General features: G+C 62.6%; 82 protein-coding genes. 56 read left to right on the top strand and 26 right to left on the bottom strand.

What is annotated here, in order from left to right; translation table 11 throughout:
• Positions 1 to 830: 830 nt before the first annotated feature.
• The 7 genes from L8U58_RS08020 (at position 831) to L8U58_RS07990 (ending at position 9,205) form a co-directional block, all read left to right on the top strand.
• Positions 831 to 3,449: a DUF6923 family protein gene (locus tag L8U58_RS08020; RefSeq protein ID WP_269955089.1), complete on the top strand. Its 2,619-nt coding sequence runs from the start codon at positions 831 to 833 to the stop codon at positions 3,447 to 3,449.
• A 247-nt stretch (positions 3,450 to 3,696) separates the two neighbouring features.
• Positions 3,697 to 5,187, top strand: coding sequence for a SpaH/EbpB family LPXTG-anchored major pilin (locus tag L8U58_RS08015; protein ID WP_269955088.1), 1,491 nt, complete (start codon positions 3,697 to 3,699; stop codon positions 5,185 to 5,187).
• 33 nt (positions 5,188 to 5,220) lie between these two features.
• Complete coding sequence (locus L8U58_RS08010) at positions 5,221 to 6,141, top strand: class C sortase (RefSeq protein ID WP_034977838.1); 921 nt, start codon at positions 5,221 to 5,223, stop codon at positions 6,139 to 6,141.
• Positions 6,142 to 6,153: 12 nt separating this feature from the next.
• Entirely contained in the window at positions 6,154 to 7,092 is a 939-nt protein-coding gene (locus tag L8U58_RS08005; RefSeq protein ID WP_269955090.1) for a pilin N-terminal domain-containing protein, read from the top strand.
• Between the two features lie 175 nt (positions 7,093 to 7,267).
• Entirely contained in the window at positions 7,268 to 7,897 is a 630-nt protein-coding gene (locus tag L8U58_RS08000; RefSeq protein ID WP_269955087.1) for a hypothetical protein, read from the top strand.
• Between the two features lie 74 nt (positions 7,898 to 7,971).
• Positions 7,972 to 8,829: a bifunctional methylenetetrahydrofolate dehydrogenase/methenyltetrahydrofolate cyclohydrolase gene (locus L8U58_RS07995; RefSeq protein WP_034972408.1), complete on the top strand. Its 858-nt coding sequence runs from the start codon at positions 7,972 to 7,974 to the stop codon at positions 8,827 to 8,829.
• A complete protein-coding gene (locus tag L8U58_RS07990) occupies positions 8,822 to 9,205 on the top strand; it encodes a DUF3017 domain-containing protein (RefSeq protein WP_080721234.1) in 384 nt (127 codons plus the stop codon). Before L8U58_RS07995 ends, L8U58_RS07990 begins: the two co-directional genes overlap by 8 nt.
• Positions 9,206 to 9,236: 31 nt before the next feature.
• Here the strand turns inward: L8U58_RS07990 and metX are convergent, their stop codons facing one another.
• The 3 genes from metX to L8U58_RS07975 form a co-directional block, all read right to left on the bottom strand.
• Positions 9,237 to 10,403, bottom strand: a complete 1,167-nt coding sequence (gene metX / locus L8U58_RS07985; RefSeq protein WP_269955086.1) for a homoserine O-acetyltransferase MetX — start codon at positions 10,401 to 10,403, stop codon at positions 9,237 to 9,239.
• Positions 10,404 to 10,431: 28 nt separating this feature from the next.
• Positions 10,432 to 11,763 (bottom strand): O-acetylhomoserine/O-acetylserine sulfhydrylase, encoded by a 1,332-nt coding sequence (locus tag L8U58_RS07980; protein WP_269955085.1) that lies wholly within the window; start codon positions 11,761 to 11,763, stop codon positions 10,432 to 10,434.
• 901 nt (positions 11,764 to 12,664) lie between these two features.
• Positions 12,665 to 14,893 carry an NADP-dependent isocitrate dehydrogenase gene (locus L8U58_RS07975; RefSeq protein WP_269955084.1) on the bottom strand — a complete coding sequence of 743 codons (2,229 nt, stop codon included), beginning with the start codon at positions 14,891 to 14,893 and terminating at the stop codon, positions 12,665 to 12,667.
• Between the two features lie 278 nt (positions 14,894 to 15,171).
• On the opposite strand from L8U58_RS07975, the gene L8U58_RS07970 reads away from it, so the two are divergent.
• The 11 genes from L8U58_RS07970 to L8U58_RS07920 all read left to right on the top strand — a co-directional run bounded on the left by L8U58_RS07970 (position 15,172) and on the right by L8U58_RS07920 (position 26,637).
• On the top strand, positions 15,172 to 16,416 hold the full coding sequence (locus L8U58_RS07970) for an MFS transporter (RefSeq protein ID WP_034971180.1): 1,245 nt from the start codon (positions 15,172 to 15,174) through the stop codon (positions 16,414 to 16,416).
• A 44-nt stretch (positions 16,417 to 16,460) separates the two neighbouring features.
• Positions 16,461 to 17,471: an exodeoxyribonuclease III gene (locus tag L8U58_RS07965; RefSeq protein WP_269955083.1), complete on the top strand. Its 1,011-nt coding sequence runs from the start codon at positions 16,461 to 16,463 to the stop codon at positions 17,469 to 17,471.
• Positions 17,465 to 18,322 carry a trimeric intracellular cation channel family protein gene (locus L8U58_RS07960; RefSeq protein WP_269955082.1) on the top strand — a complete coding sequence of 286 codons (858 nt, stop codon included), beginning with the start codon at positions 17,465 to 17,467 and terminating at the stop codon, positions 18,320 to 18,322. The genes L8U58_RS07965 and L8U58_RS07960 overlap by 7 nt, the downstream gene beginning before the upstream one ends.
• Before the next feature lie 11 nt (positions 18,323 to 18,333).
• Positions 18,334 to 19,359, top strand: a complete 1,026-nt coding sequence (gene trpS / locus L8U58_RS07955) for a tryptophan--tRNA ligase (RefSeq protein ID WP_034977831.1) — start codon at positions 18,334 to 18,336, stop codon at positions 19,357 to 19,359.
• Between the two features lie 87 nt (positions 19,360 to 19,446).
• Positions 19,447 to 20,529, top strand: coding sequence for a YhjD/YihY/BrkB family envelope integrity protein (locus tag L8U58_RS07950; RefSeq protein WP_269955081.1), 1,083 nt, complete (start codon positions 19,447 to 19,449; stop codon positions 20,527 to 20,529).
• A 51-nt stretch (positions 20,530 to 20,580) separates the two neighbouring features.
• The gene (locus L8U58_RS07945; protein WP_269955080.1) at positions 20,581 to 21,912 is read left to right on the top strand and encodes an adenosine deaminase; all 1,332 of its coding nucleotides are present in this window, start codon (positions 20,581 to 20,583) and stop codon (positions 21,910 to 21,912) included.
• Between the two features lie 120 nt (positions 21,913 to 22,032).
• The gene (locus tag L8U58_RS07940) at positions 22,033 to 23,010 is read left to right on the top strand and encodes a substrate-binding domain-containing protein (RefSeq protein ID WP_187402161.1); all 978 of its coding nucleotides are present in this window, start codon (positions 22,033 to 22,035) and stop codon (positions 23,008 to 23,010) included.
• On the top strand, positions 23,007 to 24,002 hold the full coding sequence (locus L8U58_RS07935) for an ABC transporter permease (RefSeq protein WP_034971199.1): 996 nt from the start codon (positions 23,007 to 23,009) through the stop codon (positions 24,000 to 24,002). Before L8U58_RS07940 ends, L8U58_RS07935 begins: the two co-directional genes overlap by 4 nt.
• On the top strand, positions 24,003 to 24,788 hold the full coding sequence (locus L8U58_RS07930) for an ATP-binding cassette domain-containing protein (protein WP_034971202.1): 786 nt from the start codon (positions 24,003 to 24,005) through the stop codon (positions 24,786 to 24,788). It abuts the gene before it with no gap.
• A gap of 123 nt (positions 24,789 to 24,911) precedes the next feature.
• Positions 24,912 to 25,631 (top strand): flagellar basal body-associated FliL family protein, encoded by a 720-nt coding sequence (locus L8U58_RS07925; protein WP_269955079.1) that lies wholly within the window; start codon positions 24,912 to 24,914, stop codon positions 25,629 to 25,631.
• A 115-nt stretch (positions 25,632 to 25,746) separates the two neighbouring features.
• Positions 25,747 to 26,637: a hypothetical protein gene (locus L8U58_RS07920; RefSeq protein ID WP_269955078.1), complete on the top strand. Its 891-nt coding sequence runs from the start codon at positions 25,747 to 25,749 to the stop codon at positions 26,635 to 26,637.
• A 63-nt stretch (positions 26,638 to 26,700) separates the two neighbouring features.
• Here L8U58_RS07920 and L8U58_RS07915 read toward each other — a convergent pair whose 3' ends face one another.
• The 4 genes from L8U58_RS07915 to L8U58_RS07900 are packed head-to-tail and all read right to left on the bottom strand — an operon-like array spanning position 26,701 to position 29,451.
• The gene (locus L8U58_RS07915; RefSeq protein WP_269955077.1) at positions 26,701 to 27,963 is read right to left on the bottom strand and encodes a hypothetical protein; all 1,263 of its coding nucleotides are present in this window, start codon (positions 27,961 to 27,963) and stop codon (positions 26,701 to 26,703) included.
• 19 nt (positions 27,964 to 27,982) lie between these two features.
• Positions 27,983 to 28,153, bottom strand: coding sequence for a hypothetical protein (locus L8U58_RS07910; protein WP_168163094.1), 171 nt, complete (start codon positions 28,151 to 28,153; stop codon positions 27,983 to 27,985).
• Positions 28,154 to 28,202: 49 nt separating this feature from the next.
• On the bottom strand, positions 28,203 to 29,123 hold the full coding sequence (locus tag L8U58_RS07905; RefSeq protein WP_269955076.1) for a C40 family peptidase: 921 nt from the start codon (positions 29,121 to 29,123) through the stop codon (positions 28,203 to 28,205).
• 1 nt (position 29,124) lies between these two features.
• Positions 29,125 to 29,451, bottom strand: coding sequence for a hypothetical protein (locus tag L8U58_RS07900; RefSeq protein ID WP_269955075.1), 327 nt, complete (start codon positions 29,449 to 29,451; stop codon positions 29,125 to 29,127).
• A gap of 88 nt (positions 29,452 to 29,539) precedes the next feature.
• Between L8U58_RS07900 and upp the strand changes: the two genes are divergently transcribed.
• Positions 29,540 to 30,178, top strand: a complete 639-nt coding sequence (gene upp, locus L8U58_RS07895) for a uracil phosphoribosyltransferase (RefSeq protein WP_034979808.1) — start codon at positions 29,540 to 29,542, stop codon at positions 30,176 to 30,178.
• Here the strand turns inward: upp and L8U58_RS07890 are convergent.
• Positions 30,149 to 31,684: a phospho-sugar mutase gene (locus L8U58_RS07890; RefSeq protein ID WP_269955074.1), complete on the bottom strand. Its 1,536-nt coding sequence runs from the start codon at positions 31,682 to 31,684 to the stop codon at positions 30,149 to 30,151. The two genes, upp and L8U58_RS07890, sit on opposite strands and share 30 nt — an antisense overlap.
• Positions 31,681 to 32,493 carry a purine-nucleoside phosphorylase gene (locus tag L8U58_RS07885; RefSeq protein WP_034979625.1) on the bottom strand — a complete coding sequence of 271 codons (813 nt, stop codon included), beginning with the start codon at positions 32,491 to 32,493 and terminating at the stop codon, positions 31,681 to 31,683. The genes L8U58_RS07890 and L8U58_RS07885 overlap by 4 nt, the downstream gene beginning before the upstream one ends.
• Positions 32,494 to 32,550: 57 nt before the next feature.
• Between L8U58_RS07885 and L8U58_RS07880 the strand changes: the two genes are divergently transcribed.
• Positions 32,551 to 33,771, top strand: coding sequence for an amidohydrolase (locus tag L8U58_RS07880; RefSeq protein WP_034971214.1), 1,221 nt, complete (start codon positions 32,551 to 32,553; stop codon positions 33,769 to 33,771).
• Here the strand turns inward: L8U58_RS07880 and L8U58_RS07875 are convergent.
• Genes L8U58_RS07875 through L8U58_RS07855 form a run of 5 tightly spaced genes read right to left on the bottom strand, consistent with a single transcriptional unit; the run spans position 33,752 to position 39,323 of the window.
• Positions 33,752 to 34,333, bottom strand: a complete 582-nt coding sequence (locus L8U58_RS07875; protein ID WP_269955073.1) for a DUF1707 SHOCT-like domain-containing protein — start codon at positions 34,331 to 34,333, stop codon at positions 33,752 to 33,754. The genes L8U58_RS07880 and L8U58_RS07875 overlap by 20 nt on opposite strands.
• 24 nt (positions 34,334 to 34,357) lie before the next feature.
• Complete coding sequence (gene glpK / locus L8U58_RS07870) at positions 34,358 to 35,944, bottom strand: glycerol kinase GlpK (protein ID WP_269955072.1); 1,587 nt, start codon at positions 35,942 to 35,944, stop codon at positions 34,358 to 34,360.
• A complete protein-coding gene (locus L8U58_RS07865; RefSeq protein WP_269955071.1) occupies positions 35,945 to 36,574 on the bottom strand; it encodes a hypothetical protein in 630 nt (209 codons plus the stop codon).
• 26 nt (positions 36,575 to 36,600) lie between these two features.
• Positions 36,601 to 38,400 carry an acetyl/propionyl/methylcrotonyl-CoA carboxylase subunit alpha gene (locus L8U58_RS07860; RefSeq protein WP_034979613.1) on the bottom strand — a complete coding sequence of 600 codons (1,800 nt, stop codon included), beginning with the start codon at positions 38,398 to 38,400 and terminating at the stop codon, positions 36,601 to 36,603.
• Positions 38,401 to 38,456: 56 nt separating this feature from the next.
• Entirely contained in the window at positions 38,457 to 39,323 is an 867-nt protein-coding gene (locus L8U58_RS07855; RefSeq protein WP_034979610.1) for a sulfurtransferase, read from the bottom strand.
• A 150-nt stretch (positions 39,324 to 39,473) separates the two neighbouring features.
• Here L8U58_RS07855 and L8U58_RS07850 point away from each other — a divergent pair, with 150 nt between their 5' ends.
• The 3 genes from L8U58_RS07850 to L8U58_RS07840 all read left to right on the top strand — a co-directional run bounded on the left by L8U58_RS07850 (position 39,474) and on the right by L8U58_RS07840 (position 43,408).
• Positions 39,474 to 40,538 (top strand): Cj0069 family protein, encoded by a 1,065-nt coding sequence (locus L8U58_RS07850; protein WP_035001214.1) that lies wholly within the window; start codon positions 39,474 to 39,476, stop codon positions 40,536 to 40,538.
• A gap of 124 nt (positions 40,539 to 40,662) precedes the next feature.
• Positions 40,663 to 42,159: a 2-methylcitrate dehydratase PrpD gene (gene prpD, locus L8U58_RS07845; protein ID WP_034972370.1), complete on the top strand. Its 1,497-nt coding sequence runs from the start codon at positions 40,663 to 40,665 to the stop codon at positions 42,157 to 42,159.
• A gap of 16 nt (positions 42,160 to 42,175) precedes the next feature.
• Entirely contained in the window at positions 42,176 to 43,408 is a 1,233-nt protein-coding gene (locus L8U58_RS07840; protein ID WP_269955070.1) for a bifunctional 2-methylcitrate synthase/citrate synthase, read from the top strand.
• On the opposite strand, the gene L8U58_RS07835 is transcribed toward L8U58_RS07840, so the two are convergent.
• Genes L8U58_RS07835 through L8U58_RS07825 form a run of 3 tightly spaced genes read right to left on the bottom strand, consistent with a single transcriptional unit; the run spans position 43,405 to position 45,556 of the window.
• A complete protein-coding gene (locus tag L8U58_RS07835) occupies positions 43,405 to 43,989 on the bottom strand; it encodes a Maf family protein (RefSeq protein WP_035006948.1) in 585 nt (194 codons plus the stop codon). The two genes, L8U58_RS07840 and L8U58_RS07835, sit on opposite strands and share 4 nt — an antisense overlap.
• Before the next feature lie 3 nt (positions 43,990 to 43,992).
• On the bottom strand, positions 43,993 to 44,187 hold the full coding sequence (locus tag L8U58_RS07830; RefSeq protein ID WP_034979592.1) for an acyl-CoA carboxylase subunit epsilon: 195 nt from the start codon (positions 44,185 to 44,187) through the stop codon (positions 43,993 to 43,995).
• Between the two features lie 10 nt (positions 44,188 to 44,197).
• Positions 44,198 to 45,556, bottom strand: coding sequence for an acyl-CoA carboxylase subunit beta (locus L8U58_RS07825; protein WP_035001210.1), 1,359 nt, complete (start codon positions 45,554 to 45,556; stop codon positions 44,198 to 44,200).
• 85 nt (positions 45,557 to 45,641) lie between these two features.
• On the opposite strand from L8U58_RS07825, the gene L8U58_RS07820 reads away from it, so the two are divergent.
• Genes L8U58_RS07820 through purE form a run of 4 tightly spaced genes read left to right on the top strand, consistent with a single transcriptional unit; the run spans position 45,642 to position 48,741 of the window.
• Complete coding sequence (locus L8U58_RS07820) at positions 45,642 to 46,484, top strand: biotin--[acetyl-CoA-carboxylase] ligase (protein ID WP_269955069.1); 843 nt, start codon at positions 45,642 to 45,644, stop codon at positions 46,482 to 46,484.
• Positions 46,481 to 46,993 carry a hypothetical protein gene (locus L8U58_RS07815; protein ID WP_034971233.1) on the top strand — a complete coding sequence of 171 codons (513 nt, stop codon included), beginning with the start codon at positions 46,481 to 46,483 and terminating at the stop codon, positions 46,991 to 46,993. Before L8U58_RS07820 ends, L8U58_RS07815 begins: the two co-directional genes overlap by 4 nt.
• Complete coding sequence (locus L8U58_RS07810; RefSeq protein ID WP_269955068.1) at positions 46,990 to 48,225, top strand: 5-(carboxyamino)imidazole ribonucleotide synthase; 1,236 nt, start codon at positions 46,990 to 46,992, stop codon at positions 48,223 to 48,225. Before L8U58_RS07815 ends, L8U58_RS07810 begins: the two co-directional genes overlap by 4 nt.
• Positions 48,226 to 48,228: 3 nt before the next feature.
• Positions 48,229 to 48,741, top strand: coding sequence for a 5-(carboxyamino)imidazole ribonucleotide mutase (purE, locus tag L8U58_RS07805; protein WP_011274033.1), 513 nt, complete (start codon positions 48,229 to 48,231; stop codon positions 48,739 to 48,741).
• Between the two features lie 34 nt (positions 48,742 to 48,775).
• Here the strand turns inward: purE and L8U58_RS07800 are convergent, their stop codons facing one another.
• On the bottom strand, positions 48,776 to 49,204 hold the full coding sequence (locus L8U58_RS07800; protein ID WP_269955067.1) for a hypothetical protein: 429 nt from the start codon (positions 49,202 to 49,204) through the stop codon (positions 48,776 to 48,778).
• A gap of 106 nt (positions 49,205 to 49,310) precedes the next feature.
• Entirely contained in the window at positions 49,311 to 49,754 is a 444-nt protein-coding gene (locus L8U58_RS07795; RefSeq protein WP_269955066.1) for a hypothetical protein, read from the bottom strand.
• 179 nt (positions 49,755 to 49,933) lie between these two features.
• On the opposite strand from L8U58_RS07795, the gene L8U58_RS07790 reads away from it, so the two are divergent.
• The 7 genes from L8U58_RS07790 (at position 49,934) to L8U58_RS07760 (ending at position 56,619) form a co-directional block, all read left to right on the top strand.
• A complete protein-coding gene (locus L8U58_RS07790; RefSeq protein ID WP_269955065.1) occupies positions 49,934 to 51,151 on the top strand; it encodes a sensor histidine kinase in 1,218 nt (405 codons plus the stop codon).
• Positions 51,152 to 51,835 carry a response regulator gene (locus L8U58_RS07785; protein ID WP_269955064.1) on the top strand — a complete coding sequence of 228 codons (684 nt, stop codon included), beginning with the start codon at positions 51,152 to 51,154 and terminating at the stop codon, positions 51,833 to 51,835.
• A gap of 163 nt (positions 51,836 to 51,998) precedes the next feature.
• On the top strand, positions 51,999 to 53,171 hold the full coding sequence (locus L8U58_RS07780; RefSeq protein ID WP_269955063.1) for an HNH endonuclease signature motif containing protein: 1,173 nt from the start codon (positions 51,999 to 52,001) through the stop codon (positions 53,169 to 53,171).
• A gap of 59 nt (positions 53,172 to 53,230) precedes the next feature.
• Entirely contained in the window at positions 53,231 to 54,166 is a 936-nt protein-coding gene (locus L8U58_RS07775; RefSeq protein ID WP_269955062.1) for an ABC transporter ATP-binding protein, read from the top strand.
• A gap of 25 nt (positions 54,167 to 54,191) precedes the next feature.
• Positions 54,192 to 54,932: an ABC transporter permease gene (locus tag L8U58_RS07770; protein WP_035006923.1), complete on the top strand. Its 741-nt coding sequence runs from the start codon at positions 54,192 to 54,194 to the stop codon at positions 54,930 to 54,932.
• 20 nt (positions 54,933 to 54,952) lie between these two features.
• Positions 54,953 to 55,885: an ATP-binding cassette domain-containing protein gene (locus L8U58_RS07765; RefSeq protein WP_269955061.1), complete on the top strand. Its 933-nt coding sequence runs from the start codon at positions 54,953 to 54,955 to the stop codon at positions 55,883 to 55,885.
• On the top strand, positions 55,885 to 56,619 hold the full coding sequence (locus L8U58_RS07760) for an ABC transporter permease subunit (protein ID WP_269955060.1): 735 nt from the start codon (positions 55,885 to 55,887) through the stop codon (positions 56,617 to 56,619). The genes L8U58_RS07765 and L8U58_RS07760 overlap by 1 nt, the downstream gene beginning before the upstream one ends.
• Here L8U58_RS07760 and L8U58_RS07755 read toward each other — a convergent pair.
• Positions 56,612 to 57,193, bottom strand: a complete 582-nt coding sequence (locus L8U58_RS07755; RefSeq protein ID WP_269955059.1) for a TIGR03089 family protein — start codon at positions 57,191 to 57,193, stop codon at positions 56,612 to 56,614. The two genes, L8U58_RS07760 and L8U58_RS07755, sit on opposite strands and share 8 nt — an antisense overlap.
• A complete protein-coding gene (locus L8U58_RS07750) occupies positions 57,193 to 58,860 on the bottom strand; it encodes an LCP family protein (RefSeq protein ID WP_269955058.1) in 1,668 nt (555 codons plus the stop codon). The genes L8U58_RS07755 and L8U58_RS07750 overlap by 1 nt, the downstream gene beginning before the upstream one ends.
• 47 nt (positions 58,861 to 58,907) lie before the next feature.
• On the opposite strand from L8U58_RS07750, the gene L8U58_RS07745 reads away from it, so the two are divergent.
• The 4 genes from L8U58_RS07745 to L8U58_RS07730 all read left to right on the top strand — a co-directional run bounded on the left by L8U58_RS07745 (position 58,908) and on the right by L8U58_RS07730 (position 62,440).
• Entirely contained in the window at positions 58,908 to 59,732 is an 825-nt protein-coding gene (locus tag L8U58_RS07745) for an SDR family oxidoreductase (protein ID WP_269955057.1), read from the top strand.
• Between the two features lie 11 nt (positions 59,733 to 59,743).
• A complete protein-coding gene (locus tag L8U58_RS07740; protein ID WP_034971250.1) occupies positions 59,744 to 60,628 on the top strand; it encodes a glycosyltransferase family 2 protein in 885 nt (294 codons plus the stop codon).
• A 57-nt stretch (positions 60,629 to 60,685) separates the two neighbouring features.
• Positions 60,686 to 61,768, top strand: a complete 1,083-nt coding sequence (gene manB, locus L8U58_RS07735; protein WP_034977737.1) for a mannose-1-phosphate guanylyltransferase — start codon at positions 60,686 to 60,688, stop codon at positions 61,766 to 61,768.
• Between the two features lie 306 nt (positions 61,769 to 62,074).
• Positions 62,075 to 62,440, top strand: a complete 366-nt coding sequence (locus L8U58_RS07730; RefSeq protein ID WP_034971252.1) for a WhiB family transcriptional regulator — start codon at positions 62,075 to 62,077, stop codon at positions 62,438 to 62,440.
• Here L8U58_RS07730 and L8U58_RS07725 read toward each other — a convergent pair whose 3' ends face one another.
• Positions 62,441 to 62,896, bottom strand: coding sequence for a metallopeptidase family protein (locus tag L8U58_RS07725; protein ID WP_034979559.1), 456 nt, complete (start codon positions 62,894 to 62,896; stop codon positions 62,441 to 62,443). It lies immediately after the preceding gene.
• A 76-nt stretch (positions 62,897 to 62,972) separates the two neighbouring features.
• Here L8U58_RS07725 and L8U58_RS07720 point away from each other — a divergent pair, with 76 nt between their 5' ends.
• Genes L8U58_RS07720 through manA form a run of 3 tightly spaced genes read left to right on the top strand, consistent with a single transcriptional unit; the run spans position 62,973 to position 65,888 of the window.
• Positions 62,973 to 63,389 (top strand): DUF3499 domain-containing protein, encoded by a 417-nt coding sequence (locus tag L8U58_RS07720; protein WP_034977730.1) that lies wholly within the window; start codon positions 62,973 to 62,975, stop codon positions 63,387 to 63,389.
• A 15-nt stretch (positions 63,390 to 63,404) separates the two neighbouring features.
• Positions 63,405 to 64,781, top strand: coding sequence for a phosphomannomutase/phosphoglucomutase (locus tag L8U58_RS07715; RefSeq protein ID WP_269955056.1), 1,377 nt, complete (start codon positions 63,405 to 63,407; stop codon positions 64,779 to 64,781).
• A gap of 9 nt (positions 64,782 to 64,790) precedes the next feature.
• Positions 64,791 to 65,888: a mannose-6-phosphate isomerase, class I gene (gene manA, locus L8U58_RS07710; protein ID WP_269955055.1), complete on the top strand. Its 1,098-nt coding sequence runs from the start codon at positions 64,791 to 64,793 to the stop codon at positions 65,886 to 65,888.
• Here the strand turns inward: manA and L8U58_RS07705 are convergent.
• Positions 65,866 to 66,642 carry a hypothetical protein gene (locus tag L8U58_RS07705; protein ID WP_269955054.1) on the bottom strand — a complete coding sequence of 259 codons (777 nt, stop codon included), beginning with the start codon at positions 66,640 to 66,642 and terminating at the stop codon, positions 65,866 to 65,868. The genes manA and L8U58_RS07705 overlap by 23 nt on opposite strands.
• 219 nt (positions 66,643 to 66,861) lie before the next feature.
• Here L8U58_RS07705 and L8U58_RS07700 point away from each other — a divergent pair, with 219 nt between their 5' ends.
• From L8U58_RS07700 to secA, 9 genes are all read left to right on the top strand, one after another.
• On the top strand, positions 66,862 to 67,242 hold the full coding sequence (locus L8U58_RS07700; RefSeq protein WP_034971258.1) for a DUF4259 domain-containing protein: 381 nt from the start codon (positions 66,862 to 66,864) through the stop codon (positions 67,240 to 67,242).
• 91 nt (positions 67,243 to 67,333) lie between these two features.
• On the top strand, positions 67,334 to 68,773 hold the full coding sequence (ahcY, locus tag L8U58_RS07695; RefSeq protein ID WP_034971259.1) for an adenosylhomocysteinase: 1,440 nt from the start codon (positions 67,334 to 67,336) through the stop codon (positions 68,771 to 68,773).
• Positions 68,774 to 68,776: 3 nt separating this feature from the next.
• The gene (locus tag L8U58_RS07690; RefSeq protein WP_034971260.1) at positions 68,777 to 69,427 is read left to right on the top strand and encodes a dTMP kinase; all 651 of its coding nucleotides are present in this window, start codon (positions 68,777 to 68,779) and stop codon (positions 69,425 to 69,427) included.
• 4 nt (positions 69,428 to 69,431) lie between these two features.
• Entirely contained in the window at positions 69,432 to 70,112 is a 681-nt protein-coding gene (mtrA, locus tag L8U58_RS07685; protein ID WP_034972343.1) for an MtrAB system response regulator MtrA, read from the top strand.
• A 129-nt stretch (positions 70,113 to 70,241) separates the two neighbouring features.
• Positions 70,242 to 71,855: an MtrAB system histidine kinase MtrB gene (mtrB, locus tag L8U58_RS07680; protein WP_230580639.1), complete on the top strand. Its 1,614-nt coding sequence runs from the start codon at positions 70,242 to 70,244 to the stop codon at positions 71,853 to 71,855.
• Positions 71,848 to 73,572: an MtrAB system accessory lipoprotein LpqB gene (lpqB, locus tag L8U58_RS07675; protein ID WP_034971263.1), complete on the top strand. Its 1,725-nt coding sequence runs from the start codon at positions 71,848 to 71,850 to the stop codon at positions 73,570 to 73,572. The genes mtrB and lpqB overlap by 8 nt, the downstream gene beginning before the upstream one ends.
• A 107-nt stretch (positions 73,573 to 73,679) precedes the next feature.
• Positions 73,680 to 74,285 (top strand): ComF family protein, encoded by a 606-nt coding sequence (locus L8U58_RS07670; RefSeq protein ID WP_230580177.1) that lies wholly within the window; start codon positions 73,680 to 73,682, stop codon positions 74,283 to 74,285.
• A gap of 121 nt (positions 74,286 to 74,406) precedes the next feature.
• Complete coding sequence (gene hpf / locus L8U58_RS07665; protein ID WP_034971265.1) at positions 74,407 to 75,093, top strand: ribosome hibernation-promoting factor, HPF/YfiA family; 687 nt, start codon at positions 74,407 to 74,409, stop codon at positions 75,091 to 75,093.
• A gap of 125 nt (positions 75,094 to 75,218) precedes the next feature.
• On the top strand, positions 75,219 to 77,822 hold the full coding sequence (gene secA, locus L8U58_RS07660; RefSeq protein ID WP_269955053.1) for a preprotein translocase subunit SecA: 2,604 nt from the start codon (positions 75,219 to 75,221) through the stop codon (positions 77,820 to 77,822).
• Between the two features lie 3 nt (positions 77,823 to 77,825).
• Here secA and L8U58_RS07655 read toward each other — a convergent pair whose 3' ends face one another.
• Positions 77,826 to 78,308, bottom strand: coding sequence for an Rv3235 family protein (locus L8U58_RS07655; RefSeq protein ID WP_034971267.1), 483 nt, complete (start codon positions 78,306 to 78,308; stop codon positions 77,826 to 77,828).
• Positions 78,309 to 78,434: 126 nt separating this feature from the next.
• Between L8U58_RS07655 and L8U58_RS07650 the strand changes: the two genes are divergently transcribed.
• Both L8U58_RS07650 and L8U58_RS07645 read left to right on the top strand, forming a co-directional pair.
• Positions 78,435 to 78,845, top strand: coding sequence for an HAD family hydrolase (locus tag L8U58_RS07650; RefSeq protein WP_035001188.1), 411 nt, complete (start codon positions 78,435 to 78,437; stop codon positions 78,843 to 78,845).
• Positions 78,846 to 78,848: 3 nt separating this feature from the next.
• Positions 78,849 to 79,355 (top strand): DUF6912 family protein, encoded by a 507-nt coding sequence (locus tag L8U58_RS07645; RefSeq protein WP_034991954.1) that lies wholly within the window; start codon positions 78,849 to 78,851, stop codon positions 79,353 to 79,355.
• Between the two features lie 9 nt (positions 79,356 to 79,364).
• On the opposite strand, the gene rsgA is transcribed toward L8U58_RS07645, so the two are convergent.
• Positions 79,365 to 80,372 (bottom strand): ribosome small subunit-dependent GTPase A, encoded by a 1,008-nt coding sequence (gene rsgA / locus L8U58_RS07640; RefSeq protein ID WP_034977693.1) that lies wholly within the window; start codon positions 80,370 to 80,372, stop codon positions 79,365 to 79,367.
• Positions 80,373 to 81,662: a 3-phosphoshikimate 1-carboxyvinyltransferase gene (aroA, locus tag L8U58_RS07635; protein WP_269955052.1), complete on the bottom strand. Its 1,290-nt coding sequence runs from the start codon at positions 81,660 to 81,662 to the stop codon at positions 80,373 to 80,375. It lies immediately after the preceding gene.
• Between the two features lie 72 nt (positions 81,663 to 81,734).
• On the opposite strand from aroA, the gene L8U58_RS07630 reads away from it, so the two are divergent.
• From L8U58_RS07630 to L8U58_RS07615, 4 genes are all read left to right on the top strand, one after another.
• Positions 81,735 to 82,367: an SOS response-associated peptidase gene (locus L8U58_RS07630; RefSeq protein WP_034971271.1), complete on the top strand. Its 633-nt coding sequence runs from the start codon at positions 81,735 to 81,737 to the stop codon at positions 82,365 to 82,367.
• Positions 82,368 to 82,400: 33 nt separating this feature from the next.
• Positions 82,401 to 83,033, top strand: coding sequence for a sigma-70 family RNA polymerase sigma factor (locus L8U58_RS07625; protein WP_269955051.1), 633 nt, complete (start codon positions 82,401 to 82,403; stop codon positions 83,031 to 83,033).
• Between the two features lie 6 nt (positions 83,034 to 83,039).
• Entirely contained in the window at positions 83,040 to 83,303 is a 264-nt protein-coding gene (gene rsrA, locus L8U58_RS07620) for a mycothiol system anti-sigma-R factor (RefSeq protein ID WP_034971273.1), read from the top strand.
• A 104-nt stretch (positions 83,304 to 83,407) separates the two neighbouring features.
• On the top strand, positions 83,408 to 83,779 hold the full coding sequence (locus L8U58_RS07615) for a PH domain-containing protein (protein WP_034971274.1): 372 nt from the start codon (positions 83,408 to 83,410) through the stop codon (positions 83,777 to 83,779).
• Positions 83,780 to 83,795 lie beyond the last annotated feature (16 nt).

Raw genomic sequence — 83,795 nt, 5'->3', positions numbered from 1 at the left:
GCTGTCCGGTGAATTCGATGTGAAGGTTCGAGTAAGAGTAGTTTAAGTCAGCTATCTATACGTTGAGCAGCACCTGAGAGGCTAGTATACTTATCCACATTGGGTGCGAGCTTGAAGGCTTAACTTTCATCTCGCTAAGAAGGAATGGGTATCCGTTTTTTAGGCAAGGCTCAACAGCTGAGGTCGAAGAACGGATCTAAGGCTGGAAAAGGGTAATGGCTCGCGTATTAACCGGTGAAAACCTTAAGTTGGCCGAAGATCGCCACGGGGCGGCGCTTAGACGGGCATGCATCTCTCTTCTAACCGTTGCTGCCCTGCTGGGTGCACTCGTGACCATCGCGGGAGCCATTGGAGGAATAAATGTTCCTCCGGCGCAGGCGCAGACTCCAACGGGAAACTGTAAAGAAGAGAAACTGCTGGATACGCAGCTCTACACACCTCTTTCGGATGCGAGGAATGACGAAGATCTAAAGCAAGTTGCAGCTACCGACAAGAGCAACGCCAAGAGGTTCCGCATTAACATCAAGAGTGGTACGCGGGGGGTGGATCTGCCGCTGACCCGGGTAGAAATTAGCACTACAAGGTCCTTTAATGTGGATCTAGGCGGGTTTTTTGTCACTAAGAAAGAGACCAGCAACGGGGTTGAATACAACTCGTCTACCACGACGCCACCACCCGGAGGCGGTCGGATCGGCACGAACGGTAAGGCTGTGCAAACCACCGGTATTACGGTGCAAAGTCGTAATAGCGCAGGGAAGGTAAATTCCGTCTCTTTTGACCTTGAAGGTACGGGGACGGGATTCAATACTTGGCCAGGAAATACCCTACAGGTGTTGACGAATGCGCCGTCGACACAAGGTAACGATTACTCGGTCAAGGTTTATGGCATGGTCTCGGTGCCGTGTAAGTGTGAGGAGGCGACAACCCGTAAAGGTCCCCGAAAGCTCACCCAAGACGAACTCGATAAGGGCACGGCTGTTTACGTGTCGGCCACGCCGAATGGTGGTCAGGCGGGAAACACGAGCACACAGCTCAACCTGCAGATCGAGGGTAGCAGTACTTTTACCCCCATCGGCAAGCCCTCCAACTGGGTGTACAACGCGCTGTCCTACAACACGAAGGATCACTGGATCTACGCCATAAGCCAGGCGAACCACAATTCGAGCCTCCAGGAATGCCACCCCGCGGGCCATCTTCTGCAGATCGATCCGGTCACGGGTGAGGTGTACGACCTCGGGCTGGTCAAGAATGCTCAGGGGGCGACCCTTTTCCACAAGGCGACCAGCGGAAGGCCAAACGACCTGGATCTAATCAACACCGGCACCTTTGACCTACGTGGATCGAACGAAGTGATGTGGGTGGGCAACACCGCAACATCCGGTACCCGACAGCTGTATAAGATTCCCCTGCCAGCGGTAGGTGCGAAGGATCCACGTGGCGAGATTGCCCGCGATCGATACAACGTACCTTTCCAAGCTGGAGCAGAGGATCATGTTGTTCTCCCCAGTGCCCCACAGTACCTCTGGGGTCTGGTGAGTCCCGCCCGCATGCAGCAAGACGGGGCGAACCCAAGGACAGCCGTCATGTTTGAGCGCATCAACATGGATACGGGCGAACGGAAAACGTGGACTATCCCCGCGGATCAGCTTCAAGACCCGTCTGGTAATACAGCGATCCCGGAGAAGGTCTGGGGTAAGGCCTGGTTGTACGGCAACGGCAACCTCGGCTTTGGTACTGGAGGAAGTACTGCCGATCAGGTGGGCATGCAGATTAGGGTTTTCGACCCAACCGGAGAGCATCCGAGCTTTCAGCTGGTCTCTCGGCTGTCGAAACTTCCTGCTTCCTACAACACCGATGCAACGAGTAACCCCGGGGTGCAGATCCCCTCGGATCTTAAGGCAAAGAAAACTACTTTGGAGCCAGGAGACCCCCGACTGAAACAGGTCTATGATGCCGGCTTGCCCAGGGACAAGAAGTATTGGGCGCTGGAGGTTGAGAACATCGGAAAAGGTGCTTCGTCAGGTTTCACCTTGTACGACATTCTGCCGGCAACCTACGAAGGCCTTGTGGAATACGACCAGGTTATCTACGAAGGGTACGACGGTGGGAATGTCCACACTCAAGCTGCCACGACTAACCCCCAAACCGGTGAGATGACAAAAGCCTACTTCTTCGGCCCCATGCCTGACAGAGGTAAGGCGACCGTCATTATTGGCGCGACGTTGAAGTCCGGTGCGGAATGTCGTCCGAACACGGCGCATGTGATTAACCATGACAAAGACGAAGATCCGACGAACGCTATTGCCTACGATTCCTGTCCCGGTGCATTGAGCAAGACTGCCATCGACACCAACGGTGACGGAAAGGTTGGCTTCGACGACATCGACTCCGATACGGATGGCCAAGGCAACGTTACGTACACTGCCGCCTATGACGTGACGGTTAAGAGCTTTGATGACCTTAACGAATACGTTTACCCGGTGCCCACCGATACCCCGAAACTGCCCAAGGGGGCGAAGCTCACCGGTGCGGAGGTGTACTTCACTGATGAATACACGTCCAAGGACGAGCAACTAGGAAGCACGCCTTCGTGCGTGGTAGAGCCCGACGTGCTGCAAACGGGAAGCTTCCGGCTAGGCAACTGTGACCGAGTACGTTCCGAGGACTCCCCAGAAATGTGGGAAAAGCGCACCATCGACGCAGTTGGACGGCCGGCTACCAAGAATGGCGACGGCACTCATCGGTACCGAGTCAAACTGAAGTTCACCCTTGATAAGGCAGAATACGATAAAGCTCGAACTGAATCGGCCGGAGGCGGAGAAGGCGGCGTCACACCCGGTGACGGTGACGACGCACCAGCGTGCAGTGCAGAGCGCGGCGGCTTCGCCAATAGCGTGAAGATGGGCGACCTCGAAGACGAGGGTTGCTATCCCGGACCCGATAAGACCCGCTTCTACCTATGGAAGGTCGATTCGGACTCCGCAGGAAACGTCACGACTATCCCCGCGCGCGACGGCGATAAATACGGGGCGCAGTTCGCGATCTACGACCAAGACCCCACGGGGCCGACGGCGAACAAAATTGCCGACCTCAAGGTCACAGAGGATGGAAAATACCTCTGGACTGAGCTGGACTACGGAACCTACTTCTTGTTGGAGACGAAGTCGCCGGACGGCTATCAACTCTTGCCTACCCCGGTGAAAATCAGCATCAAACGAGATGCCAATGGCAAGACGATCGTGGAGTCGGACCAGCAGAACGCACTGTTTGCCGCGTCTAAGCCAAGTGACCTGCCACAGGACTATCCAGACGGTGCATGGCTGCAGGTGGCCAATGTGCACCAGGGCGTGATGCCAAAGACCGGTGGCGACGGTGTGATGCTGCCCATTCTCGCGGGGCTTCTCATCGCAGCCACAGGAGCCATGGGCATACGCCGACGACTGAACTAACCCTGACGTGCACAACTTCTAAAGAGGAGAACAATGTTTCAACCCAGTACCCCAGGCCGGTGCCGAGATGGACCCGGGTGGGCACGATGACCTGAAGCCAAGAAGCCACATTGCTCACACAAGGATCCGTTACGACGGCGCGCAGTGTTCACCGCAAGTAGCTCGCCACGAGTATTGCCAACCATGTGCCCTCGACCACTCGGATCAACTTCCACTACTCATTCACTTGTAAGAAAGAAGGACTTTCATGTCTAACGCAACTGTCGGCAAGCGCGTAGGCGCGCTGTCCGCTGCATTCGCTATCGCACTGGCTGCCGGCACCGTCGGCGCCGAAGTAGTCTACGAGGCCCCGACCGCACAGGCGCAGGCCGCCAGCACCATCGACAACAACCAGCAACTTTCCCTTACCCTGCACAAGCGCATCGGCGCTGAGGGCGAGCAGGGCAACGGAACCGAGATTACGAACCCTTCTGGTGAACCAGCCAAGGACGTCAAGTACAAGATTGAGCTGGTTCAGCCACTGAACAACAGCGGCGACTGGGAAAAGGCACGCAAGATTACCAATCCTTCCGAAGCTAAGGCCTGGACAGGCGACGGTGCGTACTCCAAGGAAGGCACCACCGGCGAAGATGGCACCCTGAAGTTCGAAAACTTGTCAAAGGGTCTCTACAAGGTCACCGAAACCCAAGTCCCGGCTGATTCGGGTCTGGTGCCCGGTGCTCCGTTCCTGGTATATGTGCCGATGACCAACTCGGACAACAAGAGCTGGATCTATGACGTTCACGCGTACCCGAAGAACTCCAAGGTGACAATCACCAAGGAAGTTGAGGACCAGAACGCACAGGCAGGCCAGGACTACAAGTACACGATCACCACGGGCGTTCCGGCTGTTGCTAAGAATTCCACGCTGAAGAAGTACATCGTCAAGGATGTACTTGATCCGAATCTGGACGCTGTAAAAGCCACTGTCGAGGTGAAGTACGGAGAGTCCGCTGACAAGGCTCAAGCATTGGTGGCAGACACCGACTACCAGTTGGTAAAGGACGGCCAGGAGATCAAGGTCGAATTCACCGAAGCTGGCCGCGATAAGCTGAAGTCCACCGACCTCGTGTTCACCACCATCAAGACCAAGACCAACGGCTTCATCGAGCACGTTCCCAACGACGCAACGCTGATCACCAATAACGGCTCTTCCGAACACGACACTGAGAAGAAGTCGGATAAGGTTCACACCTACTGGGGCAAGGTCACCATCAACAAGACCGACGGCAACGATGAGAACAAGAAGCTGCAGGGTGCAGAGTTCCAGTTGGTGCAGTGTGTCGATGACGGCAACGGGGTCTGGAAGAAGAAGGAAGGCACCGATCCGCTGAACGTCCAGGGCCAGGACAAGTGGACCACCAACGACCAGGGCACTGTCACCATCGAGGGCGTCCACGTTACCGACTTCGCCAACAACCAGGCCGACGAAGAGACCAACTACTGCTTGCACGAGACCAAGGCACCTGAAGGCTACGTGGCCAACGATGCGCTTGAGCACTTCGAGCTGAAGAAGGGCGAGGTGGACAAAAACGGTGCGCCGACCGCCGACATCAAGTACACCGCCAACATCAAGAACTACACCGACGAAAACCACCTGCCGAACACCGGTGGCGCAGGCTTCTGGGCCATTGTTCTGGCTGGTTTGGCGATTATCGGTGGCGGTTTCTACGCAGCTCGCCGAAGCACCCAGCAGTAGGGGCTAGGCAGCTCGAACGGGAAAGCAACGGACATGACAAGCACAATTGGTAAGCATCGAAAGAGCGCACCGCGATCGCTCTTTCGTCGCACCTTCCTCCCCATCCTTTTAGTGGTGGTGGGGTTGCTTGTCATGCTTTATCCCGTTTACGCCACGCAGTGGAACAACCACCAGCAACAAAAGATCGCGGAAAAATACGAACAAGACTTGAAGGAAACGGATCCTCAAGTCCTTAGCCGAGCGGTAGAGGAAGCCCGCAGGTATAACACGACGCACAAGGACGGACCGATCCTGGATCCGTGGCTGGCTCGCGTCAGCGAGGATAACCCCGCATACGAAGAGTATCTTTCCCAGCTCTCTGGGCAGAGCGCCATGAGCCAGGTGGTTATCCCGTCCATCGAATCGCGCCTACCCGTTTACCACGGGACCTCCGACGAGGTTCTGCAAAAAGGTCTTGGGCACCTCTATGGATCCTCCTTACCTGTAGGTGGGAAGGGAACTCACGCGGTTATTACCGGCCATACAGGCCTGTCCAACGCCACGCTGTGGGATAACCTCGTGGATGTGCGGAAGGGCGATGCGGTTTACGTATCCACCTTCGGCGAGAAGATGAAGTACGAGGTGTACGACACAGAGGTTGTCTTGCCGGAAGAGGTTGACAGCCTCAAGACCCGGCCGGAAGAGGACCTACTGACCCTCATCACTTGCACCCCCTACGGCGTGAATACCCACCGGCTCCTGGTGCATGCACACCGCGTTCCAATGGATGAGGACGAAGGCAACGTGTTCGATGATCGCGGCAAGCTGATGCAGTGGTGGATGTGGCTACTGCTCGCCGCCGCAGTGTTGATCATCGCACTGATTACTTGGTGGTTCCTTCGCGAGCGGAAGAAGCAGAAAGCCAAACAATCCGAACAGGTAGTAGTAGGCGAAGAAGAAATGGAAGAGGAATAAGCCGTGAACCTCATGAACACCGCGTCACAGGTACGGTGGGCGCCGGTGCACCGTGCCGGGCTGCGCCGCTCCGTGTTCGGTTTGGGCGCAGTCGTGGCTCTGGTCGGCACTCCGCTCGTTGCCCCCACCCCTGTTGTGCCGCAGGCTAACGCGAAGCAGCACACCATCACAGGCCAGGTCGAAGGCCTGGATGTGAAGTTTATTGATGCTACCCGTCTCGGTACTCTCACGGTGGTGAAAAGCGAACCAAATTGGTGGGACGACCGAGGGGGCAAGAAACCCTTTGGGCCTATCGACAACATTCGCTTCACAGCGCAGCGTGTCCAGGGGATTGACCTCACTACCGAGAAGGGGATGAATCAGGCGAAGCGGCTCTCGGTAGCCGATGCTCGTCGGCAGGGGTTCGATAGAACCTTTGAGGCGTACACAGATAGTTCCGGTAAGGCAGTGTTCACCGGCCTCCCGGTCGGCTTGTACTTGGTCACGGAATACGAGGGCGCGGATCCTACTAAGGAATACCGCCAGTCCAGTCCTTTCCTCATCACGATCCCTATCGGAGAAACCGGCAGCTGGAACTACAACGTGACGGTGAATACGAAGCCGAAGCCGGAGGACAATCCAGGAACGCCGCCGGATAAGCCAGGAACGCCGCCGGATAAGCCCGGAACGCCTCCGGATAAGCCCGGAACGCCGCCCGATAAGCCCGGAACGCCGCCCGATAAGCCAAGCACTCCAGGTACCCCGCCGCCGGAGCACCCGGATACTCCAGCACCGCCAAATAGCCCAGGCGGTGGTCATGAAGGCGGCGAGTCTTCAAGCATCATCGATCGACTGGCGCAAACCGGAGCGCATCTGTGGTGGGTGGCGCTTATCGGAGCCATGCTCGTTGTTGTGGGTGCATTTACCTTGCTTCGCCGCCGACGTGATCTGGCTGAATCACAGGAGAAATAAAGTAACTGTGGGAACATTCCCACCGTGCAGATTCTTCTATAAGTATGGAAGAAAAACCTCATCCCGCCCCGCGGCATAGTCCCAACGTGCGGCGGTTTTTCATGCTCTTGGCCATGTTCGCCCTAATGCCCAGAATCCCCAGCCAAAGCGTCTGCCGTCTGACAGGATCGGTGGCATGACGTACCCTCACTACGGCCCTCCTGCCCCGATGCCCGCCTACGGGTATGCCCCGCCGCCGCAAACCGGCCAAGACTCTCGCTTCATGCCGCTGCTCATCGGCTGGCTCGCCGCCTTCCTTATGCCGATCGTGTACTGCGTCTTGCGCTTCGTGTTCTATGGCAAGGACTGGGTGGGAATACTCCTCGTCGCCGGGGCGATCGGCCCGCTCTTCTTCGGCATCCAGTGCCTCCTCAACTTCGTGGCACTCGCAATCCCGAAGTGGTGCAAGGATTCCCTCGCTATCTTCTGGGGTGGCATGCTCGTATGGTGGGGCGGCGGTGCGGCTTTCGCGGTGGTTCCGGGCTGGGATTTCCGCGAAGAAATCAAGGAATACGGAGAAAAGGCTTGGCCTACTGGGGGACCTGACGGCCGGGATACAATCACCTCGGAAGAGGGGCAGCGCTACATCGAAATCCTCGATACCTGGCTGGATACCGAAACGACCTTGGAGCATACTCTCAACATCCCCGCCCTGGCCGCATTGGCGGGAATCGCCATCGTCATCATTGGAGTGGTCGTGGCCGCCATGAACCCTGTTCGTCCAACCGTCACCCATGCGCCGTACTGGCCCGGGAGGCCCTACTAGTTTCTTGTACTGGTTGCTCTATTAGCCATGACGCCACCTCGAACCCATCCGCCCCGCGTGGAATAATAGGCCGCATGGCAGCAACTAAATTGGATGGAAAACTCTACCGCGACGAAATCTTCGCCGATCTGGAAAAGCGCGTTGCCGCGCTGAAGGAAAAAGGCGTGACCCCCGGCCTGGCCACCGTGCTGGTGGGAGACGACCCGGCCAGCCACTCCTATGTGCGGATGAAGCACAAGGATTGCGAGCAGATCGGCGTGAACTCCATCCGCAGGGACCTTCCGGCGGACGTTACCCAGGAAGAGCTCAACGCAGTCATTGACGAGCTGAACGCGGACGATGCCTGCACCGGCTACATTGTGCAGCTGCCGCTACCGAAGCACCTGGATGAAAACGCGGTTCTGGAGCGGATCGATCCGGACAAGGACGCAGACGGCTTGCACCCCGTGAACCTGGGCAAGCTGGTGCTGAACGAGCCCGCCCCGCTGCCCTGCACCCCTAACGGTGCGATCCACCTGCTCCGCCGCTTCGGGGTGGAACTAAACGGTGCGAAGGTCGTAGTCGTCGGCCGCGGAGTGACCGTCGGCCGCCCGATCGGCCTGATGCTCACCCGTCGCAGCGAGAACTCCACCGTCACCCTCTGCCACACCGGCACCAAGGACCTGGTCGCAGAGACGAAGGCCGCCGACGTGATCGTCGCCGCCGCCGGCGTGCCGCACATGATCACCGCCGACATGGTGAAGCCGGGCGCGGCGATCCTGGACGTGGGAGTTTCCCGCGGCGAGGACGGCAAGCTGAAGGGCGACGTACACCCCGACGTGTGGGACGTCGCCGGCGCTGTTTCTCCGAATCCTGGGGGAGTGGGCCCGCTGACCCGCGCCTTCCTGGTGCGCAACGTCGTCGAGCGCGCGGAGAACCTGCTGCGTGACTAACGGCAAACCAGGGGGTGAGCCCTCGCGAGCTCGCCCCGCCCGCATTGGCGATGCCCGCCAGCGGTTGCTCGATAACCCCCACGACCGGCACAACGCTCCGTCGCGGCTGTCCCGCCCCATCCAGTGGGCACTACTGGGATTATTCGGGCTGATGCTGCTGGCTGTGGTGGCGTTGTTGCTGGTGGACAGGTGGCGTCGAGCTAGCGTGATGCTGGGCGGCGCGATGGTCTACCTGGCCGTGCTACGTCTACTCCTGGATTCCCGGGTGCTGGGCGTGCTGGCGGTGCGATCGCGCAAGTTCGACACGGCCTTCACTGCCGCCATCGGCTTGGGCATACTGTGGATCGCCGTGAGCGTCGATCCGCTGACAACCTAAGTCAGCGCACGACCGGCACCAACCCAGCGCCCTACTGCTCCTCACCTTCGGCGATGATCTCCGCCTTCGCCAGGAACTTCACCAACACCTGTCCCATCTGGCGCGACTCGATCAGGAACCCGTCGTGGCCGGTCGGCGAGGTAATCTTCGACATCCCGATGAAGTCGCCCAGGTTGCGCGACAGGTGCTCCTGCTGGTGCAGCGGATACAGAATGTCGGTATCCACACCCACCACCATCGTCGGTACCTGGCACGACCCTAAGGCGGCGTTCATACCACCGCGCCCCCGGCCCACGTCGTGCCTGTTTAACGCGTCCGTCAGCACCACATAACTGCCCGCGTCGAACCGCGCGACCAGCTTCTCGGCCTGGCGGTCCAGGTAGCTTTCCACCGCGAAGCGCTGTTGCGGATCCCGGTACGCACCATAGGGGTTCTCGCCGCGCTGCGGATCCACTCCAAAGCGCTCATCGACCTCCAGCTCGCCGCGGTACGTCAGATGCGCGATGCGGCGGGCTTGGCCCAGCCCGTGCGAAGGAACTTCGCCCTTGTCGTAGTAGTCGCCGCCATGCCACGCCGGGTCTGCTTCAATAAAACGGATCTGGCTGGACTGCAGCCCAATCTGCCACGCGGACGCACGCGCGCTCACCGCGATCGGCAGCGCCGCCGAGATCATCTCCGGGTACATGAGCGTCCACTCCAGCACCCGCGCCCCGCCCATCGACGCGCCGATCAAGGCATGGATCTTTGTGACGCCCACACGCTCCAACAACTGCCGTTCCGCCGTAACCATGTCACGAATCGACAGGCCAGGGAATCGAGAGCCCCACGCCTTGCCGTCGGGGTGCGGCGAACTGGGGCCGGTGGACCCCTGGCAGCCACCCAGCACATTGGCGCATAGCACCAGGTAACGGGTGGTATCGATCGGCTTGTTGGGACCCACCATATCCGCCCACCAGTCGGCGGCGTTTCCATCGCCGGTGAGGGCATGTTCGATCAACACGACCGGCCGTTCCTCCGGGGACAGTCCTGGTTCGGGCCCCGCGGAGAACTCCGCGTAGTCCGCGTCGCCCTGCGGAGAGTTGTAGAACGCGAAGAGGCGGAGTTCGGCGTCGAGAATAGTCACACCCGCCTCCGTGACCACGTCGCCGATAGGGACCGTGCGCGACGCACCAGAAGCGGGGAGGAACTCGGGGTTCATACGTGACTGCCTAGATCGCTCGAATCGCCTAGATAGCCTCGAAGCCGCGCTTGAGATCGTCGATGATGTCGGCGATGTCCTCAATGCCCACGGACAGACGGACCGTTGCGTGGGAAACGCCTGCGCGCGCGAGGCCCGCCGCATCGGACTGAGAGTGCGTGGTGGTGGCCGGGTGAACCACCAGGGAGCGCACATCGCCGACATTCGCCAGGTCAGAGTGCAGCTGTAGAGCATCAATGAAGGCCCAGGCCTTCGCCTTTGCATTCTCCGAGTTCGGGTCGTCGACCTTCAGGTCGAAGCTTAAGACGGAGCCGGTGTAGTCCAGGCCCAGCTCCTGCTTGACCTTGAACCACGGGGAAGTCGGCAGGCCCGCGTAGTTCACGGTGGCTACTTGCGGCTGCTCGGCCAGGAACTCCGCCACGGCCTTCGCGTTCTCGTTGTGCTTGGCGATGCGCAGGGTCAGGGTATCCAGGCCCTGGGCCACAACCCATGCGTTGAATGGGGAGAGGGTGGCGCCCGTGTCGCGGATAATGCCTGCGCGGAGCTTCATGCCGAATGCAGCCGGAGCCAGGTCCACGTACTTCAGGCCGTGGTAGGCCGGGTCCGGGTTGACGAAGCCGGGGAAGACCGGCTGGCCGTCGCGCTCGACGGACCAGTCGAAGGAGCCGCCGTCGACGATGATGCCGCCCAGGCCCGAGCCGTTGCCCGTGTAGAACTTCGTCAGGGATGCAACCACGACGTCCGCGCCCAACTCCAGCGGGCGGACAAGGGCTGCGGTGGCGAGGGTATTGTCCACGATCAGCGGCACCTGGTTTTCGTGGGCTACGTTGACAACGACCGGAATGTTCAGTACGTCTGCCTGCGGGTTTGCGAAAGTCTCTGCGAAAAAGGCCTTGGTGTTCGGGCGGACGGCGGCCTGCCAGGACTCCGGGTTGTCAGGGTTTTCCACGAAGGTCGTTTCGATGCCCAGCTTCGGCAGGGTGTGCTGCAGCAGGGTCTCGGTGCCGCCGTACAGGCGCGGGGAGGCGACGATGTGGTCGCCGGCGTTTGCCAGGTTGAGGATCGCGGCGGTCTCGGCGGCCATGCCGGAAGCGAAAGCGACTGCGTGAACGCCGCCTTCCAGGGAGTTCAGGCGATTCTCCAGCGCCTCGACTGTGGGGTTGGTTAGGCGGGAGTAGATGGGGCCCAGGTCTTCCAGGTGGAAGCGCTGCTTGGCGTGCTCTGCGTCGTTGAAAACGTAGCTGGAGGTGAAGTGGATCGGCAGGTTGCGCGCGCCGGTATCGCCGACGGGCTGGCCCGCGTGAATCTGGCGGGTGGCGAAGCCCCACTTCTCGGCGTTGTCGTTGTTGTACTTCGGCATGGGTGTGTTCCTCTGGGGTGTTACTTGGCTTTGTTGTTTGGCTCTGTTGTTTGGCTTTGTTGTTTAACGACGATAGACCCACGCGCGCTAAAAGTAAACCGCTCTGTCTACTTGTTTCTTAGTGACGCCGCAAAGTACCAGCTAAACGCATATATGCGCCCCGTAAATTACCTATACCGCTTGGTCTAGAACTGCGCTTTTTCTGCCTGCTATGTTGCTGCTGAGCTCCGAGGTTCTGCTGGGGTGTGGTGCCCTTATGGGGAGCGCCTCTTCTTGGGTGAAATGTCGGAAAAGTTGCAGAACGTTACTGGTGACAATATTCATTAGTGTAAATGTGCTGGTCACAGGGCTGCGCGACCGAGCCTCGTTTTTGGCCACGAGACGTTTGGCAACTTTTCCGACATTTAAGGCGCTATGGGAGGCTGGTGGCGCCCCTGTCGCTCAAGGTTCTGCAAGTTTTCCGACACTTAAAGGCTTGTTTGCTGGTGAAATGTCGCTAGAACGGGAATGTGTTATCGATATCGGTTTGCAAATATGTAAAGCTGCTGGTCAAAGAGTTGGCGCTGGGATTGCAAATTCTGAAGGCGCGACAGATTCCCGTTCTAACGACATGTGCGGTGGGAGAGGCAGAAATTGCGAGGTGGGCGTGGGGCCGGTGGGGCTAGTGAGGCGGGGCGGGCGTGGGGCTAGTGGGGCTAGTGGGGCGGGCGTGGGGTCAGTGGGGCTAGTGAGGCGGGCGTGGGACTAGTGGGGAGGATGTGGTGCTAGCGAGGCGGGCATGGGACTGGTGAGGAGGATGAGGTGGTGGTGAGGGCGCACGTAGGCACAAGAAAACCCCAGCGCCAGCAGTACAATGCCAGCGCCGGGGTTATTGCGGGCCAGGGCCCAGCGAGCTCAGCCGCTACTTGTTAGCGTTCAGGCTGTCGATGATCTCGTTGAACGTCGAAGACGGACGCATCACAGCGGAAGTCTTCACATCATCCGGCCAGTAGTAGCCACCCAGGTCCACCTCGTGGCCCTGAACATCCAGCAGCTCCTGGGAGATCTTCTCCTCGTTGGCCTCGAGGGCGTCAGCAACAGGCTTAAAGACCTCCGCCAGCTCGGCATCGCGCGTCTGGTCAGCCAGCTCGCGAGCCCAGAACTTCGCCAGGTAGAAGTGCGAACCGCGGTTGTCGATCTCGCCGACCTTGCGGGATGGGGACTTGGACTCGTTCAGCACGGCCTCGGTCGCAGCATCCAGAGCATCGCCCAGGATCGGAGTGCGCGGGTTGTTGTCAGTCTCCTGCAGCTTGCGCAGAGACTCCGCCAGCGCCAGGAACTCACCCAGGGAATCCCAACGCAGGTGGTTTTCCTCCAGCAGCTGCGCCACGTGCTTCGGCGCGGAACCGCCCGCACCAGTCTCGAACAGGCCACCGCCGGCGATCAGCGGCACGACGGACAGCATCTTCGCGGAGGTGCCCAGCTCCATGATCGGGAACAGGTCCGTCAGGTAATCGCGCAGCACGTTACCAGTGACGGAAATCGTATCCTCACCAGCGCGGATGCGGTCGATGGATAGCTGCATGGCCTCCTCCGGAGGCAGAATGCGGATATCCAGACCCTCGGTGTCGTGATCCTTCAGGTAGGTCTCCACCTGCTTCTGCACGTTCACGTCGTGGCCGCGCTTCGGATCCAGCCAGAACACAGCCGGCGCGCCGGTGGCGCGGGCGCGGGTCACGGCCAGCTTCACCCAGTCCTGTAGCGGAATGTCCTTGGTCTGGCATGCGCGCCAGATGTCGCCCTCGGCAACCTCGTGCTCCATCAGCACATCACCAGCGCCATTCAGCACCTGCACACGACCCTCGGCCTCAATGCGGAAGGTCTTGTCGTGCGAACCGTACTCCTCGGCCTTCTGAGCCATCAGGCCAACGTTCGGGACAGTGCCCATCGTGGTCGGGTCGAAAGCACCGTTCTGGCGGCAGTCATCGATAACTACCTGGTAGATGCCCGCGTAGGAGGAATCCGGCAGAACAGCCAGCGTATCCTGCGTTTCGTCGTTCTTGTTCCACATCTGGCCGGAGGTGCGGATCATCGCCGGCATGGAAGCATCCACGATCACGTCGGAAGGCACGTGCAGGTTGGTGATGCCCTTGTCGGAGTTCACCATCGCCAGGTCCGGACCGTCCGCCAGGGCCTTATCGAAGGCCTCGCGGATCTCTGCGGCATCTTCGACCTCGCCAGCGTCCAGCGCATCCAGGATTGCGCCCAGGCCGTTCTCGCCGTTCAGGCCAGCGGGCAGCAGCTTGTCGCCGTACTGCTCAAACACATCGGCAAAGTATGCGCGCACTGCGTGGCCGAACATGATCGGGTCGGAGACCTTCATCATCGTGGCCTTCAGGTGTACGGAAAACAGCACACCCTCCGCCTTAGCGCGAGCCACCTGAGCCCGGAAGAAGGTGCTGAGGGCGTCGGCACGCATCACGGTGGCGTCAATAATTTCCTTGTCCAGAACCGGCAAGGATTCCTTCAACACCTGCGTCTCACCGTTCGGCTTGACCAGCTGGATGCGCAGCGTGTCGTCACCGTCGATGATGACGGACTTCTCGTTGTGACGGAAGTCGTCTGCCTCCATCGTGGCGACATTCGTCTTGGACTCTGGCGACCACTTGCCCATGCTGTGCGGGTGCTTGCGTGCGAAGCTCTTCACAGCCTTCGGCGCGCGACGGTCAGAGTTGCCCTGGCGCAGAACCGGGTTAACGGCCGAACCCTTCACAGAGTCGTAGCGAGCCTGCGCATCGCGCTCCTCGTCGGTCTGCGGCTCCGCGGGGTAATCCGGCAGGTCGTAGCCGGCCTTCTGTAGTTCCGCGATGGCGGCCTTCAGTTGCGGGATGGATGCCGAGATGTTCGGCAGCTTGATGATGTTCGCATCTGGGGTTTCGGCCAATTCGCCGAGCTCTGCCAGGGCATCGTCCACCTTCTGCTCCGCCGGCAGCACGTCGGAAAACGCGGCCAGGATGCGGGCGGCCAGCGAGATATCGCGGGTTTCCACCTCCACTCCAGAGGTCGAAGCAAAAGCCTCCACAATTGGCTTCAAGGAATAAGTCGCCAAGAGCGGGGCTTCGTCGGTGCGGGTGTAGATGATCTTTGCCATGTGGCGTTCGTCTCCCAGCCTCTAGTTAGTCAGTTGATCTTTTAGTGGTTTACGATCCAAGAATACGGCAAATAGCGAACCCGTGAATGTTACGGGGTTATTGGCCACCGTGCGGCCGGTTTGTGTTTAAAGCTAAAAAATTTTTTTTGACGCCTACCCGCCGCACTTTCGCGACCTATCCGTCGCGCTTCCAGCCGCCCGTCAGCCCGCCCAATCAACCCAGACCAATCGTCCCCCGACCAATCAACCCCCGACCAATCAACCCCCGAAAGCGAGCGATGCCCGTGAGTCAGACTCGACTGACCAAGCTTCCATCCCGGCGCCCTGTCCCGCGCCAGACAGAAATCTCCACCCGCCACCGCTACATCGCCATGGTCGCTATGGCCCTGGGCGGTTTCGGCATTGGCACTACGGAGTTCGTGGCGATGGGGCTGCTGAACCTCATCGCGGAGGATTTTGCGATCTCCGAAGACCAGGCAGGCCACGTGATCTCCGCCTACGCGCTGGGTGTGGTTATCGGCGCCCCGTTGATCACTACGCTGACCGGTTCCATTCCGCGCAGGCGGTTGGCGCTGATTCTCACCGCCGCGTTCATCATCGGCAACGGCCTGAGCGTGTTCGCGCATTCCTACTGGTTGCTTATGCTGTCCCGCTTCATCGCGGGCTTCCCACACGGCGCGTACTTTTCTGTCACGGCGCTGATTGCCGCCTCGATGGCGCCTAACGGCAAGCGCGGTAAGGCAGTGGCGCTGACGGGCATGGGGCTGTCCATCGCCACGGTCATTGGCGTGCCGGTGGCTCAGTGGTTGGGTTCCACGTTCGGGTGGAATGCGGCCTTCGCGATGGTTGCGGTCATCGGTATGGTCACCTTCGTTGCTCTGTGGTTCACGGTGCCGCACATGACGTTGATGCCGCGCACGAAGCCGATCACAGAGCTCGGCGCACTGGTGAATTCGCAGGTGCTGATGACCCTCGCCGTGGGCACCGTTGGCTTCGGCGGCATGTTTGCGGTCTATACCTATATCTCTTGGACTTTGACGGAGAATGCGGGCTTCAACGGCGACCTCATCTGGATTCCGCTGATGGTCTACGGCGTGGGCATGGTCATAGGCACGTATATCGGCGGAGTGCTGGCCGATCGCAACCTGGAGTATGCGATCCTGGGCACCCTGCTTTCGCTGGTCGTGGTGCTTTCTTCCTTCTACTTCCTGTCCCACAACGCCGTGGCGGGCATCATTAACTTCGGTGTGATCGGCTTGCTGGGTTCCACCCTGGTGCCGAACCTGCAGACCCGTCTTATGGACGTTGCCGGCGACGCCCAGACCCTCGCCGCGGCTCTGAACCACTCTGCGCTGAATATGGCCAATGCGGCGGGTGCGGCGGTCGGCGGCGCGGTTATTGCTGCTGGTTACGGTTATTCCACCCCTGCGCTCGCCGGTGCGGCGATGGCTGCGTGCGGCGCGTTGCTGTGGGTTCCTGCCTATTATTTACGACGCCGTCAGCTTGCGGCCGCCCGCGCGTGAAGTCGGACACTCGAAGGTAAATCGGGCTTAGTAGGGTAGTGCGCATGAAGTCTTTGACCATTGCGACGGTGAACGTCAACGGTATTCGTGCCGCGGCGAAGGTACGGCACGAGGGTAATCAGGGGATCCTGCCCTGGCTGGAGGCCACCCCTGCGGACGTGGTGTTAATGCAGGAAGTGCGCGCCGACGAAAAGCAAACCCGCGCTGCCCTGGAGCCCGTGCTGGGGGAGTGGCACCTGGCGCAGGCGCCGGCTGCCGCCAAGGGGCGGGCGGGCGTGGCCATCCTGTCGCGTTTGCCCCTGCGGGACGTGCAGATCGGCTTTGGTGGAAGCGCTGGCGCAGAAGAATTCGCGGACTCCGGCCGCTACATTGAGGCCACGGTGGATGCCGGGAATCTGCCGGTGCGTGTGGCTTCGCTGTATCTGCCCAGCGGTGCGGCGGGGACTGAAAAGCAGGACGAGAAGTACCGCTTCCTGGATTCCTTCGGCGAGTACCTGCAGGCGCGCGCTGCACAGGCTGAACAGTCCGAACTGCCTGAGTTAGTTATCGGCGGGGACTGGAACATCTGCCACCGCCGCGAGGACCTGAAGAATTGGAAAACCAACCGTAAGAAGTCCGGCTTCCTGCCGGACGAGCGGGCCTTTATGGACTCGCTGCTGGGAACCTTCCCGGATGAGGCGACCCAGGTTTCCGACGATCAGGATGCCGGACGCAACGGCAACCCGGCCGGGGTGGCTGGCGATTTCTTCGGCGCAGTGGAATACGCGCCGGGCGCAGCCGCACAGGCCCGCCTGGCCACCGGCGCCGCCGCGGAGCCGCACTACTTCGACGTGATGCGCCGCGTACTGCCCGACCAGGCCGGGCCGTATTCCTGGTGGACCTACCGCGGTCAGGCCTTTGACACCGACGCAGGCTGGCGTATCGACCTGCAGGTGGCAACAAAGGGGATGCTCGACCGGGCGCTGCGCGCGAACAAGGTGTGGGTCGACAAGGCCGCGGCCTATGACCAGCGCTGGTCGGATCACTCGCCAGTGCTGGTGGAGTACGCATGTTAACCGTCCTCTACGTCCTGGGGCTTACCGCCGAGTCGATGACGGCGGCGTTGGCTGCGGGACGGCAGCGGATGGACATGTTCGGCGTCATGCTCATCGCCGCCGTGACCGCCTTCGGTGGCGGCACGGTGCGTGACATGCTGTTCGGCCACTACCCATTGCGCTGGGTGGACGAGCCAATCTTCCTGGCGATCGTGCTCGTTGCAGCGTTGGTAACGGTGCTGGCGAGCTTCCTGATGGACTACTTCCGCACCATCTTCCTGGTGCTGGATGCAGTGGGTCTATCCACCTTTGCCCTGCTCGGCGCGCAGGTGGCGTTGGAGATGGGGCACAGCCCTCTGATCGTTGTGGTGTCCTCCGTGGTGACGGGCGTTTTCGGCGGTGTGCTACGCGACATCCTCTGCGATCGAGTGCCGCTGGTGTTTAACGAGGAGCTCTATGCCTCTATCGCCATCCTCGTGGCCGTGATGTTCATGAGCATGCTCCACTTCAATCTGGACGAGACGATCGGCAGCCAGTTCGTCATTATCATCTGCCTAGTCTTTGCTTTCGGCCTGCGACTATTGTCGATTTTCTACCGCATTTCCCTGCCCGTTTTCGAATACCAAGAGCGCGAATATGTGCGCGATCCCGCCGGGCGCCTGACCATGTGGGCACTCAACAAGGCCGGTGTACGTCGCCGAGAGATGCGCCGGCGCAGCCTGGGGGCTCCGCGCGCCCCGAAGGACAAAAAGGGGCAGAAGAAGCGACGAAACGAAAACCGGTTTGAACTGGTCGATCGGGGGGAGTTTGAGTACGAGGACGACGGGGCGTCACCAAACCCGCCCACAGAACCCGACAACCGTGACGAGTAAGGTTACCTACTATGAACCAACCTGCGAAGAAACAGCGCGTCGTCTCCGGCCTGCAGCCGACCAGCGATTCCTACCATCTGGGCAACTACCTGGGTGCCGTAAAGCAGTTCATTAAGCTGCAGGAAGATTACGAGACCTTTTACTTCATCCCCGACCAGCACGCCATCACCGTGCCGGGCTACAACCCGAAGGACCTGCGCAAGCGCACCCTCGCGGGCGTGGCACAGCTGCTGGCGCTGGGCATCGACCCGGAGCGCTCCACCCTGTACGTCCAGTCCCACGTGCCAGAGCACACTCAGCTGGCATGGGTGCTGATGTGCATCACCGGCGACGGTGAAGCGCGCCGCATGACGCAGTTCAAGGACAAGTCGGCAAAGCAGGGCGGCGACAATACGACCTCCGGCCTGTATGCCTACCCGATGCTGATGGCTGCGGATATCCTGCTGTACCGCCCGCACCTGGTTCCGGTGGGCGAGGACCAGCGGCAGCACCTGGAGCTTACGCGCAACCTCGCGGAGCGTTTTAACTCCCGCTACAAGAAGACCTTCGTGGTGCCAGAAGGCTTCATCCCCGAAGGCGCGGCGAAGATCTACGACCTGCAGAACCCCACTGCCAAGATGTCGAAGTCCACGGACAATCCCAAGGGTCTGATTAACCTGCTGGACGACCCAAAGGTCTCCGCCAAGCGCATCCGCTCTGCCGTGACCGACAACGACGGTGAGATCCGCTACGACAAGGAAAACAAGCCAGGTGTATCGAACCTGCTGGTCATCCAGTCCGCCCTGGGGGACAAGAGCATTGACGAGCTGGTGGAGGGCTACCAGAAGGCCGGCTCTGGATATGGTGACCTGAAGAAGGACACCGCCGAGGTGCTGGAGGCATTCTGCTCCCCGCTGCGACAGCGCTACGACGAGTACATGGCGGACCCCGCGGAGCTGCACCGCATCCTCGCAAGTGGTGCTGAGCGAGCCCGCGAGATCGCGTCGAAGACCATCGAGCAGGTCTACGAGCGCGTGGGCTTCTTGGCAGAACAGTAAGGCAACAGTAAAGCGCGCCCGCGCTCGCCGTGCTTTACTAATGTGAGAATCTTCGAGACGAGACGACCGGAAGGAAGGGCCGTCCCCTTGGCGACCACTGATCCTGATAAGAAAAACCTGGATAACTACGGCGTGGAGCGTTCCCGCAAAGACGAACCAGGTCCGCTGGATAAGTACCGCGAGAAGTGGCCGTGGCTAGACCACGTGCTGCGGATGCAGGATCGGTACACCGAACAGGGCGGCAACCAGTATGCCGCGGGCATCACCTACTTCTCCGTGATGACCATCTTCCCGCTGATGATGCTGGTGCTGGCCGTCATGGCCATGATTCTGGCTGGCAACGAAAAGCTGCTGAACGAGGTCATGGACAAGGTCGCCACCATGGGCGACGGCAACATGGGCGAGGTTCTGCAGACTATTATCGAGCAGTCCATCGAGCAGCGTAAGTCCGTGTTCTCCATCGGTCTTCTGCTGGCACTCTGGACGGGACTGGGCTGGATCGCCCACCTGCGCCTGGGCGTATCCGAGATGTGGAAGGTCTCCGGCAAGGCCGATGGTTTCGTCTCTGGCAAGGTCAAGGACCTGATCGGCTTGCTGGGACTGCTGGTTTCCCTGATCGGCGCCTTCGCCATCACCACCGTTGGTAACTCCGGGCTGACCACCCAGCTGCTGGACATGGTTGGGCTGTCGGACGTCCCGGGTATTCGCTACATCACCTTCGCGGTGGCGCTGCTGGTGGCCTTGATCGCTAACTTCTGCGTGTTCTTCTGGATGATTCTTTACTTGCCGCGCACCAAGGTGCCACGCGGTTCCGCAGTGAAGGCGGCCATCATCGGCGCGGTTCTGTTCGAGGTGTTCAAGCAGTTCGCAACCATGTTCTTCTCTAAGGCACTATCCAACCCGGCCGGTGCGGCCTTCGGTCCGGTTATTGGTGTGATGGTGCTGATGTACTTCATCTGGCGCATCCTGTTGTACTGCTCCGCATGGGCCGCCACTACGCCGGAATCCCTGGCTAACCTGCGCCCCGATGCGCCCCCGGCCGCGGTTATTCGCGTGCGCCAGGAGGTACGTACCGGAAGTACGGACGCCAGCCGCGCTGGCCTGCTGGGCGTAGGAGCTGCCGCCGGAGTCGTCGTCGGCGGGTTGGCCTCCAAGCTTTTCCGCCGCTAGTTGCCCCGGCTCCGCTAGCGCCGGACGCGCGGGCAGCTAGGATCGTTAACCATGATTGACTCTGACATCATCGCGTCCCTGCCCAAGGTAGAACTCCACGATCACCTCGACGGCGGCGTGCGCCCCGCAACGCTGGTCGAGCTGGCCGAGAAGATCGGCTACGAGCTGCCCACCACCGACCCGGTAGAGCTGGAAAAGTGGTTCTACGAGGCAGCGAACTCGGGCGACCTGCCGACCTACCTGACGACCTTCGACCACACCACCGCCGTCATGCAGACCGTCGAAGGGCTGGTGCGAATCACCCGCGAGGCTGTAGAGGATCTGGCCGCGGACAATGTGTGCTACGCCGAGCTGCGTTACGCCCCCGAGCAGCACCAGGCGGATGGCCTGTCCCTGCAGCAGATCGTCGAGGCCACTGTGCAGGGCGTGAAGGAAGGCGAGCGTCTGGTCGCCGAGCAGGGCGGTCGCATTCACGTGCGCCTCATCCTCTGCGCCATGCGCCACGCGGATCGTTCCGAGGAGATCGCGCAGCTGACCGTCGATAACTACGGTGAACACACCCCGGGCGAGGGCTACGTCGTCGGCTTCGACATCGCCGGCGCGGAGGACGGCTTCCCGCCGTCGAAGCACGCTGCCGCCTTTGACCTGCTGCGCCGTAACCTTGTTCCCTTCACCATTCATGCGGGTGAGGCTGCGGGTGTGGACTCTCTTCGTGACGCCCTAGCGCAGGGTGCCCGGCGTATCGGTCACGGCGTGCGCGTCTACGAGGACTTTAATGCCACCATGAGCGGTATCGAGTTGGGACAGGTCGCCCGCTTCATGCGCGACCAGCGCATCGCTCTGGAGATCTGCCCGACCTCCAACACACAGACGGGTATCTGCGATGACGTGGCCGAGCACCCCTTCGGTCTGCTGTACGAGATGGGCTTCTTCTGCACGGTGAACACGGATAACCGGCTGGTTTCTGGCACCACCATGTCCCGCGAGTTCGAGCTGCTGGCCGAACACTGCGACCTGGAGCTGTGGCAGTTGCTGGAGCTCACGAACAACGCTCTGCAGGTGGCCTTCTGCGATGAGTCCTTGCGAGAGGATCTGGAGCGCAACGTGCTGTATCCGGCCTATGCCGAGATCGGCAACAGCCTGCCCGACGAGGCGATGGGCGAGGCAGTGGATGCCGAAGGTGCCGAGTTCTCCAACGGCATGCAGCGTCTGCACGGCCACGGTCAGCTGAAAGCTGCAGGCGCCGACGCGGGGCAGCAGGATATTGAGCTGTCGATGGAGAACCTGAAGGCGGAGCTGGAGGAGCTAGGCCTGAGCCTGGATGATGACGATGCCGACGAAGGCACGGGTGCAAGCGAGGACGGCGAGCAAACCTCCAGCTAGACCCATCTGAATGCTTTAAGTTCGCCCTCTAGCGGTTGGGTTCTGCCCCTGTGAACTGGCAAAATGCTCTGCATGGCGAATTCTGAAAGCATTCTGCGCAACCCCCGCGGCCTCCGCCGAATGGTGGCCCTGCTGGTTGTGATCTGCACGGGCGCAGCCCTCACCGCATGCTCGGAGACCGGCGGTCGCCCGCGCGGTGGCGCTTCCGGCGACGGCGGCGGGGGAGTGGATACCCCACGGTACACGGTGGCTATGGTCAGCCACGGTGCCCCCGGCGATACCTTCTGGGATCTCGTCCGCGCGGGCGCGGAGGATGCCGCCAAAAAGAACAACCTGGAGCTGCGTTATAGCTCTTCCCCACAGGCTCCCGACCAGGCGAACCTGGTGCAAAACGCCATCGACTCCCACGTCGACGGCCTGGCTCTGACCATGCCCACCGCCGAGGCTCTGGGGCCGGTCGCCAAGCGCGCGGTCAAGGAGGGCATCCCCGTGGTCGGCCTAAACTCGGGCATGGACCACTACAAGAAGTACGACCTCAGCGCATTCTTCGGCCAGGACGAGTCCGTCGCCGGTGAGCGCGCCGGCCAGCGCCTGGCGAAGGACGGCGCCAAGAAGGTGCTGTGCGTCATCCACGAGCAGGGAAACCCCAGCCAGGAAGCCCGCTGCGCAGGTATCAAGAAGGGCTTGGGCGGCGGCTCTGTGGAGAACCTCTATGTCAACGGCATGGACCTCACCAGCGTGCAGTCCACCGTGCAGGCGAAGCTGGCGCAGCAGAAGGACATCGACTGGGTCATGGGCCTGGTCGCGCCCGTCGCACTGACCGCGGTGCAGGCCAAGGAACAGTCCGGCTCCGACGCGAAGATCTCCACCTTCGACACCAACGCGGAGCTTGTCGCCGCGATCAAGAAGGGCACCATCGAGTGGGCCGTTGACCAGCAGCCCTACCTGCAGGGCTACATGGCCATTGACGCTCTCTGGCTGGCCAAGCGCAACGGCTCCACCGTCGGGGGCGGCCAGCCGGTACTGACCGGCCCGTCGTTCGTGGATAAATCCAACGTGGACACGATTGCGGAGGCGGCAAAGGCAGGGCTGCGATGAAAGCGATGAACGTGCTCAAGCGCCCCGAGTTCACCTCCGTCCTCGGCGCGGTGCTGATCTTCGCGCTGTTCATGATCGTCGCCCCGTCGTTCCGCTCCTTCGACGCGTTCTCCACGGTGCTGTATGCCAGCTCCACGATGGGCATCATCGCCCTGGCCGTGGGGCTGCTGATGATCGGCGACGAGTTCGACCTGTCCTCCGGCGTGGCTGTCACCACCGCCGCCCTGGCCGCCACGATGTTGAACTACAACTTCTGGCTGAACTCCTGGGTGGGTGTGTTCCTTTCCCTCCTGATCGCCCTGGCCATCGGCGCTTTCAACGGAATCATGGTGATGCGCACCGGCATTCCGTCGTTCCTTATTACTCTCGCCGCGTTTCTGATGCTGCAGGGCGTCAACCTGGCAGTGACCAAGTTGGTCACCGGGCAGGTCGCGACCCCTTCGATCGCCGACATGGAAGGCTTCGAATCCGCCAAGGCGGTCTTTGCCTCCTCGGTGGACATCTTCGGGGTGCAGGTCAAGACGATTGTTTTCTGGTGGCTGCTCTTCGTGGCCCTGGCCAGCGTGTTGCTGTTTAAGACGCGCTTCGGCAACTGGATCTTCGCCGTCGGCGGTGATGCCGAGGCCGCCCGCGCCACCGGCGTTCCCGTTCGTCGTGTGAAGGTGATCCTGTTCATGTTCGTCGGCTTCGCCGCCTGGTTCGTGGGCATGCACAACCTCTTCGCCTTCGATTCGATCCAGGCCGGGCAGGGGGTCGGCAACGAGTTCCTCTACATCATCGCTGCAGTTATCGGCGGCTGCGCGCTGACGGGTGGGCGCGGCACTGCCATCGGCACTGCCATTGGTGCGCTGATCTTCGGCATGACGAACCAGGGCATTGTCTACGCGGGGTGGAACCCGGATTGGTTCAAGTTCTTCCTCGGCGCGATGCTGCTGTTTGCGGTGCTCACCAACAACTCTGTTTCGAAGTTCACGTCTGGGGGTCGTAGCTAAATGTCTTCTTCTATTGACGCCACCCCGATCATCAGCCTCCGCAATGTGGCCAAGGACTATGGCGACGTCCATGTGCTGAAGGACATTGACCTGGATATCTACCCGGGCAAAGTGACCTGCATCCTGGGCGATAACGGCGCGGGCAAGTCCACGCTCATCAAGATCCTCGCCGGGCGGCACAAGCACACCAGTGGCGAGGTGCTGGTCGACGGCGAAGAGGTCCATTTCAATGGGCCGAAGGATGCTCTAGATAAGGGCATTGCCACCGTGTATCAGGACCTGGCCGTGGTCGGTCAGATGTCCGTGTGGCGGAACTTCTTCCTCGGCCAGGAGCTCACCGGACGCTTCGGAATGTTGCGTGCTGACGAGATGCGCCGGATTGCCGCCGAAGAGCTGGAAAAGATGGGTGTGCACCTGGACGATGTCGAGGTGCCCATCGCCAACCTTTCCGGTGGCCAGCGGCAGGTCGTGGCCATTGCTCGCGCTGTGTACTTCGGTGCGCGAGTGATCATTCTGGACGAACCCACCGCAGCGCTGGGCGTCAAACAATCGGGTATGGTGCTGCGCTTCGTTAAGGCTGCCGCCGAGCGCGGGGTAGGCGTGGTGCTGATTACCCACAACCCTCACCATGCGTATCTGGTGGGTAGCCACTTCGTGCTGCTGAATATGGGGGAGAGGTCCCTGGACGCGGATTACTCCGAGGTCACGCTGGAACAGCTGACGCTGGAGATGGCCGGCGGGGGCGAATTGGATTCCCTCAACCACGAGCTGCGTGATCTGGGTTAAGCTTCTACTTCGTATCGGTGGAAGACGGCAGTAAGCAGAGGGGAGTGTTAACCTTCGGCGTAGATAACGATGGTCCAGCATTCCTGGGCCTGGACGTAATGTCGAAATAGGCCAGAATTTTAGATGAGCAACGAGAACTGGAACAGTTGGAACAACTATTACCCGTCGGCGCCAGAATCGCAGCAAGCGAAGGAGACATCGCCGTGGGTCTATTCCATCGTGGCGATTGCAGTGATGGCGTTTCTAGTTGGCGTTAGCTTGGCGGCTTTTGCCATCTTGGGGAACAACAAAGATGATGGCGGCGAAAGCGCCGCCCCTGGGGATTCCACGCAGAGTTCAAGCACCGTGGCCGCGAAATCTACAGAGCCTGCTGGAACAAATGAGTCCTCAGATGGGGCCGCAGAATCCACCGAGTCTTCTGCGCCCTCGGGATCGCACAGCAGCGAAGAATCCACTGCGGCGCCGAAGACGCCAAACCCCGATGCCCCCGGGGGCTCTAGCGAAGGCGCGGGCTACAAACTCAGCAGCCACGGCTGGGAGGGGAGCCCCGCGTATTGCAACGCAGATGACGAGTGGCTCTACGCAGCTTACGGGGACGGCGATTATGTGGTGGTCTGCCAGGTAGGGCGTTCCGGGGATTATTATTACCGCGGCGATGTGGGCGGGCATGAAATGGAGAAGGACGTGGATATGTCCTTTGCCGATCCGACCCGGGGGAGCTATCGCGTACCTGTCGGCGGGGGAACGCGAATCGAGATAAACCAAAAGAGCCTGAAGGTTTTCGAAGACGGCAAACTAGCCAGCGATGTTAGGTTCGATGCCTACTTTGTGGACAACTCCTAGGCCTCTCAGCCCGAGGTTTCTTTTTGCTTTAGGTAGCCGGGTTGGTAGCTAAATGTCATAATGAGGCGGTTCGTAAACGCAGAATTTTTCGCAGTCAAAAGTAGGGAGTGCCTTTATGAATAACCCGAACCCTTATGGACAGCCGGGGCCGAACCCTGGTCCTAATCCGGGTAACCAGAACCCTTATCCGCAGCAGCAGCCACAGGGCCAGTTCGGCCAGCCGAACCAGTTCGCGCAGCCGGGACCGCAGGGGCCGAAGGGGCAATCCCTGCAGTGGAATCAGATCGGCGCGATTGTCGCCGGTGTAGCCGCGCTCCTGGTGGTGCTCTTCAGCTCCTTCAGCTGGGTTGCGATGGAGATTACCTACAACGAAAACAAGGGGAAGGTCGGCCTGAATGGTTGGGGTCGTGTCTCTGCCGATGTCATCCAGGGGACTGCTGGAGATCCCGGCAAGCTGGAATCAGAGGTTGGTAAGTCTGGGTTGGGCTTGTTTTTCACGATCCTCGTTGTGGGATTGCTGATCGCCGCGGCAGTAATGCTTTGGCTAAAGGTTCAGCCCCGAGTTGCTGCATTCCTGGGCATTGGCGCAGGCGCCCTACACCTCATTTGGGCAGTGTGGAACATCGTTGACTTCAATGGCGAACTGAAGGAAGCCAAGGATGCGCTGGAGAAGCAGAAGGCGCTGTATGGGAATCTGGGGTCGTCGGCACAAATGGATTTGAATGTGGACGGTGGACCGCAGTTTTGGGTATTCCTGACGATCCTTCTTGCTCTGGCCATCATCGCCGCAGGCGTGCTGGTGATTGTGAAATTCGGTAACCAGATGAATGGTTCCGCTCAGCCCAACCAGTTCGGTCAGCCAGGTCAGTTCGGCCAGCCTGGTCAGTTCGGTCAGCCGGGCCAGCCGGGTCAGCCAGGTCAGTTCGGCCAGCCGGGCCAGCCCAACCAGTTCGGGCAGTCGGGCCAGCCAGGCCAGCCCAACCAGTACGGTCAGCCAGGCCAGTAGTTAACTTCTCGCATAAAAAGAGCTCGCCAGCCGAAGCTGGTCGAGCTCTTTAGTTCTTTTGACCTAGAAGCGCGTAAAGCGCTTAATCAGGCCGTCCTCCAGAGCTTTCCAGCCCTTGGCTTCTTCGTCGAAAGGTGCAGACGGCTGCGCATCCGACGGGGATCCCAGCATGTAGGCCAGGTAGTTCTGCAGCTTCGGATAGCTCAGCAGAATCTTGTTTACGCCGTCGTCTCCGGCCCAGTCCGCGGCATCCGCCAGCAGCTCGTAGGCCTGGCCCAGCTGGTCGGTATCCACCGCGTCGATGGATTCCGCGATATCGTCGCGCAGACCGGCGAAGGAGTACTGGTTCGAGTCGTGCACTGTGACCTCCAGCTCGCCAGCGTTCGCGGCACTGACAAGGTCGCCCCAAGTATCCAGCTCTTCGAGGTCGTGATCGTGGGCGTCAATAAGCCACCGCACCAGAGCCCGAGAGTTCGGGAAGGTATTGATCTCCCCGTGGCGCCCCAGGAAGCGCGGCTTGTCGCCGACGTAGCAGCGCAGGGTGTAAACGTACTGGCCGTTCAGGCTAACGCGGATCGGGTCGATGCCGGCTTCCGCCCAGATCGTCTTGTCGTAGGGATCGACGTCCTCGCCGTCCTTGGACTCCGCCGCTGCTGCCGCCTCGGCTTCCTTTTCCTTCTGGCGCTTGTCGCGGGCTTCCTTTGCCTCGTCGATCTTCTCCTGTGCCTTTTCTACCTTGTCCTCTTCGACCTCGGGCTCGCTCAAGTGCGCCTCGACATCGTCGAGCATGCCCTTCCAACGATCCAGCACGGTGCGACCGACGCCCGACCACTCCTCCAGGCCATTCTGGGATTGGTAGTGGTCCGGTCCACGGCGGACGTTATCCAGAATGGAATACGAGTGGAACCAGTTGTTAACGCTCTTTAGCCCCAACACGTTGCCCATGGAGCGCAGAAGATCGAAGCCACGGGCGACAGCCGTCGTCGATTCATAGCCGGGGCGCTGAGCCAACTTGCGGGGAACCTCGATCAGGTTGATCTTGCCGGCGCGGGAAGGGACGACATTCGTCGGCAGGTCAGCCTTGAACTGCGACCACTTCGGGTGCTCGGCCAGCTCATTGCGGCCGCCGTCCTCTAGGAAGGCCAGCAATTTGGCTGGGGACTCAAAGACGAAAATGTCATCGTCGTCGCCCAGGAAGCCCTGCCAGCGTTCCCCCTTAACCAGCCAGTTCGGAGCCCACAGGGTGTACCAGGTGCCACTGACGGTCTCTACCTCTACGGCGACGATGCCGTTTCCATATGTCCTCATGCCATTATCTGCTGCCATGGCTAGGCATTCTACTAGGTTAGTCCGACGACTGTTCAGGTCGTCTGGTGCGTAGCTCGTTCGTCAACACAGCCGGCACCGTTTTCGGCATTTCTCCTAGAAACTGCGCCGCCAGATATTCGCGGGGCGGGGGAGTGCTGACGATGCGCGCCAAACCACTGCCATGGGAAGGTCCGTTGATCAGTGACATGTTCTTTGCTCCTTATGTTTTAGTCGGTCTCAGTCAGTACTAGTTAGTCTCAGGCAGCCGTCGGTCGGTAAAAGCCCTTGAAAGCCATTCCGCTGTTTTCCTGCCGGATTGGGCTGATTTGCACCGGATCTCCAGCCTCGATCATGTGCTGGGAATCCACCACCATTGCTACGTGTCCATCCCATACAGCCAGGTCGCCCGCCTGCACCGCCGAACGTGCGATCTGTGGTCCTACCGCTTGCTCGTTGGAGGTGCGGGGTAGATCCACCCCTGCCTGCTGATAAGCCCACTGCACCAGCCCGCTGCAGTCCAGCCCTTTGCCCGGCACTGTTCCGCCCCACTGGTACGGCGTGCCCAGCGCAGTCTTCGCCGCCGCCACCGCAGCAGACGCCTGGGAGGTGGGGGCAGAAGCCGGGGCTTTGGCCTCGTACGCTGCAGGGGTCATCTCCGGAACCGTATCCGGGTTCCGCACAGGCAGACGCTCTGGAATCTGCTCCCGCTTCACCTTGTTCACGTCTGCCGTAAGCCCTCGCAGTTCGTCCTCCAAGGTATGCATGCGATCCTCGGCCCGCCCTATGTGCCGCAGCACCACGGGAAACGCAGCCCCCAGGGCGTTGACCCACCCGATTGGTCCCGCAGCACCGCTGCCCGCGACCGCCTGGCCAACCTCCCGCACACAGTCGTTCAGAATCCCGCCCAGATCCTTGATAGCCCGCCCGACGGCCTGTGCAGCCTGGCCCGCCAACTTGTCTAATGCCCCACCTGCTCCCAGCGCCGTCGAGACCGCCTTGGCCACCGAATCCAGGGAATTGTGCACGTTCCCGCCACCGCGTCCCTGCAGGGCAGCAGCCGCGAGGTTCCCCAGCCCCTCCAGCCCACTGACCCCGGCCGCACTGGCGCTTGCACCCGGACTAAAAGGGGAGGGAATCGCCGCAACGAGGGGCGCGACCAGCCCCGCAATATCCAACATCTCAGACCTCCATCAGCCCGCCGAAGGCTTTGGAAAATGTACTTTCATGCCCGTCGAGTACGCGATCTATGCTGGCCAGTGCGAATGTGGCGTCATTAAAATAGCTATCCGCATCCCGCAGCAACCCCTCGTGGGCGTCCCGCGCCGCAGTCAGCGCGCGCAGAAAATCTCCCAATGCAGGAGGCGCCACCGCCCCCAGGGTGCCGTGCAGCGCTGTAGTGCGCCCCTGCAGCGACGTACCCACGGCTTCGGTGCGCCTCTTCAACAACCCCACCAGCTCCGGATCGGCCCGCAACGTATCGCCCATACCCTCGTCCCCCTGAGGCATAGAAACCCTCCCCAAATAATCGCTCAGAACAGTTAGACTCAGTAGCGCATCAAAAGGTTCAATCGGGGATCAACTAATGTGGGGAACCATGGAAATTCAGGTGGTCAATCATCCGCTCGTCGCCTCTCGCCTCAGCATCATGCGCGACAAGAAAACCAACAACGCACAGTTCCGCGCCGCACTGTCTGACCTGGGCGCCATGCTGATCTACGAAGCTTCGGCCGATCTGGTGGTCGAGAACTTCGAGGTAGAAACCCCCGTCGCTACAGCCACGGGCACGCGACTGGAAAAGCCACCGATCATCGTGCCCGTCATCCGCGCAGGCCTAGGCATGATCGACCCTGCGCTGTCCATGATCCCCGACGCGCAGGTCGGATTCATCGGCATGGCTCGCGACGAAACCACGCACGAGCCCGTGCCCTACTTGGAGGCTCTGCCCCAGGACCTGCGCGACCAGCCGGTGTTCCTAGTCGACCCGATGCTGGCCACCGGCGGCTCGCTGCTGCACGCCATCCGCCTGCTGGAGGGTCGCGGCGCCAACGACATCACCTGCGTGTGCATGGTCTCTGCTCAGCCGGGCGTGGATGCCCTGCTCAAGGCCAAGGTCGGTGTGCGCAAGCTCGTTACCGCAACGATCGACCCCGACCTGAACGAGGCCGCCTACATCGTCCCGGGCCTGGGCGATGCCGGCGACCGCCTATACGGCCCCCGAAACATCGACCTGTAGGCGCTCCAACAGCGCCTCCACGGCCTGCGCGTCGGCCCCCGGCTCCGCGCTGACCTCCAGGTAGAACTTCGCCTTCGGCTCCGTGCCCGAGGCCCTGGCGACCACGCGCACTGCCAAGTCCGCAGAGCTTCCGACCAGCCGCACGCCGTCGGTGCGATTGCCGGCGGAATCCTCAATCGGTCCGGCCTGCACAGCCACGCCCGCCAGCTCCGCCGGTGGGTTCTTCGCCCAGCGCGCAATCAGCTCGCCTGCTTGCTCCGCACTGTCGAATCGCGCGCTGACCTGCGCAGTTCTAAACACTCCATAGGTGGCTTCGATGTCGTCCAGCTCTGCGCCCAGGTCCGCCTCGGCCGCCCAGGCCGCCGCGATCAGCGCCGTTGCAATGCCGTCCTTGTCCGCCACGATGTGCGGCGCCGGTGCCGTGCCGATCGCTTCCTCGTAGGCAAAGGCCAGTTCGCCGGGCCGACCATGAGCCGCCCGCGCAAGGTTCTTAAAGCCCGTCAGCGTCTCCACGTAGTCCCATCCCTCGGCGCGCGCCATGCGCCCGAGCAGCTGCGAACTCACCACCGTCGTTGCCACTACCGGTTTGTTCCTTGTGGACGCCCCTACGCCCGCCAGCACCCGGCGCGCCAGCAAGGGGCCGGCCTCGTCCCCGCGCAGCATGCGGTAGTCACCATCGGCGCGTTTCAATCCCAGCATGCAGCGGTCGGCGTCCGGATCCAGGGCAATCAGCAGGTCCGCGTCGATGGCGCGTGCTTCCTCCAACAGCGCGTCGGTCGCGCCGGGCTCCTCCGGGTTGGGGAACTCCACGGTCGGGAAGTTGGGATCCGGCCAGCGCTGCGAGGCGACTGTGTGGACGTTGCCGAAGCCGTTCTCCCGCAGCGCCCACTCCATAGCGTTGCCGCCCACACCGTGCAGAGGTGTGTACAGGATCTTCAGCTTGCGGCGTGGCGCCAGCTCGTCCTGGCGACCGGTCGCCACCAGCTTGCTGAGATCGGAGACATAGCCGGAGACGGCTGACAGGTCCACGGATTTCGCCTCGGAACGGGGGATCGCGGCCGCGTCGGTGGGCTGGGCAGCAATGTGCTCTTCGATTTGGCGGTCGGCGGGGGAGACCAGCTGCGAGCCGCCGTCCAGGTACAGCTTGTAGCCATTGTCCTGTGCCGGGTTGTGCGAAGCCGTGATCTGCACGCCCACATCCATCCTCCGGGAGCGCACCAGCCACGCCAGTACTGGGGTGGGGGCTGGCTCCGCGATGAGGGTGACCTCGAAGCCCGCGCCGGCGAAGGTTTCCGCGGTGGCGCGCGCCAGGGCGTGGGAGCCGTAGCGGGCGTCATAACCAACGGCTGCACGAAAGACCCCGTCGGCGCGCAAGGGGCGCTTCCGCTCCTTGAGCCACGCGGCCACACCGGCGGTGGCGCGGGTGGCGGTGGCCACGTTCATCTCGTTGTCGCCGGGGCCGACCTTTGCGCGCAGCCCGGCGGTGCCGAACTTCAGTTCGCTCATAGGCTGTTCACCAGCTCGCCCAGCAGCTTGCCCATGTCGCTGGCGGCATCCTTACCTGCTTGCAGAACCTCCTCGTGGTTCAGCGCTTCCCCGGTCATGCCGGCGGCCAGGTTCGTGACCAGCGAGATTCCCAGCACCTCTACTCCGGCCTCTCGTGCGGCGATGGTCTCGTACACCGTGGACATGCCAACCAGCCCGGCGCCCAGGGTGCGCAGCATGTGGATCTCTGCAGGGGTTTCGTACTGTGGGCCGGGCATCATCGCGTACACGGCTTCGCGCATGCCGGGGCGCAGCTGCTGCACCTTCGCGCGGAGCTCGGGACTGTAGGCATCCACCAGGTTGACGAAGTTCGCTCCTGTCAGGGGAGTTTTCGCGGTGAAGTTGATGTGGTCGGCGATCAGCACCGGCTCTCCCACGCGCATGCCCTCGGTCAGGCCGCCAGCGGCGTTGGTCAGAACTACCGTCTTCACGCCCGCCGCAGCGGCGGTGCGTACCGCGTGGGCGGTGCGCCACAACTCGTGCCCCTCGTAGGCGTGGGTGCGTCCCAACAGCACCAGTACGTTGCGGCCGCCGATCTTTCCGCTGCGCACCGTCCCGCCGTGACCTTCCGCGGTGGGGGCCAGGAAGCCCGGCAGCTCCGCCATCGGGAATTCCTGTAGGTCCTCCGCGCCTTCGCACAGCACGTCGGCTGCGGGGCGCCAACCGGAACCGAGCACCACCGCGCAGTCGTAGGAGTCCAGCCCCGTACGCTCCTTCAATGCCTCCGCAGCGTCCACAGCCAGTTGATAAGGGTCTTGGTATGCAGTCATGCCAATCAAGAGTACCGCAGGCGCTAGACTGAATAAGTCAGTCGAAGGAAGAGGGACGTGAGTAGGCAAGTGCAAGACGGCACACAAGAACACAGCGCACACTCTGTTGCCAAGTTCGTGCAGAACTGGACGCGGGACAATGTCCAGAGAGTTGTGGACTGGCGCCGTCACCTGCACCGCAACCCCGAGCTTTCCCACATGGAAACGGAGACCACGCGCTTCCTCGCCCAGGAACTAGAGCGCGCCGGGTTGCAGCCCGTTGCCTTGCCTTCCACGGGGCTCATCGCGGACATCGGTCCGGTCGGTGCTCCGCGCATCGCCTTCCGCGGGGATATCGACGCGCTGCCGCTGCAGGAGGTCACGGGGCTGGACTTCGCCTCCGAGAACCCCGGGGTCATGCACGCCTGCGGTCACGACATCCACACCACGGTCGTGTTGGGGTTGGCCGTCGCTCTTGCCGAGTTTGTTGACGCCCACGGCGAGGATGCCCTAGGGATTCAGGTGCGCTTCATCTTCCAGCCCGCCGAGGAAGTCATGGACGGTGGCGCGGTGGACGTGATCGAGGCAGGCGCGCTGAACGGCGTGTCCCGGATCTTCGCCCTCCACTGCGAGCCGAAGCTGCGCGCAGGTGAGATTGGCGTGCGCACTGGTGCTATCACCTCTGCCAGCGACGTAGTGGAGATCATCCTGCGCGGCCACGGTGGGCACACCTCCCGGCCGCACCTGGCGGCGGATCTGGTGTACACCGCGGGGCTGATTGCCTCGCAGCTGCCCGGATTGCTGTCGCGCACCGTCGACCCGCGCACCGGCACCGTGTTGACCTTCGGTGCGATCAACGGTGGCTCGACATTCAACGCAATGCCCCAGGAAGTACGCCTGCTGGGTACGTTCCGCACGGCCGAGGTTGGAGTGTGGCGTCGTGGTGAAGAAACGTTGCGTGAACTGCTAGAGCACCTGGTGGCACCTACCGGGGCGCAGCTCGAGATGCGCTACACCAAGGGCGTGCCGCCGGTGATGAACGACGACGTGTCCACCGCCGCGCTGGCGCAGGCCGTCAACGACGTGGACCCGAACGCTCTCAAGGAGGCCCCGCAGTCCACTGGTGGCGAGGACTTCAGCTGGTACCTGGAGCACGTTCCGGGCTCCATGGCGCGCCTGGGCGCGTGGAATGGCAAGGGGGAGCGGCCTGACCTGCACCAGCCGGACATCATTTTCGACGAGCGGGCCCTGGGCATCGGCATCCGGCTGTTCGCCGGGGTTATTGACCAGTTCCGTTAAGGCGCTTCTGCGCGAACTTCATCGCGCTGCTGGTTAGCTGGTGGGTGCGCTGCTTGCGCTCGAACTTCCACTGGGCCTGCTGGGCGCGCTGCTGCATCTTCAGCTCCCGGAAGCGTTGGCGCTCTAGCTGCTTCGGACTGGGATCGTACCAGTTTTGCGGGCCGACCTTCATGACGTAGAGCATAACGAAGACAGCCGGGATGAACAGCAAAAGTATGGTGGAGTGCTCCCACATGCTATTGAGAAGCATGGCTAGGGCGCTGCTGCCGATCACGGTGCTGAGCAGCAGGCCGAGGCGGACATTGCGGCCGCTACGGTACAGGCGGTCGATTTCGCGGGCGGAGTAGTAGGGAACCAGTTCTCGGGAGGCCTCCAGCTTGGGAAGGTCGGAAAAGATCTGCTCCAGTTCGCCTTCGGATACTGCGGCGGTGGCTTGCTGCACGCGCTCCTCGTACTCCGTCATGGTGAGGCGACCGTCGGCAAAGTGCTCTCCGAGGGTGCTGATCGCGTTACTGCGGTCGACGTCGGAGATGCGGATGTGCCTACGAGACGGTTCGTTCATACTCCTAACCGTATCACTAGCGGGCTAGCCGTCGAACCAGTCGAAAGTGCGCTCTACTGCGCGCTTCCATTTCGCGTACGCAACTTCGCGCTCCTGCGGGTCGCCTGCGGGGAAGTAGGTCTTTTCCTCCTGCCACAACGACTTAAGCTCTTCGAGGTCTTGGTAGAAGCCTACCGCCAGGCCGGCGGCGTAGGCTGCGCCGAGGGCGGTGGTCTCCGATACTTCCGGAACGGTCACGGGTACTTCCAGCTGGTCGGCCTGGAATTGCATCAATAGCGAGTTCACGACCATGCCGCCGTCGACCCGCAGGTTCTTCAGATCCACCTTGGAATCCGCGTTCATGGCCTCGACTACCTCGCGGGTCTGGAAGGCGGTGGCCTCGAGGGCTGCGCGGGCGATGTGCGCCTTGGTCACGTAGCGCGTCAGGCCGGCAATGACGCCGCGGGCATCGGGGCGCCAGTGCGGGGCAAGCAGGCCACTGAAGGCAGGCACGATGTAGCAGCCGCCGTTATCCTCCACGCTGCGCGCCAGCGGTTCGATGTCGTCAGCGGTGTCGAAGAAGCCCAGGTTATCCCGCAGCCACTGCACCAGCGAGCCGGTCACGGCGATGGAACCCTCCAAGGCGTACACTGCCGGCTGGTTGCCCAGCCGGTAGGCGACGGTGGTGATCAATCCGTGCTCGGACCACTGTGGTTCGGTGCCGGTGTTGAGTAGCAGGAAGTTGCCGGTGCCGTAGGTGTTTTTGGCCTCGCCCTGGCTAAAACACACTTGGCCGAAGGCAGCGGCCTGCTGGTCGCCGAGGATGCCGGCGATCGGCACGCCATGGACTGGCCCGCTGCGGCGTACCTTGCCGATCACCTCGGAGGAACTCACGATCTCCGGCAGCATGGACTGGGGAATACCCAGCATCTCGCACAGTTCCGGATCCCACGTCTGTGTCCGCAGATCCATCAGCATCGTGCGGGAGGCGTTGGTGACGTCGGTGACGTGCCGGGCATGACCGGCACGCCCCGCTTTGGACTTCTTGTGGGAGCGGCGGGTGAGTTCCCAGACGAGCCACGAGTCAATGGTGCCGAAGGCCAGCTCCCCGCGTTCGGCCTTTTCGCGGGCGCCGTCGACGTTATCCAGGATCCACCGGATTTTCGGCCCGGCGAAGTAGGTAGAGGCGTTGAGCCCGGTACGTTCGGAGATCATGGCCTTTTGCTCTTCGCTGAGGGCATTCACAATTTCGTCGGTGCGCGTGTCCTGCCAGACGATTGCGTTGTAGATGGGCTTGCCGGTGGTGCGATCCCACACGACGGTGGTTTCGCGCTGATTGGTGATGCCCACCGCGGCGATTTCTTCCACCGGTATGTCGCTGGATGCTGCGGCGTCCGCCATGACACGCCGCATGTTGCGCCGGATCTCTTCCGGGTCGTGTTCTACCCAGCCTGGCCGCGGGAAGATCTGCCGATGCTCCATCTGGCTGGTGCTCGCGATCTTTCCATGGGCATCGAAGATGATGCAGCGGGTAGAGGTAGTCCCCTGGTCGAGCGCCAGCACATAGCCCCGTTTGGAGCTTTTCCACTTTGCCAAGGTTCCGGTGAGCTGATTCGTGAGGTTCTCTACCACTTAGTCTTCTGTGTTCTCGGTGTACTCGGCGGCTTCGTCCAGGTCGGCGTCTTCGTCCAGGTCTGCGTCTTCGTCCAGGTCTGCGTCGGTATTCTCCGCATCCTCAGTCGGAGCCTTTTTACGCTGGCTCGCAAACGCCGCCAGAATCAGGATGGCCACGCCTGCAGCGCCACACAGCATGGTTACCCAGCGCAGCGCCTGCAGGGTGCCGGAGGAGTACTTGGAGATGTAGATGGTGCCCGCGTCGCAGGTGTACTTGACCTTCGAGACGTCCTCGGTGAACTTGATGGAGGTGTACACGCCCTTGTTCTTGGTCAGCGGCAGCGATACATCGGAGATCTCCAGATCATCCGCGTTGAACTTCAGCTCCGCGGTCTCGATGCGGTCGGTCATTTCCTTGCCGCTCTCGTCGACCAGGCTGCACTGTCGGGCGTTCAGCGCATCTTCGTCGGCTAGCAGGAAGTACTCTTTTCCTGCCTTAACGTCGTAGCCCTTTCCGAAGTCTTTGACCCCCACCAGGGAGACGATGGCGGTGATCAGCGCGACGATCAGCAGACCGAGCCCCAGGAAGAGCATGCTCTTCGAGGTTTTCTTCTGCTCGGGGGCGTTGTCGACATTGCGGTGCGTCATAGTGGCTACCTTCTTTTTTCGATTATTTATTCTGCGACATTATCAGTAGAGCTGTCGTCCTTCAGCTCCATTAGTGCTTGATTCTTTGTGACGCCATCGCCGTTTCCGACGCTCAGCGACTCAACCACACCGGCCTTGTGCGCCTTGACGGCGTTCTCCATCTTCATGGCTTCGAGCACCAGCAAGACATCGCCCTCTGCCACCTGGTCGCCTTCGGAGACTTCTACCTTGATGACAGTGCCCTGCATCGGGGAGGCCACCGTGTCGCCGGTGATTGCGATGTCCGCGGCGTTGGCGCGGCGCTTCTTGGCGCGGCTAACTGAGCCCCGACCGGCCAGGATTTCCCCCGGCACCATGACCTCTACGCGTCGGCCATCGACCTCGACGACCAGCTTCTCCTTCGGCAGCGCCCCTTCGGCGGGTGCCGCGAGAGGCTCCTCGTAGGCGGGCAGCTGGTTGTCCCATTCCTCTTCGATCCAGCGCGTGTACACGCGGTAATCGCCGTCTTCGGCGACGAAGGCGGGGTCGTTCAGCGCAGCCAGGTGGAAGGGGATCACGGTAGGGATGCCTTCAACGAGGTACTCCTCCAGGGCCCGTCGCGAGCGCTGGATCGCCTCGGTGCGATCTGCGCCGGTGACGATGAGCTTGGCCAGCATAGAGTCGAACTGCCCGCCGACGACCGCGCCGGTTTCAATGCCGGAATCCATGCGTACGCCGGGGCCGGTGGGTTCCCGATAGGCCTGGATGCGCCCCGGTGCGGGCATGAAGTTATTGGTCGGATCCTCGCCGTTGATGCGGTATTCGATCGAGTGGCCGTGGATCTCCGGATCCTCCGTGCGCGACAGCTCTTCACCGCGGGCGATGCGGAACTGCTCGCGCACCAGGTCCCAGCCGGTGACCTGCTCGGTCACGGGATGCTCCACCTGCAGTCGGGTGTTGACCTCCAGGAAGCTGATCAGCCCGTCGGACCCCACCAGGTACTCCACCGTGCCCGCACCGTAGTAGCCGGCCTCGCGGCAGATGGCCTTTGCAGACGAGTAGATGCGCTCGTTCTGCTCGTCGCTAAGGAACGGCGCTGGGGCTTCCTCGATCAGTTTCTGGAAGCGCCGCTGGGCGGAGCAATCGCGGGTGGAGGCGACCACGACGTTGCCGTGCTTATCGGCCACCACCTGCGCCTCAACGTGGCGGGCGCGATCCAGGTAACGCTCCACAAAGCACTCGCCGCGGCCGAAAGCGGTGATGGCTTCACGAGTTGCAGACTCGAAGAGGCCGGGGATCTCGTCCATCGTGTAGGCGACCTTCATGCCACGTCCACCGCCGCCGAATGCGGCCTTGATGGCGATCGGAAGTCCGTGGCGCTCCGCGAAGGCGGTGACCTCTGCGGCATCCGCGACGGGTTCCTTAGTTCCCGGAGTCATAGGGGCGTCAACAATAAGAGCAATATTGCGCGCCGTGACCTTGTCTCCGAGCTTGCGGATGGCCTCCGGGGGTGGGCCGATCCAGTTCAGACCTGCATCGATGACTGCCTGCGCGAAATCGGCGTTTTCGGATAGGAAGCCGTAGCCCGGGTGGACTGCGTCGGCGCCGGACTTCTTCGCGGCGGCGAGGATCTTGTCGATGTCCAGGTAGGTTTCCGCCGAGGTCTGGCCGTTCAGAGCCAGTGCCTCGTCGGCCATGCGTACAAAAGGCGCCTCCGCGTCCGGATCTGCATAAACGGCAACGGTAGCGATGCCCTCGTCGCGCGCAGCCCGGATGACGCGTACTGCAATCTCGCCACGATTGGCGATCAGTACCTTCGTCAAGGGGGCAGCGGTGCTGGAAGTCACGGGCAATCCTTTCGGGTCAATAGTTAGGGGTTAGTTAATGAGGCTACACTGCCCACTTAACCGCGCTCGATGGGCACGCGCATCATGTTTCCCCATTCGATCCACGAGCCATCGTAGACGCGCACGTCCTCCCATCCCAGCAGGAAACGCAGAACGAACCACTCCAGGGCTGCGCGGGCTCCGTTGTTGCAGTAGACAACGGTGGGGCGGGTGGGATCCAGCCCCAGGCCATTGTGGTTGGCCTCGATTGCCTCCGCGGAGCAGAAGCGGGAGTTAGCCAGCAGTGACGAATCGGCGCGGTGGTTAACGGCCCCCGGGACGTGGCCATTGCGGCGGATCGGGTAGCCGGGCAGGGTTACTTCGCCGGTGTACTCTTCGGCATCGCGCAGGTCGATGATCTGGCAGCCTTCGAACTTCGTGCGCAGCTCATCGACGAAGATGCGGTGGGTGTGATCGTTACGGCGGGAGGCCACGGAGTAGCCGGGCTGCTGCGGGATGTCATCGACGGCATAGGAGATTTCGCGTTCCTCCTGCATCCAGGCATCGCGTCCGCCATCCAAGATGCGCACGTCCGGGTGGCCGAAAAGCTCGAAGACCCATAGTGCGTAAACGGCCCACAGGTTGGCGTGGTCGCCGTAAAACACCACAGTGTCCTCCCGCGTGATGCCCAGGCGATCCATAAGTTCCTCGAACTCCTTGGAGCCAATAAGGTCGCGCCACACAGGGTCCGAGAGGTTTTCGTACCACTTGACTCGTACGGCGGTAGGAATGTGACCAATATCGTAAAGCAGCGAATCCGCGTCCACCTCGACGACCTTCAGTCCGGGGGTTCCTAGCTTGGCGCCGAGCCAAGCGTTCGTGACCAGCTTGTTTGGGTGCGCGTACTGCTGGAGCTGAGGGCTGGGGTCGAATTCGATTCCCATAAATACCTGCCTTTCGATCGTTTGAAAGTCTAGCGCCTTATGAGGCGCCTTTCTTCCACTGCCGTGCGGGCCGAGTGGTCGTAGAATTGAAGGTGTTGGTCAGACAAGGCCACACGCACTGTATTTTTACTTCCAGAGCTAGGGGAAACCGTGCACAAGAACATTGTTGTCTTTGAGGTTCAGGGCGGAAACGACAAGGGTGAGGACGGCCACCGCCGCGACACGATGCCGATCGTCGAGGCTATCCGCGAGAAGGGCTGGGGCGCCGAGGTTGTCTACTTCGACCCGGAGAAGACCAACGAAATCTACGAAGACGTTGCCGCTAAGTACGACGCTTACATTTCCCGCGTCAACCCAGGCCACATTCCCGGTGGCGAGAAGGGCTACTTCGACATGCTGACCAAGCTGACGGAGGAAGCCGGCCTGGTTGGTATGTCCACCCCGGCCGAGATGATGGCCTACGGTGCGAAGGATGCGCTGGTGAAGTTGAACGACACCGATCTGGTGCCGGACGATACCGCTGCCTACTACGACGTCGATTCCTTCCACAAGACCTTCCCGACTTCCCTGTCGTACGGTGAGCGTGTGCTGAAGCAGAACCGCGGCTCCACTGGCTCGGGCATCTGGCGCGTGCAGCTGGAAGATAAGCAGCTGGCCGAGTCCGTCGAGCCGGGCACGGCTCTGCCGCTGGACACGAAGTTGAAGTGCACCGAGGCCGTCGACAACCACACCGAGGTTCGCGAGCTGGGCGAGTTCATGGACTTCTGCGACCAGTACATCGTTGGCGACAACGGCATGCTGGTGGACATGCGCTTCATGCCGCGCATCGTTGAGGGCGAGATCCGCATCCTGCTGGTCGGCCCGCACCCGGTGTTCGTGGTTCACAAGAAGCCGGCCGAGGGCGGCGACGCGTTCTCCGCAACCCTGTTCTCTGGCGCAAAGTACACCTACCAGAAGCCGGAGGAGTGGCAGGACCTGGTGGACATGTTCGCCGAGGCCCGCCCGGTCATCGCCGAGAAGCTGGGTGGCGACAACATCCCGCTGATCTGGACCGCCGACTTCATGCTGGCCGATGACGACGAGACCGGCGAGGACACCTACGTCCTGGGCGAGATCAACTGCTCCTGCGTGGGCTTCACCTCCGAGCTGGACATGGGTATCCAGCAGCTGGTGGCCGAAGAGGCCATTAAGCGCGTAGAGGCAAAGCACGCCTAAGCGCGTCAGCGCAACACTGACGTTTTCGGCGTCAAAAAATGTTTGTTTAACTACATAACCCGTCGCGGGGCGTTAGAGTGAGGCGCATCACGTCCTCAATCTCCGAAAGGATCTAACCCCCGCGATGATTAACCACGACGTTCGCGTCCACCCCTCGGCCGACGACTTTCCGCAGGAAAAGCACCTCGCATGGAAGGTCGCGCAGGTCGCCGCCGACCCGGTCGAGGTGCCGCAAGACACCGCGGACATGGTGGTCAACCGCATCATCGATAACGCGGCCGTCGCTGCCGCCTCCCTCGTGCGCCGCCCCGTCACGTCGGCGCGCACCCAAGCGCTGTGCCACTCTGGGGCCAGCGCTGTTTTTGGTACGGACGCCACCGTCTCCCCCGAATGGGCCGCCTGGGCCAACGGGGTAGCGGTGCGCGAGCTGGATTTTCACGATACGTTCCTGGCCGCCGAGTACTCCCACCCAGGTGACAACATTCCCCCGATCCTGGCCGTAGCGCAGGCGCGCGGGCTGGGCGGGCGCGATCTGATCCGCGGCATCGCCACCGGCTACGAGATCCAGGTGGACCTGGTCAAGGGCATTTCCCTGCACAAGCACAAGATCGACCACGTGGCGCACTTGGGGCCTTCCGCGGCCGCGGGCATTGGCACCCTGCTGCGCCTGGACCCGCAGGTGATCTACCAGGCAGTTGGTCAGGCACTTCACACCACTACGGCGACGCGACAGTCCCGCAAGGGGCTCATCAGCTCCTGGAAGGCCCACGCTCCCGCCTTCGCCGGAAAGATGGCGGTGGAAGCCGTGGACCGAGCCATGCGCGGCGAGGGCGCCCCGGCTCCGATCTGGGAGGGCGAGGACGGCGTGATCGCTTGGCTGCTGGACGGCCCGGATGCCCACTACGTGGTGCCGCTGCCGGAGGCGGGGGAGCCGAAGCGGGCGATCCTGGATACCTACACCAAGGAGCACTCCGCGGAGTACCAGTCCCAGGCGCCGATCGACCTGGCTCGTCGTATGCGGGACAAGATCGGGGACCTCAGTCAGGTGGAAAGCATCGTGCTGCACACCAGCCACCACACTCACTACGTGATCGGCACGGGCTCCAACGATCCGCAGAAGTTCGACCCGAAGGCTTCGCGCGAAACGCTGGACCACTCCGTGATGTACATCTTCGCCGTCGCTCTGGAGGACGGCGAGTGGCACCACGAGCGTTCCTATGCACCCGAGCGCGCCCAACGCCCGGAGACCGTGGAGCTGTGGCACAAGATCTCCACCGTCGAGGATCCGGAGTGGACCCGTCGCTACCACTCCACCGATCCAGCCGAGAAGGCCTTTGGCTGCAAGGCGGTGGTCACCCTGCGCGACGGCACCGAGATCGTCGATGAGCTGGCCGTGGCCGACGCCCACCCGCTGGGCGCCCGCCCGTTCGGCCGCGCCGACTACATCAACAAGTTCCGCACCCTGGCCGAGGGCGTGGTGGACGAGGCCGAGCAGGATCGCTTCCTCGCCGTCGCCGAGGCCACCGCGGACCTGGCGCCCGGCGAGCTCGGCCAGCTGAACCTCGTGGTCAGCGACGATGTGCTGGCCCGCGCACCACAGATCCCCGGCGGTATTTTCTAAGAAAGGACCACTCACCATGACCGATCCAATCAAGGTTTCCAACGCTCCCTTCGACCGCGGACGAACCGACTTCACCACCCCGCGCGCCCAGTCCAGCAAGACCTCCAACGCCACCGGCACCGACAAGAACATCAACAAGGGTCTCAACGGCGTGGTGGTGGATACCTCGGCCGTCTCCAAGGTCAACCCCGAGACCAACTCCCTGACCTACCGGGGTTACCCCGTCGAGGAGCTGGCAGAACACTGCACCTTCGAGGACGTCGCCTACCTGCTGTGGAACGGCGAACTACCGGACTTCCGGGAGCTCGAGCAGTTCCGGCAGCGCGAGCGCGCCCTGCGCCCCATCGACCGCAGCATGCTGGACCTCATCAACTCTCTGCCGAAGACCGCCCACCCCATGGACGTGCTACGCACTGCGGTCAGCGTGTTCGGCACGGAGGACCTGAACTCGCACGACCGGAGCCCCGATGCGGTGCGCCGCACCGGGTTGACCCTGCTGGCCAAGCTGCCGACGATCATCGCCTATGACCTGCGCCGACGTAAGAACCTGGGGTACATCGCACCGTCCCGCGACCGGGATATCGCGGAGAACTTCCTGTACATGTGCTTCGGCGACGGCGAGGACAGCCCCGCCAACAACCGTGACGACGTGGAGGCCTTCGACCAGTCCCTCACCCTGTACGCGGAGCATGGCTTCAACGCCTCCACCTTCACCGGCCGCGTGATCAGCTCCACCATGAGCGACGTCTACTCTGCCGTCACCGGCGCCATCGGCGCCCTCAAGGGTCCGCTGCATGGTGGCGCGAACGAGGCCGTGATGCACAACTTCCTGGCCGTCGAGGATCCGGCTGCCGCCGAGCAGTGGGTTCTGGATCAGTGCGACGCGAAGAACAAGATCATGGGCTTCGGCCACCGCGTGTACAAGAAGGGCGACTCGCGCGTGCCCACCATGGAGGCCGCCATGCGCCGCACCGCCGCCAACCACGACGGCCAGCGCTGGGTGGAGATGTATGACAACATGCAGAAGGCCATGGACCAGCGCACCGGCATCCAGCCGAACCTGGACTTCCCGGCGGGTCCGACTTACTACATGCTGGGTATCGACATCCCGTTCTTCACCCCGATCTTCGTCATGGCTCGCGTCGTCGGCTGGACCGCTCACATTGTGGAGCAGAACGCCGACAACGCCCTGATCCGCCCGCTATCCAGCTACGTCGGCCCGGAGCAGCGTGCCGTCAAGGCTGACTAGCCCCAGAGGTCGGAGAAGTCGTATCCGAAGTGCGCCAGCCCCCGCCGTAGGGCGGGCAGCGATAACCCGATCACGGCCGACGGGTGCCCGTCGATGCTTTCGATGAACCACCCGCCGAGCGCCTCCAGGGTGAAGGCTCCGGCGCACTCCAGCGGCTCGCCGGTGACCGCGTACGCCTCGATGGCGCGATCGGACACGTCGGCGAACTGGATCTGTGTGGCGACAACCTCCTCGTAGATCTGGCCCGAGGCGGCGTCGATAAGAGCGTGCCCGGTGATCAGCTCCGCGCGTTTCCCGCGCTGCTGGCGCCACCGTCGCACCGTCTCTTCGCGCGTGTGCGGCTTGCCTTGCAGCTCGCCGTCGATGAGCAGCATGCTGTCGCCGCCCAGCACCAGCTCTCCCTCGACCGCCCGCGCCTTTGCGGTGGCTAGGTGCTGCACATAGTCCGCCGGGGTAGGGTTCACGAGTCCCGCCACGGCGGCTTCTTCGTCCACACCGGGGGAGACCTTGCGCGGGTACACTCCGGCGGCGTTCAATACCTTCTCGCGCGCGGGCGAGGTGCTAGCCAGCGTGAGCTGCATGCCCTAGCCCCGCGGCATCCGCGGATTGCGGAACGCGCCCGGGTTGCCGTGTAGCACCCCGCGCCCGTAGTGCCCGCGCGTATCGGGCTTCGCGTTGCGCAGTGCCTCGGCCTCCGTGGCCAGGTCGTCAACGATGAGTTGCAGCGCCCGGGTCTCTACCTCGTCCGGGTTGCCCTTGATCACCTGAAATTCCGTCACGCGCTTCCTCCTAGAACGGCAGGTTGTCGTGCTTGCGTGGGTAGCTATCTTCGGCCTTGCGCTCCACCAGTCGCAGGCCGTCGATGATGCGGGTGCGGGTCTCGGAGGGCGGAATCACCGCGTCGACCAGGCCCCGCTCCGCGGCGGAGTAGGGTTCCGCCTGGTAGCTATCGTCCTGCGCGATCTGCGCGGTCGGCCATGCGTACACCAGGTCGGTGCCCAGGCGCTTAGCGCCCAGCGAGAGGTACGCGTCCCCGAATGCCTTGCGCGTAATCACCGCGATCTTGCCCACGGAGGCCTCGGCCGTCACGCCGATCAGCTTCGCGGTGCGGCGGAACAGTGCGTCCGGCGCGTAGCCCGCCGAGTCCACGAAGGTCACCAGCGGCACGTTGAACGCGTCGCAGAAGCGGATGAAGCGTGCTGCCTTCTCGGCCGCCGCCACGTCGATCGCCCCTGCCTGCTGTTCGGGCTGGTTCGCAATGACGCCCACACTTCGGCCGCCCACCCGCGCCAGCGCCGTAATCAGGTTCGGTGCGTGGAGTTTCTGCAGTTCCAGCACGGTATCGGCGTCTACGACGCGAGCCAAGACCTCGTGCATGTCGTAGGTCTGCGCGTCAGAGTCGGGGATCAAGCCGTCCAGTTCGCCCGGCTCTGCCGAACCGTCCTCGCCAGGCAGTGGGAGTGCCCGGTTGTTGCTGGGCAGGTAGCCCAGGAGGTCCGCGACGAGTCCCAGCGCGGAGGCGTCATCCTCGGCGACAAGGTGGGCGGTGCCGTCTGCGGCGTCACCTACAAAGCCCCCGGCGCCCTTGACCGCAACGACGACATCGGAAAGGACCACCGAGTGCACCAGCGCGCCACTGGTGGGGCCGGCGACCAGCGCGATTTGCGGGACCACGCCGGAGAGCTTCGCCTGCAGGTTGTGGATGCGGGAGAAGTACTCGAGGGCGGCGATGCCCTCCTTCGGGCGGGCGCCCGTGCCCTCGTAGATGCCGATCAGCGGGGTGCCGGACTTCACGGCCAGCTCCATGACCTTCAGGATTTTCTCGCCCGCGGTTTCGCCGATCTGGCCGTCGAAGAGAGTCGCGTCCTGGGAGAACACGCACACCGGGCGACCGTCGATGGTGCCATAACCGGCGACGATGCCATCGGTGACGGGGCGGAACTTGTCGGCCTTGAAGGCGGTGGCGCGGTGGCGGGCCAGCGCGTCGGTCTCCACGAAACTACCGGCATCCAGCAGTGCGTCCACGCGGCGACGGGCGCGCGGAATCTCGTCCCCCTGCGGCTTGTGGGTCTCCGCTAGGCGATCGCGGAGGTCGGCGATCTTCCCAGCGGTGGTCGATGTGTCGGTGGTAGAGCTCATGGTGGCCATAATACGGCGTAAAAACTCCAGCGCCGTGATTGGTGGGGCTAGAGTGTCTGAGGGAAGGCATGTGAAGAGAAAGGATGGTACAGCCATGCGCACGCCGCTAGACCCCCGCCGCCTGGCCGAGCGCCTGGCCCCGCTGGGCTACCGCCACGTCGAGGTGCTAGAGACCACCGGCTCCACCAGCACCGACCTGGCCGACCGCGTGCGCTGCGGCGAGGACCTGCCTGACATGTCTTTACTCATGGCCGAGGAGCAGACCGCCGGCCGCGGCCGCAAGGGGCGTTCCTTCGAAGCCCCGGCCCGCAGCCAGCTGATCTGCTCGGTGCTGGTGCGCCTGCCGGGCGTGCCGGTCGACCGTATTAGCCTGCTCCCACTGCTGACGGGTCTGTCGATCGTGGAGGGCATCCGCGCCAGCGCCGACATTCCCATCCAGCTGAAGTGGCCCAACGACTGCGTGCTGGATGGCCGCAAGCTGGTGGGCATCCTGGTGGAGGCCGTGCACCTGGACCCGCACCCGGCGATCATCCTGGGCTTCGGTATTAACCACGACCTGCAGACCGACGAGCTGCCCGTCGCCCACGCTAGCTCCATCGACCTCGAATGCGCCCGACTGGGGATGCCCTGCCCGACGCGCGAGGACGTCGCGGTGGCCGTGTTCGCGGAGCTGGCGGCGAATCTGGAGCGGTGGCGTCGACTAGGAGGGGCGGCCCAGACCGTGCTGCCGCGATACCGCCAGGCTTCCGCGACCATCGGCACGGCCGTGCGTGCTTTCCTGCCCGGCGACGAGATCGTGGAGGGCACGGCGACCGACATCGACGACGACGGCGAGTTGCTGGTCCGCACCGCGGAGGGCACGCGCCTGATCCGTGCGGGCGAGATCGTGCATCTGCGCGCCGACGGCACCGGCGACTACGGAGGGCGCTACGCATGAGCAAAATCACCTTCGACCCGGACGAGCAGATCCTCGCCGAGCTCAGCCCCGCCCGCCGCTCCATGTTCTTCCCCGTCCTGCGCCTGCTGTTGTGGACGGGCCTGTTCTGGATGGGCATCGGCGCGCTGGATCAGTACATGGCCACCCAATTTCTGGACGCCCCTACGGTGGAAGCCTGCATGTGGCTTCGGCGGGGGCTGCTGGTTGCGTGGCTGTTGGTGTGCTGGAGGCGCTGCGTGCGACACCTGGTTTTCCGCGCGCGCTCCCGCATGCTGCTGACCGACAGGCGCCTGATCACCGCGACCGGCCACCTGCGCAGTCGCATTGGCCAGATCCCACTGGCCAACGTGGTGGATTGCAGGGCCCACCGGGGCGACGTGGCGGTGTACGTGGCCGGGGCGCGCGTGCCTTTGGTGCTGCATTCGGTTCCCTATACCCGCAAGTTCGAGAGGCTGCTGAAGAGCCAGATTAAGAGTGTCGGGCCGGGGAACTATAGTTGGGAGCTGTGAGTGAGAGCAATGGGAATAACACAGCCGACTGGTCTTTAGCGCGCCCTGCCGCACACGCGCCGGGCGCGCCGTTGGTGACGATCATCGGCGATGGTCAGTTGGCGCGCATGACTCAACAGGCGGCGATCGAGTTGGGCTTAAGTTGCCGTGTGCTGGCCGGGTCGCCGGATTCCTCGGCCGCGCAGGTGACCGCCGACGTGGTGCTGGGGGATTACGCGCTGGAGGAGCACGTCCGCGAGGTTGCTCAGGATTCCGACGCGGTGACCTTCGACCACGAGCACGTTCCGAACCGCTTCCTGGACGACCTCATCGCCGAGGGCGTGAACGTCCAGCCGCAGCCCGCGGCGCTGATCAACGCGCAGGACAAGCTGGTGATGCGCAAGAAGCTGCGCGAGCTGGGAGCCCCAGTGCCGCCCTTCGCCGCCATCGAATCCGCCGATGACATCGCCGGGTTTTTCGAGGCCGTGGGCGGCCAGGTCTGCCTGAAGGCCCGCCGCGGTGGCTACGACGGCAAGGGCGTGTGGTTCCCCGACACGGTGGACGAGGCCCGCGAGCTGGTGGAGAAGCTGCTGGACAAGGAGATCCCCCTGATGGCGGAGAAGAAGGTCGCGCTGGTGCGCGAGCTGTCCGCCATGGTCGCCCGCACTCCGTCCGGCGAGGTGCAGGCGTGGCCGGCGGTCGAGTCCCTGCAGGAAGATGGCATCTGCGTGGAGGCTGTGGCACCCGCCCCGAACTCCACGCCGGAGATCCTGGCCGCCGCCGAGCAGTTGTCCCGTGACATCGTCACCGAGCTGGGCGTGACGGGCGTGCTGGCCGTGGAACTGTTCGAGACCACCGACGACAACGGCCAGCCGGAGATCATCGTCAACGAGCTGGCGATGCGCCCGCACAACACCGGCCACTGGACGCAGGACGGCTGCGTCACCAGCCAATTCGAGCAGCACGTCCGCGCCGTACTGGATCGCCCGCTGGGCTCCACGGAGCCGACCGCGCCGGTGGTGGTGATGGCAAACGTGCTGGGAGCGGACGAGGATCCGGCGATGCCGATGCACGAGCGTATGGACGCGGTGTGGCGTCGATTCCCGAACGCGAAGATCCACATGTACGGCAAGGATTGGCGCCCGCGCCGCAAGATCGGCCACGTCAATATGCTGGGGGAGGATCCGGCGCGCACGCGCGAGCAGGCGCGTCTGGCCGCGAAGTTCCTGGAAACCGCCGAATGGGAGGACTAAACGATGACTGAGAACGCACGCACCCCGCTGGTCGGCCTGGTGATGGGGTCCGATTCCGACTGGCCCACCGTCGAACCGGCCGCCGAGGTGCTGGCTGAGTTCGGCATCCCCTTCGAGGTCGGCGTGGTCTCCGCGCACCGCACCCCGGAGCGCATGCTCGACTACGCCCGCACCGCGCACACCCGCGGCGTGAAGGTGATCATCGCCTGCGCCGGCGGTGCCGCCCACCTGCCTGGTATGGTCGCCGCGGCCACCCCACTGCCGGTGATCGGCATTCCGCGCGCCCTGGGCAACCTGGATGGCCTGGATTCCCTGCTCTCGATCGTGCAGATGCCGGGCGGCGTGCCGACTGCCACCGTCTCCATCGACGGCGCGAAGAACGCCGGACTGCTGGCCGTGCGCACCCTCGCGGTGGCTGACGAGGCTCTGATGGACAAGATGGTCGAATACCAGGAGAATATGCGCGACGCGGTGCTGGAGAAGGATCGTGCCCTGCAGCAGAAGTTGATGGGGTGAAGCGTTCTAACTGGGTAGGGGTCGTCGGGGCTGCCTACTCATCTACTTTGTGGAGAACGGGAAAAACTCCTTGAGGCCTGTCGGTAGCAGACAAACCATCTTCGCAGAGGATTAAACTATCTGGTTTCGTGTCGTCTAGTTTCGCGGCCTGAACTCGGTATTTATCCCCTAAATGCGTCAGGGTTACATCATCTATATGGTCAATACTGCCAATTTTGTAAAGTCGAGTTCCTTTCTCGACGCTTATGTCTTGAATATTTGTGGAGTAGGATGATCTATCCTTGCTTCCTTGGTAGAGGTCGACAATTCCGGGAAGAAAATCAACTTCATAGTCCCCGTCGGGCGTGGTTATCCTCAGGAAGCTGACGGTAAGGACCTGCCCTGTGACTGGATTGGATACAACATCTCCATCATTCGGGCGACTTAATGGGTTGCCGGATGGGTCGATGATTAAATAGGCCATAATTTACCTCATCTCGCAATTTGTGTACCCCAAGAGACTGACTCATTCCCAGCAGGTGTGAATCGTATCGCCTGGATGGCTGGTTTTAAACCTGGTAACAAAGAAATCAAGATCCTCGATCGATAAGATTCTTATCGAACTCGGTAGAAGTATTTCTTGGGGGGATTAATGGCTCAAGAATCTCATTTAGGATTGCGCAAACAAGGGCGGCAATTAGGCAGGCATAGAAAGGCGTAAGGATAATGTAAAAAACAGCAGCCAAGAGAAAGGTGCCAGCAATTGTGGACACCCAGTACTCTGACGGGCAGATTCCGAGCATAATGAAAGCTCTAGCAACAATCGCAACTGAGATGTCCAATATCGGCGACAGGATGAGGACGGTTAAGCTCCACAGTGGCACAGCCCAAACGCCGCCGACGCTGAATCGCCAGTGCGCGTTTGGGATGATCCATTGCGTTGCAATGACAGTCAATACTATCGGGAGACATATGGCCACAAGGGTGAGGGTCAATGCAATGAGTGAGCCAAGTTCGCCGATTTGCTTCTTCATCAGTTTTAGAAGCCTAACATGATCTCCAGCCAATCTGCCATGTCTCGGGCTAGGTCTGGCGACATCCTCTGGTTGATCATATAGCGTTCGAACGCCATTTGTTGCCGAGCAGAAGTTGTTTCGTCAATGGCCTGCTTGTTTACGGCGATAGGGTGCGACTGTAGCTAGACTCTTCATACATGTCCTATGAAGCAGTCCTGCGCCCCGTGTGGTGGCGCGACGCGTCTTGGTGGGTGTTGGTTTCTGTAGTCGTTCTGGCATTTGCTTTCCTCGGCGTGAGTGCAACGTTTGGCACCGGAATTGGAACCAAAACCTGGCAGGTTGTCGTCTCCATCATCGGCTTGGTTATAAGCTTTACCGGACTGCTCTTGCAGCGATTCCGTCCGGAACCCGGGGTGGCGGTGACTGCGGTTGGCATGTTCGCGTACGCAGCGTCGGCGCTGCTGGTCTGGCCTCTCGGCTACCTGGTCGTGGCCTACGAGGCTTACTTCATCTCCGCGAAGCTGACGCTGCGCCGCAAGTTGTGGCTGTCATTGCTATTGTTCGGTTCCTTCTTCGCGATGGTGTGGGGAACTTTCTACAACGCTCGTGTCGCAGTGCATGGCGATTTGGTCTGGGCTGGAGTTGACTTCCGGACCAAAGAATTCTGGCTTGTCTGGGGTCTAATCCTGCTGCTCGTGAGCGTCACCGTTGCCCTCATGTGGCTGACGGGCCGCTACTCGTTGCGCCGTGACCAGGCAGTGGAGGCGCTGGCCGCCCGCGCCGAGCTCGCCACCGTCAGCGAGCGCAACCGCATCGCCCGGGAGCTGCACGACATCGTTGCGCATTCCCTCACCGTCGTCATCGCGCAGGCCGATGGTGGGCGCTACGCAGGTCGCAAGGATCCGGACAAGGCCATAGAAGCCCTCGACACGATCGCCGCGCGCGGTCGCTCGGCTTTGACCCAGATGCGGGAGCTGCTCTCTGTTCTTCACGATGACGCCCCCTCGCCGCGTTCTACCACCGTCACCCCTGGGGTGGCCGGCGTTCCCGACCTGGTGGCGGATGCAAAGCGCAGTGGGGTGCAGGTGCAGCTGCATGTCACGGGCGAGCCGAGCCAGCTGGACGAGGTCCGCGACCTCAGTGTGTACCGCATCGTGCAGGAATCCCTGACGAACGTGCTGAAACACGCCGGCGCTGTGCCTGCCCAGGTGCGGTTGGAGTGGGAGCCCGCCCAGGTGACCATTAGCGTGGATAACGCGCCTGGCGACGAGCAGATCGAGGGCTCCGGGCGCGGCCTGACCGGCATTCGCCAGCGCGTGGCCATTCATGGCGGCACGGCTAGGTGGGGAGCTTCGGCGGTATACCCCGGAGGGTGGAACGTCACTGCTACGGTGCCTTATGCGAAGGAGGATTAAGTGATACGCGTAGGTTTGGCCGACGATCAGCAGCTGGTGCGCGCCGGGTTTGGCTTGGTGTTGGATTCGCAGGACGATATTTCGGTTGTCTGGCAGGCTGCCGACGGGCAGGAGGCCTGCGAGCTGGCCGAGTCGCAGCCCGTCGACATCATCCTCATGGATGTGCAGATGCCCCGCTTGGACGGCATCGAGGCGACCCGCCGGGTGGTTGCCGGCACCACCGGCGCCCGCGTGATCGTGCTGACCACCTTTGATAATGACAACTACGTCCTCGGCGCCGTGGAGGCCGGGGCCAGCGGTTTCCTACTCAAGGACACTGACCCCGAGGACCTCATCTCCGCCGTCCGCACTGTCGGCGACTCCGCTGCCGTCATTAGCCCGAAGGCCACCGCGCGCCTGCTGCGCAACATTCGCATGGCGCAGGCTCCGCAGCGCCACGAGCCCGTCGAGCTCGAACTTCCCGATCCTCTGACCCCGCGCGAGCTCGAGATTTTGCAGCTTATCGCGCTGGGCCTAAGCAACCAGGAGATCGCCGACAAGCTTTACATTTCGCTGCCCACCGTCAAGACTCATGTCGGCCGCGTGCTCACAAAGACCCAGTCCCGCGATCGTGTGCACGCGGTGCTGTTTGCGTTTAAGCATCACCTAGTACAGGCCAACGATTTGCTAGAACAAACTTTCTAAAACCTCCACTTAAACTTTAGGGGAGTTCTTGCTGTTCAGGCTGGTGGCGTCATTAAAAAAGAAAAAAGTTTTGGCTGGCTATTGACTTGGGTTGTGCGTGTGTTCTATTCTGTTTTTGGGAAGTTTGGCGGGGGTAACCTCGCCGCACCACCAAGGGAGTTCCATGCACACGAAAGATCCCACCTCACCACCATCATTTCGAATAGCTACCTCGCAGGATCCGCTGACCATTGCGGCGCGAAACCTTAATCAGCAACGGTTCCGCCTGATCATGGCATGCGTGCCGGACGGGGACGATCTGGTGCCCGATTTCTGCACCCGACTTGCCGTGCGTCTAGGTGTTTCGGTCGGAGTTGCGGAGGCCTGGGCCGAGGCCGCCTTCGTACTGCGCGACTATCCGCGCCTTGTCGATTACTTCGAAGAAGGCTGCTTCACCGACCGCCATGTATTGCGGGTGGCGCAGGATCTTTTTGCGGTGGCGCCGGACGATCGCTCGGTCGTTGAAGAAAAGGTTCTTTGCGAATTGACGCCCTCACGTCCCAACCAGCACGTGATGTCCCCGAGGACGATCCACAATCGCATCGCGAAGATTTTGCAGGATATCGACCGCGACGTCGTACCTAAGGATGAGGCCACGCCGGCCGAACCGTGTTTGGGAGTGGATTGCCGCGACCCGGAGTACACCACGTTCACGCTGCGCGTTCCGCGGATGGAGGGTATCGAGATCGACAAGATCGTGCGCGCCACCGCCAAGAAATACGACTGCTCGCAGCCCGAGGCTATGGTGCGGCTGATCACCGGTAAGGCCGAGGTCTCCGTGACTTTGAACCTGTACCACGATCCGGCGAATGACGGCGCGGTGCTAGGGGAGGACCACTGGCTGAACCGCTCCGCCGCCAAGACCTGGCTGCAGCGGGTGACGCACCTGTCCGCGCCGGGGTATGCGGAGTGCGAGGGCTACGCGCCGACGGAGAGCATCAAGGCCGCCGTCGCTGGGCGTGACCTGCACTGTCGCTTCCCGGGCTGCGAGGTTCCCGCCTATAAGTGCCAATACGACCACGTACGGCGCTACGGCAGCGGGCCGACGTCCACGGCAAACTTACACTTGCTTTGCTCGAAGCATCACAACCTCAAGACCGCGGGAAGCTGGGACGTCGCCCTATATCCCGACGGTCACGAAGTGTGGACCTCCCACGGCGACGGGCACAGCGTGATCACAGAGGCCGAGGGGCCGCTGGGGCGCGAGACCTTCGCCCAGCGCAACGTCCGCAAAACCAAGGCACTGGCCGAATATCACCAGGCGATAGAGGAAAGGGGTGGCGGGCCGTCATACTGAGGTAGGACACGCAAGATCAACCCCTCGTCCGATGTGGGAACACCACCCCGGGCGGCAGCATGGGAACCATGATCATCGTGGAAAACCTCACCAAGAGGTACGGCAAGAAAACAGTAGTCAACGACCTTTCATTCACCGTCCCGGACGGGCAGGTGACAGGCTTCCTCGGGCCCAACGGCGCGGGCAAGTCCACCACCATGCGCTGCATGCTCGGCCTCGACAAGCCGAGCGCCGGCAAGGTGACCTTTAGCGGCAAGGGATACGCAGGCGAATTCGCAGGCTTGGATAACAAGTCCAGCATCGCCGGCGCAGTTCTGGATGCCGGTTGGTTCACCCCTGCCCGCAGCGGCCGCAACCACCTTCGCGTCATCGCGAAGGGCGCCGGCATCTCCGACAAGCGCGTCGACGAATGCCTCGACATGGTCGGCCTGACCAGCGCGGGCAAGAAGAAGGTTAGTGGCTATTCGCTGGGTATGAAGCAGCGCCTCGGCCTGGCCGCAGCCCTCCTTGGTAACCCGCAGCACCTGATTCTCGACGAGCCAGTCAACGGCCTCGACCCCGAGGGTGTGTCCTGGATGCGTCGCATCATCCGCCAGCTCGCCGACGACGGGCGTGCCCTGCTGGTCAGCTCTCACCTGCTCAGCGAGATGCAGCAAACTGCCGATCGCCTCGTGCTGATCGGACAGGGCAAGCTCATCGGCGAACAGACTCTGGACGAGTTCCTCGCCGGCGGCGCGCACGTAGAGGTCGAATGCAAGGAAGCGGTCTTGCTGGCAGATAGCCTCCGCAGCCGCGGTTTCCAGGTCGATCTGGATAGGGAGCGGACGCTGCGTGTGGGCGTCGATAGCATGCCAGAGCACGAGGTGCGCGCAGCGATCGCGGCCACGGCGCTAGAGGAAAAGTTCGCGGTGACCAAGCTCGCGACCACCGCAGACAACCTGGAACAGCGCTTCCTCGCCGCCACGGCGGGACAGCAGGAATACCGCACCAACTAGGCCCTCAAACAGAAAAGGACAAACAATGCTCAAGGCAATTTCCTCCGAAGTTACGAAGCTGCTCACCCTCCGCAGCACGTGGATCTACGTCATCCTGTTCACGGGCTCGCTGTATGGGCCGGTTACGCTGTACATGCTTTTCAGCGATTCCTCGCAGATCGATACGGACTGGCCCGACCTGCTCACCGGCGGGATGATCTTCCTGATGATCGCCATCGTTTTCGGTGCGTCCACCGCGGGCGGCGACATTAACAACCATATGACGGCCCACTCCTTCCTCACACAGAAGAGCAGGAGCTCGTGGCTGCTGGCTCGCGCACTGGTGGCGGCCGTGTTCGCGGAGCTGAATTTCTTGGCCGGCGCCGCACTGAGCTGGCTGGTAGTGACTATCTTCCCGGCGGGTAACTTCACCGGCGAGAAGCCGCTAGTCCTCTGGGGCTACGCCGTGGCTGTCCCGGCTCTGGCCGTGGTGGCTGTGGGAATCGCAGCGCTGCTGCGCAACCGCGTGGGCGCGATTTCTCTGCCGCTGGTCTGGATGCTGGTCGTCGAGGGCTTGCTTGCCGCCGGAGGGCAGCAGATCTCCTTCCTGAAGACGCTGTATCACCTGTCTCCGGGCAACCGCGTGCAGGACATGATCTCCTGGGTAGACTCCACGAACCACGACGGAATGGCCACCCCGACCTCGGGATTCGTGGTGCTGATCGTCTGGATGGTCGTCATGCTGGCGCTGGGGCTGTACAGCAACAAGGCCCGAGACGTGAAGTAGGTTTTTGATAGCCTGTCGACATGATCGCAGTCAAAGAATTAACGAAAAAGTATGGGTCCACGGAGGTTCTCCATGGGCTCACTTTTTCGGTTCCAGATGGCCAGGTCACTGGCTTTCTGGGGCCGAACGGTTCCGGTAAGTCCTCCACGATGCGCTGCATCCTGGGGCTCGACACGATAGGTAAAGGCGAAGTCACCTTTAATGGCAAGCCTTTGAGTTCCTACCGCGCGCAGCGTCCTCACATCGCTGGCGCGCTGCTGGAACCGACCTGGTACATGCCGAGCCACTCCGCCAGGGCACACATCCGCTCCATCGCCCAGGCGGCCGGGATCTCGCAGTCCCGTGCCGACGAGTGCCTGGAGCTGGTGGGCCTGGCCGATGTGCAAAAGCGCAAGATCAAGAAGTTCTCCCTCGGTATGAAGCAGCGCCTGGGCCTGGCCGTGGCTCTGCTGGGCGACCCGCAGCACCTGATCCTCGACGAACCGGTCAACGGCCTCGACCCCGAGGGCGTGCATTGGATGCGTGGACTGATCCGCAGCAGCGCTGCCGAGGGCCGCGCCGTACTGGTCAGCTCCCACTTGCTGCACGAGATGGAACTCACCGCCGACCGCCTAGTCGTCATTGGCAAGGGCTCCCTCATCGGCGAATACACCATGGACGAGTTCCTGCGCACGGGCGCCCAACCCACCATCCGGATGCGCGTGGCCGATCCCGATTCTTTTGTGGACGCTACCTCACGCTTGGATGGCGTCAACCTCACACGGCAAACCGACGGCTCCCTGGAGTTCGCCTCCGAAGCTCCCGACCTGGACCGACGCCTCGGCGAACTGGCACGCGATACCGGCGCGGTGGTTCTGGAGATGGCACCGCAGCGCGCGGGCCTGGAGCAGAAGTTCCTGGACGCGACCGGCCAGGCAGTGGAGTACCGAACTCAGGACAGGAGGGGCCAGTAATGCTAGGAATCATTCGCAGCGAATGGATGCGCTCGCGCGCGATGTGGGGCACCTGGATCATGTTGGGCTTCGTCCTGCTGTTCTACGTGGGCGCCAACATCTTGACCCTGAGCTACTACAGATCCGAGTACGGGGCCAACGAGCCCGAGGTGAACTTGGCGGAGCTGGGCGTGGGCCTCTTGCCGGCCTACTTGCTGATCTTGTCCCTGTCGGCCGTCCGGCTCAGCGGTTCGCGCGGGCACAACCTGCACGCGCAGTCGTTCTTGGTGATCCCGGCTCGGTGGCAGCAACTGTTTGCACAGATGTTCGTCAACGCCGCCTTGTCGATGGCGACGATGGCGGTGGCAGTGGGCGCTTCTTTGGCGATGGTGGCGACTTTGCCGCAGAAGATGAATACCGATCAACTGCCGCTGCTGGGCTGGACGATCCTGTTCGCCGGGCTTGTCAGTTTGATGGCCTCGGCGATCGGCGTGCTGATTCCCTCCTCGGCCGGCGCGGTGGCGCTGCCACTGGTGTGGGCCACCGCAGTGGAGCTGATCTCCCAGCAGCTCAGCGAATGGATTGCCGAGCACATCGCGCCATACCTGCCATTCAACAACATCTGGATGATCCTGGGCGGCAACGTCTCCGTCGGCAAGCACGACACCCCGGTCAGCGTGGCGATCGTCGTCGCCTGGACGGTTGTGCTGGTGGCCTGGGCTTTCCTCGTCCACCAGCGCAGGGACGTTAAATAGTCGCGTTCTCCGCCGCTGCGATCTCGGCCGTAGGCTCGGTGGCCATGACCACCGAGCCGCCGTCTCGCAGCGGCTTTAGTACGTCTAGCATTGACTGGGTATCGGTCCATGCGGGCACCAGCACCCGCGGACCAGCGGGGGCGGGGGCCACAGCCGGGCCGGGGTAGGTATCGGGTTGCACGCGCAGCTCGGGGGAGAAGTCGTTCACGCCGAAAGGCAGCTCGCCGCCGGATTCCTCCACGCCGCGGCCAAACGGGTCGTCGGAAAGTATGTAGACCTCACCCGAGTGGGCCTCCGCCAGTGTTAAGTCGTCGGTAAAAAGCACGTCGCAAGAGTCGGCGTCCACAATAGAAACATCAGTCCGCCAGCAACCCAGAACAATCATGAGTGGCTGCCAACCCGGGGCGCAGGCGATCCCGACTGAGGTCGGGGCGAGCGAATCCAGCAGGTGGGCGGCCTTCGACTGCCAGTTGTGCAGCGTCTGTGCGGACAGCTCCATGCGGCCGGCGGGGGTGTACGTGGTGAGGCGTGGGCTGGCCGGATCTTGGGCGACGAGCGGGGCAATAATATCCATTAGTTCACACACATCGGACCGTCGCCACCGGCGTCGATCGGATCCTTACGGTCGGTGCCCTGGCCGGTACCCGGCGTGCCAACGGTGGAGGGCTTGGCGGCGGTGGACGTGGAGTTGGCAGTGGTGCCCGCGCTCGTGGTCTCGTCCGGAATGCCATCGCCGTCGAGGTCCTTCATGCCCTCGGTCAGCGTGCCGACATTCGGATCATCCGGCTTGGTCAGCGGGGCGGACTGCTCCAGGATGCCCGGGCCGGCGTAGGTGCCGGACAGGGTGACCGACAGCTCGTGTTCGTCCAGGGAGGAATCCTGGACGACAGGCAGCCCGCCCAGCTGCTTGGCCAGCGCCCGGGCGGCCGGATCGTCGGCGTTCTTCGCGTTGACCTGGGACTCCGACACACCGGTCTCCGGGTGGTTACCCACCTTGCCGGACTTGTAGCCGTACTGCTTTGCCAGCTCCGACACACGCGCCGCCAGGCCGGCCTGCTCGGAAGCGTTGAATACGTTGACCTTGTAGTCCCCGGCCTTGTAGTCGGTAATGTCCGCCGGCTTGTCGGAGGTGGGTTCCTCCTCGCCCGGCTTGTCGCCCAGCAGTTCCTTGAAGAACTTGTGGACCTGGTCGGTATCGACCGTGACGACGGACTCTCCGTAGTCGCCGGTGCCGTCGATGCTGGTGACGGGGATGGTCTGGAAGCTCACGTCGCCGCCGGCCATGTTCTGCATCTGTGTAGCCAGGCCCATGACATCCCAGCCGCTATCCAGCACCACGGAGCGCTGCACCGCGTTGTTGAGCTTGGACATGCTGCCGGGATCCGTCAGCGTCTTCGAGGACAGGACGTGGTTGGCCAGGCTGGCCATGTACGCCTGCTGGCGGGTGATCCGATCCAAGTCACCGCGGGGCAGTTCGTGGCGCTGGCGGACAAAGCTCAGCGCATCCTGGCCGGTGAGGGTCTGGCGCCCGGCCTTGAACTTCGCGCCGGACAGGGGCTCGTCCACCTTGTTTTTCAGGCACACGTCCACGCCGCCGACCGCGTCGGTCAGCAGCACAAAGCCCAGCAGGCCGACCTCGGCGTAGTGGTCCACGTTGATGCCGGTGAGGTCAGCCACAGAACTGATTAGCGCCTGTCGCCCGGCCTCGGTGGACTTCTTGTCGACCTCGGATTTGTTGGTCTCGCCGTTCTTGGACAGTTCCTGCGACTTCTCGAACTTCGCCGTGCCGTACACGCCGTTGAGCTTCATGTTTCCGTAGTCGCGGGTGCGCACGTAGGTATCGCGGGGCAGAGACACTGCGGTGGCGGAGGATCCATCATTCGGGATGCGGATCAGGATCATCGTGTCTGTGTTGGTGGCCTCTTCCTCGCCAGCGCGGAGCATGTCGATCTCCTGCTGCGACAGCGGATTGCCCTTCGCGTCCGTGCGCGAATCCACGCCCACCAGCAGAATGTCGGTCGCCCCATCGGGCTGGTTGCCGAGGTTCAGGTTATCGGCCTGAGCAAGACCATCGTTGAGGTTGCCGACGGCCATGTAGCCGATCCCCATCACGACCAGCGATAGTGCCGAGACTGCGGCGACTACTCCGCGCGACAGTCGGGAACCGATCTGCTTGGCTTCCCGGCCGCCCGGGGCTGCCTGGATGCGCCGCGAGTGGCGGCCTCTTTCATGCTCAGTCATTGTTATCACTTTAGCGGCAAAAATGCGGCTGGTGTAGTACTGGATTTATGAGTGTTTTGGTTTTCGGCGCCTCCGGCCAAGTCGGCCGCGCACTGTTGCGCCTCCGCCCGGACTTTGTGCCGGTAGGGCGAGCGCTGGCGGATCTGGCGGTGGCAGGTTCTGTGGATTCTTTCTTATTGACGCCACCGTCTCCCGTCGAAGCCATCGTCAACCTCGCCGCATTCACAGCGGTCGACGATGCCGAAAAGCCTGAGAACGCGAGTGCTGTGCACCAAGTGAATGCGGTAGCCCCTGGGCGCATGGCCTCCTGGGCGTGGGCGCACGGAGTGCCGATGCTACACGTCTCCACCGACTATGTGTTCCCGGGAACTCTGCCCGTGGGTTGGGAAAACCCAGTCGACGGCCAGCCCGCACCCGTGAACGCGTACGGGCGCAGCAAGCTGGAAGGGGAGCGGCAGGTTCTGAACTTCGGCGGGCGCGTGGTGCGCACGGGGTGGGTGTACGACGCAGAGAGCCGGAACTTCGCCACCACCATGGTGCGCCTGGCCCGGTCGGGAGTGAACCCCACGGTGGTGGACGACCAATACGGCAGGCCCACCCACGCCTCCGTGCTGGCGGCGGAGCTCGCCGCCATGGTCGACGGGAAGCGCACCGCAGCGATCAGCCACGTGACAGGCTCCGGTCCGGTGACCACCTGGTGCGGATTCGCCCGCGAGATCTTCGCCACAATCGGCCACGACCCCCGGCGAGTGAAGGCTGTGCCGAGCAGCGAGTATCCCACCCCCGCACACAGGCCCCGCAACAGCACCCTGCAGATTCCAGCGAGTGGCCTGCCCGCGTGGCGAGATAGTTTGCGAGCCGCCCTGGGGTAACCTCAACGGCCATGACAGAGGCACCCATCGCGATTATCACCGTGACCTATTCACCGGGGGAGTACCTGGCCAAGTTCCTGGACTCGGTGCCGGCAAACGCCCGGGTCGTCATGGTTGATAACGGCTCCACCGACGGCGCGCCCGAAGCCGCCGCCGAGGCAGGAAAGGCGGAGTTGCTCTACAGCGGGGGCAACATCGGCTACGGAGCTGGCATGAACCTCGGCGCCCGCCACCTGCGCGCGGCTCGCGAGGCTGGAGAGATCAACCGGGACTACCTGGTGATTTCCAACCCGGACGTGGTGTTCAGCGACGGTGCGATCGACGAGCTTATGGAGGCGGCGCGGCGTCATCCTCGAGCAGCAGCGCTGGGCCCCCGCATCGTAGAGGCAGACGGCACCGCCTACCCGTCGGCACGCGCGGTGCCGCAGCTGGGGTCCGGCATCGGGCATGCGCTTTTCGGCAAGATCTGGCCGACGAACCCCTGGACCAAGCGCTACCTGGACGATGCCGACATGGACAGCGAACGGCCCGCGGGGTGGCTGAGCGGATCCTGCCTGCTGCTGCGTTGGGATGCGTTCGAGGCGCTGGGTGGCTTCGACGAGCGCTACTTCATGTACATGGAGGACGTGGATCTGGGCGACCGGCTGGGGCGCGCGGGCTGGCTGAACGTCTTCGTGCCCAGCGCCGAGATTCGCCACGCCAAAGGTCACGTGGCCGGCAAGCACCCCGACGTGGTGCTGAAGGCCCATCACGATAGTGCGTACCGCTTCCAAGCTGATCGGCTGCCCGGGCTGCGTTACCTGCCGGTGCGGCTGGTGCTCAAGGCGGGGCTGAAGGTGCGCGAGAAGATCGCAATTGCCGCGGCCCACGGCGTGGGTTCTACAGCGGGCCGTTAACAGTAGCTAGTCTGTGAAAATTAACAGCTATAGCAAGGGTATAGAAAGGCTAAAGAAGTGGTAGATCTCGCAGCCACGACCGACGCAGTGATCCTGGTCGGTGGCAAGGGCACTCGATTGCGCCCCCTGACCAACTCCATCCCGAAGCCAATGCTGCCGGTGGCGGGCGCGCCCTTCCTGGAGCACCTGCTGGCTCGCATCAAGGAGGCCGGCATGACGCACGTTGTGCTGGGGACCTCGTTCAAGGCGGAAGTTTTTGAGGAGCACTTCGGCGACGGCAGCCACCTGGGGCTGGAAATTGAATACGTCGTGGAAGATGAGCCACTGGGCACCGGCGGTGGCATCCGCAACGTCCTGGACCACCTGCGCTACGACCGTGCGATGGTATTCAACGGCGACGTCCTGGGTGGAACGGACCTGCAGGCCGTGCTGAATACGCACGTCGAGCAAGAGGCGGACGTCACCCTTCACCTGCTGCGCGTCTCCGACCCCCGCGCCTTCGGCTGCGTGCCGACCGATGCCGACGGTCGCGTGAGCGCCTTCCTGGAGAAGACGGAAGATCCGCCAACGGACCAGATCAATGCGGGCAGCTACGTGTTCAACCGATCCGTGATCGAGAAGATCCCAGCCGGCCGCCCGGTCAGTGTGGAGCGCGAGATTTTCCCGGGATTGCTGGAAGCCGGCGCCCGCGTATTCGGTCACGTGGATCAGGCCTACTGGCGCGACATGGGCACCCCGGCCGACTTCGTCCGCGGATCCTCGGACCTGGTGCGTGGTATTGCTCCCTCGCCACTGTTGGCTGGACGCAACGGAGAGAGCCTGGTTGATGAGTCCAGCGCCATCGCCGGGGGAGCGCTGCTGCTGGGCGGCACCGTGATCGGCCGCGGCGTGGAGGTCGGCGGCGGTGCACGCGTCGAGGAGTCTGTGATCTTCGACGGAGTGCAGATCGAAGCCGGCGCAACCGTTGAGCGCTGTGTTATTGCCGCGGGCGTGCGAATTGGCGCGCGGGCGCACCTGGTGGACTGTGTCATCGGTGAAGGCGCCGTCATCGGCGCGCGCTGCGAGCTGCGCGACGGGCTGCGCGTGTGGCCGGGAGTGAACCTGCCGGACGGTGGAGTGCGCTTCTCCTCTGATATTTAAGGCCGGTTTCGCGCCCGGCGAAAAAATTTAAAGAAATTTCACTACATCTAGTGTGTCCTGAACTAAAGGTTCAGGAATACGCCCATATGTTGTGGTTTTAATTTTGGCCGCACGTATACATTGTGGTTGTGCGGCGTACCATTCGCTCAGGATTGCGGGGCGTATGGGGCGTATGTGACTGCTGTGACTAGTGGGGCTCCCGGGATTTCGTCAAAGGTTGACGTGGTGTAATTACCAGTGTGTAATCTTCAGTAGACCGACAAAAACGAAGCCTTTCAATGGCGCCAATCAGATGAGGAGATCCCCGTGGACAAGTCAGTAGACACAGCCCTTCGTGGCCACTTTGCTGACGGTTCCTCGGCGGTTGAGCAGGAGGCGAACGTGGATAACGAAGCTCGCCAGAAGAACCTCTTCGATCTAACGCAGGACTTCGATCTACTCTTCGATGCTGTGGAACAGGACTGGCAGGAACAGGCCCTGTGTGCACAGACGGATCCGGAGGCCTTCTTCCCGGAAAAGGGTGGCTCTACTCGCGAAGCGAAGCGAATCTGCCAGGCATGTGGCGTGCGTGACGAGTGCCTGGAGTACGCCCTCGAACACGACGAGCGCTTCGGTATCTGGGGCGGACTCTCGGAGCGCGAGCGTCGCCGACTGAAGAAGCGTATCGGCTAATTAGCTTAAGCGGGGGTCGATCTGGTCGGGGGACACATTCAGGTAGCAGGCCACCAAGCGCACAATGATCATCCGTAGTAGTTCTCGAAGATCCTGCGCGGACGTTGCACGGGATTCTACGGGGCGGCGGAAGATGATGATGCGGGGGCGCGTCGGCGCCCCCTTGCTGTCCACGCCCGCCACGACTAGCCGCCCCAGGGGAACCTGGCCATCGGCGACAACATCCTCCGGCCACTGCCGGTAGCCAGCACTCAGCCGCATGCGCGGGACAACGTCGACAGCAATGTCGAGGCTGGACAGTTCGGCGTCAAAACGCTCCAGGATTGGCTCGAAGGCATCGATAACCGCATCGTCGAAGCGCTGCGAACGCGACTTATTGCGCGGCACCTCCGGCAACAAGATGCCGCGGATGCCTCGACCGCGGGGATCCTGCCTCATGCGCGCCTCTTGCCTCATAGCCCCACATCTTAACCGCGGTACAGCGACATGCCACGAGGGCACGCTCGAAAGCGGACGGAAAAGGGCTACACTAATGCGCGTGACTTTCATCCGACAATGCTCTCGCCCCGGCTGCGGCAAACCCGCCGTCGCGACGTTGGAGTTCAACTATGCAGAGCAGCTAGCCATCGTGGGGCCGCTGAGCGTTAGCGGAAATCCGCACCGGTGGGATCTGTGCGAAAACCACGCCCGCCGCACCACCGTCCCCCAGGGCTGGCGGCTCGAATTCGTCGACGCCCCGGCAGAGGAGGCTGACGAAGAAGACCTTATGGCCCTGGCGGAAGCGGTGCAGCAGGCCGCAGAACACGATGTCGAGGAAGCACCGCAGCCAGCCCCCCGGCTTTACCGGCGCTCCGAAATCCCGGAGGCCGCCCCGCACCACCCGTCGATGAAGAACCTGCCCCGATCCACCCCGCGCCGGCACCTGCGCGCGGTACGTAACCAGCATTAGCGAAAGGAAACCCCCATGGCTACCCATTCTCCCCAAGATGTAGCAGCGGCCATTAAGGCCTACGACGTACGCGGAGTTGTCGGCGAGGGCGCCGGATTCCTCAACGAGGACTTCGTGCGCGACGTGGCGGCATCCTTCGCCCGCCTTATGCGCGAAGAAAGGGCCGACACGATTGTGATCGGCCACGACATGCGCGACAGCTCCCCGAGCCTGGCCGCCGCTTTCGCCGAGGGCGTGAACGCGCAGGGACTGAACACCATCACTCTGGGACTTACCAGCACCGACGAGCTCTACTACGCCAGCGGCGTGAAGCAGTGCCCGGGTGCGATGTTCACCGCCTCCCACAACCCAGCGAAGTACAACGGCATCAAGCTCTGCCGCGCCGGCGCCCGCCCCGTGGGGCAGGATTCTGGCCTGGACCGCATTTCCTCCGAGCTGGTGGAAGGCGTGCCAGCCTACGATGGAGAGCCCGGCACCAACACCACTGAAGATGTACTGGAAGGCTACGCCGACTACCTGAACAACCTCGTGCCGCTGAACATCCACCCTCTCAAGGTTGCGGTGGACGCAGGCAACGGCATGGGTGGCCTGACCGTTCCGGCCGTGCTGAAGCAGGACGCGCTGGAGATCTTCGACCTCTACTTCGAGCTCGACGGCACCTTCCCCAACCACGAGGCAAACCCGCTGGATCCCAAGAACCTGGTCGACCTGCAGAAGTTTACCGTGGACCAGGGCGCGGATCTGGGCATCGCCTTCGACGGCGACGCGGACCGCTGCTTCATCGTCGACGAGTTGGGTGAGGCCGTTTCCCCTTCCACCATCTGCGCTATGATCGCCGAGCGCTACCTGGACGAACAGCCGGGGGCGACGATCATCCACAACCTGATCACCTCCAAGTCCGTGCGCGAGCTGGTGGAGGCCAAGGGCGGCAAGCCGGTGCGCACCCGCGTGGGCCACTCCTTTATCAAGGCCCAGATGGCGCAGGAATCCGCAGTATTCGGCGGCGAGCACTCCGCCCACTACTACTTCAGCGACTTCTTCAACGCCGACTCGGGCATGCTGGCCGCCCTGCACGTCCTAGCTACCCTAGGCGGACAGGATAAGCCCCTGTCGGAGCTGAAGCGTGCCTACGAGACTTACCGTGCCTCCGGGGAGATCAACTCCGAGGTTGCCGACCAGGCGGGCCGCACCGAAGCCGTGGTGGAGGCCTTCGCCGATCGCACGGTATCCGTCGACCGGCTCGACGGCGTGACCATCGAGCTGCAAGATGGCTCGTGGTTGAACGTGAGGGCGTCCAATACAGAGCCCCTTCTTCGCCTCAACGTCGAAGCGCGCGACGACGAGGGCGTACAGGCCATCGTCGACGAAGCACTGGCAATTATCCGCGCTTAAGGGAGTTAAATGCAGCTCATCGAGGGTGTAGTACAGAATTACGCATGGGGTTCGCACGAGGCCCTGGCGCAGATCCAAGGGCGCCCGGCGCCAACCGAAAAGCCCGAGGCTGAACTGTGGTTCGGCGCGCACCCGGGAGCGCCGGGAGTGCTGCTGGACCTCATCGAGGCCGACCCGGAAGGGCAGCTGGGGCAGGGGCGCACGCGCCTGCCGTTCCTGCTGAAGCTGTTGGCCGCCGAGCGCGCCCTGAGCATCCAGGTGCACCCCACGAAGGCGCAGGCCGAAGCCGGATTCGCTGCCGACGAGGCCGCGGGAATCGCCCTCGACGCTTTCGAACGCAACTACAAGGACGACAACCACAAGCCCGAACTACTGGTAGCTCTGGGCGAGTTTGAGGCGATGGCCGGCTTCCGACCCCTGGTGCGCACCGCCGAGCTGCTGGAGTGGCTGGCTGTACCCGAACTGGACTTCCTGCGCGCCGCCGTGGTCGATGGCGATCTACGCGAGGCCGTCGAGCGCACCCTGCACCTGCCCGCGCAGGACCTTCCCCGGATTATTGACGCCCTCACGCGGCGCTGCCGGGATGTTGCGGGCCAGGATCAGGGCTGGATGGGCGACGTGGCGGACCTTGTTGTGCGCCTGGAGGAGCAGTATCCGGCAGACGTCGGCGTGCTCTTTGGCCTGCTGCTCAACCGCGTGGTGCTGCAGGAGGGGGAGGCCCTCTACCTGGACGCTGGGCAGCTGCACGCCTACGTGCGTGGCACCGGCGTGGAGATCATGGCGAACTCCGATAACGTGCTGCGCTGTGGGCTGACCCCGAAGCACATCGACGTGGCGGAGCTGCTGAGCGTGGTGCGTTGGGAGGAACTGGCGGATCCCCGATTGCGTGCCGATAATGCTGGGGTGTACCACACCCCAGCAGAGGAGTTCAGCCTGTGCCGGATCGATGGCACAGGGCAAGTCACGGGGCCGGCGATCGTCCTTGCAGTGGGGGACACAGCAGAATGCGGCGAGCTGCAGGTAGAAAGCGGATCGGCAGCCTGGGTGCCCGCGGGCGAAGAGGCTACCGTGCGCGGAAAGGCCTTTATCGCTCGGCCGGGGGCGTAGCGTCCGTCGCCGGTCCCTTTGTGGTGTCGGTGGGCTTGCCCGTCTTCGGTTGCGGTTCGTCTGGATCGCTAGGTTCGCTCGGCGCCACCTCTGCATCCGTCTTGCCCGGGGTGGGTTTCTCGGTGGGGGTGGAGTGATCCTGATCGTCAGACCCGGCCGGCTCTGACGGGCGGGGGAACTCCGGGATTGGCGGAATCGGCGGAATGTGTGGGATTCCCTGATTCGAATCCTGGCCAGGCTTGGTGTGGGGCTGAGGCTGTGCCTGGGGCTGCGGCTGGGCCTGGGATTGGGGCTGTGCAGAGGTCTGGGGGGTGTTCTGCGAATTCAGCCCTTCCGCAATGATCGTCTCTGACGGCTGTGGGTTGGAGGTCTGGCGACCGTTCCACGCGTTCGGCGGAAGGTAGGGATCCTGTCCCAGCGGAGCTACGTTGGTGTAGTACCCACTGCCGGGGCTTGCCTGGTGGGACGTGGAATAGGCCGGAGCCTTGGGCTGAGCCGTGGGCTCTGCCGAGGAGGGATTGTCGGGAACCACATCGTGTTCTTGGGACGCCGCTCCCGTGCTGATGGCGATCGTGGACTCCTCGGCGGACTGTGGCTTGGGTGCGGTGGCATCGGAGCCTGCCTGCCAGGTCCACACGCCAATCACGCCAGCAAGAGCCAAGCCGACCACGGCGATGCCGCTAATGACGCGAGGAAACCGCGGGTGCTCCTCGGGGGACTCGTAGATTACGGTGGTGCTTTCTTCTGTGGCCACTCGGCTCACCTCCTTTACTCTGTCGGTGTTGTCGACTCCTGCTGTGCAATGCGGGCGAGGGAAACAATGTTCCCCGGAAACCTACACTCGCGAACAAGAAAAGGTCACAATTTGGTTAAGGATAGGGAAGAGCCTAGCAGGGATCGTGCCATTTGACCATGGCTGCCACGCGCGCAAACGCGCTACAGTCGGTAATTAAGTGACAGAAAGGTCGGCAGGATGAGCAACTGGGACGAATTAATCTTCACGCAGGAAGACAACGTGGACTTCCTTGACGAAGTGGCAGAGCTTGAGGGCAACGAGGTTGCCCAAGCGCTGGTGGACGCAGTGAATCTGGCGCTACGTGACGGCCAGCCCGGATCCGTGGATCACTCCGTCGGCCTCTGCGCCGCAACCGTGGCGGCCATCTGGTCGGGCGCGCCGTTTAGTGTGGCGAACGTGGCCGACGATCACCCCTTCATCCGCGCCCACATCGGCCAGTGCCCAACCAACCTGCAGGAGGTTTCCTTGCAGCTCTTGGATGGCGAGTATGAGCGGCTGAGCGCCACGGAAGCAGTAGAGGCAGAAGACCTGGAAACCTTTGTTGAGGCCTTAAGTTAGAGTCCGGGACTGCTTGTCCAACACGTCTAATACACTGTGTTTGGTTTGTTAAATACAGCGTTTGCTAATCATGTGAGGAGTCACCCCACCCATGGAGTTTAAAGTCAAGGATCTCTCTCTGGCAGAGGCCGGCCGCCACCAGATCCGCTTGGCGGAATACGAGATGCCGGGGCTGATGCAGCTGCGCCGCGAGTACGCCGAGGATCAGCCACTGAAGGGCGCCCGCATCGCTGGTTCCATTCACATGACCGTGCAGACGGCCGTTCTGATCGAGACCCTGGTGGCCCTGGGCGCGGAAGTGCGCTGGGCTTCCTGCAACATCTTCTCCACTCAGGACGAGGCCGCGGCGGCCATCGTGGTCGGCGACGGTACCCCGGAGCAGCCCGCCGGCGTGCCGGTGTTCGCGTGGAAAGGGGAGACCCTGGACGAGTACTGGTGGTGCCTGAAGCAGATCTTCACCTGGGGTGAGGGCGTTGAGGCGAACATGATCCTCGACGACGGTGGCGATGCCACCATGGCCGTCATTAAGGGCATGGAATTCGAAAACGCCGGCCTCGTTCCGGATGCCGAGCCGCAGGATGCAGACGAATACAAGGCCTTCCTAGAGATGCTGCGTACGACTTTGGCGGAGGACGGTAGCTTCTGGAGCCGGGCGTCAGAAAACATCAAGGGCGTAACCGAAGAAACGACGACGGGCGTGCACCGCCTGTACCACTTCGCGGAACAGGGTGTGCTGCCGTTCCCGGCGATGAACGTCAACGATGCGGTGACGAAGTCCAAGTTCGACAACCGCTACGGCACCCGCCACTCGCTGATCGACGGCATCAACCGCGCCACCGACATGCTGATCGGCGGCAAGTCGGTGCTGCTGTGCGGCTACGGCGACGTCGGCAAGGGCTGCGCCGAAGCGCTGGCGGGACAGGGCGCGATCGTGAAGGTCACTGAGGTCGACCCGATCAACGCCCTGCAGGCGCTGATGGACGGATTCGAGGTTGTGCAGGTAGAGGACTTTATTAGTGACGCCGACATCGTCATCACCGCGACGGGGAACCTCGGAATCATCACGTTTGAGCACATGCAGATGATGAAGAACCACGCGGTACTGGGCAACATCGGCCACTTTGACAACGAGATCGACATGGCCAGCCTGCTGCACCGCGAAGACGTCAGCCGCGTGACCATCAAACCGCAGGTCGACGAGTTCACCTTCCCAGGCGCACACGGCGACCCGGTATCTATCGTGGTGCTGAGTGAAGGGCGCCTGCTGAACCTGGGCAACGCCACCGGCCACCCGTCGTTTGTGATGTCCAACTCCTTCGCAGATCAGACGATTGCACAGATCGAGCTGTTCACGAAGTCCGACCAGTATGGCAACGAGGTGTACCGCCTGCCGAAGATTCTGGACGAGATGGTTGCGCGCATCCACGTTGAGGCGCTGGGTGGCAAACTGACGACGCTGACGAAGGAACAGGCCGAGTACATCGGCGTGGACGTTGCCGGCCCGTTCAAGCCGGAGCACTACCGCTACTAGAACATGATCATTAGCTTCGAAGGAGTAGACGGCGCCGGGAAGAACACCCTGGTTACTGCCGTGGAAAAGGAACTGGTGGCGCGTGAAGTGCCCGTGGCTCGGGTGGCTTTCCCGCGCTATGAGGAATCGCACTCCGCCATGCTGGCGCGCGAGGCACTGCACGAAAACCTGGGCGACCTGATTGATTCCGTGCACGGCATGGCCGCCCTGTTTGCGCTGGATCGCGCTGAGATCGGGGCAGAGCTGGCGGACTTTGATGCCGACGGCTACGTGATCCTGATCGACCGCTACACCGCATCGAACGTGGCCTACTCCGCGGCGCGGGTGGGCGGAGACGTGGCAGAAGTCGGCGAGTGGGTCACCCGCCTGGAACAGGACAAGCTAGGGATTCCAGCGCCCGACCTGCAGATCCTGGTGGACGTGGAGGCCGACGTGGCCGGGCAGCGCGCCCAGTCGCGGGAGGCACAGGATCAGTCGCGCGCGCGGGACGCCTACGAGCGGGACGGGAACCTGCAGGAGCGCACCGTCCGTGCTTACCGGGATCTCGCGCAGCGGGAATGGCTCAGTCCCTGGGTGGTGGTCGACAGCACCGGAGACGACTGTGAAGGACGCGCGGCAAAGGTCGCGGACCTGCTGGAAGAAATGAGAGGATAACACCGTGGAAACGACAATTCTGGTGGTCGATGACGACCCGGCAATCGCGGAAATGCTCACGATCGTCCTGCAGGGCGAAGGGTTCCGCACCGTCGTCGTGGGCGATGGAGTAGAGGCAGTAAAAGCAGCACAAGAGTGCAACCCCGACCTGATTCTGCTGGACGTGATGCTCCCCGGCATGAATGGCATCGACGTGTGCAAGGCGGTGCGCGAGCACTCCACAGTGCCGATCGTCATGCTGACGGCGCGTACCGACACGGTGGACGTGGTGCTGGGGCTGGAATCCGGCGCGGATGACTATGTGCACAAGCCCTTCAAACCGAAGGAGCTAGTGGCGCGCGTGCGTGCTCGCCTGCGCCGCACCCCGGAGGAAGCGCAGACGGTGGAGTCCATCGACATCGCGGATCTACACATCGACGTGCCTGGCCACCAGGTGATCCGCGATGGCCAGGAGATCTCGCTGACCCCCATCGAGTTCGACCTGCTGGTCACCCTCGCCTCCCGTCCGCGCCAGGTGTTCTCCCGCGAAGAGCTGCTGGAGCAGGTCTGGGGCTACCGCAAGTCCAGCGATACCCGCCTAGTGAACGTACACATCCAGCGACTGCGTTCGAAGGTGGAGGTTGATCCGGACGACCCGAAGATCATCCAAACCGTCCGCGGAATCGGTTACAAAACCGGCGAATAGGCGCCCGTGGATCAGGAACAACGGCAGGACGGCACGCGTAAGAAGGACCGCAAGTCCAGGGCGGCAGAGGTTGCAGCCCAGCTGAGACGGCGGAAGGAAACCCTCGAGGAGGGGGCTACATTCTGGTCAGTGCTGCGCGACTTCTTCTGGCGACCGAAAGAGACCTGGCGCCGGGCGAAGAACACACTCTGGCTACGGTGGCGCGAGTCGATTCAGACACGCGTGATTGGCAGTGTGCTGGCCTCTAGCTCGGTGGCGATTCTGCTTATCGGCTTCATCCTGACCAGCTTCCTTGGCCAGCAGCTGCTGAACACCAAGTACTCCGAGGCCATCGAAGGCATGGATCGGGCGCGTGCTGCGGTGGAAGAGCAGATCGGTGCGACGGACTCCTCCAACCCGATTTCGGTGCGCCTAAGCTCAGCCCGGGCTGTACTTTCGAATCGCTCTGCGGGCGTGGACGAGACAAGTGCACCGGTGTATAACTCCGTCCTCATCGCCTCTGATGCCAGCGATGCGGACACGCAGATCCCGACCGACATCACCATCCCCGATGGCCTGCGCGACTTCGTGCGCCAAGGGCAGGTGGCCTACCAATACGCCCGCGTGGACGGCGACAACGGCAGCTACAAGGCGCTAATCATCGGCAGCCCGGTGAACTCCGATATCCCTGGGCTGGAGCTTTATCTGTTGATGCCGCTGTCTGCCGAGGAAGCCACGCTGAGCCTCATGCGAGGCCTTCTGGTGGCCGGCGGGATCGTCCTGATCGTCCTGCTGCTGGTTATCGCGTGGGTGTTCTCCCAGCAGCTCATCGGCCCGGTGCGCTCCGCCTCGCGTATCGCGGAGCGTTTCGCCGCCGGCCACCTACGGGAGCGCATGGTGGTCGACGGACAGGACGAAGTTGCGAAGCTGGCCATTAGCTTCAACGACATGGCCGAGAAACTGTCCACACAGATCCGCAACCTGGAAGAGTTCGGCTCTCTGCAAAGGCAATTCACCTCGGACGTCTCCCACGAGCTGCGCACCCCGCTGACAACCGTGCGCATGGCTGCGGACATGATCGAGGACAACGCAGATGAGCTCGACCCCGTCACTGCCCGCGCCGCGCACCTCATGACGAAGGAGCTCGACCGCTTCGAGACTCTCCTCGGCGACCTGCTGGAGATCTCCCGCCACGATGCGGGCGTGGCGAACCTCTCGGCCGAAAAGGTCGACGTGCGTGGTGTGGTGCGCTCCGCGCTGCAGCAGGTGCGCGCCATCGCCGAAGACGTCGGCACCGAGTTCAACGTGGATCTGCCGGAGGAACCGGTGGTTGTCTCCGTCGACTCCCGCCGCGTGGAAAGAATCTTGCGCAACCTCCTCGCCAACGCCGTCGATCACTCCGAGGGCAAACCCATCGACGTCGAGATGGCAGTGGGCAAGGGCTCCCTGGCCGTTGCCGTCACCGACCACGGCGTGGGGCTCAAGCCCGGTGAGGAAGAGATGGTGTTCAACCGTTTCTGGCGCTCCGACCCCTCCCGCGAACGCCGCACCGGTGGCACGGGCCTGGGCTTGGCCATCGCGAAGGAGGATGCAAACCTTCACGGCGGCCGCCTCGAGGCGGCCGGAGAGCCCGGCGTGGGCGCCTGCTTCCGCCTGACCCTGCCTCTGAAGCAGGGGCGGACCGCGAAGGCCTCGCCGCTGCCTTTGGAGGTTGAGGCTGAGGGCGTCACTACCGAAGAGCAGGAAGGAGGCAACGATGAGTAACAAGACCATGAAGGTGCTGGCCGCAGTGACGGGGCTGGGGCTGATCGCGGCGTGTTCGACGCTGCCGGATAACTCCAGGCCCGAGGCGATCTCTAGCTACGCGCCGGCCCCCAGCGGGCAGGAAGCCCCGACGCCGGGTGACGGGCAAGCCGCCGACTTGCTGCTGCGCGACTTCTTCACCGCCAGTGCCCACCCGCTACGCGACCACCAGGCGGCGAAGAAGTTCCTGACCCCAGGGATGCAGAACAGGTGGCAGTCCAACGCGCCGACGATGGTCCTCGACCGCATCGACATCGCCTCGGAAGGCGAGGGTAGCGACACCAAGATCACCTACCGCGTCCGCGGCAACATCGTCGGCAACCTGGGCGTGGGCGGCGTGTTCGACCCGCAATACTCGGCGTTTGAAACCAACTACGAGCTGCAAAGCATTGACGGCCAATGGCGCATCAGCAACCTGCCGAACGTTGTGGTGCTGGATCGCCAGGACTTCCTGAGCACCTACCGCGCCCGCAACGTCTACTTCCCGGATCTCAACGGTCGTGCGCTCGTGCCGGATCGTCGATGGATCTACACCGGCCAGCAGTCCACCGCTGCCTCCTTGGTCTCGCTGTTGGTCGCCGGACCGCAGGAGCGCTTAAAGAAGGCGGTGCGGAACCTTCTTCCTGAGGACGCCACCGCCCAGGTTTCCGCCGACAACGAGGGAGACCCCTCCGTCAACTTCAGCGGCATTGAAGGGCTGTCGCCCGACGTGCGGCGCCTGCTGGCCGCGCAAGTGGTGTGGACCCTTGCCGGATCCGAGGTTCGCGGCCCCTATGAGCTGTTGGCGGACGGCACGCCGATGTCCGACGACATGCGGCAAAAGTGGCTGGTCCAAGACCTGTCGGAATTCGATCCGAACGTGCAGGCACAGGTTCCGCTGCGGGCGGTCTCCGGCGGTGATGTTTATCAGCAGGACGGCGCACGGGCCAAGAAGCTGGACGGCTGGCTGGCCGATCGCTACGTCGAGTCTGTGGCCTTGAGCCCGCGCGACGAGGTCTACGCCGCCGTGACCGGGCGAGGGGACGAGCAGCGCCAGCTGGTCATCGGCGGGAGGGACGAGCAGCCCGTCAGCTCCGTACAGGCGAAGTCCCTGACCCGGCCGACCTGGGGCCTGGACGCCACGACGCTCTACGTGGTGGTTGATGGCGAGAAGATCGTGCAGATCACCCGCAACCCGGAAACCGGCATCGCGGGGGAGAAGGAAGTCGATGCGGAAAACCTGAAGATGATCGAAGGCGACGAAAAACGCATTAGTGTGTTCCGCGTTTCGCACGATGGCACGCGCGCGGTGATGGTTGTCAACGGGCGGGTATACGTATCGGTGCTGGAGACCACCGAGGGCAGCAACAAGCGACTGGGTTCGCCGGTGGAGATCGGCAGCGCGGTGGGGGACACGGCCGTCAGCGCCGACTGGACCGAGGACGGTTCCGTGCTGGTCGGCACGCGCGCCAACGATGCGCCGGTGTGGGACGTGGAAGTGGATGGCTCCTATTCGCAGCAGATCACCGGTAGGAACCTGGCCGCGCCGGTGGTGTCGGTGGCAACGGACGGCAACAAGATTTACGTCACCGATGCCAATGCCTTGATGCAGTTCGACGTGGCTTCTGAGGAATCCCGCTTCTGGCGCGAAGTGCCGACCATGCAGGGAAAGCGGGCGACACCGGTGCTTGCGGACTAGGCTGGCTGCTTGTGGGGATCAGGGGGGATCTGGAAGCGCTTGCGGGGTTGGTCTGGCGGGCTGACTGCGTGTGCTGCGGACAGTTGAATGCGCAGCCGGCTGGGGGCGTGGTTGGTCGGCAACTGTGTGCAGAGTGCGGGGTGCAGCTGCTGCAGCCGTGGCAGCGTTGGCAGCCGCGGGTGGCCACCGTGCCGGTGTTTGCCGCGGGTACGTATGGCGGGGCGCGCCGGATGCTTATCCTGAGTGCGAAGGATCGTCTTCGGCCAGCAGCAATCACCGTCGCCGGGCGAGTGCTGGCCGCCGGGATTTTGCATGTTGCGGGATTGGGCCTGGTGCCGGATCCGCGGTTGGGGCGAGTGGTGTTGCTGCCTGCCCCGACGCGCAAGTCCGCAGCTCGACGCCGCGGCGGGGATATTGTGACGCGCATGTGTCATGCGGCGGCCGAGTTGTATTCCGGGATTGAGGTTCACCCGGTGGCGTGGCTGGATGAGCGAAGCGTGGACTCGGTAGGGCTGGACCGCCACCAGCGGCGCGAGAACGTGGCGGGCAGCATCTTGTTTGATACCGCGGCGATTGCACGCTTGCGTGGGGCGGAAGAGGCCGTAATTGTGGACGATGTGTGCACCACCGGGGCGACAACTGCGCAGTTCGCGCTGGCGTTATCGGCGCGTGGGGTACGGGCCAAGCTGGCTCTGGTGATAGCTGGAGCATAATTAGGGGGATACGCCCTAGCCCCAACAGTTCGATAGGTAGAATGGGAGCTGGAACGATCACCGTTGAAAGGCGGGGTAATCCGGCCCAGTCTTGGCGGTGACTGACTTTGGAGGTTGAGCAATGTCGACGGGCAAAAATTCGTCCAACTTCGGCAACGAGGAAGTGAACGCACCCGAGGCAGGCGTGGAAATCACCGGCCGCAATGTGGAGGTGCCGGAGCACTTCGCCGAGCGTGTTAAGGGCAAGCTGGCGAAAATCGAGCGCCTGGATCCCACCCTCACCTTTTTCCATGTAGAGCTGCAGCACGAGCCGAACCCGCGCCGTGGTGACGAGCAGGATCGCCTGCAGATTACGGCTACCGGCAAGGGGCACATCGCCCGCGCGGAAGCCAAGGAAGATTCCTTCTACGCAGCCCTGGAGGTTGCTGTTGGGCGCATGGAGCGCTCCCTGCGCAAGGTAAAGGCCCGCCGTAAGATTGCCCGCTCCGGGCACCGCACTCCGATGTCCATGGGAGAGGCCGCAGCCAGCCTGGTTGAAGAGGCCCGCCCGCAGGAGGAGCCGCAGAACGAGCAGGCTGGCCAGTACGACGTTGATCCTTACGAGGATCAGTTCAAGCCCGGCCAGGTTGTGCGCAAGAAGGTGCACAAGGCTGCCCCCATCAGCGTTGATCAGGCGCTGAGCGAAATGGAGCTGGTCGGTCACGACTTCTTCCTGTTCATTAACGAGGAGAATGGCCAGCCGTCCGTGGTGTACCGTCGCCACGCATTCGATTACGGTCTGATCACCCTGGAACAGAAGGAAGCCTAAACTTCCGGCGAAGTCCTAGCGCAGATGCATGTCTTGCCGGGTGCGGTTGCCTCCGCACTCGGTGGTGCGGGTAGAATTGTCCGAAGCTAATAAGTTCAAGACCCCGAGAAAAGGACAGCATCATCGTGCTAGGACTTTCGAAAATCCTGCGTATGGGCGAAGGCCGTGCGGTCAAGCGCCTGGCAAAGATCGCCGATCAGGTGATGGCCCTCGATGAGGAATACACCGAACTCAGCGATGACGAGCTGCGTGCCAAGACCGACGAGCTGAAGAAACGAGTCCAGGAAGACGGCGAAAGCCTGGACGACATTTTGCTCGAAGCTTTCGCCACTGCGCGTGAGGCTTCCTGGCGCGTGCTGGGGCAGAAGCACTACAAGGTGCAGATCATGGGCGGTGCCGGCCTGCACTTCGGCTACGTCTCCGAAATGAAGACCGGTGAGGGTAAGACCCTGACCTGTGTGCTCCCCGCCTACCTCAATGCACTGTCCGGCAAGGGCGTGCACGTCGTTACCGTCAACGACTACCTGGCTAAGCGTGACGCCGAGTGGATGGGTCGCGTGCACCGCTTCCTCGGCCTGTCCACCGACGTGATCCTGAGCGGCAAGAGCCCCGCCGAGCGCCGCGAAGCCTACTACGCGGACATCACCTATGGCACGAACAACGAGTTCGGCTTCGACTACCTGCGCGACAACATGGCTCACTCCCTCAACGACCTGGTGCAGCGTGGCCACAACTTCGCCATCGTGGATGAGGTCGACTCGATCCTCATCGATGAGGCTCGTACCCCGCTGATCATTTCCGGCCCGGTTGAGGGTTCCAGCAAGTGGTTCACTGCCTTCGCAGCAATCGCCCCGAAGCTGACCCGCGACATCCACTACGAAATTGACGAGCGGAAGAAGACCGTGGGCGTCAAGGAAGAGGGCGTGGAGTTCGTCGAGGACCAGCTGGGCATCGAGAACCTATACGCACCTGAGCACTCGCAGCTGGTGAGCTACCTCAACAACTCCATCAAGGCCAAGGAGCTGTTCACCCGCGATAAGGACTACATCGTCCGCAACGGCGAGGTCGTCATCGTCGACGAATTCACCGGCCGCATCCTGGACGGTCGCCGCTACAACGAAGGCATTCACCAGGCGATCGAGGCGAAGGAACACGTCGAGATCAAGAACGAGAACCAGACGCTGGCCACCGTCACGCTGCAGAACTACTTCCGCCTGTACGACAAGCTGTCTGGAATGACTGGTACGGCAGAGACCGAGGCCGCCGAGCTGAAGTCGACCTACAAGCTGGACGTCGCTGCGATCCCGACGAACAAGGAAAACAAGCGTAAGGATCACGTCGACCTGATCTACAAGACGCAGGAGGCGAAGTTCGAGGCCGTTGCCGAGGACATCGCCGAGCGCGTGGAGACCGGCCAGCCGGTGCTGGTGGGTACGACCTCCGTGGAGCGCTCCGAGTACCTGTCGAAGCTGCTGCAGCGCCGCGGCATCAAGCACAACGTGCTGAACGCGAAGTACCACGAGAAGGAAGCCGAGATCGTCGCACAGGCCGGCCGCCTGGGCGCGGTCACCGTCGCCACCAACATGGCCGGCCGTGGTACCGACATTGTGCTGGGTGGTAACCCGGACATCCTCGCCGACATCAACCTGCGCGAGCGTGGCCTGGATCCGGTGGAGACTCCGGAGGCCTACGAAGAGGCCTGGGACGACGAGATTGAGAAGGTCCGCAAGGAATCCAAGGAAGAGGCAGAGAGGGTTCGCGAGGTCGGTGGCCTGTACGTGCTGGGCACGGAGCGCCACGAGTCCCGCCGTATCGACAACCAGCTGCGCGGCCGTTCTGCACGTCAGGGCGACCCGGGCGAGACCCGTTTCTACCTGTCCATGCGCGACGACCTAATGGTGCGCTTCGTCGGCCAGACGATGGAGGCGATGATGACCCGCCTGAACATCCCGGATGATGAAGCCATCGACTCGAAGATGGTCACCAACGCCATCAAGGGCGCACAGTCCCAGGTGGAGTCCGCCAACTTCGAAATGCGCAAGAACGTTCTGAAGTACGACGAGGTCATGAATGAACAGCGCAAGGTGATCTACAGCGAGCGCCGTCAGATCCTCGAGGGCGAGGACGTGGAATCGCAGATCCGCAGCATGCTGAAGGACACCATCGAGGCCTACGTCGACGGCGCCACCGCCGAGGGCTACGTCGAGGACTGGGACCTGGACACCCTGTGGAACGCCCTGGAATCCCTGTACGGCCCGACGTTCACCCACGAGTCTCTGGTTGAGGGCGACGACTACGGCCGCCCCGGCGAGCTGAGCTCCTCCCAACTGCTGGATGCCGTGCTGGAGGACGCTAACCACGAGTACGACGAGCTGGAAGAAAAGGTCACCGAGCTCGCCGGCGAGGAGCAGATGCGTGGCATGGAGCGCGCATCCCTGCTGAACGTCGTGGACCAGAAGTGGCGCGAGCACCTCTACGAGATGGATTACCTCAAGGAGGGCATCGGCCTGCGCGCAATGGCGCAGCGCGATCCTCTGGTGGAATACCAGCGCGAGGGCGGCGACATGTTTAACCGCATGAAGGACGGCATCAAGGAAGAAACCGTCCGCCAGCTGTTCCTGGTGCGCAACCAGCTGAAGAACGCCGGCCAGGTGCACGTCGATGACCCGGCTGCCGGTAACGAGGGCGTGGCCGTCGACCGTGCTACGCAGACCACCATGGGTGGCTAGCCTCTAGATCAGACTGAGGCTATCGATCGCCCAGATCTTGATCCCGCGCCGCGCGGAGCTGCGAATCTGATGCAGCCCCGCGCGGCGCTTTTGCGTGTGCTGCGACATCGTGCCTGCCAAGGCGCGCACCCTGTCGCCCATCTGTACCGACGCGCAGAAGCGTACGCAGTCGCTGGCGCTGGGCTGTATGTGCAGGCTTATTATTGACGCCCCCACCTGCACCGGACGCGCACTTCGGCGAACTCGCAGTTGTTCCAACACCCGTTCGCTGAACGGCGCACGGCGCAGATTTTCGATCGGTCGGCGCCCTTCCAGTGCCTCCAGCCACAACTTGACCATCTGCGCGATGCGTTGGGGTGGGGGAGTGTGGGCGTCTAGAAAAGAATCGGCGACGACCTCCGACGGTTCCTTTACCGCCACGGCCGGGGTGGGCGGGCGCAGAAACACGAAGTCCGTTAGCGGGCGGGTGGGCGTTGAAGTGGTCACGAAAGAAGATCCCCCTAGAAGATGTGATCGTGGCGCTTTCCCCCGAAGGCGCCGTACGCGACCAACTATAGCGAACCCGGCGCCCAGTGGGGAGGCGGCGGGCGAAAAGATGGCAGAATGTAGGGCATGCGTGGACTAGTAGTTGATTATTGCGGAGTGTTGGACGGAGCCGAGGAAGATCGTCGGCGGTGGCGGAAGCTGCTGTCCGCAGCGCGGGCAGAGGGGATCGCGACGGCGATTCTGTCTAACGACCCAGGTGGGGCGGGCGCGGCGCCGATTCGCACATGGCTGGAGGGCGGTTACGTGGATGCCGTGATCCTGTCCGGCGAGGTCGGCGCGGAGAAGCCCTCGGAGGAAATCTTCCGCATCACCGCCGATCGCCTGGACCTGCCGCAGCAGGACCTGGTGCTGGTGGACGACAACATTGTGAACATCCGCGGGGCCGTCGATGCGGGCCTGATCGGCATTTACTACCAGCAGTTCGACCGCGCGGTGGTGGAAATCACCGGCGTGTTCGAGCTGGAGGGGGAGTTCTAAACCATGTTGGTGTACATTCCCGCGACCTTTGACATGCTTGGCACCCTCGCGGAGCAGGGCGAGCACCCGGTGCGTTCCGCAGTGGGATTCGCCCTGACCCCTGCGGTGCGGGAGTTCTACACCGGTGGCGACGAGGAAGAGCTGGCGTACACGGCCTTCCTGGATGCCGCGCGCGCCTCGCTGCGGTTACTGAGCGCGGGCGGGGAGGAGCGCTTCCCGCATCGCCGTGTGGTAATCAGCGCCGAGTTCGACGATTCAGCCGTGACGCTGGCGCCGGAGGACGGCGAGTCTGTGGTGCGGCTGGATCCGGGCGTCGTTAAGGTGCAGCAGTTGTTGGCGATCCATGTTGATGACGCCGACGCGGAGGCCGCCACGGCGAAGGCGATCGAGTGCGTTGACGCAGCTGACCTGGGGGATGAAGATGCGGAATTCGCGCTGGGGGACTGCGAAGACAACCTTATGAGCTGGTACGACGCGAAGGAGCTGCCGTTCCTGGTGGACCTGATGTAGCTTATCGGGCTACATTTCCCACTCGTTGTTGCTGCGCAGGGCTTCCAATAGGCGGCGAATCGCGGTGACGCGCCGGGCGGAGGGGCCGGTGAGGGTATCCAGTGCGCACTCCGGGTCCGCGGGCGGGCCCATGTGGGTGCAGCCGCGCGGGCAGTCCTCAATGACCTCGCGCAGATCCTCGAAGACCTCCACCACAGTGTCCGGGTCGACGTGCGCCAATCCGAGGCTACGGATGCCCGGGGTGTCGATGATCCAGCCACCCTGGGGGAGTTGGAGGGCTACCGACTGGGTGGAGGTGTGCCGCCCCTTGCCCACGCCGCTGACTTCGCCGGTGGCGCGCTCTGCATCGGGGATGAGGCGGTTGAAGAGGGTGGACTTGCCCACTCCCGAATGCCCTACCAGGGCGCTGACGTTGCCGGTGATGTAGCCGGAGAGCGCGTCGAGGGGGTCATCGATGCCAGTGGTGAGCACCTCGACGTCTAGGTCGCGGAACTCGGCGGCGAAGGCGCTGGGGTCGGCCAGGTCGGACTTGGTAAGGCACACCAGCGGGGTCAGCCCGCCGACGAAAGCCGCGATGAGTGCGCGTTCCACGAAGCCGGTGCGGGGCGGGGGATCGGCGACCGCGCTGACGATCAACAGGTAGTCCGCGTTGGCAACGACGATGCGTTCAAAAGAATCGGTATCGTCCGCAGTGCGGCGCAGCACCGAGGTGCGGTCTTCGAGACGCACGATGCGTGCCAGGGTGTCCTTCTTGCCGGAGGTGTCGCCGACCACGCCGACGTGGTCGCCGACGACGACGTTGGTACGCCCCATCTCGCGGGCGCGCATGCAGGTGACCAGGGTACCGTCCTCGTCCAACACCACGCCCCACCGGCCGCGATCCTTGGAAACAACCATGCCGCGCTTGGCGTTTTTATGGCTGGGGCGGTCCTTGGTGCGGGGGCGGGAGCCCTTGCCGGGGCGCACCCGGACATCGGATTCGTCCCAGTTGCGGGCGCTGCTGTGTCGCCGCGCCATCTAGCGTTCCTGGCCCAACAGCTGTGCCCAGCGGCGGCGGAAGCCGGGGAGTGTCTTGGCGGTGGTATCCACATCGGAAACCTGGATGCCCTCTACCCGCAGGCCCAGGATCGCGCCGGCGGTGGCCATGCGGTGGTCGGCATAGGATTCCCACCGGCCGCCTTCCAGAGCTGCCGGGTTGATAATGAGCCCGTCGGCGGTCTGTTCGACATTGCCTCCCAGGGCGTTGATGTTGTCGGCCAAGGCCTGCAGCCGGTCGGTCTCGTGTCCACGCAGGTGCGCGATGCCGTAGAGGTGGCTGCGGGATTCTGCGAGGGCGGCCAGGGCGACGACAGTCGGGGTGAGCTCGCCGATGTCGTGCATGTCCCAGGTGATTCCCTCGAGTCGGCCGGAGCCGGTGACTACGAGTTCGCCACGGTGTACGTCGAGCTCGGCCTCTGCGCCCATGTCCAGCAGGATCTGGCGGAACTGATCGCCCGGCTGGTTGGTGGTGGCGGGCCAGTTCTGGATACGCACAGTGCCACCCGTGAGGACGCCCGCGGCCATGAACGGGGTGGCGTTCGACAGGTCTGGCTCCACATTCCACTGGCGACCGTGGATCGGGCCGGGGTGGACTGTCCAGCGGTTGAAGGAGGTCTCGACGTTAACGCCGGCCTCGCGCAGCATCTGCACCGTCATTTCGACGTGCGGCTGGCTGGGAAGGGAGTTGCCCTCGTGGATGACCGTGACGCCCTCGGCGAAGCGGGCACCGGCCAGCAGCAGGCCGCTGACGAACTGGGAAGACTGGGAGGCGTCGATGGTGATCTCGCCACCCTGGATCTGCCCCTTGCCCTCTACGAAGAAAGGCAGCCCCTCCGGGTTGCACTCCGTGCTGGTGCTTACCTCCGCGCCTAGGGCGCGCAGGGAATCGAGGGTGGTGGACATCGGACGGCGTCGAGCCTCTACGTCTCCGTCGAAGGAAACAGTGCCGTTGGCCAATGCCGCGATCGGTGGGACGAAACGCATGACGGTGCCGGCCAGCCCGCAGTCGACCTGCCCGCCATGCAGCTTCTCGGCAGGGGTGACATACATCTGGTCGTTTTTCAGCAGGATCTGGGTACCCATGGCGCGCAGAGCCGCCATCATCAGTTCCGTATCGCGGCTGACGAGGCCACCGGTGATCGTGGAGGGTGCATCCGCCAGCGCGGCGAGGATCAGCGCACGGTTCGTAATCGACTTCGAGCCGGGGATGGCCACGGTGGCCTGTACGGGCTCGGTGGCGACGGGGGCGGGCCAGAGTTGTTCAGACATACCTGCAGACATACCCATATTGTCTCACTTTTTTGCTGGAAAAGAAGTATGGGGTGGGCATAATAGGCAGGTATGTGTGGCCGATACGTTCTGTTCAGCACGCTCGAGCAATTGTCCGCCGATACGCGCCGCAGGCTCCAGACCAAGCGCGTACTCCGTGCCGGGGAAGGGGAGTGGCCCGCCAACTACAACGTGGCGCCGACCACTCAGGTGCCCATCCTGCGGGAGTTTAAGGGCGAGGCGGCGATCGGCCCTGCGAACTGGGGCTACCCGCCGAAGAACGTGTTTAACGCCCGGGGAGAAACCGCGTTCTCCAAGCCCCTCTTTGCGGGCTCCCTGCCCTGTGCCTTCCCTATGGACGGCTGGTACGAGTGGACCGTCGGAGACGACGGAAAGAAGCAGCCCTGGTTTACCACGGCGCCGGACGGCCAGCCCATGTACGCCGCCGGGCTGTGCAAAGCCGTCGACGGGCAACTGTACGGAACAATCATCACGGTGGCGGCGCTCCCAGAGCTGGAATGGCTCCACGGCCGCATGCCGCGGATTTTGGTGGGCGACGAACTAGGCACGTGGCTGAAGGGTGAAGGGGCGGAGATGGTGGCGTCACCAAATAAAAAGACAGAAGTGCACAGCAGGAAGGCGGACAGGAAGGTCGGCTCCGTGGCGAACAACTACCCGGAGCTGGTGGGAATGAATCGGGGATAGAATTGCATTGAAAGAATCGTGAGAGGTGAGCGAATGAAACGCAGCAATGACAGCACTGATGAGCTGCTGCAAAGATTCGAGGCCGACGCGCTGCCCCTGCTGGATCAGCTGTACGGGGTGGCACTGCGGATGACGCGCAATCCGGCCGATGCGCAAGACCTGGTACAGGACGCGTATATGAAGGCCTACCAGGCGTTTGGCTCCTTTAAGGAGGGCACCAACCTGAAGGCGTGGATGTACCGAATCCTTACGAACACGTACATCAACAGCTACCGCAAGGCGCAACGGCGCCCCACGGAATCCAGCGCCGAAGACATGACTGACTGGCAGCTGGCCGAGACGGCGAAGCACGACTCTGTGGGGCTGGAATCCGCCGAGGTGGAGGCGCTGAAGAACATCCCCGACAAGCGGATACAGGATGCGCTGATGAGCCTGGGGGAGGACTACCGCATGGTCGTGTACTACGCGGACGTCGAAGGTCTGGCCTACAAGGAGATTGCCGAGATCATGGACACCCCCATCGGCACCGTGATGTCTAGGCTGCACCGCGGGCGCAAGCAGCTGCGCAGCAAACTGAAGGATGTGGCGGCTGAGCACGGGATCGTGACAGTGAAGACGCAGAAGACAGGAAAGACGCAGAAGAAACTCACGGAAGCGAAGGGATAAGAGCACATGTTCAAAGACAATTCGCGAAGGACAGACTGCGACGAACTGTTGGATGCCCTGTACGAGGTTGCCGATGGTGACGCCAACTGGGAGAGTCGCGAACGTCTGCGCGCTCACGCCGACGCTTGCCCGGAATGCCTGCGACAGCTGGGGATCGAGCAGCAAGTGCGGGACCTGCTGCGTAGCTGCTGTAGCCAGCCAGCGCCGGTGGAACTGCGCGCAAGGATTTGTACGCAGCTGCGGGTGATTAGTTATCGCGTAGAGGAGTAGGTCACAGTATTGTTCTTTCCCGATCATTGCGGCACCATGCAAACTAGATTTGTTACTAGATAGACATAGCGAAGTCATGGTCTGAGGAGAGAATGGAGAGAGCTATGGAAGCTGCACAGATTGCGGAATGGACTTTCGTCGAAGAAGTTCCGATTCCGGAGGACGTCATGGCGCTGCTCGTACCCGGCGAGCAGGCGGTTGTGGCATTTAAGACTTTCAGGGATAGCGCAATCTTCACTACCAAGCGCTTGATCATGCGTGACGCACAGGGGCTACGAGGTAAGAAGGTTGAGGTTTATTCTCTGCCGTATTCGTCGATCAATATGTGGTCCACAGAGAACGCGGGAACCCTCGATTTCAATGCTGAGATTGAGCTATGGACCCGAGCCGGGAAGATCAAGGTGAAGATCGGTCGCGGTCTCGACGTTCGTCGCATTGATGCGTTGATCGCACATAGCGTTCTTGGGGCGTTGTAGGCAATAGCCCAATAGT

The sequence above is a fragment of the Corynebacterium macclintockiae genome, from assembly GCF_027570165.1.
In the GTDB taxonomy this organism is placed as follows: domain Bacteria; phylum Actinomycetota; class Actinomycetes; order Mycobacteriales; family Mycobacteriaceae; genus Corynebacterium; species Corynebacterium macclintockiae.
This window is presented reverse-complemented; position numbering and strand designations above follow the sequence as displayed.

Excerpts from the sequence above, each read along its gene's own strand:
- L8U58_RS08015 (WP_269955088.1), top strand. The coding sequence starts at position 3,697 with ATGTCTAACGCAACTGTCGGCAAGCGCGTAGGCGCGCTGTCCGCTGCA.
- L8U58_RS08010 (WP_034977838.1), top strand. The coding sequence starts at position 5,221 with ATGACAAGCACAATTGGTAAGCATCGAAAGAGCGCACCGCGATCGCTC.
- L8U58_RS08005 (WP_269955090.1), top strand. The coding sequence starts at position 6,154 with ATGAACACCGCGTCACAGGTACGGTGGGCGCCGGTGCACCGTGCCGGG.
- L8U58_RS08000 (WP_269955087.1), top strand. The coding sequence starts at position 7,268 with ATGACGTACCCTCACTACGGCCCTCCTGCCCCGATGCCCGCCTACGGG.
- L8U58_RS07995 (WP_034972408.1), top strand. The coding sequence starts at position 7,972 with ATGGCAGCAACTAAATTGGATGGAAAACTCTACCGCGACGAAATCTTC.
- metX (WP_269955086.1), bottom strand. The coding sequence starts at position 10,403 with ATGAACCCCGAGTTCCTCCCCGCTTCTGGTGCGTCGCGCACGGTCCCT.
- L8U58_RS07980 (WP_269955085.1), bottom strand. The coding sequence starts at position 11,763 with ATGCCGAAGTACAACAACGACAACGCCGAGAAGTGGGGCTTCGCCACC.
- L8U58_RS07975 (WP_269955084.1), bottom strand. The coding sequence starts at position 14,893 with ATGGCAAAGATCATCTACACCCGCACCGACGAAGCCCCGCTCTTGGCG.
- L8U58_RS07970 (WP_034971180.1), top strand. The coding sequence starts at position 15,172 with ATGCCCGTGAGTCAGACTCGACTGACCAAGCTTCCATCCCGGCGCCCT.
- L8U58_RS07965 (WP_269955083.1), top strand. The coding sequence starts at position 16,461 with ATGAAGTCTTTGACCATTGCGACGGTGAACGTCAACGGTATTCGTGCC.
- L8U58_RS07960 (WP_269955082.1), top strand. The coding sequence starts at position 17,465 with ATGTTAACCGTCCTCTACGTCCTGGGGCTTACCGCCGAGTCGATGACG.
- trpS (WP_034977831.1), top strand. The coding sequence starts at position 18,334 with ATGAACCAACCTGCGAAGAAACAGCGCGTCGTCTCCGGCCTGCAGCCG.
- L8U58_RS07945 (WP_269955080.1), top strand. The coding sequence starts at position 20,581 with ATGATTGACTCTGACATCATCGCGTCCCTGCCCAAGGTAGAACTCCAC.
- L8U58_RS07940 (WP_187402161.1), top strand. The coding sequence starts at position 22,033 with ATGGTGGCCCTGCTGGTTGTGATCTGCACGGGCGCAGCCCTCACCGCA.
- L8U58_RS07935 (WP_034971199.1), top strand. The coding sequence starts at position 23,007 with ATGAAAGCGATGAACGTGCTCAAGCGCCCCGAGTTCACCTCCGTCCTC.
- L8U58_RS07930 (WP_034971202.1), top strand. The coding sequence starts at position 24,003 with ATGTCTTCTTCTATTGACGCCACCCCGATCATCAGCCTCCGCAATGTG.
- L8U58_RS07925 (WP_269955079.1), top strand. The coding sequence starts at position 24,912 with ATGAGCAACGAGAACTGGAACAGTTGGAACAACTATTACCCGTCGGCG.
- L8U58_RS07920 (WP_269955078.1), top strand. The coding sequence starts at position 25,747 with ATGAATAACCCGAACCCTTATGGACAGCCGGGGCCGAACCCTGGTCCT.
- L8U58_RS07915 (WP_269955077.1), bottom strand. The coding sequence starts at position 27,963 with ATGGCAGCAGATAATGGCATGAGGACATATGGAAACGGCATCGTCGCC.
- L8U58_RS07910 (WP_168163094.1), bottom strand. The coding sequence starts at position 28,153 with ATGTCACTGATCAACGGACCTTCCCATGGCAGTGGTTTGGCGCGCATC.
- L8U58_RS07905 (WP_269955076.1), bottom strand. The coding sequence starts at position 29,123 with ATGTTGGATATTGCGGGGCTGGTCGCGCCCCTCGTTGCGGCGATTCCC.
- L8U58_RS07900 (WP_269955075.1), bottom strand. The coding sequence starts at position 29,451 with ATGCCTCAGGGGGACGAGGGTATGGGCGATACGTTGCGGGCCGATCCG.
- upp (WP_034979808.1), top strand. The coding sequence starts at position 29,540 with ATGGAAATTCAGGTGGTCAATCATCCGCTCGTCGCCTCTCGCCTCAGC.
- L8U58_RS07890 (WP_269955074.1), bottom strand. The coding sequence starts at position 31,684 with ATGAGCGAACTGAAGTTCGGCACCGCCGGGCTGCGCGCAAAGGTCGGC.
- L8U58_RS07885 (WP_034979625.1), bottom strand. The coding sequence starts at position 32,493 with ATGACTGCATACCAAGACCCTTATCAACTGGCTGTGGACGCTGCGGAG.
- L8U58_RS07875 (WP_269955073.1), bottom strand. The coding sequence starts at position 34,333 with ATGAACGAACCGTCTCGTAGGCACATCCGCATCTCCGACGTCGACCGC.
- L8U58_RS07865 (WP_269955071.1), bottom strand. The coding sequence starts at position 36,574 with ATGACGCACCGCAATGTCGACAACGCCCCCGAGCAGAAGAAAACCTCG.
- L8U58_RS07855 (WP_034979610.1), bottom strand. The coding sequence starts at position 39,323 with ATGGGAATCGAATTCGACCCCAGCCCTCAGCTCCAGCAGTACGCGCAC.
- prpD (WP_034972370.1), top strand. The coding sequence starts at position 40,663 with ATGATTAACCACGACGTTCGCGTCCACCCCTCGGCCGACGACTTTCCG.
- L8U58_RS07840 (WP_269955070.1), top strand. The coding sequence starts at position 42,176 with ATGACCGATCCAATCAAGGTTTCCAACGCTCCCTTCGACCGCGGACGA.
- L8U58_RS07835 (WP_035006948.1), bottom strand. The coding sequence starts at position 43,989 with ATGCAGCTCACGCTGGCTAGCACCTCGCCCGCGCGCGAGAAGGTATTG.
- L8U58_RS07825 (WP_035001210.1), bottom strand. The coding sequence starts at position 45,556 with ATGGCCACCATGAGCTCTACCACCGACACATCGACCACCGCTGGGAAG.
- L8U58_RS07820 (WP_269955069.1), top strand. The coding sequence starts at position 45,642 with ATGCGCACGCCGCTAGACCCCCGCCGCCTGGCCGAGCGCCTGGCCCCG.
- L8U58_RS07815 (WP_034971233.1), top strand. The coding sequence starts at position 46,481 with ATGAGCAAAATCACCTTCGACCCGGACGAGCAGATCCTCGCCGAGCTC.
- purE (WP_011274033.1), top strand. The coding sequence starts at position 48,229 with ATGACTGAGAACGCACGCACCCCGCTGGTCGGCCTGGTGATGGGGTCC.
- L8U58_RS07800 (WP_269955067.1), bottom strand. The coding sequence starts at position 49,204 with ATGGCCTATTTAATCATCGACCCATCCGGCAACCCATTAAGTCGCCCG.
- L8U58_RS07795 (WP_269955066.1), bottom strand. The coding sequence starts at position 49,754 with ATGAAGAAGCAAATCGGCGAACTTGGCTCACTCATTGCATTGACCCTC.
- L8U58_RS07790 (WP_269955065.1), top strand. The coding sequence starts at position 49,934 with ATGTCCTATGAAGCAGTCCTGCGCCCCGTGTGGTGGCGCGACGCGTCT.
- L8U58_RS07780 (WP_269955063.1), top strand. The coding sequence starts at position 51,999 with ATGCACACGAAAGATCCCACCTCACCACCATCATTTCGAATAGCTACC.
- L8U58_RS07775 (WP_269955062.1), top strand. The coding sequence starts at position 53,231 with ATGGGAACCATGATCATCGTGGAAAACCTCACCAAGAGGTACGGCAAG.
- L8U58_RS07770 (WP_035006923.1), top strand. The coding sequence starts at position 54,192 with ATGCTCAAGGCAATTTCCTCCGAAGTTACGAAGCTGCTCACCCTCCGC.
- L8U58_RS07765 (WP_269955061.1), top strand. The coding sequence starts at position 54,953 with ATGATCGCAGTCAAAGAATTAACGAAAAAGTATGGGTCCACGGAGGTT.
- L8U58_RS07760 (WP_269955060.1), top strand. The coding sequence starts at position 55,885 with ATGCTAGGAATCATTCGCAGCGAATGGATGCGCTCGCGCGCGATGTGG.
- L8U58_RS07755 (WP_269955059.1), bottom strand. The coding sequence starts at position 57,193 with ATGGATATTATTGCCCCGCTCGTCGCCCAAGATCCGGCCAGCCCACGC.
- L8U58_RS07750 (WP_269955058.1), bottom strand. The coding sequence starts at position 58,860 with ATGACTGAGCATGAAAGAGGCCGCCACTCGCGGCGCATCCAGGCAGCC.
- L8U58_RS07745 (WP_269955057.1), top strand. The coding sequence starts at position 58,908 with ATGAGTGTTTTGGTTTTCGGCGCCTCCGGCCAAGTCGGCCGCGCACTG.
- L8U58_RS07740 (WP_034971250.1), top strand. The coding sequence starts at position 59,744 with ATGACAGAGGCACCCATCGCGATTATCACCGTGACCTATTCACCGGGG.
- L8U58_RS07725 (WP_034979559.1), bottom strand. The coding sequence starts at position 62,896 with ATGAGGCAAGAGGCGCGCATGAGGCAGGATCCCCGCGGTCGAGGCATC.
- L8U58_RS07720 (WP_034977730.1), top strand. The coding sequence starts at position 62,973 with ATGCGCGTGACTTTCATCCGACAATGCTCTCGCCCCGGCTGCGGCAAA.
- L8U58_RS07715 (WP_269955056.1), top strand. The coding sequence starts at position 63,405 with ATGGCTACCCATTCTCCCCAAGATGTAGCAGCGGCCATTAAGGCCTAC.
- manA (WP_269955055.1), top strand. The coding sequence starts at position 64,791 with ATGCAGCTCATCGAGGGTGTAGTACAGAATTACGCATGGGGTTCGCAC.
- L8U58_RS07700 (WP_034971258.1), top strand. The coding sequence starts at position 66,862 with ATGAGCAACTGGGACGAATTAATCTTCACGCAGGAAGACAACGTGGAC.
- ahcY (WP_034971259.1), top strand. The coding sequence starts at position 67,334 with ATGGAGTTTAAAGTCAAGGATCTCTCTCTGGCAGAGGCCGGCCGCCAC.
- L8U58_RS07690 (WP_034971260.1), top strand. The coding sequence starts at position 68,777 with ATGATCATTAGCTTCGAAGGAGTAGACGGCGCCGGGAAGAACACCCTG.
- lpqB (WP_034971263.1), top strand. The coding sequence starts at position 71,848 with ATGAGTAACAAGACCATGAAGGTGCTGGCCGCAGTGACGGGGCTGGGG.
- hpf (WP_034971265.1), top strand. The coding sequence starts at position 74,407 with ATGTCGACGGGCAAAAATTCGTCCAACTTCGGCAACGAGGAAGTGAAC.
- L8U58_RS07650 (WP_035001188.1), top strand. The coding sequence starts at position 78,435 with ATGCGTGGACTAGTAGTTGATTATTGCGGAGTGTTGGACGGAGCCGAG.
- L8U58_RS07645 (WP_034991954.1), top strand. The coding sequence starts at position 78,849 with ATGTTGGTGTACATTCCCGCGACCTTTGACATGCTTGGCACCCTCGCG.
- rsgA (WP_034977693.1), bottom strand. The coding sequence starts at position 80,372 with ATGGCGCGGCGACACAGCAGCGCCCGCAACTGGGACGAATCCGATGTC.
- aroA (WP_269955052.1), bottom strand. The coding sequence starts at position 81,662 with ATGTCTGAACAACTCTGGCCCGCCCCCGTCGCCACCGAGCCCGTACAG.
- L8U58_RS07630 (WP_034971271.1), top strand. The coding sequence starts at position 81,735 with ATGTGTGGCCGATACGTTCTGTTCAGCACGCTCGAGCAATTGTCCGCC.
- L8U58_RS07625 (WP_269955051.1), top strand. The coding sequence starts at position 82,401 with ATGAAACGCAGCAATGACAGCACTGATGAGCTGCTGCAAAGATTCGAG.
- rsrA (WP_034971273.1), top strand. The coding sequence starts at position 83,040 with ATGTTCAAAGACAATTCGCGAAGGACAGACTGCGACGAACTGTTGGAT.
- L8U58_RS07615 (WP_034971274.1), top strand. The coding sequence starts at position 83,408 with ATGGAAGCTGCACAGATTGCGGAATGGACTTTCGTCGAAGAAGTTCCG.